Source organism: Rhizobium bangladeshense (assembly GCF_017357245.1).
Taxonomy (GTDB): Bacteria; Pseudomonadota; Alphaproteobacteria; order Rhizobiales; family Rhizobiaceae; genus Rhizobium; species Rhizobium bangladeshense.
Genome location: NZ_CP071613.1, coordinates 225,098 through 338,781 on the forward strand (window position 1 = coordinate 225,098; position 113,684 = coordinate 338,781).

The 113,684-nt window shown below is 61.4% G+C and carries 106 protein-coding genes (2 of these 106 running past the window's edge); 60 read left to right on the forward strand and 46 right to left on the reverse strand.

Annotation, left to right across the window (positions count from 1 at the left end; translation table 11 throughout):
* From J2J98_RS22030 to J2J98_RS22115, 18 genes are all read left to right on the forward strand, one after another.
* Positions 1-642, forward strand: partial view of a four-carbon acid sugar kinase family protein gene (locus tag J2J98_RS22030; RefSeq protein ID WP_207603510.1) — the end only. The gene continues 696 nt to the left of window position 1, outside the view; the window shows 642 of its 1,338 coding nt (coding positions 697-1,338); its start codon lies off the left edge, out of view; its stop codon occupies positions 640-642.
* Position 643: 1 nt separating this feature from the next.
* A complete protein-coding gene (locus tag J2J98_RS22035; RefSeq protein WP_207603454.1) occupies positions 644-1,447 on the forward strand; it encodes a triose-phosphate isomerase in 804 nt (267 codons plus the stop codon).
* Positions 1,444-1,890, forward strand: a complete 447-nt coding sequence (derI, locus tag J2J98_RS22040; RefSeq protein ID WP_064708403.1) for a D-erythrulose-4-phosphate isomerase — start codon at positions 1,444-1,446, stop codon at positions 1,888-1,890. The genes J2J98_RS22035 and derI overlap by 4 nt, the downstream gene beginning before the upstream one ends.
* 78 nt (positions 1,891-1,968) lie before the next feature.
* Positions 1,969-2,796 (forward strand): phosphogluconate dehydrogenase C-terminal domain-containing protein, encoded by an 828-nt coding sequence (locus J2J98_RS22045; protein ID WP_138394645.1) that lies wholly within the window; start codon positions 1,969-1,971, stop codon positions 2,794-2,796.
* A 97-nt stretch (positions 2,797-2,893) separates the two neighbouring features.
* The gene (locus tag J2J98_RS22050) at positions 2,894-3,835 is read left to right on the forward strand and encodes a D-ribose ABC transporter substrate-binding protein (protein ID WP_207603455.1); all 942 of its coding nucleotides are present in this window, start codon (positions 2,894-2,896) and stop codon (positions 3,833-3,835) included.
* 73 nt (positions 3,836-3,908) lie between these two features.
* Entirely contained in the window at positions 3,909-4,553 is a 645-nt protein-coding gene (locus J2J98_RS22055) for a DUF2291 family protein (protein WP_138394644.1), read from the forward strand.
* Positions 4,550-6,100, forward strand: coding sequence for a sugar ABC transporter ATP-binding protein (locus J2J98_RS22060; RefSeq protein WP_138394643.1), 1,551 nt, complete (start codon positions 4,550-4,552; stop codon positions 6,098-6,100). The genes J2J98_RS22055 and J2J98_RS22060 overlap by 4 nt, the downstream gene beginning before the upstream one ends.
* Complete coding sequence (locus tag J2J98_RS22065; protein WP_054185406.1) at positions 6,097-7,161, forward strand: ABC transporter permease; 1,065 nt, start codon at positions 6,097-6,099, stop codon at positions 7,159-7,161. The genes J2J98_RS22060 and J2J98_RS22065 overlap by 4 nt, the downstream gene beginning before the upstream one ends.
* Before the next feature lies 1 nt (position 7,162).
* Positions 7,163-8,197, forward strand: coding sequence for a Gfo/Idh/MocA family protein (locus J2J98_RS22070; protein ID WP_207603456.1), 1,035 nt, complete (start codon positions 7,163-7,165; stop codon positions 8,195-8,197).
* Positions 8,194-10,041: a D-apionate lactonase gene (gene apnL / locus J2J98_RS22075; protein ID WP_207603457.1), complete on the forward strand. Its 1,848-nt coding sequence runs from the start codon at positions 8,194-8,196 to the stop codon at positions 10,039-10,041. The genes J2J98_RS22070 and apnL overlap by 4 nt, the downstream gene beginning before the upstream one ends.
* Before the next feature lie 56 nt (positions 10,042-10,097).
* Complete coding sequence (locus J2J98_RS22080; RefSeq protein WP_138394639.1) at positions 10,098-11,102, forward strand: dihydroxyacetone kinase subunit DhaK; 1,005 nt, start codon at positions 10,098-10,100, stop codon at positions 11,100-11,102.
* A 3-nt stretch (positions 11,103-11,105) separates the two neighbouring features.
* Entirely contained in the window at positions 11,106-11,750 is a 645-nt protein-coding gene (dhaL, locus tag J2J98_RS22085; protein WP_207603458.1) for a dihydroxyacetone kinase subunit DhaL, read from the forward strand.
* A 70-nt stretch (positions 11,751-11,820) separates the two neighbouring features.
* Complete coding sequence (locus tag J2J98_RS22090; RefSeq protein WP_138394637.1) at positions 11,821-13,074, forward strand: ABC transporter substrate-binding protein; 1,254 nt, start codon at positions 11,821-11,823, stop codon at positions 13,072-13,074.
* 92 nt (positions 13,075-13,166) lie between these two features.
* Positions 13,167-14,066 carry a carbohydrate ABC transporter permease gene (locus J2J98_RS22095; RefSeq protein ID WP_138394636.1) on the forward strand — a complete coding sequence of 300 codons (900 nt, stop codon included), beginning with the start codon at positions 13,167-13,169 and terminating at the stop codon, positions 14,064-14,066.
* Positions 14,067-14,119: 53 nt separating this feature from the next.
* Positions 14,120-14,947, forward strand: a complete 828-nt coding sequence (locus J2J98_RS22100; RefSeq protein ID WP_260693497.1) for a carbohydrate ABC transporter permease — start codon at positions 14,120-14,122, stop codon at positions 14,945-14,947.
* A gap of 30 nt (positions 14,948-14,977) precedes the next feature.
* Positions 14,978-16,498: a DUF5060 domain-containing protein gene (locus tag J2J98_RS22105; RefSeq protein ID WP_207603460.1), complete on the forward strand. Its 1,521-nt coding sequence runs from the start codon at positions 14,978-14,980 to the stop codon at positions 16,496-16,498.
* Positions 16,499-16,518: 20 nt separating this feature from the next.
* On the forward strand, positions 16,519-17,589 hold the full coding sequence (locus J2J98_RS22110) for an ABC transporter ATP-binding protein (RefSeq protein WP_064708417.1): 1,071 nt from the start codon (positions 16,519-16,521) through the stop codon (positions 17,587-17,589).
* Between the two features lie 248 nt (positions 17,590-17,837).
* A complete protein-coding gene (locus J2J98_RS22115) occupies positions 17,838-18,734 on the forward strand; it encodes a universal stress protein (RefSeq protein WP_207603461.1) in 897 nt (298 codons plus the stop codon).
* Positions 18,735-18,817: 83 nt separating this feature from the next.
* Here the strand turns inward: J2J98_RS22115 and J2J98_RS22120 are convergent, their stop codons facing one another.
* A complete protein-coding gene (locus tag J2J98_RS22120) occupies positions 18,818-19,513 on the reverse strand; it encodes an NUDIX hydrolase (protein ID WP_207603462.1) in 696 nt (231 codons plus the stop codon).
* 129 nt (positions 19,514-19,642) lie between these two features.
* On the opposite strand from J2J98_RS22120, the gene J2J98_RS22125 reads away from it, so the two are divergent.
* The 5 genes from J2J98_RS22125 (at position 19,643) to J2J98_RS22145 (ending at position 27,955) form a co-directional block, all read left to right on the forward strand.
* Positions 19,643-20,677, forward strand: a complete 1,035-nt coding sequence (locus J2J98_RS22125) for an SPFH domain-containing protein (protein ID WP_064712352.1) — start codon at positions 19,643-19,645, stop codon at positions 20,675-20,677.
* Positions 20,664-21,602 (forward strand): diacylglycerol kinase catalytic domain-containing protein, encoded by a 939-nt coding sequence (locus tag J2J98_RS22130; protein WP_207603463.1) that lies wholly within the window; start codon positions 20,664-20,666, stop codon positions 21,600-21,602. The genes J2J98_RS22125 and J2J98_RS22130 overlap by 14 nt, the downstream gene beginning before the upstream one ends.
* A gap of 1,707 nt (positions 21,603-23,309) precedes the next feature.
* Positions 23,310-25,052 carry an adenylate/guanylate cyclase domain-containing protein gene (locus J2J98_RS22135; protein WP_171049230.1) on the forward strand — a complete coding sequence of 581 codons (1,743 nt, stop codon included), beginning with the start codon at positions 23,310-23,312 and terminating at the stop codon, positions 25,050-25,052.
* A 402-nt stretch (positions 25,053-25,454) separates the two neighbouring features.
* Positions 25,455-26,534, forward strand: a complete 1,080-nt coding sequence (locus J2J98_RS22140) for a YihY/virulence factor BrkB family protein (RefSeq protein ID WP_064708421.1) — start codon at positions 25,455-25,457, stop codon at positions 26,532-26,534.
* A gap of 137 nt (positions 26,535-26,671) precedes the next feature.
* The gene (locus J2J98_RS22145; RefSeq protein WP_207603465.1) at positions 26,672-27,955 is read left to right on the forward strand and encodes a cystathionine gamma-synthase family protein; all 1,284 of its coding nucleotides are present in this window, start codon (positions 26,672-26,674) and stop codon (positions 27,953-27,955) included.
* Positions 27,956-28,001: 46 nt separating this feature from the next.
* Here the strand turns inward: J2J98_RS22145 and J2J98_RS22150 are convergent, their stop codons facing one another.
* The 5 genes from J2J98_RS22150 to J2J98_RS22170 form a co-directional block, all read right to left on the reverse strand.
* On the reverse strand, positions 28,002-28,415 hold the full coding sequence (locus tag J2J98_RS22150; RefSeq protein ID WP_207603466.1) for a cupin domain-containing protein: 414 nt from the start codon (positions 28,413-28,415) through the stop codon (positions 28,002-28,004).
* Between the two features lie 49 nt (positions 28,416-28,464).
* Positions 28,465-29,229, reverse strand: coding sequence for an SDR family oxidoreductase (locus J2J98_RS22155; RefSeq protein ID WP_207603467.1), 765 nt, complete (start codon positions 29,227-29,229; stop codon positions 28,465-28,467).
* A 291-nt stretch (positions 29,230-29,520) separates the two neighbouring features.
* A complete protein-coding gene (locus J2J98_RS22160; RefSeq protein ID WP_207603468.1) occupies positions 29,521-30,720 on the reverse strand; it encodes a thiolase family protein in 1,200 nt (399 codons plus the stop codon).
* Positions 30,698-32,215, reverse strand: a complete 1,518-nt coding sequence (locus tag J2J98_RS22165; RefSeq protein WP_207603469.1) for a class I adenylate-forming enzyme family protein — start codon at positions 32,213-32,215, stop codon at positions 30,698-30,700. Before J2J98_RS22165 ends, J2J98_RS22160 begins: the two co-directional genes overlap by 23 nt.
* A 3-nt stretch (positions 32,216-32,218) precedes the next feature.
* Positions 32,219-32,635, reverse strand: a complete 417-nt coding sequence (locus J2J98_RS22170) for an acyl-CoA thioesterase (RefSeq protein WP_207603470.1) — start codon at positions 32,633-32,635, stop codon at positions 32,219-32,221.
* Between the two features lie 53 nt (positions 32,636-32,688).
* On the opposite strand from J2J98_RS22170, the gene J2J98_RS22175 reads away from it, so the two are divergent.
* Positions 32,689-33,657, forward strand: a complete 969-nt coding sequence (locus J2J98_RS22175) for a zinc-dependent alcohol dehydrogenase family protein (protein ID WP_207603471.1) — start codon at positions 32,689-32,691, stop codon at positions 33,655-33,657.
* 46 nt (positions 33,658-33,703) lie between these two features.
* On the opposite strand, the gene J2J98_RS22180 is transcribed toward J2J98_RS22175, so the two are convergent.
* Positions 33,704-34,594 (reverse strand): LysR substrate-binding domain-containing protein, encoded by an 891-nt coding sequence (locus J2J98_RS22180; RefSeq protein WP_207603472.1) that lies wholly within the window; start codon positions 34,592-34,594, stop codon positions 33,704-33,706.
* Positions 34,595-34,700: 106 nt separating this feature from the next.
* Between J2J98_RS22180 and J2J98_RS22185 the strand changes: the two genes are divergently transcribed.
* The 3 genes from J2J98_RS22185 (at position 34,701) to J2J98_RS22195 (ending at position 36,723) form a co-directional block, all read left to right on the forward strand.
* Complete coding sequence (locus J2J98_RS22185; protein ID WP_207603473.1) at positions 34,701-35,405, forward strand: SDR family oxidoreductase; 705 nt, start codon at positions 34,701-34,703, stop codon at positions 35,403-35,405.
* A gap of 11 nt (positions 35,406-35,416) precedes the next feature.
* Positions 35,417-35,992 carry a pyridoxamine 5'-phosphate oxidase family protein gene (locus J2J98_RS22190; RefSeq protein ID WP_207603474.1) on the forward strand — a complete coding sequence of 192 codons (576 nt, stop codon included), beginning with the start codon at positions 35,417-35,419 and terminating at the stop codon, positions 35,990-35,992.
* A gap of 173 nt (positions 35,993-36,165) precedes the next feature.
* A complete protein-coding gene (locus J2J98_RS22195; RefSeq protein WP_207603475.1) occupies positions 36,166-36,723 on the forward strand; it encodes a DUF3299 domain-containing protein in 558 nt (185 codons plus the stop codon).
* A gap of 278 nt (positions 36,724-37,001) precedes the next feature.
* Here the strand turns inward: J2J98_RS22195 and katG are convergent, their stop codons facing one another.
* Positions 37,002-39,188 carry a catalase/peroxidase HPI gene (katG, locus tag J2J98_RS22200; protein ID WP_207603476.1) on the reverse strand — a complete coding sequence of 729 codons (2,187 nt, stop codon included), beginning with the start codon at positions 39,186-39,188 and terminating at the stop codon, positions 37,002-37,004.
* A gap of 143 nt (positions 39,189-39,331) precedes the next feature.
* Between katG and J2J98_RS22205 the strand changes: the two genes are divergently transcribed.
* On the forward strand, positions 39,332-40,246 hold the full coding sequence (locus J2J98_RS22205; RefSeq protein WP_207603477.1) for a hydrogen peroxide-inducible genes activator: 915 nt from the start codon (positions 39,332-39,334) through the stop codon (positions 40,244-40,246).
* Between the two features lie 36 nt (positions 40,247-40,282).
* On the opposite strand, the gene panB is transcribed toward J2J98_RS22205, so the two are convergent.
* Positions 40,283-41,104 carry a 3-methyl-2-oxobutanoate hydroxymethyltransferase gene (gene panB / locus J2J98_RS22210; RefSeq protein ID WP_064708432.1) on the reverse strand — a complete coding sequence of 274 codons (822 nt, stop codon included), beginning with the start codon at positions 41,102-41,104 and terminating at the stop codon, positions 40,283-40,285.
* Entirely contained in the window at positions 41,101-42,036 is a 936-nt protein-coding gene (panC, locus tag J2J98_RS22215) for a pantoate--beta-alanine ligase (protein WP_207603478.1), read from the reverse strand. Before panC ends, panB begins: the two co-directional genes overlap by 4 nt.
* Positions 42,037-42,282: 246 nt before the next feature.
* On the opposite strand from panC, the gene J2J98_RS22220 reads away from it, so the two are divergent.
* On the forward strand, positions 42,283-42,759 hold the full coding sequence (locus J2J98_RS22220; RefSeq protein ID WP_138394615.1) for a ProQ/FINO family protein: 477 nt from the start codon (positions 42,283-42,285) through the stop codon (positions 42,757-42,759).
* Here J2J98_RS22220 and repC read toward each other — a convergent pair.
* The 9 genes from repC to J2J98_RS22265 all read right to left on the reverse strand — a co-directional run bounded on the left by repC (position 42,752) and on the right by J2J98_RS22265 (position 53,152).
* Positions 42,752-44,053, reverse strand: coding sequence for a plasmid replication protein RepC (repC, locus tag J2J98_RS22225; RefSeq protein ID WP_207603511.1), 1,302 nt, complete (start codon positions 44,051-44,053; stop codon positions 42,752-42,754). The genes J2J98_RS22220 and repC overlap by 8 nt on opposite strands.
* Before the next feature lie 208 nt (positions 44,054-44,261).
* Positions 44,262-45,236 (reverse strand): plasmid partitioning protein RepB, encoded by a 975-nt coding sequence (repB, locus tag J2J98_RS22230; protein ID WP_138394614.1) that lies wholly within the window; start codon positions 45,234-45,236, stop codon positions 44,262-44,264.
* A gap of 69 nt (positions 45,237-45,305) precedes the next feature.
* Positions 45,306-46,514 carry a plasmid partitioning protein RepA gene (repA, locus tag J2J98_RS22235; RefSeq protein ID WP_064708436.1) on the reverse strand — a complete coding sequence of 403 codons (1,209 nt, stop codon included), beginning with the start codon at positions 46,512-46,514 and terminating at the stop codon, positions 45,306-45,308.
* 238 nt (positions 46,515-46,752) lie between these two features.
* Positions 46,753-47,814, reverse strand: coding sequence for an ABC transporter ATP-binding protein (locus J2J98_RS22240; protein WP_138394612.1), 1,062 nt, complete (start codon positions 47,812-47,814; stop codon positions 46,753-46,755).
* Positions 47,815-47,836: 22 nt separating this feature from the next.
* Positions 47,837-48,691 carry a sugar phosphate isomerase/epimerase family protein gene (locus J2J98_RS22245; protein ID WP_207603512.1) on the reverse strand — a complete coding sequence of 285 codons (855 nt, stop codon included), beginning with the start codon at positions 48,689-48,691 and terminating at the stop codon, positions 47,837-47,839.
* 25 nt (positions 48,692-48,716) lie between these two features.
* Positions 48,717-49,955: an ROK family transcriptional regulator gene (locus J2J98_RS22250; RefSeq protein ID WP_207603479.1), complete on the reverse strand. Its 1,239-nt coding sequence runs from the start codon at positions 49,953-49,955 to the stop codon at positions 48,717-48,719.
* 43 nt (positions 49,956-49,998) lie between these two features.
* The gene (locus J2J98_RS22255) at positions 49,999-50,841 is read right to left on the reverse strand and encodes a carbohydrate ABC transporter permease (protein ID WP_064708439.1); all 843 of its coding nucleotides are present in this window, start codon (positions 50,839-50,841) and stop codon (positions 49,999-50,001) included.
* Positions 50,838-51,767: a carbohydrate ABC transporter permease gene (locus J2J98_RS22260; protein WP_207603480.1), complete on the reverse strand. Its 930-nt coding sequence runs from the start codon at positions 51,765-51,767 to the stop codon at positions 50,838-50,840. Before J2J98_RS22260 ends, J2J98_RS22255 begins: the two co-directional genes overlap by 4 nt.
* Before the next feature lie 86 nt (positions 51,768-51,853).
* Entirely contained in the window at positions 51,854-53,152 is a 1,299-nt protein-coding gene (locus J2J98_RS22265; protein WP_207603481.1) for a type 2 periplasmic-binding domain-containing protein, read from the reverse strand.
* 339 nt (positions 53,153-53,491) lie between these two features.
* On the opposite strand from J2J98_RS22265, the gene J2J98_RS22270 reads away from it, so the two are divergent.
* Positions 53,492-54,538, forward strand: a complete 1,047-nt coding sequence (locus J2J98_RS22270) for a Gfo/Idh/MocA family protein (protein ID WP_138394607.1) — start codon at positions 53,492-53,494, stop codon at positions 54,536-54,538.
* 12 nt (positions 54,539-54,550) lie between these two features.
* Here the strand turns inward: J2J98_RS22270 and J2J98_RS22275 are convergent, their stop codons facing one another.
* Positions 54,551-55,690, reverse strand: coding sequence for an ROK family transcriptional regulator (locus J2J98_RS22275; protein ID WP_064708443.1), 1,140 nt, complete (start codon positions 55,688-55,690; stop codon positions 54,551-54,553).
* 331 nt (positions 55,691-56,021) lie between these two features.
* On the opposite strand from J2J98_RS22275, the gene J2J98_RS22280 reads away from it, so the two are divergent.
* Positions 56,022-56,375: a hypothetical protein gene (locus J2J98_RS22280; protein WP_246569449.1), complete on the forward strand. Its 354-nt coding sequence runs from the start codon at positions 56,022-56,024 to the stop codon at positions 56,373-56,375.
* A gap of 58 nt (positions 56,376-56,433) precedes the next feature.
* On the opposite strand, the gene J2J98_RS22285 is transcribed toward J2J98_RS22280, so the two are convergent.
* Positions 56,434-56,622 (reverse strand): hypothetical protein, encoded by a 189-nt coding sequence (locus J2J98_RS22285; RefSeq protein WP_064708445.1) that lies wholly within the window; start codon positions 56,620-56,622, stop codon positions 56,434-56,436.
* A gap of 625 nt (positions 56,623-57,247) precedes the next feature.
* Here J2J98_RS22285 and J2J98_RS22290 point away from each other — a divergent pair.
* Complete coding sequence (locus tag J2J98_RS22290) at positions 57,248-57,928, forward strand: redoxin family protein (protein ID WP_064708446.1); 681 nt, start codon at positions 57,248-57,250, stop codon at positions 57,926-57,928.
* Positions 57,929-58,201: 273 nt separating this feature from the next.
* Here J2J98_RS22290 and J2J98_RS22295 read toward each other — a convergent pair whose 3' ends face one another.
* Positions 58,202-60,103, reverse strand: a complete 1,902-nt coding sequence (locus J2J98_RS22295; RefSeq protein WP_207603482.1) for a potassium transporter Kup — start codon at positions 60,101-60,103, stop codon at positions 58,202-58,204.
* A gap of 923 nt (positions 60,104-61,026) precedes the next feature.
* Between J2J98_RS22295 and J2J98_RS22300 the strand changes: the two genes are divergently transcribed.
* The 3 genes from J2J98_RS22300 to J2J98_RS22310 all read left to right on the forward strand — a co-directional run bounded on the left by J2J98_RS22300 (position 61,027) and on the right by J2J98_RS22310 (position 63,222).
* Positions 61,027-61,863 (forward strand): alpha/beta fold hydrolase, encoded by an 837-nt coding sequence (locus J2J98_RS22300; protein ID WP_311044218.1) that lies wholly within the window; start codon positions 61,027-61,029, stop codon positions 61,861-61,863.
* A 97-nt stretch (positions 61,864-61,960) separates the two neighbouring features.
* On the forward strand, positions 61,961-62,419 hold the full coding sequence (locus tag J2J98_RS22305; RefSeq protein ID WP_207603484.1) for a RidA family protein: 459 nt from the start codon (positions 61,961-61,963) through the stop codon (positions 62,417-62,419).
* A gap of 77 nt (positions 62,420-62,496) precedes the next feature.
* Positions 62,497-63,222, forward strand: coding sequence for a gamma-glutamylcyclotransferase (locus tag J2J98_RS22310; RefSeq protein WP_207603485.1), 726 nt, complete (start codon positions 62,497-62,499; stop codon positions 63,220-63,222).
* A 44-nt stretch (positions 63,223-63,266) separates the two neighbouring features.
* On the opposite strand, the gene J2J98_RS22315 is transcribed toward J2J98_RS22310, so the two are convergent.
* Entirely contained in the window at positions 63,267-64,166 is a 900-nt protein-coding gene (locus J2J98_RS22315; protein WP_064708451.1) for a LysR family transcriptional regulator, read from the reverse strand.
* 115 nt (positions 64,167-64,281) lie between these two features.
* Between J2J98_RS22315 and J2J98_RS22320 the strand changes: the two genes are divergently transcribed.
* The 6 genes from J2J98_RS22320 (at position 64,282) to J2J98_RS22345 (ending at position 70,761) form a co-directional block, all read left to right on the forward strand.
* Positions 64,282-65,214: a VOC family protein gene (locus J2J98_RS22320; protein WP_207603486.1), complete on the forward strand. Its 933-nt coding sequence runs from the start codon at positions 64,282-64,284 to the stop codon at positions 65,212-65,214.
* Between the two features lie 321 nt (positions 65,215-65,535).
* Positions 65,536-66,225, forward strand: coding sequence for a hydrolase (locus tag J2J98_RS22325; RefSeq protein WP_207603487.1), 690 nt, complete (start codon positions 65,536-65,538; stop codon positions 66,223-66,225).
* Positions 66,226-66,290: 65 nt separating this feature from the next.
* Complete coding sequence (locus tag J2J98_RS22330; protein WP_064712337.1) at positions 66,291-66,578, forward strand: XapX domain-containing protein; 288 nt, start codon at positions 66,291-66,293, stop codon at positions 66,576-66,578.
* Positions 66,578-68,560: an amidohydrolase gene (locus J2J98_RS22335; RefSeq protein ID WP_207603488.1), complete on the forward strand. Its 1,983-nt coding sequence runs from the start codon at positions 66,578-66,580 to the stop codon at positions 68,558-68,560. Before J2J98_RS22330 ends, J2J98_RS22335 begins: the two co-directional genes overlap by 1 nt.
* Before the next feature lie 162 nt (positions 68,561-68,722).
* Positions 68,723-69,166: a DoxX family protein gene (locus tag J2J98_RS22340; protein ID WP_064712335.1), complete on the forward strand. Its 444-nt coding sequence runs from the start codon at positions 68,723-68,725 to the stop codon at positions 69,164-69,166.
* Positions 69,163-70,761, forward strand: coding sequence for an MFS transporter (locus J2J98_RS22345; protein ID WP_207603489.1), 1,599 nt, complete (start codon positions 69,163-69,165; stop codon positions 70,759-70,761). Before J2J98_RS22340 ends, J2J98_RS22345 begins: the two co-directional genes overlap by 4 nt.
* A 98-nt stretch (positions 70,762-70,859) precedes the next feature.
* On the opposite strand, the gene J2J98_RS22350 is transcribed toward J2J98_RS22345, so the two are convergent.
* Both J2J98_RS22350 and J2J98_RS22355 read right to left on the reverse strand, forming a co-directional pair.
* The gene (locus J2J98_RS22350) at positions 70,860-71,498 is read right to left on the reverse strand and encodes a hypothetical protein (protein ID WP_064708458.1); all 639 of its coding nucleotides are present in this window, start codon (positions 71,496-71,498) and stop codon (positions 70,860-70,862) included.
* 194 nt (positions 71,499-71,692) lie between these two features.
* On the reverse strand, positions 71,693-72,616 hold the full coding sequence (locus tag J2J98_RS22355) for a LysR family transcriptional regulator (RefSeq protein ID WP_064708459.1): 924 nt from the start codon (positions 72,614-72,616) through the stop codon (positions 71,693-71,695).
* A 159-nt stretch (positions 72,617-72,775) separates the two neighbouring features.
* On the opposite strand from J2J98_RS22355, the gene J2J98_RS22360 reads away from it, so the two are divergent.
* Positions 72,776-73,957 carry an MFS transporter gene (locus J2J98_RS22360; protein WP_064708460.1) on the forward strand — a complete coding sequence of 394 codons (1,182 nt, stop codon included), beginning with the start codon at positions 72,776-72,778 and terminating at the stop codon, positions 73,955-73,957.
* Between the two features lie 240 nt (positions 73,958-74,197).
* Here the strand turns inward: J2J98_RS22360 and J2J98_RS22365 are convergent, their stop codons facing one another.
* Entirely contained in the window at positions 74,198-77,035 is a 2,838-nt protein-coding gene (locus J2J98_RS22365; RefSeq protein WP_207603514.1) for an ATP-binding protein, read from the reverse strand.
* Between the two features lie 238 nt (positions 77,036-77,273).
* On the opposite strand from J2J98_RS22365, the gene J2J98_RS22370 reads away from it, so the two are divergent.
* Positions 77,274-77,927, forward strand: a complete 654-nt coding sequence (locus J2J98_RS22370) for a response regulator transcription factor (protein WP_207603490.1) — start codon at positions 77,274-77,276, stop codon at positions 77,925-77,927.
* A 303-nt stretch (positions 77,928-78,230) separates the two neighbouring features.
* Positions 78,231-79,754, forward strand: coding sequence for an aldehyde dehydrogenase (NADP(+)) (locus tag J2J98_RS22375; RefSeq protein ID WP_207603491.1), 1,524 nt, complete (start codon positions 78,231-78,233; stop codon positions 79,752-79,754).
* Positions 79,755-79,798: 44 nt separating this feature from the next.
* On the opposite strand, the gene J2J98_RS22380 is transcribed toward J2J98_RS22375, so the two are convergent.
* Both J2J98_RS22380 and J2J98_RS22385 read right to left on the reverse strand, forming a co-directional pair.
* Positions 79,799-80,005, reverse strand: coding sequence for a hypothetical protein (locus J2J98_RS22380; RefSeq protein ID WP_138394591.1), 207 nt, complete (start codon positions 80,003-80,005; stop codon positions 79,799-79,801).
* 21 nt (positions 80,006-80,026) lie between these two features.
* Complete coding sequence (locus J2J98_RS22385) at positions 80,027-80,242, reverse strand: hypothetical protein (protein ID WP_138394590.1); 216 nt, start codon at positions 80,240-80,242, stop codon at positions 80,027-80,029.
* A gap of 216 nt (positions 80,243-80,458) precedes the next feature.
* On the opposite strand from J2J98_RS22385, the gene J2J98_RS22390 reads away from it, so the two are divergent.
* Positions 80,459-81,496: an alpha/beta fold hydrolase gene (locus J2J98_RS22390; protein ID WP_138394589.1), complete on the forward strand. Its 1,038-nt coding sequence runs from the start codon at positions 80,459-80,461 to the stop codon at positions 81,494-81,496.
* Between the two features lie 72 nt (positions 81,497-81,568).
* On the opposite strand, the gene J2J98_RS22395 is transcribed toward J2J98_RS22390, so the two are convergent.
* From J2J98_RS22395 to J2J98_RS22405, 3 genes are all read right to left on the reverse strand, one after another.
* The gene (locus tag J2J98_RS22395) at positions 81,569-82,036 is read right to left on the reverse strand and encodes a YybH family protein (protein WP_207603492.1); all 468 of its coding nucleotides are present in this window, start codon (positions 82,034-82,036) and stop codon (positions 81,569-81,571) included.
* Complete coding sequence (locus J2J98_RS22400) at positions 82,029-82,730, reverse strand: type 1 glutamine amidotransferase domain-containing protein (RefSeq protein WP_138394587.1); 702 nt, start codon at positions 82,728-82,730, stop codon at positions 82,029-82,031. The genes J2J98_RS22395 and J2J98_RS22400 overlap by 8 nt, the downstream gene beginning before the upstream one ends.
* Positions 82,731-82,894: 164 nt before the next feature.
* The gene (locus tag J2J98_RS22405) at positions 82,895-83,989 is read right to left on the reverse strand and encodes an NAD(P)H-dependent flavin oxidoreductase (RefSeq protein WP_207603493.1); all 1,095 of its coding nucleotides are present in this window, start codon (positions 83,987-83,989) and stop codon (positions 82,895-82,897) included.
* 283 nt (positions 83,990-84,272) lie between these two features.
* On the opposite strand from J2J98_RS22405, the gene J2J98_RS22410 reads away from it, so the two are divergent.
* From J2J98_RS22410 to J2J98_RS22430, 5 genes are all read left to right on the forward strand, one after another.
* Entirely contained in the window at positions 84,273-84,998 is a 726-nt protein-coding gene (locus J2J98_RS22410) for an SDR family NAD(P)-dependent oxidoreductase (protein WP_138394585.1), read from the forward strand.
* Positions 84,992-85,462 (forward strand): RidA family protein, encoded by a 471-nt coding sequence (locus J2J98_RS22415; protein WP_138394584.1) that lies wholly within the window; start codon positions 84,992-84,994, stop codon positions 85,460-85,462. Before J2J98_RS22410 ends, J2J98_RS22415 begins: the two co-directional genes overlap by 7 nt.
* A 33-nt stretch (positions 85,463-85,495) precedes the next feature.
* Complete coding sequence (locus J2J98_RS22420; protein ID WP_171049229.1) at positions 85,496-86,485, forward strand: enoyl-CoA hydratase/isomerase family protein; 990 nt, start codon at positions 85,496-85,498, stop codon at positions 86,483-86,485.
* Between the two features lie 97 nt (positions 86,486-86,582).
* Positions 86,583-87,134 carry a hypothetical protein gene (locus J2J98_RS22425; protein ID WP_064712330.1) on the forward strand — a complete coding sequence of 184 codons (552 nt, stop codon included), beginning with the start codon at positions 86,583-86,585 and terminating at the stop codon, positions 87,132-87,134.
* A 17-nt stretch (positions 87,135-87,151) separates the two neighbouring features.
* On the forward strand, positions 87,152-87,787 hold the full coding sequence (locus J2J98_RS22430) for a cysteine hydrolase family protein (RefSeq protein ID WP_138394583.1): 636 nt from the start codon (positions 87,152-87,154) through the stop codon (positions 87,785-87,787).
* A gap of 87 nt (positions 87,788-87,874) precedes the next feature.
* On the opposite strand, the gene J2J98_RS22435 is transcribed toward J2J98_RS22430, so the two are convergent.
* Positions 87,875-88,684: an SDR family NAD(P)-dependent oxidoreductase gene (locus J2J98_RS22435; RefSeq protein ID WP_138394582.1), complete on the reverse strand. Its 810-nt coding sequence runs from the start codon at positions 88,682-88,684 to the stop codon at positions 87,875-87,877.
* 331 nt (positions 88,685-89,015) lie between these two features.
* Here J2J98_RS22435 and J2J98_RS22440 point away from each other — a divergent pair, with 331 nt between their 5' ends.
* Entirely contained in the window at positions 89,016-89,684 is a 669-nt protein-coding gene (locus J2J98_RS22440) for a VOC family protein (protein ID WP_138394581.1), read from the forward strand.
* Positions 89,685-89,689: 5 nt separating this feature from the next.
* On the opposite strand, the gene J2J98_RS22445 is transcribed toward J2J98_RS22440, so the two are convergent.
* The 3 genes from J2J98_RS22445 to J2J98_RS22455 all read right to left on the reverse strand — a co-directional run bounded on the left by J2J98_RS22445 (position 89,690) and on the right by J2J98_RS22455 (position 91,838).
* Complete coding sequence (locus J2J98_RS22445) at positions 89,690-89,932, reverse strand: tautomerase family protein (RefSeq protein ID WP_064708575.1); 243 nt, start codon at positions 89,930-89,932, stop codon at positions 89,690-89,692.
* 120 nt (positions 89,933-90,052) lie between these two features.
* Positions 90,053-90,766, reverse strand: coding sequence for an SDR family NAD(P)-dependent oxidoreductase (locus J2J98_RS22450; RefSeq protein ID WP_207603515.1), 714 nt, complete (start codon positions 90,764-90,766; stop codon positions 90,053-90,055).
* Between the two features lie 139 nt (positions 90,767-90,905).
* Entirely contained in the window at positions 90,906-91,838 is a 933-nt protein-coding gene (locus tag J2J98_RS22455; RefSeq protein ID WP_207603494.1) for a LysR family transcriptional regulator, read from the reverse strand.
* Between the two features lie 160 nt (positions 91,839-91,998).
* Between J2J98_RS22455 and J2J98_RS22460 the strand changes: the two genes are divergently transcribed.
* Positions 91,999-93,285: an epoxide hydrolase family protein gene (locus J2J98_RS22460; protein ID WP_207603495.1), complete on the forward strand. Its 1,287-nt coding sequence runs from the start codon at positions 91,999-92,001 to the stop codon at positions 93,283-93,285.
* A 224-nt stretch (positions 93,286-93,509) separates the two neighbouring features.
* Here the strand turns inward: J2J98_RS22460 and J2J98_RS30440 are convergent, their stop codons facing one another.
* From J2J98_RS30440 to cphA, 4 genes are all read right to left on the reverse strand, one after another.
* On the reverse strand, positions 93,510-93,866 hold the full coding sequence (locus J2J98_RS30440) for a hypothetical protein (protein ID WP_245296617.1): 357 nt from the start codon (positions 93,864-93,866) through the stop codon (positions 93,510-93,512).
* A 133-nt stretch (positions 93,867-93,999) separates the two neighbouring features.
* A complete protein-coding gene (locus tag J2J98_RS22470) occupies positions 94,000-94,830 on the reverse strand; it encodes a cyanophycinase (protein ID WP_064708477.1) in 831 nt (276 codons plus the stop codon).
* Positions 94,823-95,692: an isoaspartyl peptidase/L-asparaginase family protein gene (locus J2J98_RS22475; RefSeq protein WP_207603496.1), complete on the reverse strand. Its 870-nt coding sequence runs from the start codon at positions 95,690-95,692 to the stop codon at positions 94,823-94,825. The genes J2J98_RS22470 and J2J98_RS22475 overlap by 8 nt, the downstream gene beginning before the upstream one ends.
* Entirely contained in the window at positions 95,692-98,475 is a 2,784-nt protein-coding gene (gene cphA, locus J2J98_RS22480; RefSeq protein ID WP_207603497.1) for a cyanophycin synthetase, read from the reverse strand. Before cphA ends, J2J98_RS22475 begins: the two co-directional genes overlap by 1 nt.
* A gap of 65 nt (positions 98,476-98,540) precedes the next feature.
* Here cphA and J2J98_RS22485 point away from each other — a divergent pair, with 65 nt between their 5' ends.
* The 4 genes from J2J98_RS22485 to J2J98_RS22500 all read left to right on the forward strand — a co-directional run bounded on the left by J2J98_RS22485 (position 98,541) and on the right by J2J98_RS22500 (position 102,848).
* Positions 98,541-99,290, forward strand: a complete 750-nt coding sequence (locus J2J98_RS22485; protein ID WP_246569432.1) for an NAD(P)/FAD-dependent oxidoreductase — start codon at positions 98,541-98,543, stop codon at positions 99,288-99,290.
* 597 nt (positions 99,291-99,887) lie between these two features.
* Positions 99,888-100,262, forward strand: a complete 375-nt coding sequence (locus tag J2J98_RS22490) for a response regulator (protein WP_064708483.1) — start codon at positions 99,888-99,890, stop codon at positions 100,260-100,262.
* An 835-nt stretch (positions 100,263-101,097) separates the two neighbouring features.
* Positions 101,098-102,384 (forward strand): SDR family oxidoreductase, encoded by a 1,287-nt coding sequence (locus tag J2J98_RS22495; protein ID WP_207603516.1) that lies wholly within the window; start codon positions 101,098-101,100, stop codon positions 102,382-102,384.
* Entirely contained in the window at positions 102,381-102,848 is a 468-nt protein-coding gene (locus J2J98_RS22500; RefSeq protein ID WP_064708484.1) for a DUF2269 family protein, read from the forward strand. Before J2J98_RS22495 ends, J2J98_RS22500 begins: the two co-directional genes overlap by 4 nt.
* Positions 102,849-103,145: 297 nt before the next feature.
* On the opposite strand, the gene J2J98_RS22505 is transcribed toward J2J98_RS22500, so the two are convergent.
* Complete coding sequence (locus J2J98_RS22505; RefSeq protein WP_207603175.1) at positions 103,146-104,018, reverse strand: SDR family NAD(P)-dependent oxidoreductase; 873 nt, start codon at positions 104,016-104,018, stop codon at positions 103,146-103,148.
* A 115-nt stretch (positions 104,019-104,133) separates the two neighbouring features.
* Here J2J98_RS22505 and J2J98_RS22510 point away from each other — a divergent pair, with 115 nt between their 5' ends.
* The 4 genes from J2J98_RS22510 (at position 104,134) to J2J98_RS22525 (ending at position 108,031) form a co-directional block, all read left to right on the forward strand.
* Positions 104,134-105,036: a LysR family transcriptional regulator gene (locus tag J2J98_RS22510; protein WP_207603517.1), complete on the forward strand. Its 903-nt coding sequence runs from the start codon at positions 104,134-104,136 to the stop codon at positions 105,034-105,036.
* Between the two features lie 251 nt (positions 105,037-105,287).
* On the forward strand, positions 105,288-106,343 hold the full coding sequence (locus J2J98_RS22515; RefSeq protein ID WP_207603176.1) for an aldo/keto reductase: 1,056 nt from the start codon (positions 105,288-105,290) through the stop codon (positions 106,341-106,343).
* Positions 106,313-107,023 (forward strand): formylglycine-generating enzyme family protein, encoded by a 711-nt coding sequence (locus tag J2J98_RS22520; protein WP_207603177.1) that lies wholly within the window; start codon positions 106,313-106,315, stop codon positions 107,021-107,023. Before J2J98_RS22515 ends, J2J98_RS22520 begins: the two co-directional genes overlap by 31 nt.
* Before the next feature lie 150 nt (positions 107,024-107,173).
* On the forward strand, positions 107,174-108,031 hold the full coding sequence (locus J2J98_RS22525; RefSeq protein ID WP_207603178.1) for a helix-turn-helix transcriptional regulator: 858 nt from the start codon (positions 107,174-107,176) through the stop codon (positions 108,029-108,031).
* Between the two features lie 173 nt (positions 108,032-108,204).
* Here the strand turns inward: J2J98_RS22525 and J2J98_RS22530 are convergent, their stop codons facing one another.
* The 6 genes from J2J98_RS22530 to J2J98_RS22555 form a co-directional block, all read right to left on the reverse strand.
* Positions 108,205-108,930 carry a ribonuclease activity regulator RraA gene (locus J2J98_RS22530; RefSeq protein ID WP_064708488.1) on the reverse strand — a complete coding sequence of 242 codons (726 nt, stop codon included), beginning with the start codon at positions 108,928-108,930 and terminating at the stop codon, positions 108,205-108,207.
* A gap of 19 nt (positions 108,931-108,949) precedes the next feature.
* Entirely contained in the window at positions 108,950-110,686 is a 1,737-nt protein-coding gene (araD, locus tag J2J98_RS22535; protein ID WP_207603179.1) for an L-arabinonate dehydratase, read from the reverse strand.
* A gap of 37 nt (positions 110,687-110,723) precedes the next feature.
* Entirely contained in the window at positions 110,724-110,852 is a 129-nt protein-coding gene (locus J2J98_RS30705; protein ID WP_259663854.1) for a hypothetical protein, read from the reverse strand.
* A gap of 37 nt (positions 110,853-110,889) precedes the next feature.
* Positions 110,890-112,389: a tripartite tricarboxylate transporter permease gene (locus J2J98_RS22545; protein ID WP_207603180.1), complete on the reverse strand. Its 1,500-nt coding sequence runs from the start codon at positions 112,387-112,389 to the stop codon at positions 110,890-110,892.
* 24 nt (positions 112,390-112,413) lie between these two features.
* Positions 112,414-112,887: a tripartite tricarboxylate transporter TctB family protein gene (locus tag J2J98_RS22550; protein WP_207603181.1), complete on the reverse strand. Its 474-nt coding sequence runs from the start codon at positions 112,885-112,887 to the stop codon at positions 112,414-112,416.
* 65 nt (positions 112,888-112,952) lie between these two features.
* A protein-coding gene (locus tag J2J98_RS22555; RefSeq protein ID WP_064708491.1) for a Bug family tripartite tricarboxylate transporter substrate binding protein crosses the window boundary here: on the reverse strand, positions 112,953-113,684 show its 3' portion. 255 nt of this gene lie beyond the right edge of the window; 732 of the gene's 987 nt are visible here — the last part of the coding sequence; the start codon falls outside the window, past its right edge — the gene reads right to left on this strand; it ends in the stop codon at positions 112,953-112,955.

Below are 113,684 nucleotides of genomic sequence, written 5' to 3' on the forward strand. Positions count from 1 at the left end.
GTCGCCGGTTCGTCGGGAATAGAATATGCCCTGCTCGACGCCTGGCGGCGGATCGGCGTCATCGGCGAAAGCAGCACCGAATTTCCCGATCCAGGCCCTGTCGACCGTCTCGCCGTCGTCTCGGGCAGCGTCTCGCCGACGACCGAGCGGCAGATCCGCGCCGCCGTCGAGAACGGCTTCGAGGCCATTGCGCTGGATCCGCTGGCACTGGTTTCGGAGACCGGCGAAAGCGCAGTGGAGGCGGCCGTGCAGGCCGGCCTCGGCAAGCTCAGGGAAGGCAGGAGCGTCATTCTCTATACCGCGCTCGGTCCATCCGCCGACCGCGGCGCCGATATCGACAGGCTGCCGGGCGCGCGTCATCGCCTCGGCAGCGCGCTCGGCACGATCCTGCGCAGGCTGATCGAAGCGGAGGGGCTTTCGCGCGCGGTCGTCGCCGGCGGCGACACGTCAAGTCACGCGCTGCGGCAATTGAAGATCGACGCGCTGACGACGCTGCTGCCGCTTCCCCAGACGCCGGGCTCGCCGCTCTGCCTCGCGCATGGCGACTATCCCGCGACCAATGGCCTGCAGATCTCGCTCAAGGGCGGCCAGGTCGGCACCGACGGCTATTTCACACAGATCCGCGACGGGAGGAGAAACTGAGATGGTCGTCTGGGTCGGCACCAGTTTCAAGATGAACAAGACGCTGGAGGCAGCGCTCGCCTTCGCGCGCCGCCTCGCCGATGCGGACCCTGACCGCGATCCCCGCGTGCAGCGCTTCGTCATTCCCTCCTTCACAACGGTGCGCGAGGTCAAGCGCGTGCTTGATGAAACCTCTGTGAAAGTCGGCGCCCAGAACATGCATTGGGAGGATGCCGGCGCCTGGACCGGCGAAATTTCTCCCGTGATGCTGAAGGATTGCCGGCTCGATCTCGTCGAACTCGGCCATTCCGAACGGCGCGAAGATTTCGGCGAGACCGACGAAACCGTCGGCCTCAAGGTTTCGGCTGCGATCCGCCATGGGCTGACGCCGCTCATCTGCATCGGCGAGACCTTGCCGGAGCGCCACGAGGGTCTGGCCGATAGCGTGCTGCGGCGGCAGGTCGAGGCGGCCCTGCGCGGCGTCGGCACTGAGGCCGACAAGGCTCCGATCCTGCTCGCCTACGAACCCGTCTGGGCGATCGGCGTCAACGGCATTCCGGCGACGGCCGATTACGCTTCGGAGCGGCACGGCAGGATCGCCGAAGTGGCGAAGGCCGTTCTCGGCCGCCCGGTGCCCGTCCTCTACGGCGGCAGCGTCAATCCCGGCAATTGCGAGGAACTGATCGCGCAGCCGCATATCGACGGCCTGTTCATTGGCCGCTCCGCCTGGTCCGTCGAAGGTTATCTCGACATCCTCGGCCGCGTCAGCGCGGCGATCGATCGCTCATCTCCACCCCAGACGGCGAGTGAAAGGAAACTGCCATGAAAATCGCGATTGGCGCCGACAGCGCCGGCAAACCGCTCCTGGACGTTATTGCCGCCCATCTCTCGGGCAAGGCGGACGTCGAAGTGCATGATCTCAGTCAATCCGGCTTCTATGCCGATCTGTCACAGCGCCTCGCCCAGACGATCGTCAACGGCGAACATGAGCGCGGTATCCTGTTCTGCGGCACCGGCATCGGCGTGTGCATTTCCGCAAACAAGGTTCCGGGGATCCGTGCCGCACTGACTCACGACACCTATTCCGCCGAGCGAGCGGTAAAATCGAACAACGCCCAGATCATCACGATGGGTGCGCGCGTTATCGGACCTGAACTGGCAAAGTCCATCGTCGACGTCTGGCTCGCCTCCGAATTCGACCCCAACGGCCCGTCGGCCGGCAACGTGAAGGCGATCGATCGGCTTGATGCGGAAAAACACGCGCCTTGAACACGCAAGTAGTGATATGGTGATTGACTCATTATACCAGTATATGATCCTATCCAGAACTGAAAAGGTGAGGAAAACATGACGAAGATTGCGCTCTTCGGGGCCGGCGGCAAAATGGGATACCGGCTTGCCAAAAATCTGAAAGGCTCGCGCTTCGATGTGCGCCATGTCGAGGTGAGCGACGCCGGCAAGGCCCGACTGAAGAACGATCTCGGCCTCGATAGCGTGCCTGTCGACGCCGCGCTCGACGGCGCCGAAGTGGTCATCCTTGCCGTGCCGGATACGGCGATCGGCAAGGTCGCGGCGGGTATCGTCGACAAGCTTGCGCCCGGCACCATGGTGGTGGCGCTCGACGCTGCGGCACCCTTTGCCGGCCACCTGCCAAAGCGGGACGACCTCACCTATTTCGTCACCCATCCCTGCCATCCGCCGATCTTCAACGACGAGACCGACATGCAGGCCAAGAAGGATCATTTCGGCGGTCTGTTTGCCAAGCAGCACATCGTCTCGGCGCTGATGCAGGGCCCGGAAAGCGCTTACGCGCTCGGCGAGGAGATCGCGAAGATCATTTGGGCGCCGGTCATGCGTTCGCACCGGGTCACGGTGGAGCAGCTCGCCATGCTGGAGCCCGGCCTTTCAGAAACCGTCTGCGCATCGCTGCTCGTCATCATGCGCCAGGCCATGGACGAATGCGTGGCGCGCGGCGTGCCGGAACAGGCCGCCCGCGACTTCCTGCTCGGCCATATGAACGTGCTCGGCGCGGTCATCTTCAAGGAAGTCGACGGCGTGTTCTCGGATGCCTGCAACAAGGCGATCGAGTTCGGCATTCCGGCGCTGATGCGCGACGACTGGAAGAAAGTATTCGAACCGCAGGAGATCGCCGAAAGCATCCGGCGCATCACCTGAACCGGCCCGGGGAGGCAAAGCCCTCCCCCGCAACCGCTCCGGAGACGGGGCACCGCTCCGGGGAGAACGGGGCGTCATTCACCACAGGGAGGAAAGAATGAAACTGACGCGCAGACTGACACTTGCAGCTTTTGCCGGCGCATTGGCGCTCGGAACGGCCATGCCGGCCTTTGCCGCCGATCTCATCGCCATCATCACTCCGGCGCATGACAATCCCTTCTTCAAGGCCGAAGCCGTCGGCGCCGAGGCCAAGGCGAAGGAACTCGGCTACGAGACCCTTGTCATGACGCATGACGACGACGCCAACAAGCAGTCGGAAGTGATCGATACGGCGATCGGGCGCGGCGCCAAGGCGATCATCCTCGATAATGCCGGCGCGGACGCTTCCGTCGCCGCCGTCAAGAAGGCCAAGGATGCCGGCATTCCCTCCTTCCTGATCGACCGCGAAATCAACGCCACGGGCGTTGCCGTCGCGCAGATCGTTTCGAACAATTATCAGGGCGCGCAGCTCGGGGCGCAGGAGTTCGTCAAGCTGATGGGCGAGAAGGGCAATTATGTCGAGCTCGTCGGCAAGGAATCCGACACCAATGCCGGCATCCGCTCCCAGGGCTATCATGACGTCATCGACGATTATCCGGAGATGACGTTGGTCGCCAAGCAATCGGCCAACTGGAGCCAGACGGAAGCCTACTCGAAGATGGAGACCATCCTTCAGGCCAACCCCGACATCAAGGGCGTCATTTCGGGCAATGACACCATGGCAATGGGGGCGATCGCCGCCCTTCAGGCAGCCGGCCGCAAGGACGTGATCGTCGTCGGCTTCGACGGTTCAAACGACGTGCGCGATTCCATCAAGTCGGGCGGCATCAAAGCGACCGTCCTGCAGCCCGCCTATGCCCAGGCGCAGCTCGCGGTCGAACAGGCGGACGCCTACATCAAGAACAAGACGACGCCGAAGGAAGAGAAGCAACTGATGGATTGCGTTCTCATCAACGCCGACAATGCGGACAAGCTTGAGACCTTCGCCCTGACGAACTGATCAGCGGCGTTTGGCAGAGGGTGCGTGATCGCACCCTCTGCAATACGTTTGCAAGACCTCGAGGTTAACCCGGATGCTGAGAATGAAGGGCGCCCTGCTCGCTGCCGTCGTAGCGGCGGCCTTGCCCGGCTGTAAGATCATCAAGACGCCGACCGCCGAGGAGAAGGCGGCCGCAGCGGCGAAGACCGCCTTCGACCCATATGCGAAGGTCGAGGCGATCTGGCAGCCTCAGGTGGTGCCTTATTTCGAAAAGCGCGCAGGCGAGCTGAAGGATGTCATGCAGCTCGTTGCCACGAGCCCTGATACCGCGGGCGAAAAATACGGCAACCCCCACAAGCAGAGCAGCTCGCCTTGGACCTACGCGGTGAAGATCACCGGCAAGATCGTTGCCGCCGATACGGCCTCCCGCGCGGCGACGCTCGACGTCGACGCGGACGGCGACGGCAAGGCCGATGCGAAAGTGCAGATCGGACCTGCGTTGCGCGGCACGGCTCTCCGCGACACGCTCGATTTCGTCAACTTCAACGAGTTCAAGAACCAGATCGAATGGGCGCAGTTCGGCAAGGCGTTCAACGAGAAGGCCAATACCGCCTTTCTCTCCGCTGTCCCTCGTGATGGCCTGGCAGGCAAGACGGTGACGGTGATCGGCGCGTTCCCTCTGCCGAAAAGCGGCGAGCTTCCGCTCGTGACGCCTTCGGAATTGAAGGTGGCGTCATGACGGCCGCAGAGATACATCAGGACGATGTCATCCTGCGCCTCGACGACGTGTCGAAGGTCTATTCCGGCATCGTCGCCGTCAAGCGCGCCAATCTGGAGCTGCGCCGCGGCGCGGTGAACGTGCTCGTCGGTGAGAATGGCGCCGGCAAGTCGACGCTGATGAAGATTATTGCTGGTGTCGAGCGCCCGACGCTCGGCCGCATCATCCTGGATGGCGAGCCCGTCTCCTTCGACAGCCCGGCCCAGGCGCAAGCGCACGGCATCGGCATGATCTTCCAGGAACTCAATCTCTTCGCCAACATGTCGGTGGCCGAAAACATCTTCGCAAGGCGCGAGATCACCCGCGGACTGCTCGGCATCGATCATAAGGCGCAGGTCGAGAAGGCCAACGAATTCCTGCGGCGCCTCGATGCCGGCATCGAGGCCGATGCCATGGTCGAGGACCTGCCGATCGGCCAGCAGCAGCTCGTCGAGATCGCCAAGGCGATGTCGCTGAACGCCCGTATACTGATCATGGACGAGCCGACATCGGCGCTTTCGGCGGCCGAAGTCGAAATCCTGTTCAAAGTGATCGCAGAGCTGAAGGCTCAGGGCGTCGCGATCGTCTATATCTCGCACCGGCTGGAAGAGCTGATGCGGATCGGCGATTACATCACCGTACTGCGCGATGGCCAGGTCACTGGCCAGGCGATGGTGCGCGACATCGACACGCGCTGGATCGTCCGCTCGATGATCGGCTCCGATGCCAAGGATTTCGCGAAATCCGTCACCCATTCCGTCGGCGAGGAGGTCTTCCGCGCCGAAAATGTCAGTCTTCCCCGGCCGACCGGCGGGCTTGCGGTCGACGATGTTTCGCTGTCGGTCAGGGCGGGCGAGATTCTCGGCATTTACGGCCTGATGGGCGCGGGGCGCAGCGAATTCTTCGAATGCGTGATCGGGCGACATACGCATTCGACCGGCAAGGTCTTCATCGACGGCAAGGAAGTCCGCGCCCGTGACACGACGCGGCGCATCCGCCGCGGCCTCGCCCTCATTCCGGAAGACCGGCAGCGCGAGGGCCTGGTGCAGGTGCTCTCCATTGCTTCCAACCTGACGCTTGCGAGCCTTTCACGTTTCACAAGGCTCTTCCATATCGACAGCGGCGCGGAAAAGAACGCGATCCAGGAGGCGATCCGCGATCTCTCGATCAAGGCGCCGAACCCTGATTTCGAGGTCACCTCAATGTCAGGCGGCAATCAGCAGAAGGTCGTCATCGGGAAGGCGCTGATGACCAATCCGAAGGTGCTGCTGATGGACGAGCCGAGCCGCGGCATCGATGTCGGCGCCAAGGCCGACGTCTTCCGCACCATGCGCCGGCTGGCAGCCAATGGGCTCGCCATCCTATTTTCTACTTCCGACCTCGAAGAGGTCATGGCGCTTTCCGACCGCATCGCAGTGTTGAGCAACGGCCAGCTGATTGCCGTGTTCGACAGGGACGAGGCGACGGAGGAGGCCATTATCGCGGCTTCGGCCAAGGGACACGGACATCAAGGGAAACTCGCGTCATGATGGCGGCAACCTCCACCACTCTTGCGCCGAAGGGCGCCAACGGCTCGGCGCTTCTGACGCTGATGAAGCTCAGGACCTTCATTGCGCTTTTCGCCGTCATCATCTTCTTCGCGATCTTCGCGCCGAATTTCACGTCGACCGCGAACATGATCCTGATGTCGAAGCATGTGGCGCTGAACGCCTTCCTGGCGATGGGCATGACATTCGTCATCATCACAGGCGGCATCGACCTCTCGGTCGGATCAATCGTCGGGCTCTGCGGCATGGTCGCCGGCGGGCTGATCCTCTATGGCATCGAGCTGCCGATCGGCTACACCATCTATTTCAATCTCTTCGAGATCGTGCTGATCACACTGTCGATCGGTCTCATCATCGGTCTGATCAACGGCCTCTTGATCACCAAACTCAACGTCGCGCCCTTCATCGCCACGCTCGGCACGCTCTACGTCGCCCGCGGCCTGGCGCTTCTGTCGTCGGATGGTCAGACCTTTCCGAACCTCGTCGGCCGGCCCGAATATGCCACGACCGGTTTTGATTTCTTCGGTGCGGGACGCATTCTCGGCCTGCCGGTATCGATCTGGATCTTGATCGTGCTGGCGCTCGCGGCCGCCTATGTCGCCCGCTCGACGCCGATCGGCCGCCACATCTTCGCCGTCGGCGGCAATGAACGGGCGGCGCGCATGTCCGGCATCCGAGTCGATGTCGTGAAGATCTTCGTCTACATGTTCTCCGGCCTCTGCGCGGCGATCGTCGGCGTCGTCATCTCCTCCGAGCTGATGGCGGCGCATCCGGCGACCGGCGAAAGCTTCGAGCTCAATGCAATCGCCGCGGCCGTTCTCGGCGGCACCTCGATGTCGGGCGGGCGCGGCACGATCGGCGGCACGATCATCGGCGCCTTCGTCATCGGCATCCTCTCCGACGGGCTCGTCATGATGGGCGTCTCCTCTTTCTGGCAGATGGTCATCAAGGGCCTAGTCATCATCATCGCCGTGGTCGTCGACCAGGCGCAGCGCCGCCTGCAGCAGCGCGTAACCCTCATGCAGATGGCAAAGGCAGGTTGAGATGACGGAATTGAAAGGCGCCCTGATCGGCTGCGGCTTCTTCGCCATCAACCAGATGCATGCCTGGAATGATGTCGACGGCGCTGACATCGTCGCGATCTGCGACCGTGATCCTGGGCGCCTAAAGATCGTCGGCGACCAGTTCGGTATCGAACGCCGCTACAGAGACGCCGAGGCGATGTTTGCCGATGGCGGCTTCGATTTTGCCGATATTGCCACGACAGTCCAGAGCCACCGCGCATTGGTGGAGATGGCCGCCCGCAACAGGGTGCCGGCCATCTGCCAAAAACCCTTTGCAAAGACGTTGTCGGACGCGAAGGCGATGGTTGAGGCCTGCCGCAATGCCGGCGTCGCCTTGATGGTGCACGAGAATTTTCGCTGGCAGACCCCGGTTCAGGCGGTGCGAAAGGCGCTCGCTGCCAACGCAATCGGCAAGCCTTTCTGGGGGCGCTTCTCCTTCCGGTCGGGCTACGATGTCTTCTCCGGCCAGCCCTATCTGGCGGAAGGCGAGCGCTTCATCATCGAAGATCTGGGCATTCACACGCTCGATATCGCCCGATATATCCTTGGTGACGTCAGTTCGCTGACGGCCCGGGCAGAGCGGGTCAACCCCGGGATAAAGGGCGAGGACGTCGCGACCATTCTGCTCGATCATGAAAACGGCGCCACCTCAGTGGTGGACGTCAGCTATGCCACAAAGCTCTCGAAGGAGCCGTTTCCCGAGACCCTGATCGAGCTCGACGGTGCTGAAGGCACGATTCGCCTGAGCCAGGGCTACCGCCTCGAAATCACCAACGGCAGGGGTACCACCACGATGGACGTCTCTCCGAGGCTGCTGCCTTGGGCTTCGCGGCCCTGGCACAATATTCAGGAGAGCGTCGGCGCGATCCAGCAGCACTGGGTTGATCAGCTCAAACGCGGCGAGGAGCACTCGACCTCGGGGGCCGACAATCTGAAGACCTTTGCGCTCGTTGAGGCCGCCTATGACAGTGCCGCTCAGAGGAAGACAGTCGATGTGAAGGCGATGCTGCGATGACCACTGATGCCTTCGCGCTCTACGGCACCCGCGCTCAGGAGAAGCAGCCGGTCCGCCTGACGGCCGGAAAGCTGACGGCCGATCTCGCCGACGGCAACCTGCGTTCCATCCGCTACGACGGGAGCGAGGTGCTGCGGGCTATTTCCTACCTCGTTCGCGACCGGGACTGGGGCACCTACAGCCCTGAAATCGCCAATCTCAGGATCGAGCAAAGCGGGGACTGCTTCGAGGTTGCTTATCAGGCTCGCTGCGACGGGCCGGGCGCAACAAAGCTCTCTATCGACGTCCGCATCTCGGGAGGCCAGGGCCGGCTCGACTTCGAGGCCGAAGCCGTCACCGAAACCGGCTTCGAGACCAACCGCTGCGGCTTCTGCATCCTGCATCCGATCGTCGGAGTTGCCGGTTCGCCGGCGACGGTAGAGCATGTCGACGGCCGCATTGTCGAAACGCGTTTTCCCGATCTCATCGAGCCCTGGCAGCCATTCAAGGACATGCGCGCCATCACCCATGAGGTCATGCCCGGGGTTGCGGCGGAATGCCGGATGGAGGGCGATACTTTCGAAATGGAGGACCAGAGGAACTGGTCCGATGCCTCCTACAAGACCTACGTACGGCCGCTCGCCCTGCCCTGGCCTTATCAAGTTCAGGGCAGCCAGCCTGTCCGGCAGAAAACCTCGCTCATCATCAGGGATGCTGGCTCTTCCGAAAAACGCTCCTCGGTCGTTACGCCGGGCGCGACGATCAGCCTCAAACTGGGAACGCGGACCGGCACAATGCCCGGCGTCGGCGTGATCGTGACGCCGGAGGAGGCCGATGCGACCCTCGCGGCTGCGTCCCTGCTGTCTCAGATCGCGCCTCGCGAGCTTCTCTTCCATTTCGATCCGGATGCCGGGCACGGCGCCGAAGCGCTGAAGAGTTTTGCCGCAATCGCTGCTCTCCATCGCGGCCGCTCGACGTTGGAGATAGCGCTCCCCTGCAAGTCGTCGCCGGCGAGCGAGGTTGCCGAAATCGCCCGCCAGATGCAGATGGCGAAGTTCAAACCGGATGCAGTCCTGATCTCGCCTTCCGTCGACCGGCAATCGACGCCGCCGGGCAGCAAATGGCCGGACTGCCCTCCCCTCGAAGACGTCTATGCCGCCGCGCGCGCCGCTTTCCCCGAGACGCGCATCGGCGGGGGCATGCTGAGCTATTTCACCGAACTCAACCGCAAGCGTGTGCCTGCGGGTGAGATCGACTTCGTCAGCCATTGCACCAATCCGATCGTGCATGCGGCCGACGATCTCAGCGTCATGCAGACATTGGAAGCGCTGCCCTTCATCACCCGCTCCGTGCGCGCGATTTACGGCGATAAGCCCTATCGCATCGGCCCCTCGACAATCCCGATGCGGCAGAATCCCTATGGCAGCCGCACGATGGACAATCCCTCCGGTGGCCGCATCCCGATGGCCAATCGCGACCCACGCCATAACGGCCGCTTCGCCGGGGCTTTCGCGCTCGGCTACGCAATCCGGGTGCTGGATGCCGGTCTCGAATGCCTGACGCTTTCGGCCCTGGCCGGTCCCTTCGGCCTGGTCGCGGGCCCTGATGAGCCGACCGAACAGGGCGGGCGTCGGCCACTCTTCAACGCTGTGCGCACTTTGTCTGGCTTGGCGGGCGCCTCCTGGCAGGAATGCGTCTCGTCTTCGCCCTCCGACGTTCTCGCTTTTATTGCCGTGGATGCCGCAGGCGCTAAGCTGCATATGGTCAACCTGACGTGCGAAGAGCGAAAGGTCGACTGCGGCGCATTGGGCGGAGATGTGCTGCTCGCGCCCTTCGCGATCGCTGTCTTGCCGCTGGCGCATTGACCTCCGGCGCGCCAGCCGCATCTATGCAGGTCGGAGCTCGTTAAGGGAGGATCGGCGTGAAGACGAAGAAGCTTATCAACGCAGGCGCGGATGCGGTCGACGAGATGCTGCAAGGGATTCTTGCGGCACATCCCGACCACCTCTATGCGGTGGAAGACATGCCGCGCGCGATCATCGCCAGAAACGGCCCGCGCAAGGGCAAAGTCGGGCTGGTGATCGGCGGCGGCTCGGGACACGAGCCGACCTTTCTCGGCTACGTCGGCAAGGGACTCGCGGATGCGGCTGCGATCGGCAATGTCTTCGCCTCGCCGCCGCCCGATCCGATCATGGCCTGCGCGAGGGCGGTCGACGGCGGCGCCGGCGTGCTGTTCATGTACGGCAATTATGCCGGCGACGTGATGAACTTCGACATGGCTGCCGAAATGCTGGCGCTCGACGAAATCGAGGTCCGCACCGTGCTTACGACCGACGATGTGGCGTCGGCCCCTTCCGATCAGGGGGAGAAGCGGCGCGGCGTGGCCGGCAATGTCTTCATCTTCAAGGTCGCTGGTGCTGCCTGCGACCTGCTTTATTCCTTCGACGAAGTCGAGCGCGCCGCCCGCCACGCCAATGCGCGAACCTATACAATGGGGGTTGCGCTCTCGCCCTGTTCGCTGCCCCAGACATTGAAACCGAACTTCCAGATCGGCGAGGACGAGATGGAGATCGGCATGGGCATCCATGGCGAGCCGGGCACGGCCCGCGGTCCGCTGAAGTCTGCCGACGTCGTGACCGACGAATTGATGGACAACATTCTCCGGGAAATGAAGGCAGATCGGGGCGACCGTGTCGCCGTGCTCGTCAATTCGCTCGGCTCCACGCCGATGATGGAGCTCTACATCATGATGAGGCGCGTGAAGGCGCGGCTCGATGATGCCGGGCTCATCATCCATACTTCACTCGTCGGCAATTACTGCACGTCGCTCGAGATGGCCGGAGCGTCCGTCACGCTCATGCATCTCGACGACGAGCTTCGGCGGTTGATCGACCATCCCTGCGATTGCGCCATGTTCAAGAGGTGATCGATGGCAATCTTCACCAAAGACCTGCAGCGCCTGTTTGTCCTGATCGCCGATGATATTGCGGCGCATCGCGACCATCTTTGCGAACTGGACGGCGTCATCGGCGACGGCGATCATGGCCTTGCCATGGATGCGGGCTGCGAGGCGGCGGCCAAGGCCGTCGGCGCGCTCGACCCCGCGCAGACTGCGCCGACAGCCGCCTTCAACGCCGCGGCAAAAGCATTCCTGAATGCGGTCGGCGCATCGTCCGGCCCGCTCTATGCCACAGCCTTCATGCGCGCCGGCGCCGCCGTCAAGGACAAGTCCGACCTCAGCGACGACGACTTCCGGCGTGCTTTCGCGGCGATGGCGCAGGGCATCCAGGAACGCGGCAAGGCCGAGCCCGGCGAGAAAACCATGGTGGACACCTGGCGGCCCGCGGCCGACGCCGCCCTCGCTCCTGCGTCCGGGACGTCCCTCTCCGAAGCTCTCGACATGGCAGAGCGGGCAGCGCGCCAAGGCTCAGAAGCGACCAGGAACATGACGGCGGCCAAGGGGCGGGCATCGCGGCTGGGGGAGCGGGTGATCGGGCATATCGATCCCGGCGCTGCTTCGGCTGCGATCATCATCGCTTCGATCGCAAAATTCGCGCGGCAGCATAATGGTTAGCTCATCATACCAGTTGACATGCTAATCATTACCTGCGACAAGGAGCCCGGCTTTACAAGAGGAGGACGTAATGCTGACCCTTTCCGCGAAATTGAAGACTGCGAGCATCATCGCGATCGCCATGGCGTCTTTCGCCGCCAGGCCGGTTCTCGCCGAAGACATCACCCTCTGGACCCTCAACTTCGACAACAATGCCGCCAACACGGCGCTGAAGAAGGCGGCTTCGGATTTCGAAGCAGCAAATCCCGGAACGCATGTCGAAATCGTCCAGCGCGCCGTCGACGAGCACAAGACGGCGCTGCGCGTCGCTGCCGGCTCCGACAAAGGCCCCGACATTTACTTCAGCTGGGCGGGTCTCGGCCTCGGCGGCGAATATGTGAAGGCCGGCCTCTCCCTGCCGCTCGACAAATATTACGCCGAATACAAGTGGACCGACGAATTGCTGCCGTCGGCAGCGGCTTTTGCCGACCTCTATCCGGGCGGCAAACACGGCGTTCCCTTCACCTTCAAGGGCGAAGCCGTCTATTACAACAAGAAGCTTTTCGAACAGGCCGGCATCACCGAAGAGCCGAAGACCTATGACGAGCTTCTCGCCGCGGCCGAGAAGCTGAAGGTCGCCGGCATTCCCGCCTTTACCTTCGGCGGCACGGTCAACTGGCACGTCATGCGCCTGATGGACGTCATTCTCGAGACCAAGTGTGGCGCTGAGAAGCACGACGCGCTGAAGGCGATGACGCTGGACTGGACCAAGGAGCCCTGCGCGGCGGATTCCTTCGCCGAATTTGCCAAGTGGACGAAGGACTATACGCTGCAGCCCTTCATGGGCATCGACAACAAGCAGTCCTACAGCCTCTTTACCGCCGGCCGCGCGGCGATGATGCTCGAAGGCGACTGGCTGGTCAGCCAGATGAACGGCTCGGGCGCCAATCTCGACGATTACGGCATCTTCCCCTTCCCCACCAATACCGAGCGCCTCTACGGCTTTGCCGAGTACAATTACATCAGCACCAAGAGCAAGAATCCCGACATCGCCGCCAAGTTCCTCGACTATTTCCTGTCGACCAAGGTGCAGCAGGACCTGCTCGGCCAGCTGAGCTCGACCTCGGTCAACAAGAACGTGCAATATGCCAACCAGAAGCCGCTCGAAGCGGAGTGGCTCGGCATCTTCCAGAAATACGGCAAGGTCTACATGAACGGCGACCAGGCCTTCCCGCTCGACGTGACGACGGAATATTTCCGCGTTATCAATGACGTTGCCTCGGGCAATACCGAGCCGGCCGAAGCGGCCAAGCAGCTGCAGAGCTTTATCGCCAGCAGAAGCTGATTCCTCCCAAGCACCAGCCGATCGATCGCGATGTCGATCGGCTGCACATTCTTTTCGTGAGCTGGCTGCAAGCGCCGCGCCAGGAGGAAAGCATGTCACTTCGACAATCGACACATGACCCGCGTGCACAAGCGCTCATCCTGCTCGTGCCGGCACTGGCGATCTATGCGGTCTTTGCGCTCTACCCGATGCTGAACGTCGTGATCCTCAGCTTCCAGAAATGGAACGGCCTCGATCCCAACCGGCAATTCGTCGGCATTGCCAATTATTCGGCGATCTTCACCAAAGATCCGGTCTTCTGGGTGGCCTTCCGCAACACGGTGATCTGGACCGCAATGAGCCTGATCTTCCCGCCGATGGTCGGGCTGCTCCTGGCGCTCAGCCTCAACCAGAAAATCTTCGGCCGCAACGGCCTGCGCGCCATCTTCTACCTGCCCGTCATCATCGCGCCGATTGCCGTCGCCACCATGTGGAAGTGGATGTACGACCCCTTCTTCGGCCTCTTCGCCCAGCTGCTGACCTCCTGGGGAATGCAGGGTTGGATCAAGGACTGGCTTGGGAATAGGGATATCGCTCTTTACTCCGTCTTCGTCGCCTATCTCTGGCAGACGGTCGGCTTCTCGATGGTGCTGTTCCTGGCGGGCCTGCAGAATGTCTCGCAGACGCTGGTCGAGGCCGCCCGCATCGACGGCGCCGGCCGCTGGGCCGTGTTCAAGCATGTGACGCTGCCGGCGTTGCGCCCGACGATCACCATCGTACTCGTCCTTTCCACCATCTCGTCGCTGAAAGCCTTTGATATTGTCTACGGCCTGACCGGCGGCGGCCCGGCCCAGTCCACCCAGATGCTGGCGCTCTGGGCCTTTACGCAGGCCATGCAGATCTTCGATTTCGGCCGGGGTGCGGCGATCTCCGTCGTGCTGCTGCTGATCACCATGGCCGTCGTCATTCCCTATTTGAGATGGACCCAAAAGCACGAGGAGGTCGAATCGTGACAGCAGTATCGAGCGACCACGCCGCCGTGAACCTGGAAGTCCGGCCGTCGTCGATGAAGCGGGACCCCGTCCTGATTGGTCTCTGGATCGCGCTCGTCCTCGTGGCGCTCGTCTGGGTCGCGCCCTTCGTCTTCATCGTCTTCACCTCGCTGAAGTCGCCGGCGGCAGTGACGAGCACGGGCGCCTTCATGCCGCCCAACGAGCTTGCCTATGACAATTACAGCGCTGCCTGGAGCCGCGGCAATTTCGCCAACTCCTTTTTCAACAGCGTGATCATCACCGTCATCAAGGTGCCGCTCGGCCTGTTTCTTTCGGCCATGGCCGCCTATGCGCTGGCCAAGATCAGGCTGAGGATCAGCAAGGCGCTGCTGCTCCTCGTCGTCTTCGGCACGATGATCCCTTTCCAGGTGATGCTGGCGCCGCTCTTCACACTCGTCAATTCCTTTGGGCTGATCGACACTTATCCCGGCGTCATCCTTCCCTACATCGCCTTCGGCGTGCCCTACCAGGTCTTCATCCTGCATGGCTTCTTCAAGAGCATTCCTAAGGAGCTCTCGGAAGCGGCGCTTATCGACGGCGCAAGCCATTTCACCATCTTTCGCAGGATCTTCCTGCCGGTGTGCCTGCCCGTGCTCGCCGCATTGCTCATTCTCGATTTCGTCTCCACCTGGAACGAATTCGCCATGGCGCTGGTGCTGCTGCAGGACCAGCACATGTGGACCCTGCCGCTCGGCCTGATGTCCTTCCAGGGCCAGTTTTCCAGCAATTACGGCCAGCTTAACGCCGCGATCGTCATGACCGTGCTTCCGGCGACGATCGTCTATCTCATGTTTCAGCGCTACTTCGTCTCCGGCCTCACCTCCGGCGCCGTCAAGGGCTGATCGCGGAATCATTTTACGAGGAGAGACAGAATGTCCGAGGCAACAGTCGAAAAATGGGGTGTGTTCGAGGCTTCCTTCGAGGGGCCTGCCGGCGGCAATCCCTATCTCGACGTGGCATTCGATGCCGTCTTCACCCATAAGAGCCGCGAAGTCCGCGTGCCGGGCTTCTATGACGGCAACGGTACCTACCGCATCCGCTTCATGCCCGATTGCGAAGGCGAGTGGTCGTTCAAGACGCGCTCCGGGACTTCAGCACTCGACGGCAGGACCGGCGCACTCACTGCAATCTCGCCTTCATCAGGCAATCACGGCCCGGTGCGGGTCCGCAACAAATTCCACTTCGCCTATGCCGACGGGACTCCGTTCCTCTCCTTCGGAACGACCTGCTATGCCTGGACGCACCAGCCGCTCGAAATGCAGAAGCAGACGCTGGAGACGCTCAAGAAGGCGCGGTTCAACAAGATGCGTATGGGCGTGTTTCCCAAGGATTACCCCTACAACGTCAACGAGCCGCTGCATGCCTGCTTCGAGCGGGGAGCCGACGGGAAAGAGGATTTCAACCGCCCGAACCCGGCTGCCTTCCAGCACTTTGAAAAGCAGGTCGCCGCACTCTGCGACCTCGGCATCGAGGCCGATATCATCATCTTCCATCCCTATGACCGCTGGGGTTATGCCGACATGTCGGCCGAACAGGATTTCCGCTATGTCGAATATCTGGCCGCCCGCTTTGCCGCATACCGGAACGTCTGGTGGTCGCTCGCCAACGAATATGACTTCCTGATCGACACCAAGCCGATGGCGCAATGGGACCGCTACTTCCACATCCTGGAGGAAAACGATCCCTACCAGCACCTGCGCTCGATCCATAATGGCGACGTGACGGCGAATTTCGATCACCGCAAGCCGTGGGTCACCCACACCTGCATTCAGAATCCCGACGTCAAGCGGACCCAGGAATGGCGCAACGCCTATGGCAAGCCCGTCATCAACGACGAGCCGGAATATGAGGGCGACATCCTGCAGTCCTGGGGCAATCTTCATGCGCAGGAGCTCGTGCACCGTTTCTGGATCACAATGGCGCGCGGCGGTTACGCCGGCCACGGCGAGACCTATTCCCATCCCGAGGATCTGATCTGGTGGGCCAAGGGCGGCGAACTGCGGGGCGAGGCATGGAAGCGCATCGGCTTCTTGCGCGACCTGCTGGAGGCCGACGTCAAGCACGGTCTCGAGCCGCTCGGCGTCATTGGCGAATGGCCCTGGTCGCGCGTTTCGGGCGCCCGTGACGGCGACGGCGATTTCCGCCTGATCTATTTCGGCGAGCATCAGCCGGTCGTCTGGTCCACCGGCCTGCCGGTCGATGGCGACGATTACGACGTCGATATCATCGACACCTGGGAGATGACGATCACGCCGGCCGAGAAGGTCGCGGCACCCGTTCCGCATCCGACCCGCCACGGTTCGGTCGTGCGCGGCGGCAAGCCGGACGCCGCCTTCGGCGTAAAAATCCCGCGCAAGCCGTATCAGGCGCTGCGCGTGCGCAGGAAGCGCTAAAAGAGTCGGAGGGATCGCAAATGTCTGGCTTGAGCATCAGAAACGTCAAGAAGTCCTTCGGCGCTGTCGATATCATCCACGGCGTCGACGTCGAGATTGCCGATGGCGAATTCACCATCCTCGTCGGTCCCTCGGGCTGCGGCAAATCCACATTGCTGCGTATGATCGCCGGGCTCGAGGACATTACGGCCGGCGAGATCAGCATCGACGGGCGGGTGGTGAACAATCTGCAGCCCAAGGACCGCGACATTGCGATGGTCTTCCAGAACTACGCGCTCTATCCGCAGATGACGGTCTCCCAGAACATGGGCTTCGCGCTGGAACTCGCCGGCATCAAGCGGCCGGAGATCGAGAAAAAGGTGGGCGAGGCCGCAGCCATCCTCGGCCTGCAGCCGCTGCTCGACCGCAAGCCGGCTCAACTTTCCGGCGGCCAGCGCCAGCGCGTCGCGATGGGGCGCGCCATCGTTCGCGATCCGAAGGTCTTCCTCTTCGACGAGCCGCTCTCCAACCTCGACGCCAAGCTGCGCGTCAAGATGCGCGCCGAGATCAAGGCGCTGCACCAGCGGCTGAAGACGACGATCGTCTACGTCACCCACGACCAGATCGAAGCCATGACCATGGCCGACAAGATCGTCGTGTTGCATGGCGGCCGCGTCGAGCAGATCGGCAGCCCGCTCGAACTCTACGACAAGCCGCGCAACATCTTCGTCGCCGGTTTCCTCGGCTCGCCCGCCATGAATTTTCTCGAAGGAAGCATCGCCGATGCCGGCAGCCCGGCGCTGGCGCTGAACGGAGGGCCGCGCGTGAAGCTTTCGCGGGCTCCGGCCAGTTCGGCAAACCGGCCGGTGACGCTCGGCATCCGTCCCGAGGATATCGCCTTCGGCGGCGAGACCGGCATCGATGCCGTGGTCAAGGTGGTCGAGCCGACGGGATCGGAAACCCATGTCGCCGTCGAAGTCGACGGCAGGGAGTTGACCTGGGTCGTGCGCGAACGTGTCGAGCTCGCGCCGGAACAGCGGGTGAAGCTTTCCTTCGAAACATCGAAGGTCCATTTCTTCGACCAGCAGACGCAGCAGCGTTTGAACGCTTGATCGGCTCTTGTTTGATCGCGCTCCGACGATGGGTCAGTACCCTCGAATTGAGGATGAAGGACGGCCGCGCCAGCTTCGGTGAAGACCTTACCGGACGTCTTATGGAAGCGACACAGCATGGGGCTACTGCCCGTCTTGCGCCGATCTGTTCAAGCCCTTGGCGTGTTGCGGGCCACCAGGCGCGGGCGTATTATGACTTTAGGATTGGACCAGGGAGCGATGCGGGATGCTCGCGCACGGAGGTCCTGATGAATACGTCACCTTCACACGGCCGCGACCCAAAAACGGTGCCACCCGCGGAGATCTTAGCCCGGCAGGTTCACGAGTTGACCGTCCAGGCTGATGTCATCGCCTTGCTGCCCGATCCGGCGACTGCTCGCATCTGCCTCGATATTGCGGAAGACGCTGCTCGAGCCATCAATGGCAGCATGGCGGCCGCCCATGTCGGTGCAGATCCGGAATGGATGGTCGCCGCGCCCGAAGAAATCGACTTGCAGATGCTGCGAGACATGAACGAGGGTTCGCCACAACAGCGCCTGGAGAGGGTGATAAGCGTCTTCGAGAGTTGGAAAGTGGCCGATCCGGACCGAAGCGACCTGCCGCTTGATGACTGCCGCGGTGATCTCGGCCGCTGCGTCACATCCGAATGCCACGATAGCGCACTCGTCGTCACCCCATGCTACGGCAACATGGATGCCCGCGACGCATTCCACGACCTGCTTTTCAAAGAACACAAGCTCGTGCTCGTGCCGCCTGCAGGCGGCTATTCCGGTCATCTCCTCCAGCATGTCGTGATCGGTTGGAAACCGCACAATCACGCACGAGTGGCCGTCGTTGCCGCAAGGCGGTGGCTGGCGGTGGCGGAGCACGTCACTCTTTTGTGCGTCGACGATAAGCCCGATGGCAGCTACCAGTTCACCGCCAGGGAGCTACTTGCGCAACTTGGCTTGAATGGCGATGTCGTCGCGATCCGTTCGGAAAGCCGCTCGGTCGGCGACGCCATTATCGACTTCGCAGGTTCAGCGGAGGCCACCTGCCTGTTGATCGGGGCCTTCAAGCACGGCTATTTCCTTGAACTGCTTATCGGCCGCGTCACTCGCCATTTGCTATCGCATGCGACATTTCCTCTGATGATGAAACATTAGAGCGGTTCAGCTTTTTGCGGAAGCGCTGGCCGCTCTAAGCTTTTGTATTTACGCCATACCGCAGATTTCAGCCCAGCGGGCGGTCAGATTCTCCGGTCGAAGAGCACCAGCGACCGGGTGTCCCTCAGGCGGAAGACCTGAGCGGGCCGATTGCTGGCCCGGCGCATTTCACCCTCGATCGGCTCCAGGAAATCGGCTTCCGCCATGCGTTTTCGAAAAGCCGATTTGTCGAGCTTGCGGCCGAGAAGGCTCTCATAGACCGATTGCAGCTCGCTCAATGTGAAACGGACAGGCAGCAGATGGCCGGGCAGGCTCGAATATTCGACCTTGCTTCGGATGCGGCTGAGCGCCTCCTTGAGCAGGGATGCGTGGTCGAAAGCAAGGGACAAGCCGACGCCGTCGCATTCTATCGGCCGCCATTCGGCATCCTCAGCCATCGCTTCTTGCCGCTCTGCGACGTCGTCGGCCGAAAGCAGGGCGATGTAGACGATGCTGATGCTCCAGCCTCTCGGGTCGCGATCGCGGTTTCCCGTCGTTTGCAGCTGTTCGAGGTAGGGTGCTTCGACGCCGGTCTTTTCCTTCAGCACACGGCGCGCCGCCGCCTCCAGATCTGCATCCTCGTCGATATGGATCCAGCCGCCAGGCAGGGCCCGGTCGCCGGTGAAGGGCGCGTTCGCGCGTCGTACGAGAAGCACGGAGAGGCCTGCCGGCGACAGCGAGAAGATGGCGAGATCGACGGTGGCGATCGGTTTGAAGGCGTCAATATCGTGTGTCGTCATGATGGGAACATAGCAGGTGTTAGCCTTAGTGTAAATATTCAACTAAGTTAGTTGACATTTTCCACTAAGTCATGTTTTCTCCTTTTCGGCACGAGCGAGGGGCTCGCACCAGGGATAGGAAAAACGGATATGTTCGGACTGCGCTTTATCAAGACGGAACCCACGCAATACGTCATCCAGTATCAGAACGGCAAGGCCGTCCGCGAGGGCGCAGGTCTTGCCTTCTGGCATTTCTCGCCTTCGAGCTCTCTCGTGCTCGTGCCAACTGCCAGCGTCAACGATCCCTTCATCTTTCCTCTGGTGACATCGGACTTCCAGGAGGTGACGGTGCAGGGGCAGATCACCTACCGCATCGCCGACCCGCGCCGCACGGCGGCACTTCTGAATTTCACCCTCGACCGTAGGGGCCACTATGTCTCGGAAGATCCGCAGAAGCTTTCGACCCGGGTGATCGACCGCGTCCAGGTGGCGATGCGGGCCGAGGTTCAGACGTTGTCGCTGAAGGAGGTTCTTGCTTCAGGCGAGGCGCTCGTCGCCGGCGTGGCGGACGCGCTCAAGGTTCATCCGACAATTGAAGCGCTTGGACTCGAGATCTTAGGTCTGTCGCTGCTTGCCGTCATGCCGAAGGCCGAAACCGCGAAGGCGCTGGAAGCGCAGGCCCGCGAAGCACTGCTCCGGCAGGCCGACGAAGCTATCTATAGCAGGCGCAACGCGGCGATCGAACAGGAGCGGACGATCAAGGAAAACGAGATCGCCACCGAGATCACCCTGGAGAACAAGAGGCGGCAGGTGCGCGAAGCCCAGATGGAAGCCGAACGCGCCGTTCAGGAACGGCAGCTGCAGATCCGCCGCGAAGAAATGGCCGGCAGGATCGCGCTCGAAGAGCAAAACCGCGACCTGGTGACACTGGCGGCGACCAATGCTCGGGCCGAGGCCGACGCCCAAGCCTATGCAATGACGGCGATGATGAAATCCTTCGAGCAGGCCGATCCGAAAGTGCTGCAGGCGCTTGCCTCGGTCGGCATGCAGCCGGGCCAGCTGATGGCGCTCGCCTTCCGCGACCTCGCCGACAATGCGACGAAGATCGGCCAGCTGAACGTCTCGCCCGATCTTCTCAGGGAGATCTTGCAGCCGCAGGAGGGCAAGGACCGTGCCGGCCTCTGACGAACGCAAGATCATCCTGGTCGTCAGGCCGACCCGGCTCGACGAACTCATTGCCCGCTTCAACACGGTGCAGCAGGCGCAGTTCTATGTCGAGCATCTCGGTGCCGATTTCAGCGACTACCTCGCCGAGAAGAAGCGGTACGAAACGGCCATCACAGAGGTGGAAGCAAGCCTGCGCGCCGTCGCCCGTGTTCAGCGCCTCGACCGCCGCTACCTCGCGAGCTTCGTCTTCGGTCCCGACGATGTCATCGTCGTGCTCGGCCAGGACGGTCTGGTCGCCAACACGCTCAAATATCTCGATGGGCAGCCGGTGCTCGGCGTTAACCCCGACCCCGAGCGCTGGGACGGCCTGCTGCTTCCCTTCAACCCGAGGAGCCTTCCGAAGGTGATCGGCGAGGCGCTGAAGAACAAGCGGCCGATCAAGCGCGTCAGCATGGCGAAGGCGGCGTTGAACACTGGCGCCGTCATTCACGCCGTCAACGACCTCTTCATCGGCCCGCAAAGCCACGTCTCGGCGCGCTATATCCTGCATGCCGAGGAGCGCGAGGAACGCCAATCCTCCAGCGGTATCATCGTCTCCACGGGCATGGGTTCGACCGGCTGGCTGAAGAGCCTCTACTCCGGCTGTCTAGGAGCCGCGAGCGCGCTCGGCCTCGAACCCGCCGACCGGAAGATCGATATGTCCTTTGCCTGGGACGCGGATTACCTGCGCTACTTCGTGCGCGAACCCTTTCCCAGCCGCACCACCGGCACCAGCATCGTTGCCGGCATCGTCTCTGAGGACCAGCCGCTTACCATCGTCTCCGAAATGCCGGAACACGGCGTCATCTTCAGCGACGGTATCGAGGCGGATTTTTTGGAGTTCAACGCCGGGACGCGAGCGGAGGTGACGCTGGCTGAGCGGCAGGGGATGTTGGTGGTGTAAGGGATAAAGGTTTGATTTGATTTGTTTTGATTCCAATATGGAAGTAATATCGTGGTTTAGTTCTTTTACCTCTGCGCGAGCCTCCTGCGAACGACATGCAGCGCCTCAGCATGAGGGTCGTTGGAGATGCCGCACCTTGGGTCCGTCGGCGGGCGGCTGCGGGCGACGAGAGGTGCTGGAGGATGGCGCAGCGGCACCAAAGGTTCGAAGGGCGGGTGCGCGTCGCGTCGGGTAGATCCAAGGAGCGGTGCGGTGGCGTGTCCTTCGAGGCTCCGGCCCTTGGCCTGCGCGCCTCAGAATGAGGGACGTTGGCGGACGCCGCGCCTTCGAATGCGTGGCGGCGGCCGTGGGCGCCGGTAGGCGCCGGATGATCTGGCGGAGGCTCGTAGCTGTTCGAGGTAGGGCGGCGCCTAGGAGAGCCACATGCTCCGCGCCTCGGAGGGGTGGCGCGGATGCGCCTGCGTGAGATGGAAACAGGGAGCGGTGCTGCTGCGCGCTCAGCATTGACCACGTGGGAAGAGCCGCCGACATGGCGCGCGACCGATGGCGCCGGAGCGGCGGGTGCCGATGGGATCATCATCAGTCGCGGGCTGATCATCTGTAGCTAGCATCGATCCGTACCTCTCGAATATGCTTTGCTGTCCGCTCCTCGCACCGCGACCCGACACGGCTCCGGCTCAGGTGAGAATCGCGACGGGAGCATATGGCCCTGCGACCGGATCGCCTGATGTCTTCGCGCTGTGCAATCCGCAAATGGCATCGCGCATGGCTATCCCCCTGTTAGTTCGGTTGCTTTTGCTGATCTCGTTTATACCGGCCAGACTGGCGGATCCCATCAGAGGTGTTGGGGATAACCTCGCTGGACCTCAACAGGGGGTGTGCGTCGCGCCGGGGACACGCAAGAATCGGCGCCTCGGTATGAGGGACGTTGGCGGATGCCGCGCCCGGGATTGCTTTGGTGGTGGAGGTTGCTGCGGTTTCAGGCGTGTCGAAGGGTGCCGCGGCGCCTGGTCCGTTGGTGGAGGCCGCGGTCGATCGGGGACGCCGAGGATCAGCGGGGCTGCCTGGGAGGCCTCGTCCTGAACCGTCCTGTAAGGGGCATCGAATGGCGAGGCGGATGCCATGCATCAGAGTGAAAGAAGCCCGGCGCGGGAGAGTGCGCCGGGCTTCGATAGTGACCGACAGCATGGGAGGGGGAGTGCTGTCTATCGGGCCAAAGCAGCTAGGAGGGTCAGCGCTTCGGCTCGTCAGGAGGTAGTGTCGCAATGCGGCGAATTCAAGCCGGTAGCTGCGTCGATATCGTACAGATTGCGCCGTGAAAGAAGCAGTGGTGGCGGATGTTTCGTTCGGCCGCCAGTGATCCTCAGGTTTAGAATTGGGTTGTCCGCGGACAACTGAGCGCGTGGGACATCTGGTCGGCCGCAAGCAAAAATGCGCGAAGCTCCCGGCGGCACCTGGCAGCATGTCCGCGATGGCCATCCGACCCCAGCGGTCCGGGGGCGTGGCAAGTCGGACATTATTCTTGCTGCGCGCATCTCTTATGAGGGCTGGCCTTCGTGTGCCGGCGGGGATCCCGTGGATCGGTTGTCCGCGGACAACGTATTTTCCAGCTGAGCTTCATGTCTCGGGCGGCGATGCCGGAGGCGACGCCCTAGGTGGCACTTCGCTTATATGTTAATGTTCGGCATTGCTTCATGTGAGGGGCTGATGGACAGGAAGCTTGTGGCTATCCTAGCGGCCGACGTGGTTGGATACTCGGCGCTGATGGAGCGTGACGAGACGGGCACCTTCGAGCGTCTCACCACGATACGCAAGAAGCTGATCGAGCCGGAAATCGCCAGGCGACGCGGCTGCATCTTCAAGCTCATGGGAGACGGCTTGCTTGCCGAATTCTGCAGCGCCGTGGATGCGGTTGAATGCGCGGTGTCAGTGCAGCGCGCGCTAAACGAGCGCAATGCGGAGGTGCCGCAGAATGAGCGGCTGGAGCTGAGAATAGGGCTCAATCTCGGTGAAGTTATTGTCGACGGCGATGACCGCTATGGCGAAGGAGTCAATGTGTCGGCGCGCCTGCAGCAACTCGCCGATCCCGGCGGCATCTGTATCTCCGGCAAGGTCGTGCGCGAGGTCGAAAAGACACTTGCCTTCGGATTTGAACCGATGGGCGAGCAAAGGGTCAAGAACATTGCCGAGCCGATCACAGTCCATCGTCTGGTGCAGGAAGGTACTTCTCCGGAAGCGCGATTGGCAAGGCCACCTGCCCTGCCGAATAAGCCGTCGATAGCCGTATTGGCCTTCGAAAACATGAGCGGCGACCCAGAGCAGGAATATTTTACCGATGGATTGGTTGAAGATGTCATCACTAACCTTTCGAAGATTTCGAGCCTTTTCGTCATCGCGCGAAACTCCACCTTCGCCTACAAAAGCAGGGCCATGGACGTCAGGCAGATCGCCAGGGATCTAGGCGTTCGCTACGTGCTCGTAGGTAGTGTACGGCGGGCGGCGAACCGCTTGCGTATCACTGCGCACTTGATTGAAGGGCGGGACGCAACCCATATCTGGGCCGACAGGTTTGAGGGTGCGGCTGAGGACGTTTTCGATTTGCAGGATCAACTGACCGAACGGATCGTCGGAACGCTTGAGCCGACGATCCGGCGCGCGGAGATCGAGCGCGCGCGTCGCAAGCGGCCGGATAGCCTGGATGCCTATGATTTATTCCTCCGCGCGCTGCCGCACAGCTATGCCAATACACCGGCGGATACCAGTGAAGCTCTGCGGTTGCTGGGCGAGGCCTTGCGTCTTGATCCCAACTATGCCTGCGCGCATGGCTATGCTGCCTGGGGATATGAACAGCGTTTCCTACGTGGCGGGTTCCATCCCGAGGACAGAGCTGCTGCTCTCAGGCACGCTGACGCGGCGCTCGCCACCGGCGGCGATGAACCGCAGGCGCTTTGCCTGGGGGGCTTCGTCCACGCCACGATCACGCATGATTATGACCGCTCCATCAATGCGCTCGACAGGGCGCTGATGCTCGATGGAAATTCATCGCTCGCCTACGGTTTAAGCGCGATGGTTCACATGTTCAACGAAACCTATGATCAGTCACGCGATCACGCATTCAGGGCCCTCCGGCTAAGCCCGCTCGATCCGATGAACTATCATTCCTATCTCGCGTTGGCCTGGGTCAGCCTGTTTACCGCTCGGTTTGAGGACGCCGTAAAATATTCAGCGCTCGGGATCCAAGTGAACCCCGCTTTCAGCATACTCCACGCCAGCCTAGCGGCGAGCTACGCCAATCTCGATCGGCTGGAGGCCGCCTGGGCAGCTGCCAGGCGCCTCCTGGAGGTCGCGCCCGGCTGGACGATCGGCGCGTTCGTACGAATGGATGTGGTGCGACCCCAGCTCATGGATGGGCTGGCATCGGCATTGCGCAAGGCAGGCTTGCCGGAATAGGATTGCCACCCGCCGTTTGGCTCGGCTGGCTGCCATTGGAGAAACCGGCCGCTCAACCGCCGATCTCGGCAGTGAGATTAGGATCGAGATCGCGTTTCGTAAGGTTTTATGCGGTCCGGTTCTCCGGCTCTGGAGCCGCAACGGCAGCAAACAGCGGCAGCACTCTCAGCCCCGCCCTCGCGAGGTAACGAAAGTAAAGACGGATTTCATTTCCGTATGCCCAGGCGGACCTTTTGAAATCAGTAACTTATGACTTGATGATCTCTGCGCTTCCTGCGCGCAAAAACGTTACCGGGCGCAGGCAGAGCCCCTCCCCTGCCCGGATTCTCCGCAAGAAAGCAAGGGCTTGCATCTTTTAGCGACGCCCAGCGTTATCAACGCAGCAAATCGGAGGATAGGGTAATGGCTGATGCGCTCCACCTCAAGAGATTTCCCCTCGCCGCGACGGTGATGGCGGCGGCGATCGGTGCTTTGGTCGTACTGCAGGCAAGGCAGCGCGACGCGCTGGCGCCGCCTGCCACGACCAGTTGGAGCGGCGATGATCACGGGCGTAGCGCAGCGACACCCGAGGCCATTCCGATGCGCGGCCTTCGCGACGTGTTCTGGCGCGTCTTCCATGAAATCCTGCACGACCGCGTCACGCTTATTGCCGCCGGCGTGACCTTCTATCTGCTGCTGGCGATCTTTCCGTCATTGGCGGCTCTCGTGTCTCTCTACGGATTGGTTGCCGATCCCGTCACCATCTCCGAACATCTGCGCGAGCTCGCCATTCTCTTGCCGCCCGGAGCTTTTGATCTTCTTGCCGATCAGATCAAGTCGCTTGTCGAAAAGCGAGAAAGCACGCTCGGCATCACCTTCTTCGTCGGCCTCGCCGTCGCCCTCTGGAGCACGCACAACGGCACGCTCGCGATCTTCGACGCGATGAACGTCGCCTATGAGGAGGACGAGAAGCGCAGCCTCGTGCGGCTGAACCTGGTCGGCTTCTGCTTCACCTTATGCGTAATCTTCTTCGCCGGCCTGATGGTGGCGCTGGTCGGGGTGATGCCGGTCGTGCTCTCCTATCTCTGGCTCGACCGATTCCAGGAGCAAATGGCTCTTCTGCTGAGATGGCCACTGCTCCTGCTTGTGGTGGCGGCAGCAGTCATGCTGATCTACCGCTTCGGTCCGAGCCGCGAACCTGCCAGGGTACGGTGGATGACCTGGGGTGCTGCTCTGACAGCGGTCGCCTGGGCCCTCATGTCGCTCGGCTTCTCCTTCTACCTCGAGCATTTCGCCAATTACGACGCCACCTACGGCACGCTCGGCGCGCTGATCGGCTTCCTCATCTGGATCTGGCTTTCCGTCGTCATTCTCATTGTCGGCGCGGAGGTCAACGCAGAGCTGGAGCACCAGACGGCGCGGGACACGACGACGGGCCATCCGCTGCCGATGGGCGCGCGCGGCGCCTATGTCGCCGATACTTTGGGCGAGACTGCGAGCTGAGCGGCGGGGCTTGATGCCAAGAAGTGCGATCAGTTCTCGGATGAAATCTTGCTCCACTCTTCAGTTGAGCAGTCTCGGTGACTGCTCCTCGAATTGATGTATCCTAACCCTCGGCAGGTTCGACAGAGGAGACGATCATGACCGCCCCGCACCCTTCCAAAACCCATATCGGCAATCACGCGCTGCATCCCGAAACGCAGATGCTGAATTACGGCTACGATCCCGAACTTTCGGAAGGGGCGGTCAAGCCACCGGTATTCCTCACCTCCACCTTCGTCTTCAATTCCGCCGAGGACGGCCGCGACTTCTTCGACTACGTCTCTGGCCGTCGCGAGCCGCCGGCCGGCAAGGGCGCTGGCCTCGTCTATTCGCGCTTCAACCATCCAAACAGCGAGATTGTCGAAGACAGGCTCGCCGTCTATGAGCGGGCCGAAAGCGGCGCTCTCTTCTCCTCAGGCATGGCGGCGATTGCCACAACTCTGTTCGCCTTCGTTCGGCCGGGCGATGCGATCCTGCATTCGCAGCCGCTCTATGGCGGCACAGAAACCTTGCTGGCAAAGACCTTCCTCAATTTCGGGGTTGCCGCAGTCGGCTTTGCCGATGGGGTCAGCGAGGGCTCGGTGCAGAAGGCGGCGGAGGAGGCGGCGGCGAAGGGTCGTGTCTCCGTGATCCTGATCGAGACGCCTGCCAATCCGACCAACAGCCTGGTCGATATCGCGATGATCCGGCGTGTGGCCGATTCGATCGGAGCGAAGCAGGGGCATCAGCCGATCGTCGTCTGCGACAATACCCTGCTCGGGCCGGTCTTCCAGCGGCCAATCGAGCATGGCGCCGATATCTCGCTCTATTCGCTGACCAAATATGTCGGCGGCCACTCCGATCTGATCGCCGGAGCCGTCCTCGGGTGCAAGGCTGTCATCAAGCAGGTCAAGGCGTTGCGCGGCGCGATCGGCACCCAGCTCGATCCGCATTCCTGTTGGATGCTCGGCCGGTCGCTGGAAACGCTTCAGCTGCGCATGGAGCGGGCAAACAGCAATGCCCGGGCCGTCGCCGATTTCCTGCGCGGTCATCCGAAGGTCGAGACGGTCCATTATCTCCCATACCACGACCCGGACTCGCCGTCGGGCCGCACATTCGCCGCACAAAGCACCGGCGCCGGCTCGACCTTTTCTTTCGATATCCGCGGCGGCCAGCCGGCCTCCTTCAAATTCCTGAATGCCCTGCAGGTCTTCAAGCTCGCCGTCAGCCTCGGCGGCACGGAATCCCTTGCGAGCCACCCCGCTACAATGACGCATTCCGGCGTGCCTGCCGATATCAGGGAGCGCATCGGCGTGCTGGAATCGACGATCCGCCTGTCGATCGGCATCGAGCATCCGGATGATCTCATCGCCGATCTGGAACTGGCGCTGCAGGCGGCCTGAGGCGGTGGGAAACGATGCCCGGCGGCGCCGGGCATCGGGAGCGGCTTTACTTGTCGTCGATCGTCAGTTCCGTCTCGTCCGTGTCAAGCACGAAGACCGCAAGCAGGCGTGCCGGCTCGGTTGTGCTGGCGTTGGCGCTGACGCTGTGATGATCGCCGGGAAATTCCGCGAAGCTTTCTCCGGCCTTATAGGTTTTCACCGGACCGTCGTTGACCGCGCTGCGGATCGAACCTTCGAGAACGGTGGCATAGATGAAGGCCGAATCCGGATGGGTATGGCCGGGTGACATGCCGCCGGGCTGATATTCCACCAGCACGCCCTTCATGCTTTTGCCCGGAACATTGGGAAGCTTCTGGTCGAAAACCACGCTTACCTTCGCTTTCTCGCCTCCGGCGTGAACCTGGGTGCCGGCTGCAAGCACAAGGGCGAAGGCTGTTACCGAGATCATTTCCCTGAGCATATCTTGTCTCCTCAGTTTATAGAATGGTCGACGAAGGCCACCTCGCTGGTCAGGCGCTCTTTTTCTGCGGCGGCTGCTGGCGCAGCCAGTCGTCGAAGCGGATTTTGCCGAGCCGCGCATTGGCACCGGTGACGAGCGAGGTGTCATCGAGCTCGACGCCGAAATAGCGGGCGTGCGGATCCGCCATCACCTGGCGCGGATCGTTCGTCGCCTTGAAGAGACGCGTGACGATATCGGTGAGACGGATCTTCTCCGGGCCGCCGATCTCGATCGTGCCGTTCACAGGTGCTGCGAGCGCCACTTCGGCCATGACGTCTGCGACGTCGTCGGAGGCGATCGGCTGCAGGTAGGCCGGCGACAGGTGCGCGGTCTGGCCGACCGTGTTCGCCTGGGCGATGCCCGCCATGAATTCATGAAACTGGGTGGAATGCACAATGGTATAGGGAATGCCGGAGCCTTTGATCAGCTCTTCCTGGGCCATCTTGGCGCGCATGTAGCCGCTGCCCTGCAGCCGCTCCATGCCGACGATCGACAGCGCGATGTGATGCTTCACGCCGGCCGCCGCGCCCGCCTTGAGCAGGTTGCGGCCCGAGGTCTGGAAGAATTCGAGGACGGCCTTGTCCTCGAAGGAGGACGAGTTGGCAAGGTCGAGCACCACCTCGGCGCCCGATAGCGCTTCGGCAACGCCTTTGCCGCTGATCGTATCGACGCCCGAGTTCGGCGAAGCCGCCAGAACGTCATGCCCTTTCCCACGCAGCCTTTCCACGGTCTTCGAGCCGATGAGCCCGGTGCCGCCGATGACGACGATCTTCATGGTAATCTCCCTTGTCCGTTACGAAGAATGTCCTCTGCTGACTTGCCTTGAAGCCGCAATCTGCGTGCCTGCAAGGGCAAGTCACTTCATCGGCCGGAACCGATCGGCAGGAGAATGCGCCGGATCGCGGCGGCGAACCATTCTCTCTCGGTCGCTGTCGGCCTATGCCAAGGCAGTAGGACGGCTAGTCCTGGATCGAAGCGGCCTGCGGAAATGGAGGGGATTTTGCGTCGCCCGGCGTTGGGAAGGAGCGGAGATGGTGCGACGCCTCCGTTCCCGACTGCCGTCTCATCAAGACAAGCTAACCGCCTCGAACAGCGCCGTCAGTCCGATGCCGCCGCCGATGCCGATCATGGCGAGGCCGGTCGCGGCGGGCGACCAGCCGTCCTTGCGCACCAGCTGGCTATATAGCCGGCTTACGAGGATCGCGCCCGAGGCGCCGAAGGGATGGCCGAGCGCGATGGCGCCGCCCTCCCGGTTGACTGCGTCGGCTGATATATCCAACTGATCGAGCGATGCCAGGACCTGGGCGGCAAAAGCCTCATTGAATTCGATCACGTCGATCTTCGAGAGCGAGAGGCCGGGCTGGCGCTGCAGAAGCTTTCCGGTCGAGGCGACCGGGCCGATGCCGAGCAGATTGGGATCGACGCCGGCAGCCGCGCTATCGATGAAGGCGAGGCCCTTTTCGATACCGAGGTTCCTCGCCATGCCGCGGCTCATGACGAGAACCAGGCAGGCTCCGTCATTCAGAGGGCAGGCATTGCCTGCCGTTACCGAGCCGTCGGCCAGGAAAACGGGTTTCAGCTTTTCGAGCGCCTCGAGCGATGTCGATGGACGCGGGCATTCGTCTCGCTCCACCAGGCCATTGGCGGTGAGGATCTCGACGATCTCGGGCCGGAAGAGGCCCGCTTCGGCCGCTGCGACGGCGAGGCGGTGGCTGCGGAGCGCGAATTCATCCTGCTGCCGGCGGGATATGCCGAATTGGCGCGCGACATGTTCGGCGGCAATGCCCATCTCCGGATCGCCGATCGCCTCGGGGGAAAACCGGGCACGCCCGTAGAAGCGCGGCAGCGCGCCGGTTGATTTCGGTCTTTCGACGCGCCACGGCGCGGTGCTGACGCTTTCGACGCCGCCGGCGAGAAAACAGGCTCCCGCCTTCGCCTGGATCAGCCGGGCGGCCAGGATGATTGCTTCCAGTCCCGAACCGCATTGCCGGTCGATGGCGACGCCGGGAACGGCGATCGGCAGGCCGGCATTGAGGGCCGCCAGCCGGCCGATATTGCCGCCGCCGCCGGCGGCATTGCCGACCAGCACATCGTCGATTGTGTCGGGGGCAATGCCGGTTTCCGCAAGGATACGGCGGATGATCGGGGCAAGCAGGTCTTCGGCCGCGACCGTCGAGAGCGAGCCGAAGGCCCGGCCGATCGGCGCGCGGTAGGCGACGACCACGATCGGCTGCCAATCCTCGTCAGGCTGATAAGCGTAGGACAAGACCGCCTCCCGAAACCACTGATGCCTCTACCTGCCCGCGCGCGATCTTGCCGCTGCTCGTCATCGGCCAGCAGCCGATATGGTAGAATTGCCTGGGGATCTTGAACCTTGCGAGCTTGCCCGCGCAATGGTCGCCGAGAATTTTCGCATCCGTCGCTTCGCCCGATATCACGGCGACGATCCTTTGGCCGTAATAGGCATCCGGCAGCCCGAAGACGACGGCGTCTTCGACGCCGGGGCAGGTTTTGAGTGCGCTCTCGATCTCGGCGGGGTAGACGTTGTTGCCGCCCGATATCAACATGCCGCCGGCCCGGCCAATCACCCGCAGCATGCCGTTTTGATCGATTTCGCCGAGATCGCCGACCGTGGCACCCGCCGGGGTGACCCGAAACGCCTGCCCGTCGTCGCCCCAGAGATAGCCGTCGGCGATCAGGTCGCTGTTGACGAAGATGGTGCCCGGCACATCGGTGCCGACATCGTTTTCTTCGGGGTCGCGAATGGATATTTTGACGCCGGGGTAGGCGCGTCCGACCCGGTCGATCGGATCGTCGGTCGCGCCGCCGACGAGCGTCGAAACCGTCATGAAGCCGATCTCGGACGCGCCGTAATATTCCCGGATGCGCGCCTTCGGAAAAAGGCGGCGCATGGATTCAACCTCGTTCAGGTTCAGTTTCGCCCCGGCGGTCAGCACGTCGCGCATGGATATCAGCGGCGCGTCCGCCCATGCCCGGGCAATGCCCGCTATATGGGTCGGAACGGCGACCAGCCGTTCGATGCCGGAAGAGAGGATGTGGGCAACCGCGCCGGGGTTCCATTTCCCCACCGAATGAAAGGTCGCCCCGGCATCGAGCGCCTCGACTAGGGCGTAAAGCGCAAGGCCATGCGCCAGGGCGCCGGGACAGAGGGTCGAGGGCGCGTCCCGGAGTTCGAAAACCAGACGTCCCCGGTCGAGGCTCCGGCGCCACTGCTCGCGCGAGCGATAATAGGCCTTCGGCTCGGCTGTTGTGCCCGAGGTGAAGCCGATCAGGAAGATTCCCTCGGCATCGACCGGCAAGTCGTCCGGTTCTGCCGCGAGGTCGAAGGGCTCGGCGCCGGCAACGATGAAGGGGATGCCGAGCCTGCGGCCGATTTCGGCGCTCGGGCTCGAACCATCGTCGACGACGAGCACGTCAGGTATCAGGCGCTCGACGATGCGTTCGATCCTTTCGGCCGGCATCATCGGATCGATCACCGCTGAGGCATTCGGGAGCGCGGTGGCGGCGACGAAGTATTCGGCAAAGCCGATGTGGTTGCCGAGGCTCATGGCGACCAGCTTCTCGACGCCCGGCAGATCGAGCGAGCGGCGGTTCGAGCGCGGAAGCTCCTGGAGAAACCGACAGATCGCGCTCGAGCGGGAATAAAGTTCGCCATAGGTCAGGCAGCGGCGGTCGAGCACGACTGCCGGCTTTTCCGGTCTCTCCAAGGCATGTCGAAGAAGCGCTGCATGGATCGGCATGGCTCAGCCCGGCGTCAGGGCGGCTCTGGTCGCCTCGGGGATCGGCGTCGGGCGGCTGTCGGAGAGGCCGACGCAGACCCAGACGAGGCCTGCCGATGCGCAATGAGCGCCATCGCGCCGGCGATAGAGCTCGATTGCAAAGGAGAGGCTCGACCGCCCGATCTTCGCCACATCGACCTTGGGCTCGACGACATCGTCGACGTCGACCGGATTGTGAAAGGTGATCTCTGCCTTCTTCACGTGATAGGCCACGCCCGAGGAGGTGTGGCGGAAGTGGCTGAGAATGCCGCGGTGCCGCAGGAGCTCGACGACTGCGTCCTCGCAATAGTCGAGATAAACCGAATTGTGGACATGGCCATAGATGTCGATGTCTCGCATGGAGACCCGGAACGATGCTAAAGGCCTGTCGTCAACGCGCATTCGATCACCGAAATTTCGAAGGCGTGTTCTAACCGACTGTGCGGGGGATGCAAATGCAATATCAGGCGGTCGTGCGAAAATTCGGGCCGGCCGAGGAGGTGGTCGCGATAGAGCGGGCCGAACTGGCGCCGCTCTCGCGCGACCAGGTGCGGGTGCGGCTGCTGGCGCGCTCGATCAATCCCTCCGACATCATCACCATTTCAGGCGCCTATGCCGGGCGTACGGCGCTGCCCTTCGTTCCCGGCTTCGAAGCCTTCGGCGTGGTTGAAGAGTGCGGCGAAGAGGTACACGGGCTTGTGCCCGGGATGCGCGTATTGCCGGTGCGCAGCGCCGGCGGGTGGCAGGAGTTCAAGGATACCGATCCGAGCTGGTGCCTTCGCGTCCCCGACGCGCTTTCCGATTTCGAGGCCGCGACCAGCTACGTCAACCCGATGACGGCTTGGCTGATGCTGCACAGGAAGATCGGGCTGAGACCCGGCATGCGCATCGCCATCAACGCCGCCGCCTCCTCGATCGGGTCCATCCTGATCGGCATGGCGAATGCCGCCGGCGTCGAGCCGGTGGCAATCGTTCGCAGCGAACAATCCCGCGCACGCCTCAGCGGCCGGCTCGAGGCCGTCATTCTCGACATGGCCGACGGCGATCTCGCCGCCGGACTGGCCGGCCTGCATGGGCTCGACGCGGTGCTCGACTGCGTCGGCGGGGCGCGCGCATCGACCCTTGCCGATGCGCTCAAACCCGGCGGACATTTCGTGCATTACGGCCTGCTGTCGGGAGAGAGCATCCCGCCGTCCTTCTGGGCGTCGCATCCTGACGTCGCGTTTTCGTATTTCCATCTTCGGGAGTGGGTTCATTCCGAAGCGATGAGCGAGGTCCAGCGCGCCTATGCCGAAGTCGCGGCGCAGATCGCGGCCAAGGTCATCGCCACTGATGTGCGGGAGGCGTTTCCGCTGGAAAAGGTCGGTGATGCGCTACGCGCCGCCCTTCCCTTCCGCACGGGCGGCAAGGTATTGCTGGTGTGAGGGCCTGCCTCTCCCCTAGCGAGGTTGCCAACAAGAACACCATGTTCTAGGGCGCTTCGTCCGATGGCGGAGACAGCCGCGCTGCACACCAATCCCATACGGCGTCCACGGCCTTTCGCGGTGATGGCGAGCGTTTACGCACGAGGAAGTAATCGGGTCCGATCGTCGCCGTCGCATCCGTCACCTGCACCAGCCGCTCTGCCTTGAGATCGGCCGCCACGAAGGCCCTGCAAACCAGCGCCACGCCCTGGCCGGCGAGTGCTGCATCCAGCGCCAGTGTCGTATGGTTGAACGCCGCGCCGGGCAGTTTCTCACGCGAACCCAGGAATACGGGCCAATGATCGTGCGAGTCGTGCAGAAGCGGCAGTTTGCGCAGCTCTTCGCCGCTCAAGGGCAGCACCAGGCTCTTGACGAGATGCGGGCTGGCGACCGCTACAAGCTCCTGGCGGAATAGCAGCTGTGCCTGCAGCTTCGCCGGAAAGGGCGGGCGGGTGAGGCGCACCGCAATATCCACCTGATCGCGATCGAAATCCGCCAGCGCCTCGGTGGCGACCGTCCGCAGGTCGATGTCGGGAAGGGCGGCGTAGAACTCGGCAAGCCGTGGGATCAACAGCTTGGTGGCAGCTGTAGGGGTGACGCTGATCGTCACCGTTTCCGGCCGGTCCAGAAGCCGCCCGGTCGCTTCAGCAAGCGTATCGAAGGCTCGGGTCACGTCCGCAAGATAGGTCGTGCCCTGGGGGGTGAGTGCCAGGCCGCGGGCAAGGCGTTGAAACAGCCTCAGGCCGAGCTGATCCTCCAGTGCGCGAACCTGCTGGGCGACCGCCCCCTGCGTGACGCCCAGTTCCTCGGCAGCGGCGCGGAAATTCAGCCTGCGGCCCGAGGCTTCGAAGGCGCGCAGGGCATTCAGAGGCGGCAGGGTGCGGTGGGATCGGGTCATCGGCATATCCAGGAGATTTTCTACAGTCTGGCAGCTTTCTTTCTGTCGCGAAAGTCTCGGCCGTATCTGCAATAATGCTGCACAAAATCACCTATCGGAGGTCTCAATGTCTGAAGGAAAGGTCGCTCTCATCACCGCCGGCGGGTCCGGCATGGGCGCCGCCGCCGCACGAAAACTCGCCGCAGACGGGTATCGCATCGCCGTTCTCTCCTCCTCCGGCAAGGGCGAGGCGCTGGCAAAGGAACTCGGCGGCGTCGGCGTCACCGGCTCGAACCAGTCGAACGACGATCTCAAGCGGCTTGTCAATCTGGCGATGGAACAATGGGGCCGGATCGACGCTTTGGTCAATTCCGCCGGCCACGGCCCGCGCGCGCCGATCCTCGAAATCTCCGACGAGGACTGGCACAAGGGCATGGAAGTCTATTTCTTGAGCGCGGTGCGGCCGATCCGCCTCGTGACGCCGATCATGGAAGCGCAGGGCGGCGGCGCGATCGTCAATATCTCGACGGCATGGGCCTTCGAACCGTCTCCGATGTTCCCGACCTCCGCGGTCGCCCGGGCGGGGTTGGCGAGCTTCACCAAGATCTTCGCCGACACCTATGCGGCCAAGAACATCCGCATGAACAACGTCCTGCCCGGCTGGATCGACAGCTTGCCGGCGACCAACGAGCGGCGCGATAGCGTTCCGATGCGCCGCTACGGCACGAGCGAGGAGATCGCAGCCACCATCGCTTTCCTCTTGTCGGAAGGCGCTGGCTACATCACCGGCCAGAACATCCGAGTCGATGGCGGCATCGTCCGTTCGGTCTGAGGCGGACTGCGGTGAAGCTCTCGGATATCGACGCCTCGGCATGGACGGAGCTCGAAAGGGCTGCGGTGAATCCGCAGTCGGGTTTCCGCTATGTGAACCTCTGCTCGGTCGACCCGCAGGGCAGGCCGCAAGCACGCATGGTCGTGCTGCGTGCGGCCGAGAGAGCGACGCGGAACCTCGAATTTCACACCGATACACGAAGCCCGAAATGGAGAGAGCTCTCGGCGAATCCTCAGGTCACAGTACTCGGCTTTAGCCCGATCGGCCGGCTCCAGCTTCGGCTTTGGGGAACAGTCGAGCGTCATGGCCCCGGGAGCGAACGTGCCGATACCGCCTGGAACAGGCTGCCCAACCGGACACGAGTCACCTATGCGGGCGGTCCGCCCGGAGACGAGTGCGCTTTCGAATTTGTCGACGAATTGACAGAACCTCTCGACGAAACGAAAGGAAAGGCGCGCTTCGGCGTTCTGAGTTTTCGCGCCCGGACGCTGGACTGGTTTGAGTTGAGGCAGCAGGCCAATCGAAGAGCCTTGTTCGGCTATGACGAGACCGGCTCTCTCTCCTCTTGTCGCTGGGTCAATCCTTGAGAACAAGAGGTGACGCTAGGGCCATGACATGGTGCGTCTGTTCTGAGAGTTCGCTCGCTCGTACGAAAACCCAGAAGGAACGCCCAACAAGGACAGGGGCTTTGACGGCCGAGCGAAATCGGGAGTAGCATCCGCTTGGCAGTGGCCGCCGACACGGCGACCCGGGAGACGCGATGACAAAGCACAGACCTTTTCGCCTGATCTTCGCGGCGCTGGCCTTTGGCTCCGCTTGGCCGATTTCCGGTGCCTTCGCCGCAGCGCAGCCCATCTTCTGGAGCGCGTTACGGCCGGCTGATCAGGCCAAAGCGATTGTGCCCCTGTCGGAAACAACCGTCAGCGGTCCGCTGGGAGAAACGCTTGCCTGGCATGATGAAGCTCTTCCGGTCGAATTGACGGGATTCGTTCTGCCGATCGACCGGGACGGCGATCTCGTCTACGACTTCATGCTCGTCCCCTGGGCCGGAGCCTGCAGCCACATGCCCTCCCCGCCGCCCAACCAGTTGGTGCGTGTCGTTCCGCAAGAGCCTTTGCACCTCGCACGGATGTACGAGACCGTCACCGTGACCGGGACCCTGCGGCCTGGCCTGGACCAGGCGCAATTTTTTATGATCGACGGCGTGCGCGTCCTTACCTATGGCTACAGTATGAGCCACGCCAAGGTGGCGAAAGCAACGGCGACAGTCGATCCTGATCTGCTGTCGCTCTCGCCCTTCGGCTTTCTGCCCCGCTAGCGGGGCGCCGAGACGGCTTCTTCGCGGTGGGCGTCATCGCGGAGCGCTCTCGTCAGCGACGTTTTCGCGACACAAAACGCTACGCCAGCCTGAGCGGCACTGAAGGTGGATGCGGCGCGTTGCGCGTCATGCCCGCGGGCTGCGCTCGTTAGGGGGATGCCGTCGCGCGACACAGTGGTAGTGCCGGGGCCGTTCGATGATGCCGCCTGAGCTCTGGCGATGCACCCAAAAGAAAAAGCCCGGGCGCAGCCGAACTGCGCCCGGGCGAATGCTGCCGATCAGACGAGGTCGAAGCGGTCGGCGTTCATGACCTTGTTCCAGGCGGTGACGAAGTCCTTGACGAACTTCCCCCTGGCGTCGGCCTGGCCATAGACTTCGGCGAAGGCGCGCAGCTGCGAGTGCGAGCCGAAGATCAGGTCGACGCGGGTGCCGGTCCACTTGGCGGCACCCGTCTTGCGGTCGCGGCCTTCATAGACGCCGTCCTTGCCGGCGGCGGGAACCCACTGCGTGGCCATGTCGAGCAGGTTGACGAAGAAGTCGTTCGTCAGTGTTTCCGGGCGCGACGTGAAGACGCCATGCTCGGGGTTACCGGCCTTCAGCACGCGCAGCCCGCCGACGAGGACGGTCATTTCAGGCCCGGTCAGCGTCAAGAGCTGGGCGCGATCGACGAGCGCTTCCTCCGGCTTCATGAACTGCAGGCGCTTGCTGTTCACATAGTTGCGGAAGCCGTCGATGCGCGGTTCGAGCGCCGCGAAGGAATGCGCGTCCGTCTGGGCTTCGGAAGCATCCATGCGGCCCGGCGTGAAGGGCACGCTGACGGCGTTGCCGCCCGCTGCCGCCGCCTTCTCGACACCGGCGGCGCCGGCAAGCACGATCAGATCGGCGAGAGAGATCTTCTTGCCGCCGGTCTGGGCGCCGTTGAAGTCCTTCTGGATGCCTTCGAGAACACCGAGCACCTTGGCGAGCTGGGCCGGCTGGTTGGCTTCCCAGTCCTTTTGCGGAGCTAGGCGGATGCGCGCACCATTGGCGCCGCCGCGCTTATCGGAGCCGCGGAAGGTCGAGGCCGACGCCCAGGCGGTCGAAACCAGTTCCTGCACGGTAAGACCGGTCGCGAGAACCTTCGCCTTCAGATCGGCAATGTCCTTGTCGTCGACGAGCGGATGGTCGACGGACGGGATCACGTCCTGCCAGATCAGGTCTTCGGCCGGAACTTCAGGGCCGAGGTAACGCACTTTCGGTCCCATGTCGCGGTGAGTCAGCTTGAACCAGGCGCGGGCGAAAGCGTCGGCGAACTGATCGGGATTTTCGAGGAAGCGACGCGAGATCTTTTCGTAGATCGGATCGAAGCGCAGCGAAAGATCGGTGGTCAGCATGGTCGGCACATGCTTCTTGCCCGCCTCATAGGCATCCGGGATGGATGCTTCGGCGTTCTTGGCACGCCACTGATGCGCGCCCGCCGGGCTCTTCGTAAGCTCCCACTCGTAAGCGAAGAGGTTTTCGAAGAAGTAGTTGCTCCACTTGGTCGGCGTCTGCGACCAGGTGACTTCGAGGCCGGCGGTAATCGCGTCCTTGCCGACGCCGGTGCCGAAGGAGCTCTTCCAACCGAGGCCCTGGTCCTCGATCGCGCCGCCTTCCGGCTCTGCGCCGATGAAGGACGGGTCGCCCGCGCCATGGGTCTTGCCGAAGGTGTGGCCGCCGGCGATCAACGCCACAGTTTCCTCGTCGTTCATCGCCATGCGGGCGAAGGTTTCGCGGATGTCTCGCGCCGCAGCGACCGGGTCGGGATTGCCGTTCGGACCTTCCGGGTTGACGTAGATGAGACCCATCTGCACGGCGCCGAGCGGCTCTGCGAGCTGCCGTTCGCCGCTGTAGCGCTCGTCGCCGAGCCAGGTGCCTTCAGGACCCCAGTAGAGCTCTTCCGGCTCCCAGACGTCGGCGCGGCCGCCGGCGAAACCGAAGGTCTTGAAACCCATGGATTCGAGCGCGACATTGCCGGTGAGGATCAGGAGGTCGGCCCAGGAGATGCGGTTGCCGTATTTCTGCTTGATCGGCCACAGCAGGCGGCGGGCCTTGTCGAGGTTGGCATTGTCAGGCCAGCTGTTCAGCGGCGCGAAACGCTGCTGGCCCTGACCGGCGCCACCGCGGCCGTCGGTGATGCGATACGTGCCGGCGCTGTGCCACGCCATACGGATGAAGAGGCCGCCGTAATGACCGAAGTCGGCCGGCCACCAGTCCTGCGAATCCGTCATCAGCGCGTGAAGATCCTTCTTCAGCGCGGCGAGATCGAGCTTCTTGAATTCCTCGGCATAGTCGAACTCCTTGCCCATCGGGTCGGCGCGGCCGGAGTTATGATGAAGAATCTGCACATTCAGCTGGTTCGGCCACCAGTCGCGGTTGGCTCTGCCGCGCGGCGTATTGCCATGAGCGACAGGACATTTGCCTGTGCTGTCAGTGGGGTTATCCATGATCGTCTCCTTCATTGCTTGATCTGTCTGCGGTTCAAAAGATAAGCCGAGCTGGCGCCCCACTCTCTCCCTGGCAGTCTTCATATCGGAAGCGCTCAATAATTTTAAGTTGGATTTACTGATTGCTGCGATAAGCTGAGATTATGAAGAATCTTACCCTGAAACAGCTGCGTTATTTTGAAGCCCTGGCGCGGGATGGCCGCTTCCGCCGCGCCGCCGACGCCTGCGCCATTTCCCAGCCGGCGCTCTCCATGCAGATCAAAGAACTTGAGCAAGAGTTGGGCAGCGAGCTCTTCGAGCGAAGCGCGCGGGAGGTCAAACTTACCCCGTTCGGCCAGACCTTTGCGCTGCGAGTCCGCGAAATCCTGCGCGCTGTGGACGAGCTGGGGGAGTTCGCCCGCGCCTCACGCGATTCCTTCCTCACGCGCCTGCGCATCGGCATCATCCCGACTATCGCGCCCTATCTGCTGCCGGTTGTTATAAACGATCTCAACGAAACCTTCTCCGGAATTCAGATCGAGGTGCGTGAGACGCAGACAGGCAAGCTGGTTCAGGAACTGACGCAGGGCCAGCTTGACATGGCGATCGTCGCGCTGCCGGTCTCGGAAGCCTCGCTCACCGAACTCGAGCTGTTCAGGGAAGAATTCGTGCTGGTCAGGCGGCAGGAGGACGGAGACAAGCCGGTGCCAGAGCGCGAGGCGCTGCGTGAAATGCGGCTGCTGCTGCTCGAGGAGGGGCACTGCTTCCGTGATCAGGCGCTGTCCTTCTGCAAGGTCGGGCCGGCCCGCCCGCGAGAAATCATGGAAGGCAGTTCGCTCTCCACCCTCGTCCAGATGGTCGGCGCCGGCATCGGCATCACCTTGATCCCAGAAATGGCCGTTGCCGTCGAAACACGCTCGGCACCTGTCTCGATCGCCCGCTTCCCTTCGCCGCCGCCGTCGCGGACGATCGGCATGGTCTGGCGCAATTCGACGCCTATGGCAAAGCAACTGCAGGAGGTCGCAGAAGCGGTGCGCCGCTCGGCTGAGACGATGCGCAGGCAGCACGCAAGCGGGTGATGGAGAGTTTAGTGCCTGAGTTCTGGCGACCTTGCCTCAGCTGCGGCGCTTGAACGTATGTTCGGCTGCCGGAAATTTGCGCGCGCGTACCTCCTCGGCATAAGAGGCGACGGCGTCCGCGACCCTCTTTCCGAGTTCGTCGTAGCGCTTGACGAAACGCGGCTTGAAGTCGTTGAAAAGGCCGAGAATGTCGTCGGAGACCAGGATCTGACCATCGCAGGCGGAAGAGGCGCCTATGCCGATGGTCGGTATGTGGATTGAGGTCGACACCTCGCGGGCGAGCGGCTCCACCGTGCCCTCGACCACGACGGCAAAGGCGCCCGAGCCTCCGATGGCATGCGCATCGCGCCGGATCTTCGACGTCTCGTGTTCGGAATGGCCGACGGAACGATAGCCGCCGGCGGTCTGGACCTGCTGCGGCATCAGGCCGATGTGGCCCATGACCGGAATTCCACGCTTGGTCAGGAAGGCTATGGTTTCGGCCATCTCCTCGCCGCCTTCGAGCTTCACGGCGTCGCAGCCGGTTTCCTGCATGATGCGCACGGCATTGCGGAAGGCGATTTCCTTGGATTCCTGATAGCTGCCGAAGGGCATATCGACGACGACGCACGCATTGCCGACGCCGCGGATCACGGCCTTGCCGTGTGCGATCATCATGTCGAGCGTCACGCCAATCGTCGTCTCCATCCCGTAGAGCACCATGCCGAGCGAATCCCCAACTAGCAGCAGGTCGCAATGCTCGTCGAGCAACCGCGCCATCGGTGTCGTATAGGCGGTGAGGCAGACAATCGGCGTGCCACCCTTCATGGCGGCGATGCGTGCCGGCGTCAGGCGCTTCTGAGATCCGGTGGCGCTCATTTCGTCACTCTCTTTCCCGGCTGGCCGGCAATCCTGTTGTCTCGCGTCACCTTGTTATCCCGGATCACGTTGTTGTCTCCGCCCGCCCAGCTGCGGATCACTCTGTTGTCGAGAAGTCGCGTCGTGCCGATTCGCACGAACAATGCCACGACAATGGGTTCTTCGACCGAGGCGACCGGCGCCAGGGTTTCCGCATCCCTGACAGCTACGACTTCTGGCTTTGCCAGGGGCTCGCGCTCGATGAAGGCGGTGAGCTTCGCCTCGAGTTCTTCAGCATTGGTCAAGCCCTCGCCAACCAAGCGCTCGGCCTCGTCGAGCGTCTGTGGGACAATCACCGCCGCGCGCCGCTCATCGGGGCTGAGATAGACATTGCGCGACGATAATGCGAGGCCGTCGCTGTCCCTGACCGTCGGCACCGATATTACGCGTACCGGCACAGCGAGATCCTCAACCATGTGTTTGATGATGACCACCTGCTGGTAGTCTTTCTCTCCGAAATAGGCGGTCTGCGGCTGCACGATGTTGAAAAGCTTCGTGACGACGGTGGCGACGCCGGCAAAATGGCCGGGCCTGACTGCGCCTTCCAGCTCACCGCCGAGATCGGGAAGGTCGACCACCGTCTGCATCGGCCGGGGATACATGTCTTCGACGCCGGGCGAAAAAAGGAAATTGACCCCGGCCTGTTTCAGCATCGCAGCGTCTCGCTCAAGATCGCGCGGATATTTGCTGAGGTCTTCCGCCGGGCCGAACTGCAGCGGATTGACAAAAATCGAGACGACAACGATGTCGTTCTCGGCGCGAGCGCGTGCGACCAGCTTCATATGACCGGCGTGGAGATAACCCATTGTCGGCACAAGGCCGACGGTTCGTCCCTGCCGCCTTAGCGCATCGAGCGTGTGGCGCAGCTCGTCAATGCTCGAGAAAACCCGCATATATCCTCCCCGCGGCCTGTCACGTCATCTTGGGCGCGGATAAGAAGTGTAATCGAAGCGGGAGGTCAATGCACATTCCGCGATAAAAACGATTATACAGAATGGCCGACTGCTGGGACCGGCCTATATCGGCTCCCGGAAATGGCGTCTCGCGCCGGCTGCTGCGGGGGGTAGCAATGTGCGCTCTGCGCCTCTATCTACTCTCTCCGTCAAGATACCATCACAGTCGGCCGCTATGGAGAATGCATGGACAAACCCTGGAAGATCAGCCGCGGGCCGATTGCCGCGACCGAGTTCGACGTGGAGAAGGCAAACGCGATCAACACGCTGTTGATCCGACAGGTCGGCGTGCTTCCGACAAAGCCTGGCGATCCGATCCTCCCCTTCGCCGTCGGTCTCTTCAACGAGCTGCGTCCGCTTCTGAAGCCCGACGCCGGCGTGACGACGCTCAGGCGCGCGACCGCTGCCTATGTCCACTGCCGGCGCTATTATTTCGCCAGCGCCCAGCCCGACTCCATGCGCCACAACCTAGATGGCGAGCCCGTCGAGCCGCTGTCGCAGGAGGACCGGCTGGTCGCGCAAAAGCGCTTCCTCAGCCTCAAGCAGAGCGCCGCAAAGGCCGAGACGCCGGAGCGGGCGCCGGTTGTTCCCGCTCCTGTCCTGAGCAAAAACGAACAGATCCGCGCTGCACTGCTGCGCAGCAGAAAGAATGCCGTCAGCTAACCCTGGCGGCAGGTTGTTCCTGGGCCCGCCGTAGCGCCATCAGCATCGGGCCGAGAGCGAATTCGCCCCTCTCGGCACGCCGTGTGAGATCTCTGAGATAGCCGCCGGCGGAAGCGATGCACCCTGCCCTTTGCAGGATACAGGCCATGACGGTGGCGGCGTGTGCAGGTCCCATCACGCTTGCCGCCGCCTCATAGGCCGAGGGGCTGACGCCGAGCATCCGGTGCACGACCACAGCCGCCGTCATCAAATCCCGCCAGCTGCGCACCGCGCCGCCCGGGCCGTAATCAGCAATGTCGGGGCAGGCTTGGAGGATCATGCCGAGCGGGAAGGATTTGAGTTCGCCTGCCCTCTTCCTGACGGAGAAGCGCCATCCCGCCCCGCCATACGCCTGCCCTTCCGGCCGATCATCGCCCGATTTCGTCTGCGGCTGATCATTCCGCTCGGTCTGCCTCTCCACCGTTACCCCCTGCCCGCTTTCCAGGCCCGGTTCAAATTCAATCATGGATTCGGGATACGAATCCTGTATGTGGCGCTCAATCTGGGATTCACTGGCGCTCGGCATCTGAATTTTCTCCTGCAGGTCCAACAGGTTGATAATATTTTCGCGTGTTGTCTCCAGTTCTTGGAGGATCGGCGGGAGGTTTTCCAGATTTGCTGCCTTCGGAATGCGCTGCAGGATCGCCTGGAACATTGACGACAAACGCTGCCAGTCGCCGGGAACGGCTTCCTCGACGGCTGCGGAGATCAGCTTGGCGATGTCACGCCGGCAGATCGTCAGCCGCTCCTTCATGGCGCGCAGCATCTGCCGGTCGGCGGCGATACGCGCCGCCATCGTCTCGATTTCGTCGGCGCGGGCGAGAAGTGGCGCGAGGCTGAAGCCGTAGGCTTCGTCGATCCCGCCTTCCCTGCCGCGGCGCACATAGCGCTTGCCGTTCGGGCTATCCTTGCGGGAGATCAGGCCGGCCTCGACGAGTACGGCGAGATGCCGGCGCAAGGTCGCCGCGGCCATGCCGCGGGCCCTGAGCGAAAGCTGCGCGTTCGAGGGAAACACCACCAGCGGCTTTTCGCCGGAGAGCTCATCCTCCGGGTGAAAGCTCAGCAGCGCATCGAGCACCGTCAGCGCCCGATCCGTCACGCCGAGTCCCGCCCGCGCTTCGCAGGCCGATCGGAACAATTTCCATTTGTTGCGCGTCGTTCCGGCCGCGATCGCTTCGCCTCGCCGCTGTTTCAGCAGCAAGGCAAGCGTCATCGGCCGCCGCCCGAAGGGCGTCGTCACATATTCACTCTCCATTTCCTTCACCTCTATTCGGGCAAAAGAAATCCGCTCACCGAAACGATGCGAGGGAAAGTGCTGCAGCGTCATTTGCCCGTCTGAAAAGACGTCAGGGCGCTTCAGGACTCTTGACGGGGATTCGTGAAAATGCGATTCTCTGTCTTGCTAAGGATGTGAGAAGGGCTTCCACGACTCGTTCGTTTGGGGGCCTTTTTCTTTTGCGGTTTCAGTCTCCTTGATTGCCCTCCTCGGCGAGGAATTGGTCATAGAGCGCATCCAGCCTACTCGAGAGAAATTCCCCAAAGCGGCCGGCATTTTTCGCCTTCATCGAGAGCGAGAACGCCTTGCCGTCATTGCTCATTTCGGCCTTCACCGCCTTGTCCCGCGGCTGCCAAGTCACCTTCCTCGCGGTGACCGTTTTCTTCACTGGCCGCGCGGTTTTGTTCAGCGCGGCGTAGAGCGCTTCGAAACGTTTGTCAGAAGCCAGCTGATGAAAGCTATCGTCCTGCAGGACCTTGGCGATGCTTGCCGCATTGGCCGGTCTGCCCGCGAGCAGCGACAGCTCCACCCAGCGCTCGCGCCCGACACCGGGCGCAGGCCCGATCGCCTGGACGACCTCCTGCGCGATGCGATCCATGACCGACATCATCTTCGAGACCGAAGCCGCGTTGGCGGCAAGTGCTGCCGAGATGACCTCCCTGTCGTAGCCGAGCTCCTCCAGCCGTCTGGCGAAGAGCGCGCGCTCGATGAAGGTAAGGTTGGCGCGCGCCGAATTCTCCTGGCCCTGGGCGATGACATGCGTCCGGTCGTCCATCGTCTTGACAACCGCCCTGACATTGCGGCCGAGCTCGCGGGCCGCGCGCAGCCGCCGATGGCCGAAGACCACTTGGTAGCGCCCTTCGATCCTTGCGTGCGGACGCACCAGGATCGGCGTATCCTGGCCACGCGCGCGGATCGCTTCCACCAGTGCGTGGAAATCCTCGTCATCCTCCGATAGACGATCCTTTACGAAGGAGGCCTCGACGAGATCGGGGTCAAGGTCGACCACCGCTTCGCCCTCCAGGAATTTCTCGGCCTGCTTGGCGAGCTCATCCAGCGAGCGGACGAGCGACCGACCTGCCCCGCGCATCGGATAGCTCGGCGCGCCCGCGTTTTCATCAGGCATCTCGGCCAGCCCTTCAAGCAGATTCTTTCGTGCCATCGCGTCCTCCGATTGCGGTCATTTTATTGATATGCTTCAGGGAAATGGCAAATTTGTCAGCCGACAAAGTCACCGTCCCCATGCCTGGTGAATAAGGCCGGCGATTTCCGCGTTGACGCCATCCATGGCCTCCAGCGCGCGATCATAGGTTCCCCGATTCATCGAGGAGCGCTCGACTTCATAAAGCGTCTGTTTGGTGATGCCTGCATCCGAGATCGCCGTCGACTTGACCATCTGGTTCTTCAGCATGAACTCGTGGAACATGGTCGACATGAAGCCGACCATCTGCGCCTGCGGCACATCGGTCGGCTCATAGCGGGTGATGAGATAGCGGTACCAGGAGAGGTTCACTTCGGCGCCGGCGGCGCGGATCGGCTTCAGGATGCCGCCGAGCATAAGAAGGAACTGGCCCATCGACATGACGTCGAGCATCTGCGGATGGATGGTGATCAGCACGCTCGTTGCCGCCGTCAGCGCCGTCAGAGTGAGGTAGCCGAGCTGCGGCGGGCAATCGATGACAACGACGTCGTAGCGGTCATCGACTTCGGCGAGCGCGCGGGAGATGCGGGTGAAGAAGGTCTTGCCGTCATTGCTGGATTTATCGGCCATGGCGAGCGGCGTGTCGTACTCATATTCCTGCAGGTCGAGATTGGCCGGCACGATGTCGAGACCGGGAAAATTGGTCTTGTGGATGATTTCCGAGAGCGGCTTCTTCTCCCCGTCATAGCGGATCGCTTCATAGAGCGACGGAGCCTGGTCGAACTCCGGCTGGAAGCCGTGCAGCGAGGAGAGCGAGGCTTGCGGATCGAGGTCGACGGCAAGCACGCGATGGCCGGTCAGCGCCAGATGCTGGGCAAGATGGGCTGATGTCGTCGTCTTGCCCGAGCCGCCCTTGAAGTTGACGACGGCGATCACCTGCAGCTTCTCATGGCCGCGGCGATGCGGCACATACTTGCGGCTCTCGGAGCGGCCATGTGCATCGAGATAGCGTCTGAGTTCCAGCATCTGCTCGGCGCTGTAGGAGCGCCGGCCGGAAGGCGAGGTCTGCGGGCAGGGGCCTTTGCCCTCGAGATGCAGCTTCTTCAGCGTGCTCTGCGACGCCCCGACATAATTGGCGACCTCGGCGAGAGAAAAGCTTCGCAGCGTCTTCTTCGCGTTTGGCGGAAAGCGCTGCACGCTGAGCAGATGCAGCTTCTTCGAAATCACGTCGCCCTGCTCGAGAATCTGATCCTCGAAATAGAGCGGCGCGGCCTTCACGGCGTTTGAATTAGCGTTCATCGGCAGCGATCTCTCGGATAACGATTTTCGGGTTCGAAAGCCCTTCCAACCGTTACTATCCGCGATTCTTCGATGCCGGCCAAGAAATTTAAGGTTAACGCATATTAACCTTTTCATTGCCTGTTCAAGCGCTTGGCCCCGATGCACGGCTTCTGGAAAGCCGGGAACTTTGGGCCGGGGGCGCGGCGAACGCGCCCCCGGCGGCGCCCGGCCGAAGGGGAGGGGGCATTCGGCGGGCTTAACTCAATGGCGCCTCACCCGAGGTGATGCGCTGTTCGTCCGCGCCGAACAGATGAACGGCATCGTGGATCGGCGCGATCCTCAGAATATCGCCGGGGGCGGCCCTGATCCGCTCGCGGAAGACGCAGGTCAGCGTCTGCCCGCCTAGCCGGGCGAGGACGAGCGTTTCCGAGCCGGTAGGCTCGACGACAACGGTCGTTACCTCGATGCCGTTGGGGTCGAGCCTTATATGTTCGGGGCGAATGCCGTAAGTGACGGCGTTGGCTGGCCGGCGTTCGCTCGGCAGCAGCAGGCCGTCGACAGTCCGGAATCCGTCTTCCACCATGCTGCCTTCGATGAAATTCATTGCCGGCGAGCCGATGAAGCCGGCGACGAAAAGATTGCTCGGGCGGTCGTAGAGTTCGAGCGGCGAGCCGGACTGCTCGATCAGCCCGTCCTTCATGACGACGATCTTGTCGGCCATGGTCATGGCCTCGATCTGGTCGTGGGTGACGTAGATCGTCGTCGTCTGCAGCCGCTGGTGAAGCTCCTTGATCTCCGAGCGCATCTGCACCCGGAGCTTGGCGTCGAGGTTCGACAGCGGCTCGTCAAAAAGGAAGACGGCCGGGTCGCGCACGATCGCCCGGCCCATGGCGACCCGCTGCCGCTGGCCGCCCGAGAGCTGCTTGGGATAGCGCTCCAACAGGGCTTCCAGCCCGAGGATTTTCGCCGCATTCCCGACCCGCTTGTCGATCTCTGCCCTCGGCATGCGCTTCAGCCGTAGGGAAAAGCCCATGTTCTTGGCCACCGTCATATGCGGATAGAGCGCGTAGTTCTGGAACACCATGGCTATATCGCGGTCCTTGGGCGCAAGCTCGTTGACGATGTGCTTGCCGATCTGGATATTGCCAGAGGTGATGCCCTCCAGGCCGGCGATCATCCTGAGCAACGTCGATTTCCCGCAGCCAGAGGGGCCGACGAGGACGACGAACTCACCGTCGCCGATATCGACCGACACGCCTTTGATGGCTTTGAAGGCGCCGTAATCCTTGCGCGCATTGCTGACCGAAACATGGGCCATGAAACTCCTCCCGAAATCGCCGTCAAAGTCCGTTCAAGACACTTTTGAGATAGTCGAGGCCAAGGCGCGCGCCTTGCCTGCGCGCGGCCAAGTCCTTGCCCGGCCAGCCGTAAGAGGCGTCCTCGTGCTCGATCGACAGCGTGCCGGCAAAACCGTGGCCGCGTGCCTGCCGCAAGAAGCGCGGCCAGTCGAGGAGGCCGAGCCCCGGCAGCTTGTAATGCCACCAGCCCTTGCCGTGATAACCGAGCGCCTGCAGGGCCTCTTTGTCGATCGCCGTATCCTTGGCATGCAGAATAGCGATGCGATCCTTCACCGCCTCCAGCGCCCGATAGGGATCGACGCCGATGCGGATAAGGTGCGAGGGATCGAATTCCAGGCCGAAGCGGCGGTCCTCGACCCGGCGGAAAAGCTCCTGCCATCCCTTCGGCGTCGTCCCGATGAAGTTATCTCCAGGTCCCGGCCAGTTCTCGATCGCGAAGGTGAGGCCGCTTGCCTGCGTCTCTGCGATCAGCCCATTCGCGAAGTCGGCGAAGTCGTCGTAATTGGCCTCGTCGCTCGCCGTGTCGTCCCGCCCAGGGAAAATCACGAAGATCGGGACGCCCGCTTGCCCAATGGCGCTTGCAAATTCTGATATCCCCGCCCGAAGCTCCCGCCGCCTTTCGCGATCGGCATCGAGCTGATCGCCGAAATAGGTGATCGAGGAGACGAAGAGGCCGCGGCTTCTTGCCAGCGAGACGGCATCCTCCACCCGGTCGGGCGCCTTGATATGACCGCCGACGTCGATCTCGATTGCATCGAAACCGGCCGATGCGGCAAAATCCACCACTTCCTCCGGCGGTCGGTCATTGAAAGTTGAGGTATAGAAGCCGATCGTCACCATATCCTCCGGGCCAAGCGGCCGTTCAACTGTTCAGCCGGTCCATGAATTTGAGCGGCGAGCGCGTCCGCTGCGCGACATCGGCCGAGGCGAGCATGAGGGCCGCCGCCATCGGCATCGCCGCCGCGCCCATAGCCGATGCGTCCTCGCCGATCGAGGCGCGATGGAGCGAGGGCAGGTTCGTATCCTGCGCATCGAGATGTTCGTGCACATAACGCAGCAATTCATCGACGATGCGGATCGGCAGCCGGCCGCCGACGAGCACGGCGTCGGGATCGACGATCATGGCGATATGTTTGACGGCGACCGCCAGATGCGCGCTCATCTCCTTCAGCCACTGCGAGACGAGGCGCTTGCCGCGGGCGTCGAGCGTCAGCAGATCCTGCGGCACGCTCACCTTGATCCCGTGCCGGGCGAGGAAATCATAGAGGAAGAACAGCGAGAAGATCTCACCGAGAAGTTGGACCCTCTGCGCCTCGCCGTCGCGGCCATCGGCAATCGGAAGCCAGCCGATCTCGCCGCTGAGGCCCATGGCGCCGCGATGGCCGTTGCCGTCGAGCACGAGGCCACCGCCCGGGCAGGCATTGACGGCGATATAAAAGAAGCTGCTGCTTTCGGCGCCGAGGCCGTAGTTGAGTTCGGCAAGAGCGGCGGCATTGGCTTCGTTTTCGGTGAAGACGGGATGCGGCGTCAGGCTCTCCAGCGCCGCCCGCACATCGAATTCCGTCCACTCCTGATAGGCGTCGGGCTTGCCGAGCAGCGAGATTTCGCCGAGCCAATCCGGCATGGCGAGGCCGATACCGGCAAGGCGCGCATCGTCGATCAGCCGGCTGCGCTGGAAATGCGAGATCGCATCTGATGTCAGCTGCATGAATTCCGCCGGCAGGATGAAGCGTTTTTCGTGATGCACGCGAGCGCGAACATTGCCGACGGCGTCGACTGCGAGGATCGTCAGATGGTCGCGGTCGATATTGACGCCTATGGCGTAATAGGCGTCCGGATTGATCTCGAGCTCGATTGCCGGCTGGCCTCTCAGCCCATGCCGACGGCGAGCTTCCATGATCAGGCCCTCGTCCAGCAGGCGGTCGACGATGCGGGCGATCGCCGGTTTGGTGAAGCCGGTTTGCCTGGCTATCTCGGCGCGCGAAATCGGCGCCTGTCTGTGAATGCAGCGCAGGACGACGGCCCTGTTGTGCTCGCCCGCGTCTTCGACATTGGCGCCCGTCAGATCGGGGGAGGGCCTGGCGCCGAGTGTCTGGTTCATAGGTTCAATCCTTCCTCACGCGTGGAGAGTGGAGCAGACCTCTTCATCCCTTCACCGCGCCGCTGGTCATCGCGCCGAGGATCAGCCTCTGGAGCGACAGGAAGGCCACGATCGCCGGAACGACGGAGATCAGGCAGGCGGCAGCTAGCAGCTGGATGGACGAGTCAGTCTGCATGCCACGGAAGTTAAAGATTCCGACGCCGATCGGCATCAGGTCATTTTTCGTGAGCAGCAGGAAGGGCACCAGGAATTGCGACCAGCCGGCAATGACGGTGATGATGAAGACTGAGGCGATGCCCGGCGCCGACAGGGGCAGAATGATGCGCCAGAAGACCGAGAAGCGGTTGCAGCCGTCGATCATGGCAGCCTCGTCAAGGCTGCGCGGAATGCCGTCGACGGTGCTCTTCAACAGCCATGTCGCCAGCGGAACGCCGAGCGCGACATAGACCATGACGACGGCGAAATGCGTGTCCAGTAGGCCGAGCCGGTTCATGTAGCGATAGAGCGGCACCATGATGACGAGCGGCGAGATCATCTGGAAGAGAAGCAGCCCCATCATCGAGAGGCCCTTGCCGCGGAACTGGAAGCGCGAGAAAGCGTAAGCGGCGGGCAAGGCGACGATCAGCACGCCGAAGCCGCTCAAGGCAGCAAGTTTGAGGCCGTTCCAGAGATAGATCGGAAAGTAGCTGTTGTTCAGAACGGTGATGAAGTTCTGGATGGTGGGATTGTCGGGAATGTAACGCGCCGCGCCACGATAGACCTCGCGCTTATCACGAAGCGCCATCGACAGGAGATAGGTGAGGGGACCGGCGAAGAAGACGAACATCACCAGCATGAAGAGATAGCTCATGGCATCGCCGAGCCGGCTTCCTGTGCGTCCGCTCATTGCTCTTCCTCCTTCGGCAGGAAGGATGCGTAGATGAAGGCAAGCCCAAGGCTGATGATCAGCATCAACACGGAGAGCACGCTGCCGCCGGAGAGATCGTAGTTTCGGAACACAATATTGAAGACGTAGAGCGAGATCACCTCGGTCGCGCGCCCCGGTCCGCCGCCTGTCAGTGTGATGATCGCATCGAAGGTGTTCACTGTCTGGATGGTGATGAGGATCATGTTGACGAGGATGGCGGCGCGCAGCTGCGGAAGTGTGACGAAGAAGAACTGCTGGGAAGCCGTCGCGCCATCGACTTCCGCTGCTTCATAGAGAGAGGGATCGATCGATTTCAGCGCCGCATACATGACGACCATCGAAAAGGCGGTGCCGCGCCAGATGTTCGAAATCAGCGTCGACCAGGGGGCCATCGCAGGGTCCGAAAGCCAGGCGACGGTCGGCATGTGCATCAGCCTCAAAATGCTGTTCAACGCGCCGTAGGGCGCTTCGGAAAACAGCATCTGCCAGATGATGCCACCGGCAATGCCCGGCACCACCCAGGCAACGAGCGCCGTTGTTCTGAGAATCGTAGTGCCGAACAGGCCGCGCTTTTCGCCGCGAATGACGGTTACGGCGACCGCAAGACCAAGGATCTGCTGGCCGATGACGCTGCCGCCGACGAAGATCAGCGTCGCCCAGAGAATGTCGGGGAGTTGCGGCGAGCTGAGCGCGTTGGAGATCGAGCCAAACGTATATTGCTGGTTTTCGCCGATCAGTGTCGCATTGGTGAAAGAAAGCCGGAAAACGTCGATGACGGGATAAAGGTAGAATATGCCAATGACGATGATCACGGGCATGATCCAGGGCAGGGGCGCACCGGCAAACCGGCGCATGAACGTTCTGCTTTGAGGCGGGGTGTCAGCCTCGATGGCAATAGGGCTCATTGGCTTCTCTGTCCGGTTTGGCACTGTCGACGGCGCCTGAAGGGCAGGCGCCGCCGCGGTCGAAAGCGTTGGAGACGCCCGCCGGATCACAGACGCTTGTGAGCCTCCATCGCCGCGCTGAATGCGGCATCCAGGGCTTCTTCCGGTTTCTTCGTTCCCGACAGCACGTCGCCCATCATGATCTGGATCTGGTTGGAGATCTCGGGATAGATCGGCACGCCCGGGCGCGCCTGGCCGTCGACCAGCGCATTGGCGAAGGTCTTGTTGGCTTCCGTCGAGAAGACCTCATACTTGTCGAAGAGCGACTTGCGGGTCGGCAGCTGCTGCTGCAGTGCGTTTGCCGGGCCCATGTAGACGTCGCGCGCCAGATTGGCGCACATTTCGATCTTCTCCTTGTCCTTGCTGAACGAAGCGATGGTCCAGCCGCCGGTGCCGGTCGAGCGTTCATTGGCCGAAGGGCCGGGGATCGGCGAGAAGGTCCAGTTCTTGAATTCCTCTTCGTCGAGCGTCGACTTCAGCTGAGCATATTGCCAATTGCCGCCGATGAAGAGCGCCGTGGTCGCCGCAGCTGCCGCCGCGTTCATGTCGTCATAGTTGGCGATGGTAGTGACGCGCTTCGGGGCCGCGCCGGAATCGACGAGATCCTTGAAGTAGTTCAGCGCCTTCAGGAATTTTTCCTTGTTCTCGCCTTCGCCGAAGACCGGCTTGCCTGAATCGTCGACGAGCTTGCCGCCGAGCGCCCAGTAGTTCGCCAGCCAGTCGAAGGTCGTGCCTTCCCAGCGCCCGCCGTTGAAGAGCACGCCTTCCATGCCTTCCTTGGTGGATGCGAGCGCGGCCTTCTTCAGATCGTCCCAGGTCTGCGGCGCATCTGCTACGACAGACGTGTTGCGATAGAGCACGCGAAGGTCCGTATCCCACCACCAGGCGCGGATCGTCTGGTCCTTGTCGGTGATGCCCGCGCGGATGAAGGGGAAGAGGTCGTCCACTTCTTCCTTGGAGAAGTAGGGCGTGAAATCCGCCAGCACCTTGTTGACCATGAACTGCGACAGCACGAAGGAGTCGACGGCGGCGCAATCCGGCGCATTGCCGGCCTTCGCCTGTTCCAGCATCTTGGCCTGTTCGGTGCCGATGTCGGAGGACATGAATTGCATCTGCAATTTCCAGTCCGGGTGCTTCTTGATGAAATCGACGAAGAGCTTCTGGTAGCCCTCGGCGATGGCGGGATCCGAATTGTTCGGGCTGTCGTTGGTAAGGCGCACGACAAGGGTTTTCGCCGCATCGGCGAGGCCGATCCGGTCTTTTGTGGCAAGTTCCTGGGCAAAAATCGTGGATGCTGAAAATAATGCAGTGCTCAGCGCCAATGCGCTGACGGTCGCGCTCTTCATGATGGGTCTCCTCCCCATTTTGAACGAATTACAGCTTGGCGGTCGGTTGACCTCTCCTCTTTTCCGTGCTGCATTAATTAGATTAAGTTACTTTGATTTGATGTCAAGCCAGAGCTTGGGAGGTTAGGATGCTGGCGACATTCAACAGCAGCTAGCGCACGCTCCGGTTTTCGGAAGGGATGCGTTTCGAATTTAGTTATGAAGCGCGCCTTACGCACGCGCGGCGCATCCACCCGCAATTTTCCTGAAGAAGAGCCCGAGCGATCGCGGATGGCCGCGAACGCAGGCGGTGGGTTTTGCCCGGCGGCAGCGGCAGCCGGTAACTCTGTGGAGGAGACGATGCGTTTACTCATTCTCGGCACCGGCGGCATGGCCAATCACCACGCTGCTCATTTTAAGGCGATCGAAGGCGTCAGCGTCGTCGCCGGCGTCGATGTCATCCCGGAGCGGCTGGCGGCGTTCTGCACCGAACACGGCATCGCCAATCATTTCTCCACGCTCGAGGAGGCGCTCGCCTGGGGCGAGTTTGACGCGGTGGCGAATGTCACGCCTGACCGCATTCACCACCCGACGACGCTCCAGGCGATTGCCGCCGGCAAACATGTCTTCTGTGAAAAGCCGCTCGCCACGGATGCGGCCAAGGCCATGGAAATGACCGAGGCGATCGAGCGGGCGGGCAAGGTCGGCATGGTCAACCTCACCTATCGCAATTCACCGGCGTTGCAGAAGGGCCGACAGATGGTTCTCGCGGGCGAGATCGGCGCGGTGCGCCATGTCGAGGCGTCGCATCTGCAAAGCTGGCTGGTCGGCCGCCACTGGGGCGATTGGAAGAGCGAAAGCAAATGGCTCTGGCGGCTGAGTAAAAAGCACGGCTCGAACGGCGCGCTCGGCGACATAGGCATCCACATCGTCGATTTCGCCTCTTATGGTTCCTGCCTCGACGTTGCTCATGTCTTCGCGCGGCTGAAGACTTTCGAAAAGGCGCCCGGCCATAAGATCGGCGAATATGATCTCGACGCCAATGACAGCTTCACGATGAATGTCGACTTCGCCAATGGCGCGATCGGTACGATCCAGGCGACGCGCACGGCCGCGGGCCAGATGGACCAGCTGCGCCTCAGGGTCTATGGCGAAACAGGTTCGGTCGAGATGATCTACGATACAGGCAAATCGACGTTGCGCGCCTGCCTTGGCGAGGACGTCCATACCGCGACTTGGCGCGACGTGCCCTTCGATCCTGTGGAGACGAACTATCAGCGTTTCGTCCAGGCTGTGCGGGCGGGCAAGACCCAGGAACCCTCCTTCCGGCGTGCCGCCAACATCCAAAAGGTGCTGGACAAGGCGCTCGCCTCCGATCTCAGCCACGCCGACGAAGCGATCGGCTGAGCCCGCCAGAGTTCAGGCCGAAGCCGGCGGCAGCAGCAGCGTGTTGAGGAAGGGCAGGAGAGCAGCCCCCAGCGCGACGCCGCCGCCGCTAAAGCTTGCCGGCCGCATCGGCGAAATCCAGGGCGTCAGCAGCGGCCTGGTCGAAGTGTCGCGCCGCTCGACGGAAAGCTGATGGATCAGTGCTTCGATCACTCCTTGCGGCAGGTCGCCGCCGATCATCACCACGCTCGGGGCGATGAAGCCTGCCATGGCGATGATGGGATCGAGCAGGTGCCCCGCGGCATCGCGTATCCATTGCGACAGCGAGGGCGAGGAGAACTCCTCCCCCTTGAGCAGGCGCGCGAAGTCCTTGTCGCCGATGCGCGAGCGCAGGGAATCGAAACCGACGACGGTGTTGAGCTGGACATTGTCGGGCCCGGTCAGCATTTCGCCGATGCTGCCCGCCCGCCCGTGGACGCCGGAATAGGGAATACCGCGGATGAGGAAACCCGCCTGCACGTCATCGTCGATGATGATCATCGCGAGCCCACCCTCAGGCATGGTGCTGCCGATCGTGCGCTCGGCGAGCAGGCTCGCCGTGCATTCGTTTTCGACGTAGGTGCGTGAGATCGTCGACATCGCAGCAAGCTGTTCGCTGCGCGCGTCACTCCAATCATTGGCGGCGATCCCGAGCCCGACGATCGGCAATGTCGCATGCCGATCGGCCATGTCCATGACCGACGCATGCACTGCGCCGACCCCGTCTTCCGGTTCCACGTCGAAATAAACCCGATCATGCACCTGGCCGCTGAGATCGATCAGCACAATTTCGCCGCGGGTCCGGCGAAGTTTGACGCCGATCGAAAACGCGCCCTCCGGGCGCAGCGCGAATTCCGTGGCGGTCGCCCTACCGCCGAGCCCGTTGCGCCGGTTCGACGTCACGAGCTTCTCGTCGGCGAGCCGCCGCAGGATATTGGTGATGCCGGGCCCAGTCAGGCCGCTGTGCCGGCCAAGCTCTGTGCGGGTCAAGGGCCCATGCCGGCGGATCGCTTCCAGGATGACGCGGATATTCCGGTCGGCGATCTCACCCGACCTCAAGCCCACCGATTTGGCGCGGGGAACGCCCATCTCTTGAGTGTGAAGCCGACGCGGCCCGGACCGAAGATACCGCATGACTGTCTTTCCTAGAGCAACATTTCGGTTGTGTATCACGCTAGCAGGTGTTCGTAACGATTTTCCGGTAGATGGGTGTAACGAAGGGCCGCGGCTCTACACAGTTAAGGTGTGTTCGGATGAGTTGCGTGGAGAGTTGAATTCAACCGTGACCGATGAACATTCCCCCGCCACCGACCGCGACCCAAACGCTACGCAGCCAATTCTCATACTGCGTGGGAGCGTCAGATGGATAACCCTTTGCGTTATGGCGCTCCTTTTCGCATACCTTTCACTTATCGCCCTTGGGCAGATCAAAATGAGCAGACCTACAAGTGGCTTCGGAGAGGGCTTGTTCGCGATCGTCTTCCTCGCCCTCATCGTCTATGTTCTGGTAAAGGCTCGGAAGATGGACTTTACGAAGCCCATAATGGAGATCGGGCCTGACGGAATCTCTAGTCAAAAGCTGTCGAAGCTCATCCCTTGGTCAATGATCGAACGTGTCGATATCGCCGACGCCTGGCACGCGGAATTCATCTATCTGACTGTCCGCAAGGACGCTGATCCGGAGATACTTGGACATTTGCGCAAGCGGCCGCCTCTTGAAAGGACCGTCGCGATACCGCACAGATGGGTTTCAGGGTTCAGTTCAAGGGAAGTAAAGGACATCGTGAATCGCTACTTTGAACGCTCGCGACAAAGCTGAGGCGGAATGAAATTTCGGCTTCCGACAGTGTGGATGGGACGCGTCAAGCGACCACCGATCAATAGCTGCAAGGCCGATCGTTGCCGAAGCCGCCGCGGCAGGCAGGTCTGAGGCCGAAATCGACGCTGCTATATCCGACCGAACCGGTCTGCACCGGATCGCTCGAACTCGTCGTGCAGGATGATAGCGACACGGCAATCGCGATGACGGCTGTCACGGCTGCCAAGGATTTGCGAATTTGAAGCATCCTACACTCTCCCTCGATGCCCGCATTTCAACGCGAAGCTGGGAAATAGCGCCGAAGGTGCGATCCGGTAACCGTTGATGCCGATCAAGATTTCGTTATTCTTTGAAGCCGGTTCTTGGCCTCGGCCAAAACCTTTGGAACGTCCAAAAGGACTTTTTCCCCGACGCCAATCATCTTGGCGTCGGCGGGACCCCGCTGGGGAAGGGGCCGGGATCGCGCGCGTCGCCTATTTTCAACAGGATAAGCCGTGCCGCCCGCCCTTGCCGAACGCCTCCATGGCCGAAGGTTCGGCAAGATCTTTGTAGCAATGCAGGCTGCTCAGGCTGATCAGGGTGTCGCTGTAGGCTGGCACCGGCTGGTGAGCCGATTAAAGGCAGGCGTCTCGATCGAAGATCGCGCAGAGGAGATAGCGCGCCGCGGATTGCTGACCAGCCTGAATGTTCACCCGCAGATGCTTTTTCCGTGCTATGATTGGCCTGCAAAGGCTCTATCTCGACCTCGGCAATATGGCAGAGGCCGAACGCCACTTTGCCCCGGCGTAGGGAGTTGGCGCCCAGCACGGGCGCGACCCCCGGAGCGCTGGGTGTGCCGCCTTTTTTGCTGATCCCGGGCGAGGAGGTTGTTCATGTCCACGAGTAGTGTCGACCGCCCGCTGCAGCCGGGCGACCGGGCACCGAATGTCGTATTCGACGCGATCTCGCGCGAAGGCAAGATCGCGCTCGATGACTTTCGAGGCCGCAGCCCGTTACTGATCGGTTTGTTTCGAGGCCTGCACTGTCCGTTCTGCCGGCGTCATGTCTCGGCGATGGCGCAACTCAATCCGGCCCTGAAGGAGAAAGGCATCGAATGTCTCGCCGTGGTCAAGACGCCGGTCGAGCGGGCGCGGCTCTACTTCCGTTACCATCCGCTACCCGACCTTCTTAGCGCATCCGACCCGGAGGGGGCTTCGCATCGGGCCTTCGGTTTACCCATCCTCGAGTTCACGGAGAATGAAACCGAATGGCCGCACAAGCTCGGGATGGACGCGGTCATGGCAATGCGGATCGATCTGCCGGGGGAGTTGCCAGTGCCGATGAACCCGGCTGCGGCGGGCGACTTTCTTGAGAAAAAGGACTGGTATGAAATTACCGCGGCCGACCGGCAGATTATGATCGCCGGTCACATGCCGCTTATCGGCGAGTTCCTGCTCGATCGGGAAGGCACTGTGCGCTGGAGTTTCACAGAAGCCGAAGAGGAAGGCCAAAATATATGCCGGGCGCCGAGTCCGGAAGAATTGTTGTCAGCGGCTTCCCAAGTCGCACATTAATAAGCTGCTGAAAAATTCCTTCGACGACCACCGGCCTGCGTAATTCTATGGGTTTGAACCATCATCGAGATATTTAGGCGCGGCGGCTAAGGTCTGCCGTAAGCTTCGTAGCCATTTCCATTCAGTTGTCCCGTGGAGTGACCCGGCGCTGGAGTGAGCAAGCCTCAGCGCATATGCGAGGCCACGTCGGCTCCTTGCCGTTCGACGAAGCGACAGCGGAGCCGCACGACGCCTTTCAGGAGGAGCAGAAGCATCTCGATGCGGCCGCGTATACTAGATGGTTGTCTGCAGCCCGAGCTCGACCACTCGCCCCGACGGCAGTCCGAAATAGTCTGTGGCATTGCTGGCATTCTGTGCGAGCGAAATAAACAGCCGGTCCTGCCAGAATGGCAGGCCGCCTTTCTTCGACGGGAGGATAGTTCGGCGGGAGAGGAAGAACGAGGTCGACATGATATCGAACTTCAGGCCAAGCTTGCGGGCGAGGACGAGCGCACGAGGGATGTTGGGGGTCTCCATGTAGCCGAACGTGATCACCAGCCGGCTGAAGTGGGGATTGAAGCTTTCAAGGAAGATTTTTTCATCGTCCGGAACGAACGGCGTCGTGGAGGTGACAACGCTGAGAATGACGTTCTGCTCATGCAGAACCTTGTAGTGCTTCAGGCTATGGAGCAGTGCGGTTGGCGCTCCTTCGATGTCGCTTGTCAGGAACATCGCAGTTCCAGGCACCGTGAGCGGCTTCTTCCGGGCCAGGTTATCGATGATCGCCGCGAGTGGAATTTCGTCGGCCTTGGTGCGGGAAGCAAGCAGCCGACGCCCCGCTGTCCATGTCTGCATGACGAGCGCCATCGTCGACGCCACCGCAACAGGAACCCAGCCGCCCTCGGCGAACTTGGCAATGTTGGCGGCTAGAAATCCGGCGTCGATCAGTGAAATCGGCACCATGACGGCAAGAGCCGTCGCCAGCTTCCAGCTCCAGATACGGCGGATCACGACAAACAGGAGGATCGAAGTGATCAACATTTCGCCTGTCACGGCGATACCGTAGGCGGCGGATAGGGCGCTTGAATTCTGGAAGAAGAGCACGAGTGCAGCCACGAACATGAATAGCAGGTTGTTTACCTGCGGCATGAAGATCTGCCCGGATTGCGTCTCGGAGGTGTGGAGGATGCGCAGGCGCGGAAGCAGGTTAAGGTGCATCGCCTGACGGACTAACGAATATGCGCCGGAGATCACTGCCTGGCTGGCGATGACCGTTGCCGCTGTCGCGAGGCAGACCATCGGAATTCTCGCCCATTCCGGGTGCATGTTGAAAAAGGGATGCTCAGCCGTCTGCGGGTTCGCGAGCACGAACGCGCCCTGCCCGAAATAGTTCAGGAGCAGGCTGGGGAAGACGAGCGAAAACCACGCCGTGACGATCGGACGGCGTCCGAAATGTCCGAGGTCGACATATAGGGCCTCGGCGCCGGTCACGGCAAGAAAGACGGCTCCGAGGACCGCGATGGCCGATCCAATGTTGTTTGCTATATATCGGAGTGCGTGTACCGGATTGACTGCGCCCAACACCGTCGGGTCGTCAAAGATGTGAATCGCCCCGCTGACGCCAAGGACAACAAACCACAGAGCCGTTATAGGACCGAATACCGACGCCACCCCGCTCGTGCCGAACCGCTGTACGAAAAACAGAACGGCAATGATCGTAAGAGTGATAGGCACGACCCAGTTGGACAACGCCGGTGCAACCACCTCGATACCCTCAACCGCGGACAGAACGGAGATCGCCGGCGTGATGATTGCGTCGCCGAGAAAAAGCGAGGCTCCGATCACGCCGAGGACGAGAACCCACTTGGGCCGTCCGGCAAGACCTTCGCGAGCGAGAGTCATGAGAGACAGGGTGCCGCCTTCGCCCCGGTTGTCCGCCTTCAGCACGAACGTCACGTATTTCAACGTGACGACGATGGTAAGCGCCCATACGATCAATGACAGGATTCCAAGCACGTCGGCTCGATCCGCTCCCGAACCGCCGGTGGCATGGAGGGCTTCCCTGAACGCGTAGAGCGGGCTTGTCCCGATGTCGCCATAGACGACGCCCAAGGCGGCGAGAACGAGAGACGGCAGTCCTTGCCGAGCCTGGTGTTCCAGCTCCGGATCGGCTGATCGCAGCTTGTTGTCGGTCAAAAGGCGTTTCCAGTTGGCGAGCGATGACCGCGGGAAATTGCCACTGGCTCGGCCTAATGGCAATCCGAAAACGAACACAAATGCCGCCTTCGTTGCCGCTCAGGATGTCGATGTTCTTCCCGGGCGACACGATGACTGTCGAAAATTTCACTGGCATAGGAGAAATCTAATTCGCCACCTGCGGGGGGCGCCAAGAAGCTGGAACTCAAATCATTATCCCTGTCTCGTTCCCCTTCGAGCTTGTCTCAAGCGAACGCTCTCTCAGTGGTGGAGGAAAAGCACTGTTGGAGAGGCGTTCAGCACCTCGCGTGTCGTTGATCCGAAAATTTCCCGAATGCCGTGATGCCCGTACGCGCCCATCACGATCACTTCCACATAGGCTCTTGGCGAGGCCCAGGATCGTCTCCGCGGGCGTTCCTGCTTCTCGATCTCCCAGACCGATCGCGCGCGCGTGGGGAGTACCATGTCGTGCGAGGATCTCGCACGCACGTCCGGCCGTTTCCATCGCGGCATCCGATTCATCCGCGACCGTCATGACGTGCACTGCTCTGCCCGGGAAAGCCTGAGCAGTGCGAACATGTGCAATGCCCGAGAGTCAGCAGCACTGCCATCAGCGCCTTGGATATAGAACCCGTGTGTCGCGGCTATAATTGCGCAATCAACAATAAACTAGAAACTATTGCTGCAATTGTGAGGCGTCGGATTTGACGGCATTATCAACCCGTCAGACGAACTCAGCGTCGCCTGAAGCTCTCAAGCGAAGTTCGTAGGAACCCCGAATGACCGATGCCCTTTCCTCCGTGACCCGCAGGAGCGTGCTGCTTTCTGCAGGTGCCGCCGCAGCGGTCATGACAATATCACCCACTCTCAGCGTCGCGGCCAATGGGGCTGCCGCCATCAATCTCATCGAAGGAACCAAGACAATGGCATATGTAACCACCAAGGACGGCGTTGAAATCTTCTACAAGGACTGGGGTCCGAAGGACGCTCAGCCCATCGTCTTCCATCATGGCTGGCCGCTGTCTTCTGATGACTGGGACGCACAGATGCTGTTCTTCCTCTCCAGGGGTTACCGTGTCGTCGCCCACGACCGCCGTGGTCATGGCCGTTCCGCCCAGGTCTCGGAAGGTCACGATATGGACCATTATGCAGCGGACGCTTTCGCTGTGGTCGAAGCACTCGACCTGATGAATGCCGTTCATATCGGCCACTCCACTGGTGGCGGCGAAGTCGCCCGGTACGTCGCCAAGCACGGTCAGCCTTCTGGACGCGTCGCCAAGGCGGTTCTTGTCTCCGCCGTCCCTCCTCTGATGCTGAAGACCGAAAGCAACCCTGAAGGCCTGCCGATGGAAGTTTTCGACGGCTTCCGCTCCGCACTCGCCGCCAACCGCGCTCAGTTCTTTCGGGACGTTCCCGCTGGACCCTTCTACGGCTTCAACCGCGATGGTGCGACCGTACAGGAAGGGGTGATCCAGAACTGGTGGCGGCAGGGAATGATGGGCGGCGCCAAAGCCCACTACGACGGTATCAAGGCCTTCTCCGAAACCGACCAGACGGAAGACCTGAAAGCGATCACTGTCCCTACACTCGTCCTGCACGGCGAAGACGACCAGATCGTTCCGATCGCCGACTCGGCGCTGAAGTCCTCCAAGCTCCTGAAGAACGGCTCTCTCAAAACCTATCCGGGGTTCTCGCACGGCATGCTGACCGTCAACGCCGATGTCCTGAATGCCGATCTCTTGGCCTTCGTGAACGCCTGATCGGTCCGGCGGCGGGTGCGGCCTCCCACGCATCCGTCGCCTCCATGAACTACGAGTGCATACTCGGCGCGCCATCATCTAATGCAAGGAACTTATCATGACGAACAGCAACCCGTCCAAGAAAGTAGAGAACCATGGCGTCGCCTGGGAGCGCGCCTTCGGATACGTTCAGGCCTTGCAGGTCAAGGACACGATCTATGTCTCGGGCCAGTTGAGCCACGATGACAATGGCAATCTTGTCGCTCCGGCGGAACTCGACGCGGATAAGCGGCCTGCGGACTTCTCGCAGATGGAGAGCCAGATCCGCCAGACCTATGTCAACGCAAAGACTCTGCTCGCCAAATATGGTGCGACCCTCGATGATGTCGTTGAAGAGACACTGTACGTGCTTGATGTTCCTAGCGCGTTTGCGGCCGCATCCAAGGTGCGCAAGGAAATGTACGGCATCGAGGTGCCTCAGTGCGCCAGCAACCTGATCGGGGTTTCGGCACTGGCTTTCTCCGAGCAGATCGTCGAAATCACATTCCGCGCGGTTGTCGACCGACCCGCTGATTGATCGCGCGGCAGTTACGCCATGAACCCGCCGGAGGCGATGGGTCTCCGCCGGTGATCTCGTTTCAAACGGTTTCTACGATGCCCAAAAGACTCGCCGCCAAGACACCCTCTTTTGCCATGCAATTGACCCCCCAGCTCGTCGCCAGAACCCTCAAATTTGTCGAAGACGAGGGGCCGGAACCAAATTGGACTCCGATTTCGTCTACGCAGCTCGATGACCTCGTCAGCAGGGTTGAGGAGGAGGCCGGTGACGAGGAGATCTGGGTGTTCGCGTACGGATCCCTAATGTGGAACCCGGGTTTCGAGGTGGCAGCCAGCGAAGAAGCCGTCGCTTACGGCTGGCACCGTTCGTTCTCGTTGAGGATTGAACGGTTCAGAGCCACCTCTGATGCGCCGGGCCTCATGTTGGCGCTGCGGCCAGGAGGAAGCTGCTCCGGTCTTGTCCTCAAGCTCCCGTGCACAACCAAGAGGGAGAACCTGCGTACTCTTCTTGCGCGAGAGATCCGATACGCCGAAGTATGCGACATGGCGCGATGGGTCGCGGTCAAGACACCGACGGGTATACGCCCGGCGCTCACGTTCTGGGCAAGCAGCAAGCAATCCCCGCTCACGGAGAAGATCCCCCTCGAAGAAGCGGCAGGGCTGATCGCCCAGGCTTGTGGACCTGCCGGATCCTGCGCGGAATACCTGCACCGAACCGTTTTGGATCTGGCAGGCCGCAATATCTATGATCGAAACCTGTGGCAGCTACAGCAAATGGTCGCCGCTAGACTTCGAGCACTCCCAGAGGATGATCGGATCTAAAAGCGGTGTGCCGCCAGATCACGCTGACGGGCCTTTGCGTGCGTTCAGTCCAGCATGACCATCTTTGCCGCGACCTGCTCCTCGAAGAATTTCGAGAATGACGCAATCCTCGGCGGCAGTGCCTGGTAAGGCGGGTAGAACAGCGTCAGCCACAGGTCCGGCGGCGCCCATCCCTTAAAGACGTGGACCAGCCTGCCACTTCGGATGTGATCAGCAATATTGAACCCGGGCAGCAACGCAACTCCTGCACCGTCGGCGGCCATGTCCGCCAGTACCTCGCCACTGTTGGCGCTGAAGGCTCGACCTGCCGAGATCGTGATGCTCGAGCCGCCGTCGGACAAAACCCAGGTCTCGCGCCGGCTCTCGCCACTATAGGCGAGGCAGTCGTCCGGCTTTAGTTCATTGGGATGTTGCATATCGGCGAAACGGCTCCCTGGTGCCGCGACCAGGATGCGCGGCACCACCCTGATCTTTCTCCAGATCGTGTACTTGTCCGAAGGCTGTGATGAGATGCGGATCGCCAGATCATAGTCGTCATCGACGATATTCACCAAACCGTCGGATAAGGAGATCTCGAAGCTCATCTTCGGATAGCGTTCCTTGAAACCTGACAGGATCGGCGGCAGCACCGTCTTGCCGAACCAGGTGGGCGCGCTGATCCGGAGCCGCCCTTCGTCGGCCTTGTGTGCATTCATCACATCCCGTCGCGCTTCTTCCAGCGTCTTAACCGCTGGCTGGATCTGGGCAGCGAAGATTGCGCCGTCAGTCGTCAGCGAGACCTGCCTCGTCGTGCGCACGAAAAGCTGCACGCCAAGTTCTGCTTCAAGCGCGGCAATGGCACGCGTGACGGCTGCGGGGGTCATGTCCAATTCGCGGGCAACCTGGGCGAAATTGCGTTTCTCGGCGGCGAGGAGGAAGGTCCGAAGGGCTTTGTAATCGTTCATGTCATTGTTTCAGTATTTGCAATTCAGTCGAGAGAAATATTGCAATACCCGATGGCGATCAACGGGCGTAGCTTTAACATCAACAAGGAATTTTAACCTACTCAAAGGCATCGCCATGATCAGGGACATCAAGGGACTGCACCACGTGACTTCGATGGCGTCGGACGCGCGGCAGAATAATCGCTTCTTCACGGAGACGCTCGGCCTGCGCCGCGTCAAGCAGACGGTCAACTTCGACGACCCGAGCGTCTACCACCTGTACTACGGTGATGAGATCGGGTCGGCCGGCACGGTCATGACCTACTTCCCGTTCCCGAACATGATGCTCGGCCGCCCCGGCGTCGGCGAGGTCGGCGAGACGCAGTTCTCCGTGCCGAAGGGCTCGCTGAAGTTCTGGCAGGATCGATTTACCGCTCAAGGTGTGGACGGCCTGGAAGTGGACACCGTCTTCGGTGCGAACCGACTTCGCTTCATGGGGCCGGACGGCGACGGGCTTGCGCTGATCGAATCCCCCGACGACACGCGGGCTCCGTGGGTTGCAGATGGAATCCCAGACGCTGCGGCCATCCGCGGCTTCGCCGGCGCCCGCTTCAACCTTCATGACACGGCTGCGACTGAGGAGCTGCTCGGCTTCATGGGCTATCAGCGCGCCGATAAGGAGGGCGACGTGACCCGCTTCGTCATCCCCAACGGCAACGGGGCAGATACCATCGATCTCGCAGCGTTGCCGAAGACGCCTTTTGCGCGTCCGGGCGCAGGTTCGGTTCACCACATCGCCTTCGCCGTCGATAACCGTGAGAAGCAGCTTGATGTGCGCAAGGCCCTTATGGACACGGGATATCAGGTCACGCCCGTCATCGACCGCGATTACTTCTGGGCCATCTACTTCCGTACACCTGGCGGAGTTCTGTTCGAGGTTGCCACGAACGAGCCTGGCTTCAACCGGGACGAGGACACGGCGCATCTCGGCGAGGCTCTCAAACTCCCGAGCAGATATGAGGACTACCGCGATGAGATCCAGGCCAATCTTGTGCCGCTGACGGCATGAGCAGCAATCTCCAGACAAAGCCGCGATAAGAGCGCCGCGTTCCGAAAGGGCCGCGGCGCTTTTCATTTCAGCCGCGCCAGCAGTCAAACTATTGTTGCAGATATCGCAATTCAATAGAAATTCTTATTGCAATTCCGTACGCGTTAGCCGCGCGATACGTTTGTTTTCAGCAGCCAAGACAACGAGTGAGCGGCTCCGAGACGGATCCAGCAAACACTTCAAGGATTGCAGAACGAGCGTCGCGCGGGCGTCCGATCAACCGCTGCTGCCCATGTCTAACACCGCAACAGGCGGTCCAAACAAACCGAAGAGGAATTGACCATGTCCAAGCTCGAAGTCCTGACCCCGGCAAACAGCCAGCTCATCTTCATCGACCAGCAGCCGCAGATGGCGTTCGGGGTCCAGTCGATCGACCGTCAGACGCTGAAGAACAATGTCGTCGGGCTCGCCAAGGCCGCCAAGATCTTCAACATCCCGACCACGATCACCACAGTCGAGACGCAGTCCTTCTCGGGCAACACCTTCCCGGAACTCCTCGCCGTGTTCCCCGAGAACGATATCCTCGAGCGCACCTCGATGAATTCGTGGGACGACCAGAACGTTCGTGACGCTCTGGCGAAGAACGCCGCGAACGGCCGCAAGAAGATCGTCGTCTCCGGTCTCTGGACCGAAGTCTGCAACACCACATTCGCTCTCTCGGCTCTCCATGACGTGCCGGAATACGAGATTTACATGGTCGCCGATGCCTCCGGCGGCACATCCTCGGACGCACACAAGTACGCAATGGATCGCATGGTGCAGGCAGGCGTGATTCCGGTCACCTGGCAGCAGGTCCTGCTCGAGTGGCAGCGCGACTGGGCTCGTAAGGAAACCTACGATGCCGTTACAACTCTCGTAAAGGAACATTCGGGCGCTTACGGCATGGGCATCGACTATGCCTACACGATGGTTCACGGCGCAGAGGAACGCGTCACGCACGGCAAGCGCATCGGACCGAACCCCGCGAAGTAACGGGCTGATCAGACCGCTCCGATAACCCCATCGGAGCGGTCCTTTCCGCAATCGGAGAACATCACATGAAGCTCTATCTCCTATCGCTTGGCGCAGGGCTGCTCGTCGGTATCGTCTACAGCCTGCTCAACGTCCGATCACCGGCACCGCCTGTCATTGCCCTGGTCGGCCTTCTCGGAATCCTTGTCGGCGAACAGATCATTCCGTTCGCGAAGACGCTTTGGAGAAGCGAGCCGGCGGCCATCTCATGGCTTCACCAGATCAAGCCGCACATGTTCGGTCACCTGCCGAAGGGTAGCGATGGTATCAACATTGCTCGTCAGGCAGATGCGAGTGTAGAGGAGAGGGGCTGATGACGACGCGTCGATCCTTTCTCGGAGGTGCATCGAGCCTGGCGTTTTCGAACCTCTTCTCACCAGCGAAAGCTGCCGATCCCAACCAGACCGGAGTAGACATCATGCATCCCGACCTGATCCTCCACAATGGCCGCGTGACGACCCTTGACCGGACCAATCCGAATGCGACTGCGATCGCAATAAAGGACGGGTTGTTTCTGGAGGTCGGATCCAACAGCGAGATCATGGCGCTGGCTGGTCCCAGCACTGAGATCATCGACCTCAAGGGCAAGCGCGTCCTTCCCGGCCTGATCGACAACCATACCCACGTCGTTCGCGGTGGCCTCAACTACAACATGGAACTGCGCTGGGACGGCGTACGCTCGCTCGCCGACGCGATGGACATGCTGAAGCGCCAGGTGGCGATCACGCCTGCGCCGCAGTGGGTTCGCGTCGTCGGCGGGTTCACGGAACATCAGTTCGCCGAAAAGCGGCTGCCCACTCTCGACGAGATCAACGCTGTCGCGCCTGACACACCCGTATTCCTTCTGCACCTCTATGATCGTGCGCTGCTCAACGGTGCGGCTCTCCGCGCTGTCGGCTACACCCGTGACACCCCGAACCCGCCCGGAGGCGAGATCACCCGCGATGCCAACGGCAATCCTACCGGTATGCTGCTGGCGAAGCCGAATGCAGGCATTCTCTATTCGACGCTTGCCAAGGGGCCTAAGCTTCCGCTGGACTACCAGGTCAATTCGACCCGCCACTTCATGCGCGAGTTGAACCGCCTTGGCGTGACAGGTGTGATCGACGCGGGTGGTGGTTTCCAGAACTATCCTGACGACTATGAGGTCATCCAGAAGCTGTCCGACGAGAACCAGATGACGGTTCGGCTGGCCTACAATCTCTTCACCCAGAAGCCGAAGGAAGAGAAGCAGGACTTCCTGAAATGGACCCAGTCGGTCAAATACAAGCAGGGTAACGACTACTTCCGGCACAATGGTGCGGGCGAGATGCTTGTGTTCTCGGCCGCCGACTTCGAGGATTTCCGCCAGCCCCGTCCGGAGATGGCTCCGGAAATGGAAGGTGAGCTGGAAGAGGTTGTCCGCGTCCTGGCGGAAAACCGTTGGCCGTGGCGTCTGCACGCCACCTATGACGAGACGATCTCCCGTGCCCTCGACGTGTTCGAGAAGGTCGACAAGGACATTCCACTCGAAGGATTGAACTGGTTCTTCGACCATGCCGAGACTATCTCGGATCGCTCGATCGACCGTATCGCCGCCCTGGGCGGTGGCATCGCCACACAACACCGCATGGCATATCAGGGCGAATACTTCGTTGAGCGCTACGGGCACGGCGTGGCGGAAGCGACACCGCCGATCAGGAAGATGCTCGACAAAGGCGTGAACGTCTCGGCCGGCACCGATGCCACCCGCGTCGCCTCCTATAATCCGTGGGTCTCGATGTCGTGGATGGTAACTGGCAAGACCGTCGGCGGCATGCAGCTCTATCCGCGCGCCAATTGCCTCGACCGCGAGACGGCGCTCAGGATGTGGACCGAGAAAGTGACCTGGTTCTCCAACGAGGAAGGCAAGAAAGGCCGCATCGAGAAGGGTCAGTTCGCTGATCTCGTGGTGCCGGACAAGGATTTCTTCTCCTGCGCCGAGAACGAGATCTCCTTCCTTGTTTCGGAGCTGACAATGGTCGGCGGCAAGATCGTCTACGGCGCGGGTGACTTCAAGGCGCTCGACGAAAACGACATCCCGCCCGCCATGCCAGACTGGTCTCCGGTGCGCAAGTTCGGCGGTTACGCGGCCTGGGGCGAACCGGAAGGGGCAGGCGCTCGTTCGCTGCGCCGCACCGCGATCTCTACATGCGGATGCGCGAGCAATTGCGGCGTGCACGGCCACGACCATTCCGGAGCCTGGACATCCAAGCTCCCGATTGCCGACCTCAAGGGCTTCTTTGGGGCTCTCGGCTGCTCCTGCTGGGCGGTCTGACGAACATCCAGCTCGGGTCGCCCACCGGCACCCGGGCGTCACTCCATAATTGCCGATTTTGCAATTAAATAGAAACTATTGCTGTAATTGTTGGCAATGCGGTAACCAGTCAATATCGCTCCATCGAACGCAGCCGCTCGCGGTGAACATGCAGGAGCAGATATGACTTACCAATCTCAACTATCCAACCCAATCCGGAGCGGCGTGGCACGCGTGGTCAGATCACCTGTCTTGCGGATGGTGTCGCTGATGGCTCTTTGCGCGGCCTACATCCAGGGCCCACTCACCAAGATCTTCGACTTCAACGGTGCCCTGAGCGAGATGGATCACTTCGGTCTGCACCCAGCCTTTTTCTTCGCAGTCGCCGTCATCGTATTCGAGCTGACGGCCTCCGCCATGGTCATCTCGGGCTTCCTGCGCTGGGCAGGCGCGCTGGCGCTGGCTGGCTTCACGCTTCTAGCCACCCTCATCGCCCTCCGCTTCTGGGAGATGGCGCCTGGGATGGACCGCATGATGGCCACCAATGCCTTCTTTGAGCACCTAGGCCTGGCGGGCGCATTCGTGTTCGTTGCAGCATTTGACCTCACAAAGGGAGCAGGCAAATGAGCGCCGCAAAATCACCCGCGGGAGCCTTCGCGCCGCTTGCACAGCCCGTGTTCGCTGTCCTCTGGATCGCCACCGTTATCGGCAACACCGGAAGCTTCATGCGCGATGTCGCAAGCTCCTGGTTGATGACGGATCTGTCCGCATCGCCGGCCGCGGTCGCCATGGTCCAGGCTGCCGGAACCCTGCCGATCTTCCTGCTTGCCATCCCCGCAGGCGTTCTCACCGACATCCTCGATCGCCGCAAGTTCCTGATTGCCGTCCAGGTGCTACTCGCCTCTGTCAGCATCGCGCTGATGGTTCTCTCGCAGACAGGCATGCTTTCGGTCAGCGCGCTGATCGGCCTGACCTTTTTCGGCGGTATTGGCGCGGCGCTGATGGGACCGACATGGCAAGCAATTGTGCCGGAACTGGTGAAGCGCGAGGACGTGAAGAGCGCGGTGGCGCTCAACTCGCTCGGCATCAACATCGCCCGCTCCATCGGGCCTGCCGCGGGCGGCCTGCTTCTCGCTGCCTTCGGAGCTGGGATCACCTATGGCGCGGACGTGGCCAGCTATATCGTCGTGATCGCAGCTCTTGTCTGGTGGCCGCGGACAAAGAACTCCAACGATGCGCTTCAGGAGAACTTCTTCGGTGCGTTCCGGGCCGGCCTTCGCTACACCCGCTCGAGCGAGCCACTGCACGTCGTGCTTCTGCGGGCCGCGATCTTCTTTGCCTTCGCCAGCGCGGTCTGGGCTCTTCTTCCGCTCGTTGCCCGACAACTGCTCGGTGGTGATGCCAGCTTCTATGGCATCCTGCTTGGTGCGGTAGGTGCTGGTGCGATCGGGGGAGCCCTGGTGATGCCGAAGCTGCGTGAACGCTTGAGCTCCGACGGACTGCTTCTCGGCGCCGCGCTTGTCACATCAGCCGTCATGGGAGTCCTGTCGCTTGCGCCGCCGAAGATCGTCGCCATCGTGGTCCTTCTTTTCCTCGGGGGAGCATGGATCACCGCCCTGACGACACTCAACGGGGCAGCGCAGGCCGTTCTCCCGAACTGGGTGCGTGGTCGCGGTCTTGCGGTCTACCTAACCGTCTTCAACGGTGCGATGACTGCCGGAAGCCTCGGCTGGGGTGCAGTCGGCGAAGCTGTCGGCATCCAGTCCACCTTGCTCATTGGAGCGGCCGGCCTGCTCATCGCCGGGTTCATCATGCACCGCGTGAAGCTTCCCGCAGGCGATGCCGACCTTGTGCCGTCCAACCACTGGCCCGAGCCGCTCGTTGCCGTGCCAGTTGCCCATGATCGTGGCCCAGTTCTCATCCTGATCGAATACAAGGTCGAGAAGCAGCACCGCACAGCCTTCCTGCACGCTCTCGACCATCTTTCCAGGGAACGTCGCCGCGACGGTGCCTACGGATGGGGTGTCACTGAGGACTCGGCGGACCCTGAGAAGATCGTCGAGTGGTTCATGGTGGAATCCTGGGCTGAACATCTTCGCCAGCACAAGCGGGTCTCGAACGCCGACGCCGATCTGCAGGGGAAGGTTCTGGCTTACCATGCCGGTCCTGAGAAGCCCGTCGTCCGGCACTTCCTGACAATCAACCGACCGGCGGCGGCTTGACACGGAAAAAAGGGGTGGCGGCTACGGCTGCCGCCTCCAGATCCTCTGGCGAGCTAGGTAACTCCTGCGATCATTTGCCGATGCGAACGCCGCCAATCCTACCGCAGCAGGCCTTCGCTCCCGAACTCGTCCCAACCGCTCAGCCCGGTCGCGGGGTCGTCATCGTTCTCATCAGCTTGTTTGGCTTTTTCTTGTTTTTTCAGTGAACGCGACAGCTTCGCCTGATAGGCGGCGCGTCTCCTGTTTTCGGCTTTCACCACCGCGTCTTGCTCGCGCCATTCGTCCACGGCCCCGCGGTCGAGCAGATCCTCTACAACCCGTGGATCAAATACATGGAAGGTGATCCGTCGCGCTCGGCCTTGCAGCCGGACGGTCCTCGTTCCAGCACTCGGAAGACGTCCATCCTCCAGCCAACGCTTCCTTTCAGAGGCCGTGATCGTCAGGATGTCCTCGATCTCGCGAGGGATGATCCGAAGGTCTGAAATGTTCTGGAGGGCTTCAGTCACAATCAACGAGGTCGCGCGAAACGCTGTCTTCGAAGTCTCCGGCATGACGAGGGTAAGCTCGCCCGACTCCATGTCCAGCGACTTTCTGACCGCGGGGGGCAGGCGGGACCGGATCTCCTGCAGGATTCCCTTCACCCTGACAGCCGATCCGAGCGTCGCCTCCGCGGGGAGTGACCACTCCCTGATCAGCTCGGGATCATTGCTTTTCGTATTTGTTTTCGTCTTGGGCACACTGGAGCAGATGGGATCAGAAGGGGCGAGCGTCAACGGGCATGCCTGTCCTTTGGCGTGGCGGAGTAATCAGTGCCGGGTCGAGCAGCGGCAGAAGAGCCCTGTCATCGCTGCTGTGGTTCGATGGTGATCGAGCGCCGGATTGGAGCCGGCCATCGCTTGACCAAGCCGAAAACCAAGGGACCATCATGGTATCACGGTATCGATTCCGATTTTCTTTCTCCACTGACGTGTTCCACCAGAAAGTCGATGAATGCACGAATGCGAGCGGCCAAATGCTCGTGTCCGGCAAAAACCGCATGGATCAATTCGATGTCTTCGGGATTGTAGTCCTCGAGCACGGGGATCAGTAGACCTGCGTCGATATCCGGTTGGACATGGAATTGGCCGACCCGTCCGAGCCCGCTGCCGGCAAGACAGAGCCGACGCATGATCAGGCCGCTGTTGACCGACGTATTGCCCGAAACGGGTACACGATAGATCTCGGATGAACGCGGATCGCGAAACGGCCACTCATTGAGGCTGCGCCGGAAGTTGAAGCAGAAGCAGTTGCGATCGGCAAGATCCTGTGGCGTTTTCGGTACGCCATGCATTTTGAGGTAGGCGGGAGAGGCGACGATCACACGTCGGCTCTCCAATAGTTTCCTTGCCTTGAGTGCCGAGTCACTCATCGGGCCTGAGCGGATGGCGATATCAGTGCGTTCCTCGATCAGCCCGATGACGCCGTCCGTTAGCGAGACATCGAGCTTGACTTCGGGATAGAGCTCCAGAAACGCTGGAATGAGTGGAAGCAGGTATCGCTCACCGAAGCCCACCGAGGCGTTGACCCGCAGTAGCCCGCGCGGAACCATCCTGCCGCCGCCGGCGACAATCTGCTCGGTTTCGGCAATCTCCGCCAAAATGCGCTGCGCTCTTGCAAGATAGACCTCCCCTTCCGGGGTCAGCTTCATCGTGCGGGTGGAACGCACCATAAGGCGGGTGCCGAGTCGGTCCTCGATCCGGGTAACGAGCTTGCTGACCGCTGACGGCGAGAGTTTCAACCGCCGCCCGGCCGCCGAAAAGCTCTGCAATTCCGCTGTCGCCACAAATACTTCCATTTCCCCGGCGCGATTATCCATGTCAAAACCACCTATGAACTGAGTTCAAAGGTATTTTTTCAATACTCTGGATTATCGCGCAAGTCCTCTTCCGCCATATTGCAAGGCAGCAATCGATCAACCGACAGCATCGCTGTCTCAGCCCCCTCACATCGACGGTGCGGCGGAGAGGAACTTGTCATGCCTTTAGCTATCTTTGCCCTGACGATCGCGGCTTACGCGATCGGGACAACCGAATTCGTGATCGTCGGGCTGCTGCCGACGGTCGCGACGGACCTCAACATCACCCTGCCGCTCGCCGGCCTGATCGTCAGCGTCTACGCGCTCGGCGTCACCTTCGGTGCGCCGATCCTGACCGCGCTCACCGGCAAGATCGAAAGAAAGCCGCTGCTGCTTGCCCTGATGGCTCTGTTCATCGTCGGCAACACAGTCGCTGCTCTGTCGCCTAACTATGAACTGCTGCTCGTCGCCCGTGTGCTCGCAGCCTTTGCCCACGGCGTCTTCTTCTCGGTCGGATCGACTATCGCCGCCGATCTCGTGCCGGAAAACCGTCGCGCCTCGGCCATTGCCATGATGTTCATGGGGCTGACGGTCGCCATCGTCACCGGCGTTCCGCTCGGCACCTATATCGGGCAGGTCTTCGGCTGGCGTGCAACCTTCTGGGTCGTTGCCGCCCTTGGCGTCGTCGCATTCCTCGCCATCACCGCCCTTCTGCCGAACACGCTGAAGAAGGCGCCGCCGGCAAGCCTGCTCGACCAGGTCGGCGTTCTCGGCTCCGGTCGTCTGCTGATCGTCTTCGCCATGACGGCGCTCGGCTACGGCGGCACATTCGTCGCCTTCACCTTTCTTGCGCCGATCCTGCAGGAAATCACCGGGTTTTCCGAGCGGAGCGTCAGCCTGATCCTCGTGCTCTACGGCATCGCCATCGCCATCGGCAACATCGCCGGCGGGAAGATCGCCAATCACAACCCTGTTAAGGCGCTGGTCGGCTTATTCATTCTGCAGGCCATAGTGCTGGTCGTCCTGACCTTCACCGCGGTCTCGCCGGTACTGGCAATCATCACCCTTGCCGCACTTGGCTTCCTTCAGTTCGGCAATGTTCCCGGCCTGCAGCTTTATGTGGTGCAGCTTGCCAAGGAGCACCGCCCCGGCGCGGTTGACGTCGCCTCCGCGCTCAACATCGCTGCCTTCAACCTCGGTATCGCAATCGGCGCATGGTTGGGCGGCCTGGTCGTTGAATCGCCGCTGGGCCTTGGTGCAACCCCCTGGGTCGGTGCGATCCTGGTCGTCATCGCCCTCTTCCTGACGATGTGGAGCGGCGTACTCGACCGCCGCACAGTCCCAGTTCCGAAGATCGCCTGATGCCTGGAGCCCGGCGCACCCGTCGCCGGGCCGATCCCGCCCAATTTATCCGGAGAATTCTGATGTCCCATTCAAACATGGGCCATTCTTCCGCGCTTGACCTCATCCGCAAACCGCAGGCGGCCTGACGCTCGGCATCGAGCTGCCGCTCGAGAATTCTGCCGCCGCACCAGGTCGCGCGATTGTCACCCCGGCACCGAGGCAGCTCCAAAGCCGATGGAGGATGGTACTGGTCGTTCCCTAATGCGAGTCAATCAACGCTTTGGCCCTGCGCAAGATCGGGTTGGTAAGGCCCTCTGTAAACCGTTGAACGATAGGGAAGAGAACGCTCTTGCTGTCCCCGTCATGTTGTCTCGCCTTACGGAAGTCGACAAGGCTCAGGGCCGCAATCAGTTGCCAATATATCGCTTCCTGCTGCGACGCTTCCGACATGGCTCGCAGGAAGAGGTCATCTATCGTCGCCGGCGAGCTCGATCCTAGATCCCTCAGTACCTCACCCCTTCTCCTCAGTATCTCCGGGTTCATCCAGAGGTAACCGTATTCTCGCGCAAACGCCGATGCGTTGCCGAGCTCATCGAGCGCCTCATCGTATCGTCCCAAGGCCTGCAGCGCCGCGGCGAGTTCGCAAAGGAAAGTGGGATAGAACAACAGGTATGAAGCCTCGCGCATCTCCGCGAGGCCGGCCCGAAGGTCTTCAACGCCCGCTGAGGCATTGCGGATCCGGCGCGCAATTGCTCCCCTGACGCTCGTGCCGACGGCCTGAAAGGGCCGAAGGCCATGTTGGGAAGCCTGCCGCGACAGCTCTTCGCCCCAGGCTTTCGCCCGGTCCAAGTCGTCGAGGCTGAGCGCGACGAACGAGGCGGACCAAGCGAGCGCAACGCACAGGACAAAAGGCTGCCCGGTTTGCCGGGCCTCGTGAATTGCCTGTTCTGCCGTTTCCGCCGCCTGCTCGAGCAGGCCACGCGACATGAGGTTGACCGTGTTATGAGACAAGGAAGAGGTGCGGACATCCGCTTCCAGCCTCAGCAGATCGGTCTTGCGGTGCTCGACCGGATAGTTCGCCGCGGCCCAACTCAATCGATCGCCTGCCTCCCGGTGCCGCGCCTGATAGGTTTGCGGGATACCAACCAACCATGAAGCGGTGGTCCGTCCGTGCAGGTCTCGCTCGTCGAGCGTGGCCTCGTATTCCTGCGCAAATGTCAACGCGTCTTCCAGCCTCGCCGACCTCGCAGAAAAGAGCCACAAGCCACAGGTGACGCGCTGGCGGTAGTCAGGGTCGTTGAGGCTTCTTGCCAGGTGCAGCGCGCCGATGAGCACCTCTTTCCCGCGGGGATTCATCCCCTGCGTGTAGATCAGGGCGTAACCGAGCGCACAGCGCAAGACCATCTCGGTGCGGCTTCCTTTCTCATCGCCGAGCTGGGCGAGTGCACGCTCTGCCCAGTCGCCAGCCTCCGATACCAGCGAGATCGCCGTCCAGAAATCACTCGATATCGCAGCGAGCTTGGCGCCTAGGGGACCCTTGCCGCCCTCGGACAATGCCCATCGCAGGGCCGCTCGCAAATTGTCGATCTCGCGTCGATAGTGCGTGATGTTCTCGATGGCCGCCGAAAGCGTGCGCCGTTCCGAAAAAGGTTTGAAGAATTTAAGAAAATGCTTCGCAACCTTGCACATCGTCCGGCGAAAATCTTCACCGTCGCCGAGTTTCTCGAGCGAATAGACGCGTACCGTCTCCAGCAGACGCCAGCGCGGTGCATTTTCCGATCCGTCGAATGTAATCAGGGACTTGCTGACGAGGTTGGATATGGCCAGCGCCGTTTCCGCATCCCCTTCACCGCTCACGGCCACGGCGGCATCCAAAGTGAAGCCCCCGGAAAACACCGCCAGCCTGCACAATAGCTGGCGCTCGGACTCCGGCAGGAGCTGATAGCTCCAGTCCAGGGCTGCCCGCAGCGTCTGATGACGGGGCAAGGCGGTCCGGCGACCGCCCGTGAGAAGAACGAACCGGTCGTCGAGGCGCCCGGCGATCTGCTGTATTCCAAGCGTCGCAGCGCGGGCCGCCGCCAGTTCGATTGCGAGCGGGATGCCGTCGAGATGCCGGCAGATGTCGGCGATTGTTGAGAGCTTCTGCTGGTCCGGCTCGAAATCCCATTGAAGCGCCCGTGTGCGCGCAACAAACAGCTGGATGGCGCTGTGTTCTGCGGCACTGATCGCTTCTCCACTGTCCGGCACCTCCAATGGCGGCACGCGGTAGGCGAATTCTCCTTCTATTCGCAGCGATTCTCGGCTCGTCGCAATAACCGTCGCATTCGGACATATTCGCAGGATCGTGTCGATCATGGCGGCGGCGGCGTCAATGACATGCTCGCAGTTGTCGATGACAAGCAGAACCCGGCGTGCACCGACGGCGCGCGCGACCACCTCTGCCGAGATTTGATCGCTCTGAAGCTTCAGATCGAGAGCTTGGGCGACGGTCGTCGGAACAAGCCCAGGCTCCGCCAGCGAGACGAGTTCCACGAAGATTGCGTCGCCACCGAGTTGCGGCAACAGATGACGCGCCAATTCAGACGCGAGCACTGTCTTGCCGATGCCGCCAGGACCGGTCAGCGTGACGACACGATATGCCGAGGTCAGCGTCAGAAGTCTGCGAAGGGCGTTCTCGCGCCCAATCAGTTCGGACGTGGGTGCCGGAATGTTCGAGACAGGCCGGATTTCCAGTGACGGCGTGTCTGTTGTCTCAATCTGCCCAGCGGCAGACGGACGATCGGATTTCCACTGACCGATCAGCCGATACCCCCGGCCCGAGATTGTCTTCAGCAGGTCCCGGTCTTTCCCCAGCGCCTTCCGGATCGCCGAAATGTGGACCTGGATAGTGTTGTCCTCCACGACAAGGCCCGGCCAGACGCGTCGCATGAGATCGTCCTTGGTGACCGCCTCTCCGGAGGCAGTCGCCAGCACTTCCAGGACGTCGAAGGCGCGGCTGCCTAAAGGGACCGGAGCCCCGAGAGCACGGAGCTCCCGCTTCCCGAGATCCAGCTCCCAGCCCGAGAACTCGAATAGATTCCGTTCTATCTGTCCCAAGCTAATCCGATCTCTCTTGCCAAAGCCGCGAAAATTCACGGACCGCTGAACCTCAAGAACGCGCCTGCTTGTAAACAATGCCTGCTGCCCAAGAAGATATATTTCAGGATATTTCAGATTCGCTCAAGCGACTTAAGTCGCGTTCGCAGTCATCCCGCTCTAGAAGATTGAACAGGTCCCGCGCCGCATCGGCGCAACATTCCTGGACCGACAAGATCACAAAGAGAAGGAGGATGGCATGTATAGTGACAGTCTACTTCAGTTCCCGGCAAAAAAGATAGCATCGCCGGCGGAAGACGCACCTGTCGTATGCCTCGTGAGCGACGATCCGGCATCCCGCCGATCTCTCGAGGAAGAGATCCAAACGCTTGGTTGGCGGCCGGCCAGCTTCAGTTCTGCACGGGGTTTCCTGACCCAGTCTCGGAATGCGCGCTTCAACTGCGTTATCATCGACACCGCCGTGCCCGATCTCGACGTGGACGTCCTCACCCTCCTCATTTGCCTGCAGGCAGTTCGTCACCCAGTGATCGTGCTGACGTCCGAGGGGGATTCCCAGGTGACGTTGACTGCCACGCGCTATCCGGTGACGTTTCTGCCGAGGCCTTCCAGCACGGATAATCTCCTCGAACTGATCCGCTCTTCCGTTGAGGCGACCATCTCGATGAGCCAGCTGGATTGCCGTTATCAGACACTTTCGGCGCGCGAACGACAGGTCATGCAGTTCGTCGTCGAAGGCCTGCTGAACAAGCAAGTCGCATATAAGTTGAATATCAGCGTGATCACTGTGAAGGCCCACCGCGGACAGGTCATGAGGAAGATGAGGGCGCGCTCGCTGCCGGAGCTGGTCAATATGGCCGCGAAGATTGAGCCGGGCTTCTGTGCCCCATGCTGAATTCCGCCACGGACGGTTCGACAGTTTAGCCTATACCTAAGTGTACTTAAAATCCGCGTCGATCAGTATAATCTCTTCTACGTCGCCTTCGTCGATAAGGCGATACGCCTGAACAGCGACAGTGCTCCCGCGTCCTCCCCTCCGCCGGAGCGCGCGGATCCTCAAGGTCCGCCAGGGGCCGTCTCCGTCCGCCCGGAGACGGCCTTTTCTTCATGCGGCCGTCAGTCGCGCGCCCGCGATAGCGTGCCATAGTGACGGGGACGCTTTCAGTTCCTATATCAGCCCTTTGAAAGGAAATCGATCATGACAATCAATGGAAACCTGCTCGTTGCGGGAACGCAAAAACGTGGCTCAAACGGTGAGTTTTATGGTATCGAAGCGGCTACCGGAAAGCCACTTCCGGTTTCCTTTGGTGGCGCTTCGCCCGAAGATGTCGAGCAGGCAGCCCAGCAGGCATGGCAGGCCTTCGCCTCCTACCGCGAGACCGATCTGGAAGTCAGAGCAAAATTTCTGGAGCAGATCGCCGAGGAAATCGAAGCCATCGGCGATGATCTCGTTCTCCGCGCGATGGCGGAAACCGGGCTCCCCCGGGGAAGGCTGGAGGGAGAGCGGGCGCGCACGACCGGCCAGCTCCGCCTGTTCGCCAGAGAGGTGCGTGAAGGCCGTTTCCAGGAACTGCGTTTCGATGCAGGCGATCCTTCCCGCAAACCCGTTGCGAAGCCGGATCTCAGGCTCAGAAACGTACCGCTCGGCCCCGTGGCGGTCTTTGGCGCCTCGAATTTTCCGCTCGCTTTCTCCGTTGCCGGGGGCGACACGGCGTCCGCGCTGGCCGCGGGCTGCCCGGTCGTCGTAAAGGCCCACTCGGCGCATCCTGGCACCTCGGAGCTCGTCGGCCGGGCAGTGCAGAGGGCCGTCGCGAGCGCAAGCCTTCATCCAGGAACCTTCTCGCTGCTGTTCGACACCGGCTTCGACGTCGGTCAGAAACTGGTGGCGGACTTCAGGATCCGGGCGGTCGGCTTTACCGGCTCCCGCCGTGGTGGAACCGCCCTGATGGGAATCGCGTCGAAGCGCAAACAACCCATCCCGGTCTATGCCGAAATGAGCAGCATCAACCCGGTTATTCTGTTTCCCGGCGCGCTCAGGACCAAGGCAACCGACATTGCTGCCAGTTTCGTGACGTCGCTCGTCCTGGGCGCCGGCCAATTCTGCACAAACCCCGGGCTGATCCTCGCTGTCGACGGCGCTGGACTTGACGCCTTCGTTGCAAGGACAGCCGAGCTGCTTCCGGATGTCGCGCCTCAGGCAATGCTGACGCCGTCGATCGCAAGGGCCTATTGCGACGGCGTTGCCAGGCTCAGGCAGCATTCAGAGGTGCGGGCGGTGGCTTCGGGCAGGCCCGGCAGCGAATTTGAAGGCACGGCGGCTCTGTTCGAGACCTCGGCGAACGCCTTCCTCGCGCATCACGAGCTTCAGGACGAGGTCTTCGGCGCCGCCGGCCTCGTCGTTCGTTGCAGGGATTTTCAACAGCTCGAGGCTGTGCTGGAAGAGCTGGAAGGCCAGCTCACCGTCGCGCTTCATATCGCAGACGAGGACGAAGCCGCAGCACGCCGACTGATCCCCACGCTGGAAATGCTCGCAGGCCGGTTGCTCGTCAATGGTTTCGGAACCGGGGTGGAAGTGTCTCCCGCCATGGTCCATGGCGGACCTTATCCGGCAACGGCTGACGGGCGATCGACATCCGTGGGAACGCTGGCGATTTATCGGTTCCTGCGGCCGGTGTCCTATCAGGACTTCACGAAGGCCCTGTTGCCGGCAGCGCTTCGATAGCGACAAGAGCGGCGGTCGCCGCTTGTCTCGACAGACGACCGCCTCTAATTGCCTGGCAGAAGACGGCGAAGCTCGCCGGCATCGTCAATTCCATTCTGATATAAGACGACCAGGCGACGCGCCGCATCCTCGGCCTCAGGTCCCTGATGCTGGCAGCTTCTGGCTGTGCAATATTCCCTGAGGAGCTGCCGGATCATCGAGATCGCCTCCGGTCCGAGCGGGCGGCCACCCCAATCGAATTCCCGATACATGGATCTGTGTCCCATATGGGATCAGGCCGGATTGCGTGAGACGATGCAGCCGGAAGAGCACGCCGTCCCCGCTTTGTCCTGCGTCTGCTCGGGGTCGGCCGGCGCTGCCGGAACCCAGACCCGGGTCGCCTGCACGGGCTGCCCTACAAACACCAATGCGGCGATCATCGCTGCCATCGCAAGCAGAATAGCGAAGCCCGGAAAAATCGAACCTCGTGTCTGGTCATCATCGTACATCGTCCTCTCCTGTGCTCCGCGTCAAAGATCAAAGACGAGTATGTCGATGGCCTGCCGGCCTCGCAGCTGCACATAGGTATTGGCTATACCTTGGTATGACCGATACCTTCGTTCAGTAGCGACCCCTTGTGCCGCCCTTCACACTCTGTCCGTCAACCGCGCGTGCCGCAGCCTCTCCTCGGGCTTGCTGGTGCGCATATCTTTGGAGACGGAACTATGCGGAACATCGAAATCGCGAACCTGACACGCCGGACATTCGGCGGTGTCGCTCTCGGGCTGACGGCGGCAGGAATTCTTGGAGAGATTGGCGCGGCGCACGCGGAGCAACCGGCCTCTGCCCCGACCGCCGAGGGGGCGCTGAACGCCGGCGAGCGGATTGATGCTGGAGACCTCAACGTCGCCTATGCGGCGCTCGGCCCCGCCGATGGCTCGCCGGTCCTGCTCCTGCATGGCTGGCCCTACGATATCAATAGCTTCGCGAAAGTGGCTCCGATACTGGCCGCCCGCGGGCACCGGGTCATCGTTCCCTTCCTCCGCGGCTATGGCGGCACGACGTTCCTGTCGGCAAAAACGAAACGCAACGGCCAGCAGTCGGCGCTCGCCCTGGATGCCATCAAGCTCATGGACGCCCTGAAGATCGACAGGGCGACGGTTGCCGGCTTCGACTGGGGAGCTCGCACGGCGGATATCGTCGCCGCACTCTGGCCGGAGCGGTGCAGAGGTCTCGTCTCGGTCAGCGGCTATCTCGTGGGAAGCCAGAGCGCCGGAAAACAGCCGCTACCCCCATCCGCGGAGCTGCAGTGGTGGTACCAATACTACTTCGCCACCGAACGGGGGCGTGAGGGATACGAGAAATATACCAAGGATTTCGCAAAGCTCATCTGGAAACTGGCTTCGCCGCGTTGGAATTTCGATGATGCCACGTTCGAGCGGAGCGCAGCTGCCTTTTCCAATCTCGATCACGTCGCCATCGTCGTCCATAACTATCGCTGGCGGTTGGGCCTGGCCGAGGGAGAAAAGCGGTTCGACAAATACGAGCAGAAGCTCGCCGCCGGCCCCGAGATTACCGTGCCGACCATCACGCTGGAAGGAGATGCCAATGGCGCACCGCATCCGGACCCCAAGGCCTATGCGGCGAAATTCAAGGCAAGGTACGAGCATCGCGACATCGGCGGCGGCATCGGACACAACCTCCCGCAGGAAGCTCCTGAAGCCTTTGCCAAGGCTGTAATCGACGCGGATTCCTGGGCCTAGTCCCGAGCAAGAGCCGACGCAACTGTTCCACGCGGATATTGGCGCGTGGAACATTCCGATTGGAACTTGCAATCAACTCGCGGCAAAGATCAGCCGCTGATAATCAGCCAGCATTGTCGAATCCTCGACCGATCCATGATGATGGAGTTGACGCCATCGGCTATCAATCCGGACGAACCAGCGCGTTGTGCGAAAAGCAAGATCAAAGCGTGTTTCCGGCGTCCAGCAGACGCCACGCTCGCGGCCGACGAAGAGATGCCATTCTTCTCCTCCCTGACTGCTGAAGTCATGGAAAGTCACATTGACCCTGGCTGCGCCGCCGAAGAGCTTGGCGTATCCCTCGGCGATCGACGCCCAGCCGCGCCTTATCCCGCCGATCGGATTATCCATGCTGGGCGCCTCGCCGTCGAACCAGACAGCTTCAAGCCCTTTCATGTCACCGGAATTGAACGCATGGTAGAAATCGATGAGGACGTCGAGAGGACCGCCGTCGCCGGCCCTCCTCTCCTTGCCTGAGATTTCGGGCGGATGCTCAAGCATTGGAAAGCTCGTATTCGTTTTCGAGAAGGTGTAGGAGCGAGTGCGCCGCAGCCGTGGACGATGCCGGGTTCTGCCCAGTGATCAGACGGCCGTCGACGATCGAAAAACTTGCCCAGTCGTCGGCCTTCTCGTATCTGCCGCCGAGCGCCTTCAGATCATCCTCGACCAGGAAAGGCACGACCTTCGTCAGCTGAACGGCCTCCTCCTCGCTGTTGGCGAAGCCGGTCACGCGCTTTCCCTTGACGATGGGCTGGCCGTTATGGGTGACGTGATGGAAGACGGCCGGAGCGTGGCAGACAGCAGCCACAGGTTTGCCAGCATTGTAGAAATCCTCGATCAGCGAAATGGATGTGCGATCCTCGACGAGATCCCACATCGGACCGTGCCCGCCGGAATAGAAGACCGTGTCGAAATCCCTGGCATCCACGGCGACGAGCCGCACGGTGGCGGCAAGGACCGACTGAGCGTCCCTGTCCTCTTTGAAGCGCGCCATGGCAGGCGTCTGATTGCCAGCCTCGTCGCTCTTAGGATCAATCGGAGGCTGACCGCCCTTGGGCGAAGCGACGACTATCTGCGCGCCGGCATCCTTGAAGACGTAATAGGGCGCCGCGAACTCTTCCAGCCAAAACCCCGTCTTGCGTCCGGTGTCGCCAAGACGATCATGCGAAGTCAGAACCATCAGGATCTTGCTCATCCTTCTCTCCATTGAGACGTTGTGGAGGCGTGCGGCGCCTCTCCGGTCGCTGGCGAAGCTATCAACGTGGTTTGTGTGCCGTCGACATGCTTACCTTGCGCATGAATGACGATGGGTTCCATTGCACTATGGTGTCGCCGGCAGCAGGAAAAGCGAACTGCTCCTCAGTCTTTGCGGGCTCTCGAATGCGCATTCAGGACTGCGATGGCGTCGTCGAAGAGTGATCTCGTGAGCTCGCCGGCCGGCAGATGTTTCGCGAGCCTTGCCGACTGTCCCGCCCACAGGTTCGTGAAGTCGTCGCTCCCTTTGCCCTCCGCCGTCGCCCGGATGGCCGCAAGGGCCGCCCCTGCCGTCGGAAATGGCGGCGCGATATGGGAAATCGGCCCGAGTTCGCGCATGATCCGGTTGACGACGCCGCGTGCCGGCCGCCCGGTGAAGAGGTTGGTGATCGCCGTGCTGGCATCGCCTGCGTGGCCGAGCGCTGCCGCGTGCACGGCCGGTATCTTTGCCTCGGGGCTGAAGAGATAGGCCGTGCCGATCTGGACTGCCGACGCGCCGAGCATCAATGCTGCAGCCACACCCCGACCGTCGGCGATGCCGCCGGCGGCGATGACGGGAACTCGCACCGCATCGACGACCTGCGGGACGAGAGCCATCGTCCCGACCTGCGTGGACATATCCGTCGTAAGAAAATTGCCGCGATGGCCGCCGGCCTCGAGGCCCATGGCTATCACCGCGTCGACGCCATTGTCTTCCAGCCAGACCGCCTCCTCCACGATGGTTGCCGAGGATATGATCTTGGCGCCGGTGGCCCTCACGCGCTCGACCAGCCGCGGCTCCGGAAGGCCGAAATGGAAACTGACGACGGCTGGACGAAACTCTTCGACGACATCGCAGAACGCATCGTCGAAGGGCGCCCGGCCCGAACCGGAGACGGGAACGGCCGGATCAAGCCCGAGCTCCCGGTAATAAGGCGCGAGCGCCGAACGCCATTTCATCTGCGCAGCCGGATCGTCCGCCGGCGTCGTATGGCTGAAGAAGTTCACGTTGATGGGAGCGGCCGTCTCTTCATTGATGCGCCGAAGCGCCTCCCGCAGCTGCTCGACGGAATATTGGGCGCTCGGCAGCGAGCCGAGACCACCAGCCCTGCAGGTCGCGATTACCATGTCGACCGTGGTCGAACCGGCCATGGGCGCCTGAATGATGGGAAGTTCAATTCCGAAAAGATCGAGAATTCGACGGTCGTGCCAGGCTGTCATATCGGACTCCATTCGAAGCATTACGCTCGCGGGTGATATCCTTCTCCGCATCACCGGTCCATCACACCTTGGTATTCCCGGCGCCGACCGATCCAAAGGTATCGGCGACACCTTGGTGCAATAGCTCCCCAGTGCCTTTGGCGCGAAAGTCTGCACCGAGCGGCATGACAATCAATTCCTGCCCTTCGGCCAAGCCCGCTCAAACGGATTTCCTGCCAATGAGACGCCCCGGTTCATCCCCTGGTGACGGGATCTCGCACACAAACAGAACGGAGCCACGGGAATGAGTATACACAAGACAGTCGTCATCACAGGCGCTTCGCAGGGGATCGGTGCGGGCCTCGTGAAAACGTTTCTCGACAAGGGCTGGAACGTCGTCGCGACATCAAGGCGCATCAGCCAAACGACCCTCTTCGATCGGGCCGGGCGACTTGAGCTGATCGACGGGGACGTCAGCGACCCTGAGACGGCAGAGCGTGTGGCCCTGACGGCACTCGAACAGTTCGGCTCGATCGACGTGCTGGTCAACAATGCGGGCATCTTTCTGACCAAGCCGTTTCTCGACTACACCATCGAGGATCTTCGGCGTCTGTCGGCGACCAACGTCGAGGGCTTCCTCCATTTCACCAAACAGGCCGTACGGCAGATGCTCCGCCAGAAGGCCGGCGGCAGCATCATCACCATCACCTCGTCCCTGACCGATCACCCGATTGCCGGCGTGAATGCATCGCTGGCGATGATCACCAAGGGTGGCCTCAACGCTATCACCAAAAGCCTGGCGCTCGAATTTGCCGGCGACAATATTCGTGTGAATGCCGTTTCTCCGGGCATTGTCGACACGCCGATGCACGCGGCGGATTCGAAAGACTTCCTGAAATCTCTCTCGCCCATGGGCACCATCACCGCGGTCCAGGAAATCGTCGACGGTGTCGTCTTTCTCGCGGAATCGTCCAACATCACCGGGGAGGTGCTGCACGTCGACAACGGCGCACATCTCGGTAAATGGTGACGCCGAGCGCAGAAGCGCGGCTGCGGGAACTCGCGCTCGTGCTGCCTCCTCCGCCGACGCCCTTCGGCGCTTACGTCGAGACGGTTCAAGCCGGCCCCCTGCTGTTCCTGAGCGGCATGCTCCCCGTCGTCGGGCACGTGCCGAAATATCTGGGGCGGCTTGGTGAAGATCTCTCTGTCGAAGCGGGTTACGACGCCGCGAGAACGGCGTGCCTCAGCGGATTGTCGGCCGCCAGATCGCATCTCGGATCTCTCGACAGGATCAGGACGATCGCCAAGCTCGGCGTCTACATCGCAACCACCAGTGATTTCCGGGAGCACCCTAAGGTCGCCGATGGCGCTTCCGAGCTGCTTTCCCGGATCTTCGGGGAAACACGGGTTCCACCTCGCATCGTACTCGGCGTTTCAAGCCTGCCGCTTGGAATGCCGATAGAGGTCGAACTCGTCCTCGAGATCGAAACCTAGCGAACACTTCGCTCAATTTCCGTGGAGCCAGTCATGAACGTAAAAATGCAGAAATCGACCACATTCGCGACCCTGTCATCGCAGTTTCTCGCAGCTGCGGCGCTGCTGATGCTGCCGGCGCCGGCGCCTGCCGGGCAGACACTCGTCGCGGAGAAATCCGACCGCGCGTCGGATGTCACAGCTCAGTCGGCCAAAGAGCGGCCGCAGATCAGGATCGACAAGCGGTCGCCCGCCTATTGGCGCGTCACTTTCGACAATCCTCCCTTCAACATCTTCGGTCCTGAAACCATTCCGCAGATGGAAAAAGTCGTGGCGGAGATCGAGACCGATCCGAAGCTGAAGATCGTCGTCTTCGACAGCGCCGTGCCGGGCTTTTTTCTCACCCACTACAACTTCACCCCGCCGCTTGCAGAATCGACCAGCCTCCCCTCGGGGCGGACGGGTCTCCATCCTCTTCCCGATATGCTGGTGCGCATCAGCAAGGCGCCTGTCGTTTCCATTGCGCTGATCCGCGGCCGGGCGACGGGAGTGGGAAGCGAACTCGCGCTTGCGAGCGATATGCGTTTTGCCAGCAGGGAGAAAGCGATCCTGTCGCAGTGGGAGGTCGGCGCCGGTTTGGTGCCGGGCGGCGGACCGATGGCTCGCCTTCCGCGGCTTATGGGACGCGGCAGAGCGCTGGAAGTTTTGCTCGGCTCCGACGATATCAACGGCGAGCTGGCGGAGAAATACGGCTACGTCAACCGCTCCTTTGACGACGACAAGCTCGATCCCTTCGTCGACGCTCTTGCCGCAAGGATTTCCGGTTTCGATCGCCAGGCAATCGCAGACACCAAACGCCTGGTCGATTTCGCCAGCCTGCCGTCGGATCCGGAGATCGGGGCCGGCTGGGATGCCTTCATCTCGTCGGTGCAGCGCCCCGTTGCGCAGAAGAACATCGGCCGCCTGATGGAGATGGGTTTGCAGACCAACCCCGATATCGAAGCGCGGCTTGGGCACTACACTCAGACTTTAGGCAACGACTAGGCCGCACCGCTGCCCCGCAGCGCTACGGCCGCGGACAGCGATACCGAGCCGGTTCGATTGCCCTGCACAGCATCACTAACAGCTATGGAGAGATCACATGCACAGCATCGAAAATCAGATTGTTGATTCAAGTTTCTCTGCGATCATCAATGCGCCGATCGAGCAGGTAGACATCCCGAAATGGTGCTTCACCTTGCCGGAGAAGGAGTATCAGCTCTGCTCGCCCGCGCACATCGCCGCAGGTTTTACCACGGCCCCTGACGGCACACGGATGTCGATCAATGTCGAAACGATCGGCGGAAGCCTGATGGTGCAGCACTACACTGAGACCCTCGGCGAAAAGGACCATCTTATCCTCGACTCCGATTCTGATGTATTCACGCCAAACGGCCGGCTGACCATCCACGTCACCTGGGAGCTGAGTGTGAAGGAAATCGACGCACAACGATGCGAGTTCACTAATCGCGTCAGGTCCTACGCAACCGACGAAATGATGGCTTTCTTGGATCGGCAGGGCATTCCTTTCGAGGTCTTCCGGGCCCAACGGCAGCCTATGTCCATCGCGCACAACCAGGGTGAAACACCGCTTTTTGCGGCAAGCATCGAACGGGCCGCCTTGCGCAATGCTTCATCGACAAAAGCGGCCTGACCTCTAGGAGAATTGCAATGACACAACTATCGTTCAACCGGAAGAATACCGGATTGCTCGTTGTCGATCCCTATAACGACTTTATCTCGGAGGGGGGAAAGATCTGGCCTCGGATCAAAGAGGTGGCCGAGGCGAACGGCTGCGTTCCGCACATGCTCGAAGTGCTCAACGCCGCGCGGCAAGCGAAGCTGCGCGTCTTCTACGCCATGCACCACCGCTACCGGCCCGGCGACTACGAGAACTGGAAATACGTGGCTCCGATCCAGCGCGCGGCGTGGCATCGCAGGAGTTTCGAATTCGGCACCTGGGGTGGCGAGTTTCGCGCAGAATTCGTGCCGCAGGCCGGCGAAGTCGTGGCCTCGGAGCACTGGTGCTCAAGTGGTTTCGCAAATACCGATCTCGATCTCGAATTGAAGCGGCATGGGGTCCAGAGGATCATCGTGATCGGCCTCGTCGCCCACACCTGCATCGAGGCGACTGTGCGCTATGCCGCAGAGCTGGGTTACGACGTAACGGTGGTGAAGGACGCCGTTGCAGACTACTCTCAGGAGATGATGCATGCCGCGCTCGAGGTCAACCTGCCGAACTACGCGAGCGCAATTGTCGAGACGAAGGAAGTCGTCGCTGCTCTCTCGTTGACCGAGGAAGCGTAACCAAACCGAATGTCAGAAACCATCCGGCGAGCGTTTCCACCGCTCGCCGGATGTTTTTGATGAATGGCCCAGCGCCCGGTGCCGTCGCTACGAAGCCAGTGCCGGCACTCTGTAACGCGCTGCCGGGATGCTCCTGGACAGATTTGGAATCAGTCTCTGCCTCGCCGCTTCATAGGCGTTCCAGTCTTCGGCGTCCGGAACGGACGGAAGAGTGATCAACTCGCCAATGTCCAGTCCCGCAAGTGCGGCATCGACCGCGTCCTCCGGCTTCATCACGATATCTTCGGGCAGCCGGTCCAATGAACCGCCGGACGCATCCCAGAACGGCGTCTCCACCGCCCCCGGAAGAACCGCCTGAATTCGGATGTTCTTGTCGGCAAGCTCCTTCTGCAGCGAGAACGTCAATCCGATCACGAACGCTTTCGTCGCGCCATAGACGCCATTCAGGATTTCAGGAGCGATGCCCAGAGCGGAGGCCATGTTGACGATCGTCCCGCCGCCGCGTGCGACGAATGCGGGTGCGACTGCGTAAACCAAGCGGGTGAGCGCCGTGACGTTCAGATTTATCATTTGCTCCATCGCCACCACGTCCGACATGAGAAGCGGCTCGACGGCTCCGACACCCGCATTGTTCACGAGCATTGCGATCGACGGGTTGGTCCGAAGTGTCTCTTCCACCCGTAAGAGGTCATCCCTCCGGCCAAGGTCGGCGCGCACGGCCGAGACTCTCCGTCCTGTGGACGCCGACACGCTCTTTGCCACCTTGGCCAGCGCATCCTCGCTCCGAGCCACGAGGATGAGGTCGTAGCCGCGGCGGGCCAGCCTGTCGGCATAGATTGCACCCAACCCCGAAGAGCCACCCGTGATCAGCGCCGTGCCTTTGTTTGAAATTGCCATGGACTTTCTCCTTCTTTGCTTTCCGAAAAACGGTTGCCTCCCGAACGGAGCCGGCATGCCGGCTGGGTCTGCCCTGGAAGGGATGGCGTGTTTCAACACCGGATGTCGCAGGCGGGGCTATCGGCTCTGCCGTGACCGGAGCTGGTCCCCTAGTTGGGATCATGGTGTTGGCGAGCGCTATTGCACGATGGTATCGGCGCCACCTATGGATAGTCGTCTGCTCCTCTTGAGCGACCGACACCTTGGCACAATGGACAGTTGCCCCCACGCAAGCGCATCGTCTCCGACATGGCGGCAAGGACCGCATGCAAATTCACAACAGGAGATCGAAATGACCATTGATGACGCAATGAATCCAAGAACTGCCGCCTTGAGCGACATCGACATGAAGCTCGAAGTCGTTGTCATTCCCGTCTCAGACGTCGACCGCGCCAAGGCATTTTATACTGGGCTTGGCTGGCGGCTCGATGCGGATGTTCCCGGCCCGGACGGGTTCCGCGTCGTACAGGTGACGCCGCCTGGATCTCCATGCTCGGTGATCTTCGGATCGAAGATCACCTCGGCTCTGCCGGGGTCAGCTCAGGGGCTTCATCTCATCGTATCCGACATCGAAATGGTTCATGCCGCATTGGCCTCTCGAGGCGCTGAAATGAGCGGTGTGTTCCATGACGCCGGCGGCGTCTTTCACCACCGTGGCAGCGAAGAAAGACTGCCCGGTCCCCATCCCACACGTGCCAGCTATGGTTCATTTGCCTCATTCAGCGATCCGGATGGAAACGGCTGGGTTTTTCAGGAAGTCACGACGCGACTGCCTGGCCGGATTGATGGAAACGGTGCGGCATTCGCCTCTGTCAATGATCTCGCCGGCGCCCTTCGTCGTGCCGCTGCGGCCCATGGCGACCATGAGATGCGTACCGGAGGCAAGCACGACGAGAACTGGCCGGACTGGTATGCGCAATACATGGCCGCAGAGCAATCCGGCGCTGCTCTTCCGACCTGACGGGTTCAGCCGGCCGAAGGTTTATCGGCAAGGATCCTGCGGTACTCTGCTGTCGGGAGACCACCCCAGCCCCAGTTGTCGAGATCGATTTCCTCGATCACGACGTAAGTCGACTCCAGCGGTTTGTTCAGCACGTCGAGCATCACCTGACTGACGCCCGCAATGATGCGCGCCTTCTCCTCGGCTGTTACCGACGACCGATCAGGCGTGGTTCCCTCCCGAGTTACCTGTACCGTGACGATTGGCATGGTCATTCCTTTCAACTTCTGTAATTTAATTCCGTTCATTCGGCGAGGGGGCCCGCTTGCTTGCGGGCCTCCCGGATGCGGATGGATAGGAGCGACTTCCTTGGTCTGGCATCGCAGCGCTTACCAGCGGCCCGCGTTCTGTCCGCCGTCGACGTGAAGGATTTCGCCGGTGACGAACTGTGCGCCTTCGAGATAGATCACAGCGTCGACGATATCGCCGATCTCGCCCATCCGGCCGACCGGATGCAGAGCAGACATTGCCCCATGGGTTTCCGGCGCGTGCATCGGCGTCTTGATGATACCCGGCGATACAGCGTTCACCCGGACGCCCGTCTTGGCAAACTCGATCGCCAGTTCCTGCGTCACCGAGTTCAGGCCGCCCTTCGTCAGCGATGCAAGTGCCGCGGGCACACCTGCTATCGGCTGATTCACGAGGCTGGTGGTGATATTGACGATGTGTCCTGAGCCCTGTTGAAGCATCACCTTTGCAGCCCGCTGGGTGATGTGGAAAAAGCCCGAAATATTGACGCCGAAATTCAAGTCGAAATCTTCTTGCGTGAAGTCGACAAAGGGCTTGGCAACGAATACGCCGGCATTGTTGACGAGGGCGTCAATTCGGCCAAAGCGCTCAATGGCTTCCCGCACCACGCGCTCGGCCGTTTCCGCTTTCGCGATGTCACCAGCAACGGCGTGCACCCCGGTATTCGAATTTTGCTTGATCGACCGCGACGTGGCGACGACGTTGTAGCCGCGATCCCGGTAAGCCTTGACCAGAGCCTCTCCGATGCCTTGTGAGGCACCGGTGATGATGGCGACCTTCTGTTGACTGTTCATGATTTGCATCCTTTCAAGTGCTCGGCCATCTGTCAGGCCGCGCCCACGCCCTCTGGCGTCGGTAGCACTTATTTAGAAGCAATCATTCACCGGGAGAATTGCTGTCGATCGGCTGACACTCGACCGATAATCGGCATAATCAATTTGTAGAGCCAGCCTCGGATGCGATACGTCCTAAATCCAGCCTCAGTTTAGGGACGGCGAAATCCATGAAGGCGCGCACCTTTGGAACAGCTGTTCGGCCTTGCGGCGAGAGAAGATGCACCGGCAGGGCCGGGGGTTCGTAATCCTCAAGCACGATCTGCAGGCGGCCATCCCGGACGTATTCCGCTACGTGATAGGAGTAGAGCCTTGTGACACCTATTCCGGCCGCGGCGGAAGCAGCTGCGGCGCGGACGCTGTTGACGACGTAGCGCGGCGTGAAATGCACTGTCCTTGGGATGGTTCCCCCAGCGGCCGGGCTAAAGCTCCAGGATTCAAGACCGAAATTCGAGAATGCGATGATGTGGTGGCCTGAAAGGTCTGAAGGCTCCGCTATCGCGGGATTATCCGCCAGGTACTCACCCGAAGCCACGACCACCCGCCTGACATCGCCGCCGATGCGCGTAGAAATATTCGTGGAGTCCGTGAGGTTTCCAATCCTCAGGGCGATGTCGACACCCTCGTCGATCAGATTGACGAATCTGTCGAGCATCAGAAGCCGGACCGAGACAGTCGGATGTGCCTTCAAGAAGCTGTCGAGGACCGGCCGAAGAACTTCCTCCCCAAGGATCGGCGGGGCCGAGATCGTCAGGACGCCGCGGGGAGACGAGCGTTCGGCGCCGGCGATAATATCTGCCTCCTCGAGGTCGATGAGAACCCGGCGGCATGCCTCGACATATCGCTGCCCCGCTTCGCTGAGCCTCAGGCTTCTGGTCGTGCGGTGCAGCAACTCGACGCCGACATGCTGTTCAAGCAAGCCAAGCGCGCGGCTGATTGCAGTTGGGGAACGCTTGAGCTTGCGCGCCGCGCCCGCCAGGCTTCCTTCTTCCACAGCCGTGACGAAGACCTTCATTGCGTCGATGCGATCCATTCCTCAACTCCGCAGACTCCATGCCTGCGCAGTCATCCTAGGATTTTCCGTTCAGGTAAAGAGACCCACCTAAAGGTATCGCCGACACCTTGGTGCAATAGATTGAGGCCGCAGCAAGTGGAAAGCTCTCCTAAGTCCCACATCGTCACAGGAGATCACCATGTCGTCTGCCGAAAATCTCGTTACCCGCAGAAACCTTCTGGCCGGCGCCGCTGTCGCCAGCGCACTCGGCGTCTTGCCGCACTCGATAGCATTCGCCGGTAACGGCGCCGAAGAAATCCGCCCCTTCAAATTCAAGGCAAGCGAAGAGCAGCTTGCAGATCTCCGCAGCCGGATCGCGGCAACGCGCTTTCCTGAACGCGAAATCGTCGATGACAGCTCGCAGGGCGTTCAATCCGCAACCATCGAGAAGCTGGCGAAATATTGGGTGGAGAACCACGATTGGCGAAAAATCGAAGCCAAGCTCAACGGGTTGCCCCAGTTCATCACGAAGATCGACGGCGTCGATATCCATTTCATCCACGTCAAGTCGAAGCATGCCGGCGCTCTGCCGATCATCGTAACGCACGGATGGCCGGGCTCGATCATCGAGCAGATCAAGATCATCGGACCTCTGACGGATCCGACAGCACATGGCGGCACGGTATCCGATGCCTTTGACGTCGTCATCCCGTCGATTCCAGGTTACGGATTCTCGGGCAAGCCGACCGAAAAGGGCTGGGACCCGATCCGCATCGCGCGAGCATGGATAGAGCTGATGAAACGTCTGGGCTACACCAGATACGTCGCGCAGGGCGGCGACTGGGGCGATGCCGTGACCGAGCAGATGGCGCTGATCGCCCCGCCCGAACTTCTCGGCATCCATGTCAACATGCCGGCAACGGTACCGGACGACATTGCCGCGGCTTTGCAGCCCGGCGGCAAGAAGCCGGTGGGATTGTCGCCGGATGAGTCGCATGCCTACGATCAGCTCGCCGACTTCTACACCCATGGTCTCGGATATGCGATCGAGATGGCAAACCGGCCCCAGACGCTGATCGCCATTGCGGATTCTCCGGTCGGGCTCGCCGCTTGGATGATCGACCATGATATCCGCAGCTATGAGCTCATCGCGCGGATTTTCGACGGAAAGACGGAGGGCCTCAGTCGTGATGATATCCTCGACAACGTTACACTCTACTGGCTGACGAACACCGCGGTTTCGTCAGCGCGGCTGTACTGGGAGAACAAGCTGGCGTTCTTTCAGCCGAAGAACGTCAAGATACCGGTGGCGGTCAGCGTCTTTCCCGATGAGATCTATGCGGCGCCTCGAAGCTGGACCGAAAAGGCTTATCCGAACCTGATCCACTTCAACAAGCTGGCCAAGGGCGGCCACTTCGCAGCCTGGGAGCAGACCGAAGTGTTCTGCGACGAGCTGCGGACCGCTTTCCGCACCGTTCGCACCTGACCTTCGACAATTACTCTAAACAAAGCCGGACTCGATGAAGATCGAGTTCGGCTCTAGCTACAGCGTTTCATTCGAAGCGTCGCTCGTCATCGACTGCCTGGTCGATGGTTCGAAACTCATCAACTGCCCGGATGCCGGATTTCCAAACTGGAGGTGAATTAGTGCGTCATCGATCAGACTCTTGCTAGGATCTGAGCCCTCGATCTTGTCGTGGGCTTCTCGCCTCACGCTGCTCCTCTTGGCAAGGCAAGTTCCGCTTTGAGCCTGTCGAGGTGAGCAAGATGGATGACTTGGAATTCTTCGAAATTCGTCAGAAGCCGTTTGGCTTCCGTGAGGTCGGCGCCACGATGAGTCAGCTCGGCCAGTATTTCGCGCTGCCGAGCAAGATGCATTTCTCCCAAGGCGACATGCTCGCGCGCCTGCTGCAAATGTTTCTCCGCCATTGCCCGATCCATGGCCATCTCCTCAAGGTAGATCATGCGCCTAATCTCTGACTTAGTGAACGGAAATCGCTGGTCGCCAGGCGCGAAGCGTCCTTTGCGTCCGCGTTCAAGAAACGCAGCGCCACGACCGTGAAACATGCCAACACCGCCCGCGATAGCGATGACGTCTTCCCTAGCTTCGACTCGTCTATCCACCGGCGCAGCGGGCGTCAATCCGGCGATAGCGCCGCTGTCTGATGTAAGGCGGCAGCCGTGGAAGAGCGCGTTGGACTCAGCCTTCCTTATGCGGCTCCCGGACAGGCCGACGTGTTTCGAGGTCGAACCGATCGCCGGAGCTCAGCACATGAAGCCTGAGATCGTAGATCGATAGAGCTTCCTCAGGAGAAGCTTCGGCAATGTTCGAATGGGTGACATCGCCGCCGTCGACGAGATAGACGGCTCCGCTGCCTATCACCCGGAACTGATGGCCTTGAACTACAATCGCGGTGTCTTCGTCGATCCCGATGCCGAGCACGCGAGGGTTCTGCGAGACGGCACCGATGAGGCGGCCGATCCTCCCGCGTTCGGCAAAATGCTGGTCGATGATCACGTTCGGAAGAAGCCCAAGGCCGGTAGCCATGCTGATATCGCCGATACGGAAGGACGAGGCGTTCCGCCCGCGCACTAACATCGTCTCGCTCATTGCCGAAGCGCCCGCCGAGGTTCCCGCGATGACCCCGCCGCCGGCGAAGATGTCGTGAATCTGCCGGTAGATGGGGGTGTCGCCGATCAGGCTGGTGATCCGCAATTGATCCCCGCCGGAGAAAAACACCGCTCTGACCTGTCTCAGACTCTCGAGCTTCTCCTCCATCGCCGCCTGGTCGCGCTCGTCGATATAGAGCTCGGTCACATCGGGCACGCCAACATCGGCAAAGGACGACCGGTATTTCGCCAAATAGCCATCTGGTTCGTGCGAGGCCACCGTTGCTAGGACCAACTTGCCATCCTTGATGCGGCTCGCCACCTCCTTCAGAATGACCCGCTCGCCGTCGTGATCCTCGTGGCCGCCAATGATGATCAGGGTGCCGTGGCCGGTTTTCCCGACCTTCGTTTCCTTAGCCACGGCTTGTTTTCCCCTTTCTCAGGTAGATCTGAGGATCAGGATGGGCGCTGCTTGCGAAAGCAACCGCGAAATCTTCGCTGTTATGGCCCCAGCCGAACTTTCCGTCGGGCGTCAATACGATGCCGCCCGCTTCGCCGCCGGTGCGCTCCAGATGAGTGAGCGCCGCCTCGACCGCCCGGTCGGGCGACAGATCCTCCAGCGCCTGGATCACCCGCGCCGCGAGGATCATTCGCGCGATCTGCTCACCGTCGCCGGAGAAGACGACGCCGCCGATATTGTCGTCGCAGTAAAAGCCGCAGCCGGGCTGCGGCGAGTCGCCGACTCTTCCGGCCGGCGCGCCCTCAAGGCCTCCGGTGGAGACGGCTGTCGCAAGACGGCCGTTCTCGTCGAGCGCGATACAGCCGACGGTGTCGTGTCCTCTTTCCTCGTGTGCCGATTCTTTGGGCAATGCATTCATTGCGTCGGCGTCACAGAGCCTCTCCCCCGCTTCAGCAGCGAACGCCCTTGCACAGTCGCCGGCAATCAGGACAGGCTCTTCATAGAGCATCGCCTTGGCGACGGATATCGGATTGCGTAGACCCTTGGCCACGGCCACGGCTCCGACGTTGAAACTCGCTCCTTCCATCAGCGCTGCGCACATTTCAACCTCGCCATCGGCATTGCGCGCGCTGCCATAACCGGCATTGAAAGTCGGATCATCTTCCAAAACGCAAACTGCCGCTTCAACGGCATCGACGCAGTTCCCGCCGTTCTTCAGGATCTCTGCACCTGCCTCCAGCGCCCGGCGGCAGCCGGCGCGGTTCGCAGTTGCGTCCTCTTCGGTGATGGTCTTGGCGCCGCCATGTAGAATGATCGACCACATCAGGACATCCTCGCCTCGTTCTTGGCCGTCATCTCGGGAGGAACGAAGGCCTCCATTTTGCGCCTGCGGACCTGACGCGATGCCTGCTGCCAGACTTGACCCACGTCGTCGGCAGTGATGACCACGAGATCATTTTCCAGCGCCATAGCGAGAGCCTTGTCGACGGCTCGTCTTTCGCTTAGGACGATTTCGATGTTTTCAGGAGGGAAACCTGCGCGTCGCGCTCCTTCCTTCAGGATGGCGGCCACCTCACCGACAGGCCGGCCCCGAGGATCCTCATCTTCCTTGAAGATCAGCCGGTCAAAGATGCCGCCTGAAAGCTTACCCATTTGCAATATGTCTTCATCACGCCGGTCGCCGGCGATCGCGATGACCCCGATGCAGCTGCCGTGTTCCGCTTTGAGCTTTTCGACAAGCTGGCCCAGTGCACGCAGACCGCCGGGATTATGGGCATAGTCGACGATGATCTTTAAACCATGCCTGTCGATGATGTTCAGGCGGCCGGGAGACTGCTCGAACGAGGTTCCGAAGGTGCTCAGCGCGTTGCGGACCGCCGAAAGGGCGATGCCGCCGCAATAGGCCATCGCCGCCGCCGCAAGCGCGTTCTCGACGTTGAAGGCGGCCAGGCCGCCAAGGGTCGCCGGTATTTCATCCGCCGTCGCGACCAGCATCATGTGGCCGCCATCGTAAAGCACTATATCCTGCGGTTGGGATGCCAGGTCGCAAACGATGGCTCTACCGCCTTCCCAAACATGTTCCTTCAGGAAATCGGGCCAGCGGTCCTGCGGCGCTGTCGAGAAGTAGCATAGCTGACCGCCTGCTTCCTCACGCATTGCGGCCGTATGGCTGTTGTCGGCATTGAGAATGCTCCATCCTCCGCGCCTGACCGACTCAACGACGATGGACTTGACGGCAGCAAGATCCTCAACGGTCCCAATGCCCTTCAAGCCGAGATGATCGCTCGCCACATTCGTCACGCAACCGACGTCGCAGCGGTCGAAGGCCAGGCCCTCACGCAGGATGCCGCCTCGGGCCGTCTCGAGCACCGCCACGTCGATCATCGGCTCGGCAAGGACCACGCGGGCGCTTTTCGGCCCTGTGCAATCCCCGCTCATGATCCGCTGGCCGTCTATGTATATGCCGGTGCTGGTGGTCAGCCCCACTGTATGGCCTTCGGTCGAGAGAATATGGGCAAGCATCCGGGCAGTGGTCGTCTTGCCATTCGTGCCCGTAACGGCGAATATCGGCACACTCGAGGGCGTTCCTTCCGGATAAAGAAGGTCGAGAATCGGCTTCGCGACGTTACGGGCCCGTCCCTGGGAGGGATGGAGATGCATGCGGAAACCGGGGCCGGCATTGACCTCAATAATGCCTCCGCCTGTTTCAAGGACAGACCGGCCAATATCCGGCGCGATAAAGTCGATGCCTGCAATGTCGAGACCAACTATCTGTGCCGCCCGGCAGGCAATCAGCGCGTTGCCGGGGTGAACCTCGTCGGTGCAGTCGACTGCAGTGCCGCCGGTCGAAAGGTTGGCCGTCGGAAGCAGCATCACCCGCTCGTGCCTGGCAGGCACGCTCGAAAGGCTGAGACCCGATCTCGCGATGAAATGCAGCAGGCACTCATCTATCACAATCTTGGTCAGCGCGGCCTCGTGCCCCTCGCCGCGGCGTGGATCCTGGTTTACCTGTTCGATCAGTTCCCGGATCGTCGATCGTCCATCGCCGGTGACTTGTGCGGGAACTCGCTTGGCCGCGGCCACGAGCTTTCCTGCCACAATCAGGATGCGGTGATCGGCGCCTGTCAGTTGCTGCTCAACGAGGACTGATGGACTATGCGCCTGCGCCTGTAGGAAACCCCACGTCACCTCCTCGTCGCTGGCCAGACCCACATTGACGCCGCGGCCATGATTGCCATCGATCGGCTTAGTGACGACGGGAAAACCAAGGCGACGTGCAGCACGCACTGCGGCTGCGGCATCTTCAACGATGATGCTTCGCGGAACCGGCAGCCCGGCCTCCTGCAGCAGCTTGCACGTCAGATCCTTGTCGCTAGCGATCTCAGCCGCAATTTCCGAGGTGAGCGAACTGCAACCCGCCCTGATACGCCGGAGGTGCTTGCCGTAGCCAAGCTGCACCAGGCTGCTCGAGTCCATTCGACGCCAGGGAATGCCGCGCACCTCCGCCTCCTTGATGAGAGATGCCGTGGTCGGGCCGAACGCCCGGTCCCGATGAAGCGCGCGCAGAGCGTCGAGCGCTCCGGCAAGCTCGAAGGCGCCAAGTGAAGAAGCAGCGATTTTCCCGAGGCTCGAGACACCCTGGAGCTCTGGCGGCAGCAGGCCATCCACCAGTTCCAGCGCAAAACGCCCGGCCAGCAGGCCAATCTCCTCTTCCTGATAGGCGAACATGACGTTGTAGACGCCTGGCTCGTCCGCCACCGAACGAGTTTTCCCCCTGGCGACGTCGGCCCCTACCATGTTCTGCAATTCCAGGGCGACATGCTCGGCCACATGCCCAAGCCAGGTTCCTTCCGCCATGCGGCGGAGAAAGCCACCCGCTTCGCCGTAGCAGCAGCCGTGTTGGTGTAGCCCGGGAAGCAGCTGCGTGAGCTTCTCCGCGAAGCCAGGAAGGCGGTCCGTCGGATACTGCTCCAGCGTTCCCAAGTCCAGCTGGATGCGGATCATCGGCGTTTGGCTGTAAAGATGCGGTCCGCGATAGATGGCTGCCTCGCGCACATCCATGGCTCTCACCGCCCGTTCGCTCGTGACGGTGTTGAGGGATTTCATGCTGCTTCTCCAGGGTTGAATGCGTCTAAGGTCGCTTTGGTCCACGACAACCGCACTCCGCCTCGGTGGTTCCGGCACTGTACGGGACCGCACTCTCAGACGAGTGGCAGGCTCTGGCGCCGGGTCTCAAGACGATCCACGAGGCGCGGGAGATCAGGCATCGCCTTCTTCTGGCATTTGAGAAGGCCGAACGAGCGGACAGCCCCGCCGAAAAGCAGGCGCTGTTGACGAGCATCATTATTGGCGGCGGCCCCAGCGGCGTCGAAATGGCCGGCGCCATTTCGGAGCTCGGACGCTTCATGATCAGCAAGGACTTTCGCGACCTTCAGCCCGACCATCTCCGCGTTCTGCTGGTGGAAGCCGGCCCCCGCATTCTGGCGGCCTTTCCTAAGCATCTCTCTGCCTGTGCAACACGATACCTTGAAAAGATCGGCGTCGAAGTTCGCACGGGAAGTCGGGTCGTCGAAATTACAAAGGACGGCGCGAACATCGGCGGCACCTTCGTCTCGGCCGGATCGATCATCTGGGGAGCCGGCGTGAAAGTGTCGCCAGCACATCGCTGGCTCGGCCTCTCGGGCACTGCCGGCAACCGCATTCCGGTCGATGATCAACTTCGCGTCCATGGCTTCGAGGATGTCTATGCGTTCGGAGACACCGCCGCTTTGATCGGCACGGACGAAAAGCCGCTCCCGGCGCTGGCGCAGGTCGCCAAACAGCAAGGCATCTACCTTGGACGACAGCTTCGCAAGAAGCCTTCTATTAGGGGGTCTGGGCTTCGTCTTCCGCAACAGAGGCAATATAGCCGTTCCCAGTGAGGCGGGGGTCCTGTCAGGCGACCGGACTTAAAGGTCAGTCGATGCGGTCTACAAGACTGAGCGGATTTCGCTGCCCCGGCGTGTCCATGCTCAACGTTCCTACGCCAGATAAGCCGTGAGCAAAAGCTTCTGTCTGTCAGGACTTCGTAGACGCTAGCCGCAATTTTAGCAGGCGGTCGTTCTTTTCGTCGCGAAGGCGACGCTCTTCTTCAGCGGTTTCCACCGCGACCTTACTCGTGTGCTCGAACGCCGCTGCGCGCTGCTGCACGGTCAGCGTTCTCCTGATTCTGCTTACCATAAAAATCAATCCATAAGGCTTTGCTCATATGTGGGTCCGGTGGCAAACCTTAGCAACAGGTTGAAGCTTTTTGTCCGCTCGCGTACCAGCTGGAAGTGGACCTTGTTCAAGCCATCACCTACGCCCATTTACATCTGCCGATCTCGAGTTCTTCGCGACCATCCGAAGCGGCGTCCGCCTGCCCTCTCGTCGATGCTCGCGGGATGAGAGGGCGCTCCCTCCTCGGGTCGAGCGCCTCGGCCGGCGAAGACGTCGGTCGGGTTGCCGGCTGTTACCCCTGTTCCTTCGGAGAGGCCCCAGTGGAAGAAAGCGATCAAAAAGTTTTCTCAGGAAAGCGCATCCTTATCGTCGAAGACGAATATTATCTTGCCGACGAAACCCGCCGGAGGCTCGAAGACCTAGGCGCAACCATCGTGGGTCCGACGGCAAAAGTCGGTCACGCGCTCGGACTTATTGGCCGCGAACATATCGATGCGGCAATCCTCGATGTCTGCCTCGGTGACGAACTCGTCTTCGCTGTCGCCGATGAATTGGAGGAGCGCGACATTAACTTCGTCTTTGCGACCGGCTACGACGGGACTGTCATTCCGGCCAAGTACAAGGGGGGTGTGCTCTGCGGCAAACCGATCGACCTGGAAAAGGTCGCCGCCGCCTTGTCCTTATACAGCTCCTGACGGGAAGTATGCAAATTGCTGTCGACAATCACGACGGAACCAAACCTCCACCTTTACCGACACGGCTCCCTTAGCTTTGTCTCAGGCTTGTCAATAAGCTGCACTGATAAAGCAGCAGCTACAGAAAATTCCACCAACAGCAACCCTCTTGAGGTCTCGCATCGGATATTCCGGAACCTGCGAAGCCTTGACGCGGCTGGAGTGCGGAGTTTTTCGGAGGAAATCAACGATGACGAGCGCACTCGCAGAGCTGGATGCCCTCGTGATAGGGGCGGCCCGGTGGCATGTCAGCGGCGCTCTATCACACTGAACCGCAGCCTTCTCGTCGTTGACTCTGGTCGCAGCCGCGCCAGGCCGCGCCGCTCTAAACCGATGCCGAGGCCGCGGGGCAGCCGATGGGCGGCGAAAAAGCCGCATTATAGATAGGGCCATACTCAGCGCCACTTTCAGTCCTGTCGCGGAAAACATAGTTATGCGATGGAGGCGGCTGCCGCGGCCTCTCCGACTGTGGTCGCTGCGCTCCGCCGGATCTTGGGCCCAAGGCAGCTTCTGCACGTGCACGGGCGACAAGAGCCCGAGGGCACCATGATATTCGTTAAATATCTCAGCCACGATCGCACGGCCATGGCCATTGTCGCAGCGCGGCCTGGAGCCCTGGTCTTGACGCTATTCATCTGGACATTGGTGAAGGCAGATCTCGGCCCCAGGCGGTGCAGCAATAGACGAATACTCGCGGACGCGAATATCCGCCGAACAGCTTGGGTACTGCCGGGCTGGCATCGGAACGAATGGCGCAGGCAGAAGTTCGGGGATTTTGATCGTGAAAGCCGCAAGTATGAAAATCTTAGTCATCGGTGCGACGGGACTGGTAGGCAGCGCGGTGTGCGCCCGGCTGGCGGCAAGCGAACATGACGTCATTCACGCGGTTCGTCCCGGAAAACGGCCGGCAGCTGGCTCCGGCGCTTGGGTCGAAGTCGACATGGCAAGGGCCGTGGCTCCTGCCGACTGGCTGCGTCATCTCGAAGGCATAGATGCCGTCGTGAACTGTTCCGGCGCGCTGCAGGACGGAATGGGGCGCAGCATGACGGGCGTCCACGCTCGCGGCCCACGAGCCTTATTTCGTGCATGCCAGCAATCTGGTGTGCGCCGAATGGTCCATTTCTCGGCGGTCGGAGTGGATCGGCAGCAGCCGTCGGCATTCTCACGCACCAAGCTTTCCGGCGACATGGCGTTGATGGAGACCGATCTCGATTGGGTAATATTGCGTCCCGCGGTGATCGTTGGCGATGCGGCCTTCGGCTCGAGTGCATTGTTTCGGGGGCTTGCCGCGCTGCCGTTTCTGCCATTGATGCCTTTCACGGGAAAGCTTCAGGTGGTGCAGCTGCAGGACGTTGCTGAAACCGTCCTTCGGCTTATCGACAAAACCGCCCCATCGAAACTTTCGCTCGAAATCGTCGGGCCGCAACAGCTTGAGTTCCATGAGATCGTAGAGCGATACCGAAGGTGGCTCGGCTGGCGTCCCGCTAAGCGCTATCTGCTGCCCCGCCCGCTTGCCAGCCTCCTCTATTGGCTCGGCGACATTGCCGGATTGCTGGGCTGGCGGCCGCCGGTTCGAAGCACGGCCGCAAAGGAGATCGTCCGCGGTGCCGTGGGTAATCCAAGCGATTGGACTGCCGCCACCGGCATCCTGCCTTTGTCGTTGGACGATGCTTTGGCACGTCGGCCAGTTTCGGTTCAGGAGCGCTGGTTTGCCAGGCTCTACTTCCTGAAGCCGGTCATTTTTGTGCTGCTGCCGCTCTTCTGGATATCCACGGGTATAATTTCGCTGACAACGGGTTTCGAGCAGGGTGTCGAGTTGATGCTGGCCGGCGGTGCAGGTGCTTTGGCGGGACCAAGCGTTATTGCCGGGGCACTTACAGACATCATAATCGGATGTGCCATTGCCATACGCCGCACCGCGCGATGGGGCCTCTACGCAGCTGTCCTGCTGTCACTCTTTTACGCGGCGGCCGGCACGGCGATATTACCGGAGCTGTGGAATGAGCCGCTCGGTCCACTGACAAAGATATGGCCGATCCTCGTGTTGCACCTGGTTGCTCTCGCGATTTTGGAGGAGCGATGACGTATTTCGTGCTCAAGTTCTTGCATATTATCGGTGCCACTGTTCTTCTCGGGACCGGCGCAGGCATCGCCTTCTTCATGTTGGTGGCGCATCGCACCGGCAATGCGACGACAGTGGCCGCCGTCGCGCGGATCGTGGTCATTGCGGATTTCGTTTTTACGACAACGGCCGTGATCGCCCAGCCGGTCACTGGCATAGCGCTCGCCTGGTATGTCGGGTATTCCCTGTGGGAGCGGTGGATCCTTTGGTCGATCGTTCTCTACCTCATCACGGGTGCTTTCTGGTTGCCGGTCGTTTGGATGCAGATGGAGATGCGCAATATTGCAACGAAAGCCGCGGCGAATGGTGAGCCGCTGCCGGCGCGATACCATAGGCTGTTCTGGACCTGGTTTTATTTCGGCTTTCCGGCCTTTGCTGCGGTTTTGGGAATTATCTGGCTGATGATCACGCGGCCGGTCGAATGATCAGGGTGAGCATTTGCTAAAGGCGCGGCAAAGGCGGTGCTCGCCTGTCGAATAGGTTTGCTGGACGGCTCGGTGATGCCGAGAGGTAGCGTTGTTGGTAGCAAGACGTGACACACTGGTGGCCGCAGACAGTCGGAGGCGGGAAAGAACCCAAGCGGCAGCCGACTGGCGCCGGTCCGGAAAGGGTGGCGCAGGGTCCGGTCGCGACGAGGTCGGAGGTATTGACCGGAAAACGCGCCACGGAGAAGTGCTCGATAGTGACCGGTGGCGGCTTCGGTCGCTAGTCCAGTGATCGGACTAGGCGAGATCGCCACCGTCGATGCCGATCACATGTCCGCTAATGTACGAACTTGCATCGCTGGCCAGGAACACCACCAGCGACGCCACTTCCTCTGGCGTACCGACGCGGCGCATGGGGTAAGGGGCAACGAGTTGTTCCGTCGTCACCTTCCAGTCTCGCCGCACGCGCTCCAGCATGGGTGTCTCGATCGGCCCCGGCGCGATGGCGTTGATGCGCACGTGCCGGCCGTACTCCTGAGCGGCGGCGCGGGTCATGTGGATGACGGCGGCCTTGGAAGCTCCGTAGGCGACGATGTTCGGGAAGGCGTGGCGGCCACCGATCGAGGCGGTATTGATCATAGCGCCTTGTGATTGCACGAGATGCGGCAGCTCGTATTTCATCGCGACGAACACGCCACGCAAATTGGTAGCGATCTGATCGTCGAAACCAGCAATGTCGGTGTCGGCGATCGGCGCCGGCGGCAGGTCGATGCCGGCATTGTTGAATGCGATGTCGAGGCGGCCGTAACGCTCGACGGTCTCTGCGACGAAACGCTCGATTTGATGCGCATCCCGCACATCCGATTTAATGTATGCAACGTCGCCGCCCGCGGCGCGCAGGCGGCTCTCTACCTCCCGCCCGAGCGCTTCCCGGCGACCATTGAACGCGACCTTTGCACCGGCCCGGACTAGCGCGGCGGCAGTCACCGCGCCGATGCCGGAGGTGCCGCCGGTCACGATTGCGACCTTGCCCTCGAGGATACCAGGGGTTTGCGCCATTGCGGGGGCCGCTGTGAGCCCGGTGCTAGCCGTTGCGCCAGCGACAAGCATGCCGGCTAGAAGGTGCCTGCGCGGAAGCATCATCGTGGCGGATGTGATTTCTTCTGTCATCACTCGTCTCCTCTCTCTGCGATGGATGGAGGAAGGCTAACAGAGAGTATTTGCCGGAAAAATCCGTGTCTGCTTTCATGATTTTGAAGTTTTAGTTTATAATCGGCACATGAACATGCGACCGGATCCATTCTCTGGCCTTTCGGCTTTCCTCGCAGTGGCGGAGGCGGGTGGCTTCACCGCGGCGGCAGCGCGGCTGGATGTCTCGCCGGCTGCCGTGAGCCAGGCGGTGAGGGCCCTCGAAGAAAGGCTCGGAACGCCCTTGTTCGTCCGCACGACCAGGCGCGTCGGCTTGACCGAGGCGGGTGCGGCCCTGCTGGCGCGCGTCAATCCGGCTGCGGCCGAAATCATCGCAGCTGTCGAGGAGGCGGCAGCAACAGACGAGCCCTCCGGATTACTACGGCTTACCGTTCCGCGCATGGCGGTGCCGCTTGTCGTCGAACCGGTCATTCCCGCGCTGAGACTTGCGCATCCTCGAATTGCGATCGAGATTGCGGTCGAGGATGCGACGGTCGACTTGCCCGGGCGTGGCTTCGATGCCGGAATACGCATCGGCGAGTATATCGCGCGCGACATGGTCGCGGTGCGTCTTACGCGCGACATCGCCTGGTCGGTGGTGGCGAGCCCGGCTTATCTCGCCGCGCATGGAAGGCCGGAGGCGCCGCAGGAGCTGACGGCGCATGAGGCAATCCGCTATCGTTTCCCGCGGTCAGGCGCCCTCTACCGGTGGGAGTTCGAGCGGGACGGCCGCACTTTCTCCGTCGATCCGCCCGGCAGCTTGATCGTAAACGATGGTGCGCTGCTCGCTTCCTGCGCGCGCGCCGGTCTCGGCCTCGCCTATGTCGCCGACATTGCGGTGGAGTCCGAATTGCACGACGGCCATCTCGTCGGAGTTCTCGAGCCCTTCCTGCCGAGGACCCCCGGCCTGTTTCTCTACTTCCCTCAGCGTGCGCAGGCCCAGCCGAAGCTGCGTGCCTTTATCGATGTAGCCAAACAGGTGCTGCAGCCGATGCGATAACGGACGCCCTCCTCGCTGTCCGCTTAGACCAGCAGACAGGCACCACCCATGTCGCCCCGATGCCATATTTGGCAGATGAACCCCTATACAGAAAGGCCCGACACGTTGCGCCTCTGCATTGTGAACCAGCAGCAAGGTGGGAGCCCGCCGCGTGCAGAAAATGATCATGATCGAGCAAATGGTGAGGATAGAGAGCGCGCGGCGACTCTGTACCGATTAACGTCCCTGTGGTCACAACAGGGATTTTTGGAATGACCTCAGGACTCGCAACCAAACGCCGGACTTTTCTAACCGGCGTGGCGGCAGTTGCCGCAACATCGATGTTCGCTTCGGCTTTCTCCATGCGACAGGCCGTCGCACAACAACCTGGCCGTGCCCCAATCATGCGGCCCATTCCGAAATCGGGGGAGATGATCCCGGCGATCGGCCTCGGCACATTCGAGACCTTCGACCTCCAACCAGGAGAGTCGCGCGACCATGTCCGCGAGGTAGTCCGCCTATTCCACGAACATGGCGGAAGGGTCATCGATACATCGCCGCTCTATGGAATGTCGGAAGTGTGCGTCGGCGATTTCATCGCCGATCTTGGCATCGCCGAAGACATCTTTATCACCAACAAGACCTGGACCACCGGTGAATATCTTTCCGACAACAGCCATTCGGAAGGGCAGCTCAGGCAATCGCGGCAACGGCTATGGCGGGATCGCATCGACGTCCTGCAGGTTCACAGTCTCGAAAACCATGATCAAGTCCGCCACTGGCTTGCTCAGAAAAAGGCCGAGGGTTCTGTGCGCTATATCGGCATCACACAGTGGAGCCCGGAATACTACGACACTATGGAGCGCCTGGTGAACACAGGCACGCTCGACTTCGTCCAGATCGCCTATACGATCCTGACGCGTGCCGCCGAACAGCGGTTGCTCGATGCCTGCGCCGCCAACGGTGTCGCCGTTCAGGTCAACATTCCGTTCGAAAAGGCGCGGCTTTTTGGGCCCGTGGCGGAACAGTCCATTCCAGACTTCGCCAAGGAGATGGGCATCGAGACATGGGCGCAGTATTTTTTAAAATGGATCATCTCCCACCCGGCCGTGACGAATGTTATCCCCGCGACGAGCCAGCCACAGCACGTCGTCGACAACATGGGTGCGCTCTACGGCGACCTGCCCGACCGCGCGACGCGTGAACGCATGGCGGATTATTATACCGGGCTGACAGGCGTCGCCGATGCGCTTAAACAACCTCCTTATCCCGGCAAAAAATACGGCGGCGTCGTCACATGGCCTTTCCCGCAAGCACAACGTACCTGACACTCATCCTCCTTGCGTTCCCGGCCGCCGCTACGGCCGGGAACGACCGCGTCACAATTGCAGGGTTCGCCATCGACAGGACTGAGGTTCGTATTGCCGAATTCGCCGCCTTCGCTGCCGCGACCAGGCTGAGGACGGCTGCTGAACGCGACGGCGGCGGTCACGAATGGGGGAGCGGATGGGAACGTCGCCCAGGTTGGACGTTTCGAAACCCGTTTGGAAACCGACCGCAAGAAATGGCCGAACCCGCCGTTCATGTGAGCTGGTATGAGGCACGCGACTATTGCACCTCAGTTGGCGGCCGGCTGCCGACCCGCGCCGAGTGGAAGCGTGCCGCCTATAGCGAACATGGAAGTGGATCGGGAGCGGGCTTCATCGCCGGAAAAACCTATGCCTATCCAACGGGAGATACACCGGAAGGGGCGAATACGAACGGTAGCGATCCGTGGTTTCGGCATGCCCCCGCGGGAACCACCCGCCAAAGCGTGAACGGGCTTTACGACATGGGTGGCAACGTGTGGGAGTGGCTCGCCGATCGAGACGGCGATAACGCGCTCACGGCTGGCGGGTCATGGTGGTACGGCCCGGACAAAATGCGCGAAGAAGCCATGCAGTGGAAGCCTGCCGACTTCTATGTCGTCTACATCGGCTTTCGCTGCGCCTACGACCTTAAATCGTAGCCTCGCCTGCTGAGAAGGCTCACACACTGTTGAACAGCGAGGCTCGATAACGTCCGATTTCCAGATGAATACGCCGGCCAGCAGTCCTATCGTTGAGCATCGTTTCTGCTGAATGGACTATGTGGGTGATTGGCTGGAGTCGAGTATTTGATGCAACAACAGAAGACCAAGATCGAAGGCTGGCAGTTGAACCTGGCGCCCCGGGACCATATGCGGATAGAGTGGTCCGGCGGTCGTTTTGAAACCGCCCGGCGGGGACGCACGCGAGGCGTCGAAGGCAGGATTGCACCGGACTTCCATCTGATCATGGTTACGCTGAATGGCGGCGCCGCGCATCACGCATTTCGAACCGACGACGGATTTCGCTATGAGGGCCGCGACGTCAAGGGCATGGTTTCCTTTCTGCCCGCCGGTTGCAGTCGCGAGCTTGTGCTTCGCGATGTGGCATGGGAATGGGGTGCGATCGCCATTGATCCGGGCGTGGGAAGCCCCCAGATCCTTGGCAGGAAGTCGTTCCTCATCAACCGTGACGATTTTATTTACGGCATGACGGCGCAGATGAGCGGCCTTCTCCATCGTGACGGCGGTCTGGACGCGACCTACTGCTCAACGATGGCCCTTGCCCTTTGCGAGTATCTCATGAATAGAGGCGAAGGGGGCAGTTCGCGCGGGGCGAAGGTGAAATACGCCCTGACGAGACGGCAGGTTCGCGATACCTACGACAGAATAGATGCCGGACTGGCGGAGCCGATCGCGATATCCGACCTATCGCTTCCGCTTGGGATCTCGGAGGGGCATTTCTTCCGAGCCTTTCGCGGAGCAACCGGCCAGACCCCTTTGGAAGCGATATCCAGCCGCCGTATGGAACGAGCGGCTCGTCTTTTGAGCGAGACGGATCTGCCGATCATCGAGATCGCGGCGCTCTGCGGGATCGCGAGTCCAAGTCACTTTGCGCGCTTGTTCCGCTCCCACACGGGCCATTCGCCCTCTCGGTGGCGAGATAAATGACTTGCTGGACCCCTCGTTTGAGGCCGTTCCCCGCTCAACTCGGCGGCGAGCCCTTGGGCAGCACCCCTGAGATCGGCCATTCGCCATGAAGTGACAGCCGTCTGACTTCGCGACCATCGGTGCCGGTGCCATTGTGGCGCTGTTCGACAGCAGGATCTTTTTAAGATTGCGTCTTAGCGATCCTTCGCTTTGCGCCATGCCTCGTACTTAGGCAGGTACTCATCCCTGGTCCTCGGGTAAAGGCCGATAATCGGATCGCCAGCCTTCACCTGATCCAGCACGAAGTCTTCATAAATCTCCATCTCAGTGCACTCCTCGGCGATCTCGTCGGCAAGGTGGGCGGGGATCACCATCACACCGTCGCCATCACCAAGCATCACGTCGCCCGGAAAGACCGGGGCATCGCCACAGGATATCGGTACGTTGATGTCCAGCGCTTCGTGCAGCGTGAGATTGGTCGGCGCCGATGGTCTCTGGTGGTAGGAAGGCATATCGAGACGGCCAATACCCTCAGCGTCGCGAAAGCCGCCGTCGGAGACAACACCGGCGCAGCCACGCACGGCAAGGCGAGTGACAAGGATCGAGCCGGCAGACGCTGCCCGCGGGTCCTTGCGGCTGTCCATGACCAGCACATGCCCGGCCGGGCAGGTCTCCACCGCCACCCGCTGTGGATGTTCGGCATTGCGGAAAACCGTAATTGCGTTGCGATCCTCGCGCGCCGGGATGTAGCGCAGGGTGAAGGCTTGGCCGACCATGTTGACGCCCTTCCACGAAACTGGATGAACATTCTGGATGAACTGGTTGCGCAGGCCGCGCTTGTAAAGGGCGGTCGCCACAGAGGCCGTCGAGATCTTCATCAGCTTGGCACGAACGGCATCGGACAATACATAGTCGGACATCTCATAGCTCCTGATCTGGTCAGTTGATTGCCGGTTCATCGACCATCGGGCCGAAATCCGTCTTAAGAAAATCGAAGTCGCAGCCCTTATCGGCTTGCTCGATATGTTTCGAGAACATCAGGCCGTAGCCGCGCCCGTAGCGCGGCGGCGGCGGCGTCCAGGCGCCGCGTCGTGCCGCCAGCTCATCGTCCGACACAAGCATGTTGAGACTGCGTGCGGGAATATCCATCTCGACGATGTCGCCGGTCCGAAGCAGCGCAAGCGGTCCCCCGACATAGGCTTCGGGAGCCGCATGCAACACGCATGCCCCGAACGATGTGCCCGACATGCGGGCATCGGAAACGCGCATCATGTCGCGCAGGCCAAGCTTTAAAAGTGCCTTCGGCATTGGGATCATGCCCCATTCCGGCATACCTGGCCCGCCTTGCGGGCCGGCGTTTCTCAGAACCAGCACGGTATCCGGCGTCAGCGGATAATCCGGGTCGTCGATGATCTTCTTCAGTTCAGCATAGCTGTCGGCCACCAGCGCCGGTCCCTTGTGCCGGTGGAATTTCGGATCGCAGGCCGCTGGCTTGATCACGGCGCCATCGGGGCAAAGATTGCCCTTCAGCACGGCGAGCGATCCCTCGTGATAGACCGGATTGGCGAGGGGCCGGATCACATCCTCGTTCCAGATCTTCACCGCTTCGAGCCCATCGGTCAGCGGTCTGCCGGTAACCGTGATCGCAGAATTGTCGAGCTTTTCACCAAGCTGCTTCATCAGCGCGCGCAGGCCGCCGGCATAGTAGAAGTCCTCCATCAGGTAATTGCTACCGGATGGCCTTATATTCGCAATCACCGGCGTGGTGCGGCCTATCCGATCGAGATCGTCGAGTTCAAGCGGAATGCCAGCCCGTCGCGCCATGGCGATTACATGGATGATAGCATTGGTGGAGCAGCCCGTTGCCATGGCCACCGTTACTGCATTCTCGACCGCCGCTGGCGTTACGATCTTTTCCGGCGTGAGATCTTCCCAGATCATCTCGACGACCCGGCGTCCGCATTGGGTTGACATGCGCTGGTGGCTGGAATCCGCGGCAGGGATGGACGAGGCGCCGGGCAGGGAAAGCCCCATCGCCTCGGCAATTGCAGTCATGGTTGAGGCGGTTCCCATGGTCATGCAATGGCCGTAGGAGCGGGCGATACCGCCCTCGATGCCCTGCCATTCTTCTTTCGATATGGTGCCGGCACGACGCTCGTCCCAATACTTGAACCCGTCTGTACCGGAGCCCAGATACTTGCCGGCATAATTGCCGCGCAGCATCGGTCCGGCCGGCAGGAAGATGAAGGGCAGGCCCATACTGAGCGCGCCCATGATAAGGGCCGGCGTAGTTTTGTCACAACCGCCCATCAAAACGGCGCCGTCAACAGGATGCGAGCGCAACAATTCCTCGGCTTCCATTGCCAGCAGGTTGCGGTAAAGCATGGTCGTCGGCTTGACGAAGTTTTCCGACAGCGATAGCGCCGGGAGCTCCAAGGGAAAACCACCTGCCTGCAGGATGCCGCGTTTGACCCATTCCACACGGTCCTTGAAATGCATGTGGCAGGGTTGGGCGTCCGACCAGGTGTTGAGGATCGCGACGATAGGACGGCCCTCCCAGTCCACCGGATCGTATCCCATCTGCATTGTCCTCGAACGGTGGCCAAAGGAACGCTGATCGTCCGGCACCATCCAGCGGGCGGATCGCAGTTGTTCGTAGGTCTTTTTCGATGTCATTAGCGTCTCCGGACGGTCTTCGACCGCTTTGACTTTGTCAGAAGCGGATTGCGTTTGATGTGACGATCGGCTTCTGCCGGACGGTATCGACTTCTCCGGCCTTGTCATTGGGGGTGACAAGAATGCCGGAGATGCCTGTGAGGGCCTTACGTAGATTTTCGGTCATCGGCTGCTCCCTTGTCTCAGTAAACTTTCGCATTGGATCACTCGGTGAAGGCTTCGTCGCGCTTGCGGCTGATCGAGGGTGAAAGCACCATGCCCAGCACGATCAAGGCTACGATCAGCAACGAAAGGCTGAGCGGGCTGCGCACGAAGATTGTCGGATCGCCTTGGCTGATCAGCATTGCGCGGCGAAGGTTCTCCTCCAGCATTGGCCCCAGGATGAAGCCGAGCAACAGTGGTGCAGGCTCGAAGCGCAGCTTGGACAGCGTAAAGCCGATGACGCTGAAGCCCGCCATGATGAAAACGTCGAAAACGCTGTTGTTGATGCTGTAAGCGCCGATGCAGCAGAAGCCGATGATTGCAGGAAACAGCAGGTGATAGGGAATGGTCAGCATTCGTACCCACAAGCCGATCAATGGCAAGTTGAGGATGACCAGCATCAGATTTCCCGACCACATAGAGACAATCATGCCCCAAAATAGATCAGGTTCCTCGGAGATGACGTTGGGGCCGGGCGTAATGCCCTGAATGATCATCGCGCCGACCATCAGGGCCATAACCGGGTTACCGGGTATGCCGAGTGTGAGCATCGGAATGAAGGAGGTTTGCGCTCCGGCATTATTGGCAGATTCCGGCGCAGCCACGGCCTCGATCGCGCCCTTTCCGAATTCGGCGCGGTTCGGCGAAATGCGCTTTTCCAGCGCATAGGCGGCGAAGGAGGATAGCATTGCGCCACCGCCTGGCAGCACGCCCAGGAACGAGCCGAGCGTTGTGCCGCGCAGGATTGGGCCGCGGATGCGCCTGAAATCGTCGTGGGTCAGCATCAGGCCGCTAACCTTCTTCACTCCGACCGAACGCTCATGCTCGTTCTCGAGATTGCGGAGGATCTCGCAGATGCCGAATATGCCCATGCTGACTGCGACGAAATTGAGACCGTCGTAAAGTTCTGGGATGCTGAAGATGTATCGCGGCATGCCGCTTTCCACATCGGTGCCGACCGAGCCAAGCAGTAGGCCGAAGATGATCATCGCGAAGGCCTTTAGGAGCGAACCGCTGGCAAGCGCCACGGATGCCACAAGGCCCAAAACCATCAGCGAGAAATATTCGGCGGGCCCGAATTTCAATGCGACCGCGGCGAGCGGCGGGGCGGCGATGACAAGGAGAACGGTTGCGACGCTTCCGGCAAAGAAGGACCCAAGCGCGGCCGTTGCCAGTGCTGCGCCGGCGCGCCCACGCCGGGCCATCTGGTAACCATCGATCGCGGTGACGACAGACGAGCTTTCGCCCGGAAGATTGATCAGGATCGCCGTGGTCGAGCCGCCATACTGAGCCCCATAGAAGATGCCGGCAAGCATAATTAATGCCGATTCCGGCTGCAGTCCAAAGGTAATCGGCAACAGCATGGCAATCGTCGCAGTCGGCCCGAGACCCGGTAACACGCCGATAGCGGTGCCCAGCAGACAGCCGATGAAGCCATAGAGCAGGTTCATGGGCTGGAAGGCGGTGGCGGCACCCAGCAACAGGTCGGAAAGGATGTCCATGCGAAACTCCGCGGATGATATCGGTCAGTTGCTGAGGAAGGGGATCCATGGACCGAAGGCGCTGACGGGAAGCGACAGGAGCCGTGTAAACAGAACGACCGAACTGATCGCCATGAACAGCGCGAGCGCGATCGAATGGCGCCAGCCGGCATATCTGCTGGCGCAACTAACACCACCGACCATCAGAAACATGGTCGGTGCGAGCCCTAGTCTCGAGAGCGCGAGGCCGAAGAAAACTGGCGCCAGGATCACTAGTATGGAGGCTTTCCAGTTTGCCGGTGCATCCGGCTCATCCCTGACGGCAACCACCAGAGACTGAACTATGATGAGGACTCCGATGCCGATTAGCAGCAAGCTCAGCATGACGGGGAAGTAGCCAGGTCCCATCTGGAACGAATTCCCGACATCGAGCTCTCGCCCGAAGGCAATGAACAGTAGGCTAACGACGATCATCGCCGCGCCGCCAACAAAGTCGCGACCGTTTCTAATCTTCAACATGGCTTTACGATCCATAGGTCAGAAACCCCCGGCTGACGCGACGATGCGCCGGCCGGTGGGGAATTTCACTGCAGCGGGACGTTCGCCGCCTTGATGACCTCTGCCCATTTTTCAGTTTCGTCCTTGATAAAGGTCGCAAACTCTTCCGAGGTATTGCCGACGGGCGTTGCGCCCATGCCTTCGATCTTCTCCTTCATGGCTGGGTCGTGAAGAATGGCTTGAACCTCCTTGCTGAGCTTCTCGACGATTTGCGGCGGCGTGCCTGGCGGTGCGAAAATGCCGTGCCAGGACGTTGCCTCGAAGCCTGGAATGACGCTGTCCATAGTCGGCACGTCCGGCAGCAGCGATGCCTTGTCGAGGCTGGTGACTGCCAGCGCGCGCAGCTTACCCGCCTTGACCTGCTGGGCGGCCGTCGGGATGTTATCGAACATGAAGTCGACATGGCCGGCGACAACGTCCATGATTGCCTGGCTGCTGCCCTTGTACGGCACGTGGGTGATTTTGACACCGGCCTTGGTGGCGAGCAGTTCGCCGGCGAGATGGATCGATGTGCCAACGCCCGAGGAGGCATAGGTGTGCTTGCCCGGCTCCTTCTTGAGCAGTTCGATCAGTTCCTGCACGGAATTGACCGGCAGCTTTTCCGGATTGACTACCAGAACGTTCGGCAGCCGGGCGATCAACGATAGTGGCGCGAATCCCTTTGCTTTGTCATAGGGCAATGTCCTGAATAGCGTCTGGTTGATCGCGTTGGAGCTGACCGTGCCCATGCCGATGGTGTATCCGTCCGGAACCGCTCT

Bases quoted from the DNA above. Each gene is read 5' to 3' on its own strand.
- J2J98_RS22035 (WP_207603454.1), top strand. From the start codon at position 644: ATGGTCGTCTGGGTCGGCACCAGTTTCAAGATGAACAAGACGCTGGAG.
- derI (WP_064708403.1), top strand. From the start codon at position 1,444: ATGAAAATCGCGATTGGCGCCGACAGCGCCGGCAAACCGCTCCTGGAC.
- J2J98_RS22045 (WP_138394645.1), top strand. From the start codon at position 1,969: ATGACGAAGATTGCGCTCTTCGGGGCCGGCGGCAAAATGGGATACCGG.
- J2J98_RS22050 (WP_207603455.1), top strand. From the start codon at position 2,894: ATGAAACTGACGCGCAGACTGACACTTGCAGCTTTTGCCGGCGCATTG.
- J2J98_RS22055 (WP_138394644.1), top strand. From the start codon at position 3,909: ATGCTGAGAATGAAGGGCGCCCTGCTCGCTGCCGTCGTAGCGGCGGCC.
- J2J98_RS22060 (WP_138394643.1), top strand. From the start codon at position 4,550: ATGACGGCCGCAGAGATACATCAGGACGATGTCATCCTGCGCCTCGAC.
- J2J98_RS22065 (WP_054185406.1), top strand. From the start codon at position 6,097: ATGATGGCGGCAACCTCCACCACTCTTGCGCCGAAGGGCGCCAACGGC.
- J2J98_RS22070 (WP_207603456.1), top strand. From the start codon at position 7,163: ATGACGGAATTGAAAGGCGCCCTGATCGGCTGCGGCTTCTTCGCCATC.
- apnL (WP_207603457.1), top strand. From the start codon at position 8,194: ATGACCACTGATGCCTTCGCGCTCTACGGCACCCGCGCTCAGGAGAAG.
- dhaL (WP_207603458.1), top strand. From the start codon at position 11,106: ATGGCAATCTTCACCAAAGACCTGCAGCGCCTGTTTGTCCTGATCGCC.
- J2J98_RS22090 (WP_138394637.1), top strand. From the start codon at position 11,821: ATGCTGACCCTTTCCGCGAAATTGAAGACTGCGAGCATCATCGCGATC.
- J2J98_RS22095 (WP_138394636.1), top strand. From the start codon at position 13,167: ATGTCACTTCGACAATCGACACATGACCCGCGTGCACAAGCGCTCATC.
- J2J98_RS22100 (WP_260693497.1), top strand. From the start codon at position 14,120: ATGAAGCGGGACCCCGTCCTGATTGGTCTCTGGATCGCGCTCGTCCTC.
- J2J98_RS22105 (WP_207603460.1), top strand. From the start codon at position 14,978: ATGTCCGAGGCAACAGTCGAAAAATGGGGTGTGTTCGAGGCTTCCTTC.
- J2J98_RS22110 (WP_064708417.1), top strand. From the start codon at position 16,519: ATGTCTGGCTTGAGCATCAGAAACGTCAAGAAGTCCTTCGGCGCTGTC.
- J2J98_RS22115 (WP_207603461.1), top strand. From the start codon at position 17,838: ATGAATACGTCACCTTCACACGGCCGCGACCCAAAAACGGTGCCACCC.
- J2J98_RS22120 (WP_207603462.1), bottom strand. From the start codon at position 19,513: ATGACGACACACGATATTGACGCCTTCAAACCGATCGCCACCGTCGAT.
- J2J98_RS22125 (WP_064712352.1), top strand. From the start codon at position 19,643: ATGTTCGGACTGCGCTTTATCAAGACGGAACCCACGCAATACGTCATC.
- J2J98_RS22135 (WP_171049230.1), top strand. From the start codon at position 23,310: ATGGACAGGAAGCTTGTGGCTATCCTAGCGGCCGACGTGGTTGGATAC.
- J2J98_RS22140 (WP_064708421.1), top strand. From the start codon at position 25,455: ATGGCTGATGCGCTCCACCTCAAGAGATTTCCCCTCGCCGCGACGGTG.
- J2J98_RS22145 (WP_207603465.1), top strand. From the start codon at position 26,672: ATGACCGCCCCGCACCCTTCCAAAACCCATATCGGCAATCACGCGCTG.
- J2J98_RS22150 (WP_207603466.1), bottom strand. From the start codon at position 28,415: ATGCTCAGGGAAATGATCTCGGTAACAGCCTTCGCCCTTGTGCTTGCA.
- J2J98_RS22155 (WP_207603467.1), bottom strand. From the start codon at position 29,229: ATGAAGATCGTCGTCATCGGCGGCACCGGGCTCATCGGCTCGAAGACC.
- J2J98_RS22165 (WP_207603469.1), bottom strand. From the start codon at position 32,215: ATGCCGATCCATGCAGCGCTTCTTCGACATGCCTTGGAGAGACCGGAA.
- J2J98_RS22170 (WP_207603470.1), bottom strand. From the start codon at position 32,635: ATGCGCGTTGACGACAGGCCTTTAGCATCGTTCCGGGTCTCCATGCGA.
- J2J98_RS22175 (WP_207603471.1), top strand. From the start codon at position 32,689: ATGCAATATCAGGCGGTCGTGCGAAAATTCGGGCCGGCCGAGGAGGTG.
- J2J98_RS22180 (WP_207603472.1), bottom strand. From the start codon at position 34,594: ATGACCCGATCCCACCGCACCCTGCCGCCTCTGAATGCCCTGCGCGCC.
- J2J98_RS22185 (WP_207603473.1), top strand. From the start codon at position 34,701: ATGTCTGAAGGAAAGGTCGCTCTCATCACCGCCGGCGGGTCCGGCATG.
- J2J98_RS22195 (WP_207603475.1), top strand. From the start codon at position 36,166: ATGACAAAGCACAGACCTTTTCGCCTGATCTTCGCGGCGCTGGCCTTT.
- katG (WP_207603476.1), bottom strand. From the start codon at position 39,188: ATGGATAACCCCACTGACAGCACAGGCAAATGTCCTGTCGCTCATGGC.
- J2J98_RS22205 (WP_207603477.1), top strand. From the start codon at position 39,332: ATGAAGAATCTTACCCTGAAACAGCTGCGTTATTTTGAAGCCCTGGCG.
- panB (WP_064708432.1), bottom strand. From the start codon at position 41,104: ATGAGCGCCACCGGATCTCAGAAGCGCCTGACGCCGGCACGCATCGCC.
- panC (WP_207603478.1), bottom strand. From the start codon at position 42,036: ATGCGGGTTTTCTCGAGCATTGACGAGCTGCGCCACACGCTCGATGCG.
- J2J98_RS22220 (WP_138394615.1), top strand. From the start codon at position 42,283: ATGGACAAACCCTGGAAGATCAGCCGCGGGCCGATTGCCGCGACCGAG.
- repC (WP_207603511.1), bottom strand. From the start codon at position 44,053: ATGGAGAGTGAATATGTGACGACGCCCTTCGGGCGGCGGCCGATGACG.
- repB (WP_138394614.1), bottom strand. From the start codon at position 45,236: ATGGCACGAAAGAATCTGCTTGAAGGGCTGGCCGAGATGCCTGATGAA.
- repA (WP_064708436.1), bottom strand. From the start codon at position 46,514: ATGAACGCTAATTCAAACGCCGTGAAGGCCGCGCCGCTCTATTTCGAG.
- J2J98_RS22240 (WP_138394612.1), bottom strand. From the start codon at position 47,814: ATGGCCCATGTTTCGGTCAGCAATGCGCGCAAGGATTACGGCGCCTTC.
- J2J98_RS22250 (WP_207603479.1), bottom strand. From the start codon at position 49,955: ATGAACCAGACACTCGGCGCCAGGCCCTCCCCCGATCTGACGGGCGCC.
- J2J98_RS22255 (WP_064708439.1), bottom strand. From the start codon at position 50,841: ATGAGCGGACGCACAGGAAGCCGGCTCGGCGATGCCATGAGCTATCTC.
- J2J98_RS22260 (WP_207603480.1), bottom strand. From the start codon at position 51,767: ATGAGCCCTATTGCCATCGAGGCTGACACCCCGCCTCAAAGCAGAACG.
- J2J98_RS22265 (WP_207603481.1), bottom strand. From the start codon at position 53,152: ATGAAGAGCGCGACCGTCAGCGCATTGGCGCTGAGCACTGCATTATTT.
- J2J98_RS22270 (WP_138394607.1), top strand. From the start codon at position 53,492: ATGCGTTTACTCATTCTCGGCACCGGCGGCATGGCCAATCACCACGCT.
- J2J98_RS22275 (WP_064708443.1), bottom strand. From the start codon at position 55,690: ATGCGGTATCTTCGGTCCGGGCCGCGTCGGCTTCACACTCAAGAGATG.
- J2J98_RS22285 (WP_064708445.1), bottom strand. From the start codon at position 56,622: ATGCTTCAAATTCGCAAATCCTTGGCAGCCGTGACAGCCGTCATCGCG.
- J2J98_RS22290 (WP_064708446.1), top strand. From the start codon at position 57,248: ATGTCCACGAGTAGTGTCGACCGCCCGCTGCAGCCGGGCGACCGGGCA.
- J2J98_RS22300 (WP_311044218.1), top strand. From the start codon at position 61,027: ATGGCATATGTAACCACCAAGGACGGCGTTGAAATCTTCTACAAGGAC.
- J2J98_RS22305 (WP_207603484.1), top strand. From the start codon at position 61,961: ATGACGAACAGCAACCCGTCCAAGAAAGTAGAGAACCATGGCGTCGCC.
- J2J98_RS22310 (WP_207603485.1), top strand. From the start codon at position 62,497: ATGCCCAAAAGACTCGCCGCCAAGACACCCTCTTTTGCCATGCAATTG.
- J2J98_RS22315 (WP_064708451.1), bottom strand. From the start codon at position 64,166: ATGAACGATTACAAAGCCCTTCGGACCTTCCTCCTCGCCGCCGAGAAA.
- J2J98_RS22320 (WP_207603486.1), top strand. From the start codon at position 64,282: ATGATCAGGGACATCAAGGGACTGCACCACGTGACTTCGATGGCGTCG.
- J2J98_RS22325 (WP_207603487.1), top strand. From the start codon at position 65,536: ATGTCCAAGCTCGAAGTCCTGACCCCGGCAAACAGCCAGCTCATCTTC.
- J2J98_RS22330 (WP_064712337.1), top strand. From the start codon at position 66,291: ATGAAGCTCTATCTCCTATCGCTTGGCGCAGGGCTGCTCGTCGGTATC.
- J2J98_RS22335 (WP_207603488.1), top strand. From the start codon at position 66,578: ATGACGACGCGTCGATCCTTTCTCGGAGGTGCATCGAGCCTGGCGTTT.
- J2J98_RS22340 (WP_064712335.1), top strand. From the start codon at position 68,723: ATGACTTACCAATCTCAACTATCCAACCCAATCCGGAGCGGCGTGGCA.
- J2J98_RS22345 (WP_207603489.1), top strand. From the start codon at position 69,163: ATGAGCGCCGCAAAATCACCCGCGGGAGCCTTCGCGCCGCTTGCACAG.
- J2J98_RS22355 (WP_064708459.1), bottom strand. From the start codon at position 72,616: ATGGATAATCGCGCCGGGGAAATGGAAGTATTTGTGGCGACAGCGGAA.
- J2J98_RS22360 (WP_064708460.1), top strand. From the start codon at position 72,776: ATGCCTTTAGCTATCTTTGCCCTGACGATCGCGGCTTACGCGATCGGG.
- J2J98_RS22370 (WP_207603490.1), top strand. From the start codon at position 77,274: ATGTATAGTGACAGTCTACTTCAGTTCCCGGCAAAAAAGATAGCATCG.
- J2J98_RS22375 (WP_207603491.1), top strand. From the start codon at position 78,231: ATGACAATCAATGGAAACCTGCTCGTTGCGGGAACGCAAAAACGTGGC.
- J2J98_RS22380 (WP_138394591.1), bottom strand. From the start codon at position 80,005: ATGTATCGGGAATTCGATTGGGGTGGCCGCCCGCTCGGACCGGAGGCG.
- J2J98_RS22385 (WP_138394590.1), bottom strand. From the start codon at position 80,242: ATGTACGATGATGACCAGACACGAGGTTCGATTTTTCCGGGCTTCGCT.
- J2J98_RS22390 (WP_138394589.1), top strand. From the start codon at position 80,459: ATGCGGAACATCGAAATCGCGAACCTGACACGCCGGACATTCGGCGGT.
- J2J98_RS22395 (WP_207603492.1), bottom strand. From the start codon at position 82,036: ATGCTTGAGCATCCGCCCGAAATCTCAGGCAAGGAGAGGAGGGCCGGC.
- J2J98_RS22400 (WP_138394587.1), bottom strand. From the start codon at position 82,730: ATGAGCAAGATCCTGATGGTTCTGACTTCGCATGATCGTCTTGGCGAC.
- J2J98_RS22405 (WP_207603493.1), bottom strand. From the start codon at position 83,989: ATGACAGCCTGGCACGACCGTCGAATTCTCGATCTTTTCGGAATTGAA.
- J2J98_RS22410 (WP_138394585.1), top strand. From the start codon at position 84,273: ATGAGTATACACAAGACAGTCGTCATCACAGGCGCTTCGCAGGGGATC.
- J2J98_RS22415 (WP_138394584.1), top strand. From the start codon at position 84,992: ATGGTGACGCCGAGCGCAGAAGCGCGGCTGCGGGAACTCGCGCTCGTG.
- J2J98_RS22420 (WP_171049229.1), top strand. From the start codon at position 85,496: ATGAACGTAAAAATGCAGAAATCGACCACATTCGCGACCCTGTCATCG.
- J2J98_RS22425 (WP_064712330.1), top strand. From the start codon at position 86,583: ATGCACAGCATCGAAAATCAGATTGTTGATTCAAGTTTCTCTGCGATC.
- J2J98_RS22430 (WP_138394583.1), top strand. From the start codon at position 87,152: ATGACACAACTATCGTTCAACCGGAAGAATACCGGATTGCTCGTTGTC.
- J2J98_RS22435 (WP_138394582.1), bottom strand. From the start codon at position 88,684: ATGGCAATTTCAAACAAAGGCACGGCGCTGATCACGGGTGGCTCTTCG.
- J2J98_RS22440 (WP_138394581.1), top strand. From the start codon at position 89,016: ATGACCATTGATGACGCAATGAATCCAAGAACTGCCGCCTTGAGCGAC.
- J2J98_RS22445 (WP_064708575.1), bottom strand. From the start codon at position 89,932: ATGCCAATCGTCACGGTACAGGTAACTCGGGAGGGAACCACGCCTGAT.
- J2J98_RS22450 (WP_207603515.1), bottom strand. From the start codon at position 90,766: ATGAACAGTCAACAGAAGGTCGCCATCATCACCGGTGCCTCACAAGGC.
- J2J98_RS22455 (WP_207603494.1), bottom strand. From the start codon at position 91,838: ATGGATCGCATCGACGCAATGAAGGTCTTCGTCACGGCTGTGGAAGAA.
- J2J98_RS22460 (WP_207603495.1), top strand. From the start codon at position 91,999: ATGTCGTCTGCCGAAAATCTCGTTACCCGCAGAAACCTTCTGGCCGGC.
- J2J98_RS30440 (WP_245296617.1), bottom strand. From the start codon at position 93,866: ATGTTTCACGGTCGTGGCGCTGCGTTTCTTGAACGCGGACGCAAAGGA.
- J2J98_RS22475 (WP_207603496.1), bottom strand. From the start codon at position 95,692: ATGTGGTCGATCATTCTACATGGCGGCGCCAAGACCATCACCGAAGAG.
- cphA (WP_207603497.1), bottom strand. From the start codon at position 98,475: ATGAAATCCCTCAACACCGTCACGAGCGAACGGGCGGTGAGAGCCATG.
- J2J98_RS22495 (WP_207603516.1), top strand. From the start codon at position 101,098: ATGAAAATCTTAGTCATCGGTGCGACGGGACTGGTAGGCAGCGCGGTG.
- J2J98_RS22500 (WP_064708484.1), top strand. From the start codon at position 102,381: ATGACGTATTTCGTGCTCAAGTTCTTGCATATTATCGGTGCCACTGTT.
- J2J98_RS22505 (WP_207603175.1), bottom strand. From the start codon at position 104,018: ATGACAGAAGAAATCACATCCGCCACGATGATGCTTCCGCGCAGGCAC.
- J2J98_RS22510 (WP_207603517.1), top strand. From the start codon at position 104,134: ATGCGACCGGATCCATTCTCTGGCCTTTCGGCTTTCCTCGCAGTGGCG.
- J2J98_RS22515 (WP_207603176.1), top strand. From the start codon at position 105,288: ATGACCTCAGGACTCGCAACCAAACGCCGGACTTTTCTAACCGGCGTG.
- J2J98_RS22520 (WP_207603177.1), top strand. From the start codon at position 106,313: ATGGCCTTTCCCGCAAGCACAACGTACCTGACACTCATCCTCCTTGCG.
- J2J98_RS22525 (WP_207603178.1), top strand. From the start codon at position 107,174: ATGCAACAACAGAAGACCAAGATCGAAGGCTGGCAGTTGAACCTGGCG.
- J2J98_RS22530 (WP_064708488.1), bottom strand. From the start codon at position 108,930: ATGTCCGACTATGTATTGTCCGATGCCGTTCGTGCCAAGCTGATGAAG.
- araD (WP_207603179.1), bottom strand. From the start codon at position 110,686: ATGACATCGAAAAAGACCTACGAACAACTGCGATCCGCCCGCTGGATG.
- J2J98_RS30705 (WP_259663854.1), bottom strand. From the start codon at position 110,852: ATGACCGAAAATCTACGTAAGGCCCTCACAGGCATCTCCGGCATTCTT.
- J2J98_RS22545 (WP_207603180.1), bottom strand. From the start codon at position 112,389: ATGGACATCCTTTCCGACCTGTTGCTGGGTGCCGCCACCGCCTTCCAG.
- J2J98_RS22550 (WP_207603181.1), bottom strand. From the start codon at position 112,887: ATGTTGAAGATTAGAAACGGTCGCGACTTTGTTGGCGGCGCGGCGATG.